The organism is Streptomyces sp. NBC_01508 (genome assembly GCF_045040315.1).
Taxonomy (GTDB): Bacteria; Actinomycetota; Actinomycetes; order Streptomycetales; family Streptomycetaceae; genus Streptomyces.
This window is the reverse complement of the sequence record NZ_CP109419.1, coordinates 2355021-2470363: the sequence shown is the minus strand read 5'-3', so window position 1 is coordinate 2470363 and position 115343 is coordinate 2355021. Positions and strand designations below refer to the sequence as shown.

Below are 115343 nucleotides of genomic sequence, written 5' to 3'. Positions count from 1 at the left end.
CGCGGCGGACACCGCAGCAGACGCCTCGGACGTCGCGGAAGAAGCGAAGGCCGCCACCGAGCCGGTCACGGAGGCCGTCACCGAGCCGGCCAGTGACCCGGCCACCGACGACCCTCTCTCCGAGCCCGTCTCCGACCCCGTCAGCGAGGCCGTCACCGACAAGGGACTGCCCAAGCGCACCCCGAAAGCCGTCAAGCCTGCCTCCACGACGGCCGATCGGACCGGTAGCGTCGACGCCGACGCGCTGCGCCGCAGGCTCGGTGGCTTTCACCGAGGAGCCAGGGACGGCAAGCGCGCCGCCGACGCCGAGCTCTTGGAGCAGACCGAAGTGCAGAAGCAGAACAGTGCGGTACCGCGCCAGATGGAAGCCGCGGAGGGGACCGGCGCACGTACGGACGAGACGGGGGAAACTGTAGAGGAGGCACGCAGTTGACGGCGACCGGCACATTCGGACTGAGTAGCGAAGCCCGCAATCTCCACTGGCTGTTGACGAATCTGGTGGAGGAGGTGCGAGGAGCACACTCCGTCGCGGTCGTGTCGTCCGACGGGCTCCTGCTGCTCTCCTCGGACCCGGCGCGGCACGACGCGGCGGCCACCGCGGGCGGGAGCGAGAGCCCGCGCGGCTCCAGCGCGGATCTCGCCACCATCATCTCCGGCATCGGCAGTCTCACCCTCGGCGCGGCCGAGTTGATGGACGGCGGCGGCGTCAAGCACACCATGGTCGCCATGGCGGAGGGCAGCGTCTTCGTCATGTCGATCAGCGACGGTTCGCTGCTCGGCCTGCACGCCGGCGCCGACTGCGACATGCACGTCGTCGCTTACCACATGGCGATGTTCGTCGGGCGCGCCGGACACGTACTCACCCCCGAACTCCGCAGCGAGCTGCGCAAGTCGATGGAGAGCGCCCGATGACGTCGGCGGTCCACGGGCTTCCCACGCGCGGTACGGACCACCGGGCCGCTCGGGTGCGTCCGTACTCCCTGACGGGCGGCAGGACGCGCTTCGGCCATGTGCTGTTGGTCGAGACGTTCGTCGCCGCGCTGGAAGCTCCGCGGGAGCGCAAGGAGTTGCCGGCCGGCGGCGCCGCGTCGCGCGTCATGCCGGAGATGCGCGCCATCGTCGAACTGTGCAGACGGATGCGGACCGTCGCCGAGATCTCGGCGCTGCTCAGGATGCCGCTGGGAGTCGTCCGGGTGCTGCTCAGCGATCTGGCCGACCAGGGAAAGATCCGGGTGTACGGGACGGGTCACGGCAGCGGCCATCCGGACCGGGCGTTGCTGGAAAGGGTGTTGGGTGGACTCCGACGTCTCTGACACACCGAGCACATTCGACAGGCGAGACACGCGTGACACACCCGACGTGTCTCATGTCTCCGATATCTCCGATGCCTCCGAAGAAGTACCGCGCGACTGGCAGTTGGACCGCACCAGAGCGCCCATCGCGACCAAGATCGTGGTCGCCGGCGGCTTCGGCGTCGGCAAGACGACCTTCGTCGGTTCGGTCTCCGAGGTCAGGCCGCTGCGCACCGAGGCGGTGATGACGCGGGCCAGTGAGGGCACCGACGATCTCGCGGCCACCCCCGAGAAGAACACCACGACCGTCGCGATGGACTTCGGCCGCCTCACGCTGGACGACGATCTCGTGCTGTACGTCTTCGGCACCCCCGGCCAGCAGCGTTTCTGGTTCATGTGGGACGACCTGGTGCGCGGTGCGATCGGCGCCGTCGTCCTGGCCGACACCCGCCGGCTCGCCGACTGCTTCCCGGCGCTGGACTACTTCGAGAGCCGCGGGCTGCCGTACGTCGTCGCCGTCAACCACTTCGAGGGCACGGAGCCGTTCGAGGCGCGGGACGTACGGGAGGCGCTGACGGTGCCGGCCCACGTACCCGTGATGATCATGGACGCGCGGAAGCGGATCACCGTCGTCGAATCGCTGCTGGCCCTGGTGGGCCACGCACTCGAAGCGGTGGACGAATAGCTCGACCGGCAGCCAAGCAGGCAGCAACAAACGGAGAACCCGCCATGCGGAAGATACTCGTCGTCGGGGCCGGCCAGTCCGGCCTCCAGCTCGCCCTCGGACTCCAGTCGCACGGGTACGAGATCACCCTGATGTCCAACCGCACGGCGGACGAGATCCGGTCCGGCCGAGTCATGTCCACCCAGTGCATGTTCCACACGGCCCTCCAGCACGAGCGCGATCTCCAGCTCGGCTTCTGGGAGTCGCAGGCCCCGCGTGTCGAGGGCCTCGGCATCTCGGTCGCCGCGCCCGACTCCTCCCGCGCGATCGACTGGGTGGGCAGGCTGGACGGGATCGCCCAGTCCGTCGACCAACGGGTCAAGATGGCCGGCTGGATGGAGACGTTCGCCCAGCGCGGCGGCCAACTCGTCATCCACGGTGCGGCGGTGTCCGACCTCGACTACTTCTCGCGCGCCTACGACCTCGTCCTCGTCTCGGCCGGCAAGGGTGAACTCGTCGAGATGTTCGGCAGGGACGCCGCCCGCTCCCCGTACGACGCGCCGCAGCGGGCGCTCTCCGTCGCGTATGTCCACGGCATGGGCCCGCGCCCCGAACACCCGGAGTTCGACGCCGTACGCTGCAACCTCGTGCCCGGCGTCGGCGAACTCTTCGTGATGCCGACGCTGACCGGCACCGGCCGCGCGGACATACTGTTCTGGGAAGGCATACCGGGCGGCCCGCTCGACGTCTTCCAGGGCATCAGGGACCCGGCGGACCGTCTCTCGCTGACGCTGGAGCTGATGGAGCGCTACACGCCCTGGGAGTACGCCCGCGCCACCAAGGTCGAACTGACCGACGCGAACGCCACGTTGGTCGGCCGATACGCGCCCACCGTGCGGCATCCGGTCGGACGGCTGCCGGGCGGCGGGCTCGTCCTCGGTGTCGCCGACGTCGTCGTCGCGAACGACCCCGTCACCGGCCAGGGCTCCAACTCGGCCGCCAAGTGCGCCGCTTCGTACCTGGACTCGATCGTGTCGCACGGCGAGAGGGAGTTCGACGGGGCATGGATGCGGGCGACGTTCGACCGTCACTGGGAGAGCGCGCGGCACACCACCAAGTGGACGAACACGATGCTCGGCCCGCAGCCGGAGCACGTCATGGAGTTGTTCGGGGCGGCGGCCCAACTCCAGCCGGTCGCCGACCGGTTCGCGAACGGCTTCAACGACCCCGCGGACTTCGAGAACTTCTTCTACGACCCCGAGAAGACGAGCGCGTATCTGGCGGAGGTCGGCGGGGCCGCGACCCCCTGACGCCGCGGCGGTCTCTCCGACCCGGGAATTCGTAGCGCGCCTCCCGCACCTCCCGCGCCCCCGCCCCTACGGCGCGGTCTGCGAGCTGTTGCCGGTGTCGTCACCCTCCGTGGCGCCGGGCGGCAGCACCGGCGGCACGTACGACTCGGCGTCGAGCGGCCCGGCGTCCGGATCCGGCCGTACGGCGCCAAGCAGCGGATTCGACGCGATGGGGGACACCTTCACATAAGCCCCGGGGCGCGGCGCGTGCACCACCTTCCCGTCGCCGATGTACATCGCCACATGGGTGGCCTTCGGGAAGTACACCACCAGATCGCCGGGGCGCAGCTCGCTCAGCTCCACCCTCGGCAGCTCGGCCCACTGCTCCTGGCTCGTACGGGGCACGCTCACCCCGGCGCGCGCCCAGGCCCGCGAGGTCAGCCCCGAGCAGTCGTACGAATCCGGTCCCTCCGCGCCCCACAGGTACGGCTTGCCGATCTGCTCGACGGCGTACGCCAGCGCCTCGCCGCCCTCGGCGGACGGCGCCCGGACGCTCCCGCCGAGGCCCGCCGTCCCGTCGGCGGCCCGGCCGAGCGCGCCGGAAGTGATCAGCTTGTCCTGCGCCTTGTCCGTATCGGCGTCCTCGCGCTCCGCGACAGCGGCGATCTGCTCGGTGCTGAGCGAGGCGAGCATCTTCTCCACGTCCGTCAGCTTCGTCCGGACCGTGTCGCGCTGCTTCCGCTGCTTCGCGGCGAGCGCCTTCTGCTCGGCGAGTGCCTTGCGGGACTGCGCGGCGAGGGCGTCGGCGCGCCTCTCGCTGTTCGTCAGCCGCGCGACGGTCGACAGCCGGTCACTCTGCGCACGATCCATCAGATGCTTCTGGTCGAGCGCGTGTTGAGGATCGTCGGACAGCAACAACTGTACGTAGGAGGAGAGTTCCGAGGTGCCCTGGTACTGCTGACGGGCCAGGCGCCCCGCCTCGGCGCGGCTGCGGACCAGCGCCTCGCGGGCGCCGGTGAGACCCGCGCCGACCTTCTTCGCCGCGGCCTGCTGGGCGGTGAGCTTCACCTCGGTGGCGTTGTAGGCCTCGGTGGCCTCCTCGGCCTGCTGGTACAGCTTCCGCAGGTCGGTGAGCAGTTCGGCGACGCCGCGTGGCGCGCCGTCGCCGCCGGGAGCGGGTTCCGCGCCGGCCGGCGCGGCGCACGGGACCGCCGCGAGGACGGCGAGCGCCGCCGTACAGACGGACCGCAGGACTCTGCCTGGCACACCATCACCTCCGTTTGCGGGACGGCCTGTCCGACCCCAAGGCGATGATGCGGCGTCAATTGCCCGGCTCTCGTGTGCTTACCGCACAATTGGGCGATACGGCGGCACGCCGTCACCCCCGGCGGGCCGATGCGCCGGCCCCCGGCGTGGCGGCTTGCGCCGCGTGGGTGGGTGGGAGGTCAGTCGACCGGCAGCGAGTAGAAGGTGCCTCCGCGCCGGATCACCGCGGTCTTCCCGGCGATCAGCGGCTGGTACGCGGGCGTCGCCACGGCCGCGCCGTCGGCGGCGGGGGAGGGGGCGGGGCCGGCGTTCTGGAACTTCCAGAGCCGCTTGCCGTCCTTCGCCCCGAACGCCGTCACCTGGAGCCCGTCGGCCGACAGCACCGTCCGGCCGCTCTCGCTGAGCGTGATCCGGGGGACGCCGCTCCAGGCCGGGCCCTCGGTCGTGCCCTTCCAGCGCTCCGCGCCGGATTCGGGGTCGACCGCGTACACCTCCTGGTAGCGGTTGGCGATGTAGAGCGTTGAGCCCAGGAGCGTTCCGGTGCCGAAGGCGAAGGAGTTCTCTCCCGGCACCCTGGGCGCGCCCGGCCTGCTCCACAACTGCTTGGCGTCGGCGGTGTCGTACGCGTACAACTGGTCGGCCGCCGCCGTGAACAGCCGGCCCTTCGCGTCGCCGACCGAACCGCCCGTGGGCGGCACCGCGCCGAACGACTTCGACCAGGTCAGCTTGCCGTCGGCGCGGCCGAAGCAGTGGTAGACCGCCTTGCCCTTGCCCGCCTTGACCTGGGCGGGCAGCAGCGACTTGGCGTCCTGGCGCACCACAATGTCCGTCTCCCGTACGGCGATCAGCTGGTACACGGGGGTCAACGGGGCGCGGCCGTTGGAGATCGCGGAGCGCCACAACTCCTTACGGGTCGTCAGATCGAAGGCGAAGAGGAAGGTGCGGACCGTGGCCTTCTTCCCCGTACCGACCTGGTGCGATCCGGTGAACCAGACCTGGCCGTCACTGGTCCCGGTGACGCCGGCGACCGTCAGACCGGGCACGTCCTCGACGCCGTCCGCGTAGTCGACACGGTGCTTGACCGCGCCGGTGGCGGCCGAGATCCAGAGCAGGCCGGTCACTGCGGCGACGAAGCAGAGTCCGCCCGGGACGGGCAGTGCCTGGTGGAGGGCGGCCGCCTCGGCGTTGCGCCAGAGCCGCTTGCCGGTGCGCGTATCCACCCCGGTGGCGCCCGACTTCGTCGTCACGACGAGGGTCCGGCCGCCGATGACGGCGGCGTTCAGGACGTCGTCGGCGGCCACCTTGTGCTCGTACGCCCACAGGGCTTCGGGCGGCAGCCCGGTCAGACCCTTGCCGGTGTCGTTGCCGGGCTTTCCGTCGGTGTCGTCGGACGGCTCGTCGTCGGCCAGCGCGAGCACGCCACCGCCACCGATCAGCAGCCCGGCTGCGCCGGCCACGATGCCGGTGATGAGCGCGCGCCGACCGAGGGGCTGCCCGAGCGGCCCCCGCCGCAGTGCGGCCAGCCGACCCGAGCCGGAGGCGGAGCCGGTGGGGGCGGTCAGGGCGGCGGAGGGCGCCGGGGCCTGGGCCGGTGCCACCGCCGGTGCCACCGCCGGTGGCAGCGCGGGCGGTCCCGGTGGGAGCGGCTGGGACTGCTGCGGCACCGGGGCGGCGGCCGGGGGCAGCGGGAGGGCGGTCGGCTCGGGCCGGGCGCGGGGCAGCGAGAACGCGGCGGTCGGCCGGTCGACGACCCCGCCCGTACTGCCGGACGCGGTCCGGGGCCGGCCGATACGGGTGGTGCGGGCGTCGGTGTCGGGCATCGCGTCGGCCGGGGCACCCGGCACGGCGTCCTGCGGTCCTTCGACCGGTCCTTCGACCGGTCCTTCGACCGGTCCCTCATCCGGCCCGTCAACAGGTGCGTCCATAGGAGCGTGCAGAGCATCAACTCGGGCGGCCTGTTCGGCGATTGAGGCCGACAGGGCGTTGGGCAGCCAGCCGCCGGGCACGGCGCCCGCCGCCGCTGCCGCACCCTCCAGCGCCAGCTCCGCCGCGACAGCCCCGGCCGTCGGCCGCTCGCCCGGCTCCTTCGCCAGACAGCGCGCGACGATCGGCCGCAACTCCTCCGGCACGCCGTCGAGTTCGGCCGCCCCGTGCGCGATACGCTCGGCCGCCGCGTCGGGCGGCCCGTCCGCGAGGGGCGTCGTACCGGTCGCCGCGTACGCCAGCAGCAGCCCCAGCACGAAGATGTCGGACGGCGGCCCCGGCACCTCGCCGTCCAACTGCTCCGGCGTGAGATACCCGAGCCGTACGGACAGCCGCCCGCCCTCCGCCGCCTCGGCCGACGCCGCCGCGCCCAGCGCCCCGAAGGCGGTGAGGCGCGGCCCGTCGACGGCGAGGGTCACGGTGTCGGGAGCGAGCCCGTGCAGCACGGCTCCGGTCGCGTGGACCCGCGACAGCGTCTCGGCGAGCGCGGCACCCAGTATCCGTACGGCCCGCTCGGGCAGCGGACCGGCGACGGCGATGGCCTCGCCGAGAGTGAGCGCGGGGACGTAGTCGCTCGCCGTCCAGAGCGTGTCCGTCTCCGCCGCGTCCGTACGGAAGTCGAGCAGCGGCTGCACCCAGCCACCGGCCAGCCGTTCGGCGGTCCGCGCCTCGGCCTGGAAGCGCCGCTGGAAGGCGGGCAGCGCGGCGAGAGCCGGCCGGGCGACGGCGACGACGGCGGTGGCGCCGTTCGCCCCGTACGCCAGATACTGCACGGCACTCGCCGACTCCCGGTACCGCGCCAGCACGGTGTAAGGCCCGACGAGACGTGGGTCGTCCGGCTGTAGCGGTTCCATCACGCGAATGCCCCCTGGTGGCTCTGCCGGGAAGTCGTCTCCGGCCTGGTCGATCCTAGACGGTGCCCGACAAATCGAGCCTGCCGCACCATATGTGACCGTGTCCGGTCGGCGAGTCCGCGACCCGGCCCACGAATTCCGACGCGTCAGCCGCGATCGGGCTTGGACCAGGGCCACTTGAGCACGCGCCGCTCGCGCCCCTCGGGGACGTACTCGTACTTCCAGCCGCGTTGCAGCCCGAGCCGCTTGGTGTACCCGGCGGGCACACGCCGGTACGCGAACACGGTGGGCGCCCCGCCGCCGGCATCCGGCACGGGCACCTCGTACCACTTCGGCGGCTGCCCGGTCGGCCCGGTCAGCACGGGCAGTACGCGACCGTCGAGCGGCCCACCGACAAAGACGGTCTCTTCGCTTCTCACCTCGCCAGTGTCGCGCAGCGCCCGGCCGGGCCGGACGGCCGGTCACTCCCGCGGCGTACGCCCCCACCCCCGCCGCCCGCTCCCCGGCCCACCGCCGCGACCAGGGGCTCGGCGGTCCGCGCTGGGCCGTTCGACGGAACGTGGGGCCTCGCGTCGGCGTGCCGCTTGACGGCGTGTCTGCCTTTCATGAAGGCCACGGCCCGGTTCCCCGAGCGGGTGACACACACCCGCACCGCGCCAAGGAAGCGGAGACCTCCACCATGCGCGTTGCTCGCATCCTCGCCACCGTCGCCCTGTCCTCGCTGGCCCTGGGCGCGGGTGCGACGACGGCCCACGCGGACGCCCAGCCGACCCTCACGGTCAGCCCGAGCCCGGCGACCCCCGGCTCCTCGGTCGCGATCTCCCTCAACGGCGGCTGCGAAGCCCGCACGGTGACGGCCTCGTCCGCGGCCTTCGCGGGCTCGGTCACGCTGTCCTCGGGCTCGACGGAGGGCGCCTACCGAGGCACGGCCACCGTCCGCCGCGAAGCCCGCGCGGGCACCCACACGATCACCATCACCTGCCCGGACGGCGGCCCCTCCACGTTCACCTTCACGGTCGGCACGACGACGACCCCGACCCCGACGCCGAACCCGACCCGGGGTGCCCGCGTCGGCCTGGGCGGCAGCATCTCGGAACTGGACACCCCGAAGATCGCGACGGGCGCGGCGCTGGTGACCCTGGCGGCGGCGGGAACGACGCTGGTGGTGCGCCGCCGGGCGAAGGACTGAGGGAGAAAGAAGCCCCCGCTCACCCGAAAATCACTTCCCACCTGCGGTTTCCCAAGCGCTCCACAGCCCTTGGGACGCCCGACAGTTCCGTACACAGCGCGGCTTGTCAGACCCCTCTGCTCCAATGTGATGGTCACGGCCAACACGTCACGGAGAGGGACAAATGATCGACTGTCGCTTATGGGGAAAATCCCAGGGCCTCACCGATGCCTACCCCCTGATCGGGCATCTCCTCGACACCGGCGTCGTCGCCGGCGCCCTCTGGGACGGCTTCCTCGCGGCCTCGCAGCAGCGAGCCGTCATTGACGCCCTCCAGGTCTCCGCGGACGACGCGCGGTCGTTGGTCGTGTTCTGGGCCGCCCTCCACGACGTCGGCAAGATCCACCCCCGTTTCCAGGCGCACGCCTCCGACCGGCCTTTGTGCGCGGCGCTGCTCGCCGAGGACCGATACGCGCACCGACGGCACCGGGACAGCAGGGCCAAGCCGGTCGGGCACCAGGTGGTGACAGCCCGTGTCCTGCCCGAGTTGCTCGTGGAATCGGGGTACGGCGGTGATGATGGGCGACGGCCGGCCGAACTCGTCGTGGCGCAGGTGGCGCAGCTGCTCGGCGGGCATCACGGGCGCTATCCCGAGCATCCGAGCGGCGACCCCTTCCGGCCGGTCCGCGACCTTCCGGAGATCGGTGTCGGCGGCTGGCACGACCAACGACGCGCGCACGTGAGCGCGTTGCGCGAGGTGCTGGGACATCCGGCTGCGGCGCCCTGCGGCGACCGGCTCCCCACCGAGGTCGCGGTGGTTGTCAGCGGGCTCGTCGTGGTGGCCGACTGGCTCGCCAGCCAGGACGACTTCGTCGGTCGGCAGCAGCGCCACGATGCCGACGCGGGCGGCCTCGGGACCGTCGACTCGCTGCGGTCGCACGCCGCACGGTCGGCCGCCGAGGCGCCGGGCCTCTTGAGCGGTGCCGGCCTTGGCCGTGCCCAGTTCGCCGCACGAGACTTCCGCGGATACTTCCCGACGATCACCACCCCGCACCCCCTCCAGACCAGTGTCGACAGCGAACTCGCCGCTTCCGGCACCTTCGACGGTGGACCCGGCATTCTCCTGGTCACCGCCCCGCCAGGCGAAGGGAAGACGGAAGTCGCGCTCAGTGCCGCCGCCGCGATGGGGCGTGCCTCCGGGTGTCCGGGCGTCGCCTTCCTCCTGCCGACACGCGCGACGGCCGATCAGCTCTACGGCCGGGTCGTCGCGTTCGGCCGCGAAAACCTGTTGGGCGAAGCCCAGTTGACGCTTCTGCACGGGGCCGCAGACCTCAACGAGCAGTACGTCCCCGAGCCGCGCACGTTGATCACCGACCCCGCCCCGGCCCGGTGCGGGGCTTCCGTCTCGGCGGGCCGGTGGCTGCGTACGCGCGGGCGTGGCCTGCTCGCCCCGCTCTCCGTCGGCACCATCGACCAAGCCCTCATGGCGGTCCTCCCGCTCCGGCACAACGCGCTGCGCCAACTGGGCCTGTCAGGCAAGACGGTGATCATCGACGAGGCCCACGCGTACGACGCGTTCACCCACGCGCTGCTGCTGCGACTGCTCGTCTGGCTGGGCGCGCTGCGCACCCCGGTCATCCTGCTGTCCGCGACGCTGACCGGCCGCACGGCCACCGGAATGGTGGAGGCGTATCTGACCGGGACGGGTCGCCGGCCCGGTTCGTACGAGCTGCCCTCGCCCTCGTACCCCGGCTGGCTGTACGCGGATGCCGCCACCGGCGCGGTGACGGTGCCGCGCGAGCCGATCGATACCAACCGGCCGACCACCCTGGACATCGACCTGCGGCCGGTGACCCACACCTACGACCCGGCGGCCGAGGACGGTCGACTGGCCACCCTGATAGCCGAGTTGGCGCCTGTCGCGGCGTCCGGCGGCTGCGCCGCGGTGATCTGCACGACCGTCGGGGAGGCCCAGCAGACGTACGCCGCACTGCGTGAGCACTTCCGGGAGCCGCACGGCCCGGCCGCCGGCCCCCGCCTGCGCCTCCTGCACGCCCGCTTCCCCGGATGGCGGCGCGGCGCCATCACGGCCGAGGCGGAGTCATGGTTCGGGCGCGTCGGCAAGGAGGGTGTGCGGCGCCCGACGCCGCCACAAGGCACGATCCTGGTGTCCACCCAGGTGATCGAACAGTCGCTGGACATGGACTTCGATCTGATGGTCACCGACCTGGCTCCGATGGCCCTGCTGTTGCAGCGGGCCGGCCGGGTGTGGCGGCACGCGGCGACCGCGCCGTACCGCCCGCAGTGGTGCCACGGCCCCCGGCTGGTCGTACTGGCGCCGGTCGTGGACAACGAGTTCCGGACGCCGCGAACGTGGGGCGACGTGTACGCGCCCTCGCTGCTGCGCCGCACCCAGGAGCTTCTGGAGCGCCGGAGGGGACAGCCGGTGCGGGTGCCCGGCGACGTACAGGAACTCGTGGACGGCGTGTACGACGAGGAGTTCGCCTCCAAGGACCCGGACAAGCTGCTGGCCGAGGACATCGACAGGCTGTCCGACGAGATGGCGCACCGGGCGCTGGCAGGGCTGGTGATGGTGCCGAAGCCCGCAGACGTCGACTCGCTGTCTGTGCTGACCAGCAGCGATGCCGACGAAGACATCATCGCCACCCGGCTGGGCGCGGACACTGTCCTTACCCTGCCGGTGTTCGACGACGCCGAGGGTGGGCGCTGGCTGGACGAGGAGTGCGCTGTTCCGTTCCCGATGAAAGGTGATCGCTTCGGCCGGGACGGCAGGCGGGCCTTTTCCCGGGCTCTGGTGCGCGAACTCCTCGGCTACGTCGTCCCGTTGGCGTACGGCCCCTGGCGTAAGGCGTGTACGTCGGCGAACGAGCCGCCGACCGGCTGGCAGCACGAACCCAAACTCGCCGGGATCATCCTTCTTCCCCATGTGAGCGGCCCCGAGGGGTCTGTGGGTCCGGTGCTGGGGGACCGGCGGCTGACCTTGGACCACGAACTGGGGCTGGTTGCTGAGCGGTTGATGTAGAAGCTCCGCTTACAAGGTTCTTATGGAATCTCCGCAGTCACCGGACGAGGCGCTTGTTGCGCGACTACGGTGAGCATCACTCCGATCACCCGGGGGCGGAGGCGAGGCCGCGGCATCCAGTCGCGGTCGCGTGCGCAGAAGCCCCCGCCTGCGCGGGAATCGCGGGTCGTGCCCAGAAGCGCGCCACCGCTTACCAGTGTCGGACCACCTCCGCATCGCGGAGAAGTCCCCACCCTACGTGGCACGTACATGATCCGTACCGCCACGTCCCTCGATCCGCCTCCAACACAGAGGTGTCGCTGCCCCATGCCCGACAAACCCACCACACCTGGTTCAGAACACTTTGATCTCCGCACCGAAGAATGGGTGCCGGTGTCCGGCGAGGGCTCGCGCACCGTCGGTCTCCGTGAACTCTTCCTCGACGCCCACCACATCGGCGGCCTCGCCATCGCCCTGCCGCCCGCCGCCTCCGGCCTGCTGCGGGTGCTCTACGCCATCACCGCGCGGATCACCGGACTGTGGGAGGTCGAGGGGCGCGAGTGGTACAACCGGCGTTACGGCCTGCTGGCCCGGAGCGGCGACGGATTCGAACCGGCTGCGGTCGAGGCGTACTTCACCCGGTACGCCACCCGCTTCCGGCTCCACGACCCGGACCGGCCATGGCTCCAGGACCCACGGCTGCGGGCCGAGTGCCCCGGCGGATCGGGCGTCAACAAGCTGGTCATGGCCCGGCCTGCGGGCAACAACCAGGTCTGGTTCGGGCACTTCACCGACGACGAGCAGATCCCGCTCGCTTCCGGCGACGCGGCCCTTCATCTCCTCGCGCAGCTCTACTACGGACCCTCCGGCCAGTGCACACCGCGCACGGTCGCGGGGCAGCGATTCGGCAACGCGTACGCGGGGCCGCTGCGGAAGGTGCTGTCGTACCACCCGGTGGGACGCTCCCTCTACGAAACGCTCCTGCTCGGTCTGCCGGGACCGGGCACGTTCGAGGACGGGCGTGCGGAACGGGGCCGAGCGGCGGACCAATGCCCCTGGGAGCGCGACGAGTTGCCCAACCCCTTGGCGCCGCCGCCCGCTCCGGCGGGGCCGCTGTCGGCGCTCACCGAGCAGTACCGGCACGCGGTGCTGCTCACCCCGGGCGCCGACGGCCGGACCGTCGTGGACGCGACGATCACCTGGGCCATTCGCGCCAACCGGCCGCCGTACGAGGATCCGTACGTCCTCTGGGACGAGGGCAAGGACGGCACCAGACGCCCGCGCGAAGCCGACGCGAACCGCGCACTGTGGCGGGACCTGGACGCGCTCGTCAACGAGAACCGGGGCGGTGAGGGCGGCCACCGGCCACGGATTCTGACGGATCTCAACAGCCAGTTGCCCCGGCCGGTCGCCGATTCCCTACGGGTGCACGCGCTCGGCTTCGATCAGGACGGCCAGACCCGCGACAGGACGTACTTCACCGCGGCCACGCCCCCGTTGTTCAACCTGCTCAACCCCGCCTACGCCGCGGACAACGACATCAGGCTCGACATCCGGGAGGGCCGGGAGTCGGCGGAAAAGGCCGCGTACCGACTGGAGTCCGCGCTCCAGAACGCGTGGCGCGCCTACACCACACCCTTCGAGGGCGAGAAACCCGGCGGGACGGCCAAGGACCGGCGGAAGCGTGGCGGCCCCTGGCCGGCGCTCGCGCTCGGTGGGTACTGGCCGAAGGCGGAGCAGTTGTTCTGGTCGGCCCTGGAGGCGCGGGACTTCACCGACAGCCTTCGCTCGTTCGGCCGCCTCGCACTCGTCGAGTACGACGCGGTGACCGCACAGGTCGCCGCCACCCCCCGTGGGGCCAAGGCGTGCGAAGGCGCGCGTGGCCTCGTACGAAGCCTTCTCCGTACGGATCGTGCGGCGACACCCGGACTGAAGAGCGAGGTAGGACGATGAACGTCCCCGCGACGACTTCTGGCTCAACTCCTTCCAGGTACCGGCGGATTGCCACGTATGACGCGTACGTGGCCTGGGTCGTCAAGCTGTGCGGGAAGTCGCCGGGCGACCAGGCCGCGCTGCGGAGCGGATTGGGAAAGCCGGTCGAGGAAGTCCCCGCCCGTATGCACGCGACGCTGCTGCGGCGGGCATTCGTGCCGGAGGCGGACGGGACGCCGAGCAGGCAGCACGAGATCAGGGCGTACTACGCGGTGGCCGCGCTCGTCGCGGCCCGTCCGAGGGCACTGCGAGATGAGCCCGAGGCGGATCCGCAGGACGTGACGGAAGCCGAGGCCGGCGCACCCGTCGCCGGGACGGCCAAGCCCGCCGTCTCCGGCTTCCACGCCTCCGGCACCAGCCTGGGCGAGAGCCTCGCGCTCACCGTCGACCGCCGCAAGGCGGGAGACACCCGGGTGTCGACCGCGGAGGCGCGGCTGCATCTGGTGGTCCGTCAGGACCTCGACGGGGTGCACCGGATGCTGCCCGGACTCTGCCGTCAACTGGGTTCGGCCGGAGTCGCGCCGGACTACGCCTGCCTGCTCGGGGACCTGATCGGCTGGCACCACCGGCAGAGCGAGGTCACGACCCGGTGGCTCCAGGCCTTCTACCGGACCCAGCGTCGACGGGAGGCCGACGCGTAGTCCGGGCCAGAGTCGGAGCCGGAGTCCGAATCCGCTGCTGCCTCCGACGAATAGCCGCCCCGGATCCAGTACGCCCACAGATCGACCGACAGCCGAATACGCACGCACACCCCGCTCGCAAAGGATCTTCGCCATGCCTGCCGCCGTACCCCGATTCCTGGACGTCCACGTCCTTCAGACACTGCCCTACAGCAACGTCAACCGCGATGATCTGGGCTCGCCCAAGACCCTCACCTTCGGTGGCACCACCCGTACCCGCGTCTCCAGCCAGGCGTGGAAGCGTCCCGTCCGCCTCGCCGTGGAAGAGTCGATCGGCGAGAAGGCGTTGCGTACCCGACGCCTCCCCGAGCAGGTCGTCCGCGAACTCCTGCGCCGCGAATGGCCGGAGGAGCTGGCAGCACTCGCCGGCGCGCAGGTCATCCGGTCCACGGAGACCAAACTCGCCCTGGAGAAGGGCGACCGCAGCACGGCATCGCTGCTCTTCCTGCCGGAGAGCGCCGCGTCCACGCTCGCCGACATCGCCGAGACCCACCGGGAAGAGCTGACCGCGGCGCTCGGCAAGGCCGTCGCGAAGAAGGCGCTCCTGCCGAAGGAGAAGATCCACGAGGTTCTCCGCTCGCGCAATGGATCCATCGCCCTCTTCGGCCGCATGCTGGCGGAGATCCCGGGCGCGGGCGTCGACGGCGCGGTGCAGGTGGCCCATGCCTTCACCACTCACGCGACGTCCGTCCAGGCCGACTTCTTCACGGCCGTCGACGACGTGAACCAGTGGGCCGAGGACGCGGGCAGCGCGCATATGAACACGGGTGAGTTCAGCAGTGGTGTGTTCTACCGCTATGCCACGCTCGATCTGCGCGATCTCGCTCGGAACGTGGCATCCCTGACCGACCCTGCCGATGCCACCGATGCCACCGATGTCGCCGACGCCACCGACGTCGATACGATGCGCGACCTCGCTACGGCCTTCGTCGGCGCGTTCCTCGACACCGTGCCGTCCGCGAAGAAGACCTCCACGGCGCCGCACAGCCGCCCCGACCTGGTCCACATCTCGGTCCGTGGCGACCGACCACTCTCCCTCGCGGCAGCCTTCGAGCAGCCGGTACGGGCCGACGGCAACGGCTGGTCCATGGGGTCCAGGGAGGCGCTCAGCTCGTACGCCTCCCGTATCAACAGGCTGCTCGGGGGTGACAAGCCTCCGTACGCGGCCCATGCCGGCCTGGACGAGAAGCCGTTGGCCGGGCTGGGCGCACAGGCCGATTCGTACCCGCAACTCGTCGCCGAGGCCGTACAGATCGCCTTCCCGCTCAGCGGGCTCGGGCACGGGCACGCAGAGTCGAAGGTGGACGCGTCGTGAGCGGCTGCGGCTTCGTCCTGCACCTCGCCGCTCCCCTGCAGGCGTGGGGCGAGCACAGCGCGTTCACCCTGCGCGACACCGCCGCGCAACCCACCCGCTCCGGACTGATCGGGCTGCTCGCCTCGGCCCTGGGCATTCCACGCGCCCAGGCCGTTACGGATGGTTCGGATGGTTCGGACAAGGAGGCACTGTTCCGCCGTCTCACCGCGATCCGCTTCACCGTACGGGTCGACCGGCCCGGCACGGTCATGAGCGACTTCCACACCGTCGGCGGCGGATATCCACAGCACCGCACCGTCCCGACGGCCAAGGGAGGCCGCCGCAGTCAGGAGACGGCGACGATCGTCTCGTACCGGCACTACCTCTCCGACGCCGCCTTCACCGTCGCCGCCGAAGTGCCGGACGACGACGACCTCGCGCGGCGCTGCGCCACCGCCCTCGCCGCGCCGCACTGGCCGCCGCACCTCGGCCGCCGCTCCTGCCCGCCGGGGGCGTTGCTGCTGCTGGGTACGGGACTCGCCGACCCGGTCGCCGCGCTTACGGGCCTTCCGCTGGCCCGCCCCCGGCCGGACGGCGAAACCGTGCCGGTGCGCTTCGTCGGCGAGCGCCCTTTCCCGGACGGCACCGACAAAGTGCCGTCGGCCTCGGGCGCGGTCACGGTGATGAACGACGAACCCGTCCGTCTCACCCCCCGCGACCGCGTCTACCGCGCACGGCCCGTCTTCAGCACCACACGGAATCTCCCGGCGTCCTTGTGTGCCGGTTACGGCCTGCGGTATCTCGAAGCCATCGAGCCCCACCTAGGAGTCTCCCGGTGATCCCAACGCGCACCCCTTCGAAGTCGGTTACGGGGGAGAGCGGTTGGCTGACCCAACTCCTGCTGAACCCGCGCGACCGCACGGTCCAGCGCGACCTGCGCAGCCTCTCCGACCTGCATCGCACCGTCATGAGGCTCGTCCCCGACGGACTCGGCGACAGCCCACGATCACGTGCCGGGGTCCTCTTCCGCCTGGAGGCCGACGGTACGGGTTCGCCGGTCGTCCTCGTCCAGACCGCCCTGCGCCCCGCGACCGACCGGCTGCCGGACAACTACGCCCGCGCCCAAGTGCGCTCCATGGAAGCGCTGTTGGCGGCGCTCCGCGCCGGCCTGCCCGTCCGCTACCGGCTCGCCGGCAACGCCGTACGACGCTGCGGACCCAACAGCAAGGCCGGCCGTTGGAAGCAGGCCCTGCCGCTCCACGGCCCCGAGGCCGACCAGTGGTGGCAAGACCGCGCGCAGGCCGCGGGCCTCGACCTCCGCACGTTGACCTCACGCTCCGCCGACGCCGCCACCACCTGGCACGAACCACCCACGAACACCGCCGCGACGCGGCTCCGCGTGGACCGGGCCGTCACCCTCTTCGAGGGCACCGCGACGGTGAACGACCCGGTGGCGCTCCGCTCGGCCCTGCTCAACGGCATTGGACGCAGCAAGTCCTACGGCTGCGGCCTGCTCAGCATCGCCCCCGCCGGACGAGGAGACTGACACCGACGATGCCCACGCCCCCTCGTACGACCGACGCACGGCGGCGTATCGCCAAGCCGACGCTCGCCATGCTGCCCCGTATCGGTGACTCGTTGTCCTTCCTCTACGTCGATGTCGTACGCGTGGTCCAGGACGACACCGGCGTCTGCGCCGAGACCACGAGCGCGGAAGGTGACATCACGCGCGTCTATCTGCCGACATCCTCGCTGAGTTGCGTACTCCTCGGCCCCGGAACGTCCATCACACAGCCCGCGTTGGCGACATTCGCCCGGCATGGCACAACGGTGATCTGTACCGGCTCGGGAGGCGTGCGGTGCTACTCGGGCACGGTGCCGCAGTCGCTCACCACGCGCTGGCTGGAACACCAGGTCCGCCAGTGGAGCGATCCGGAGCGCCGGCTCTCCGTCGCGCGGCGGATGTACACGTCCCGGTTCGAGGTCACCGTCCCGGCGAGAACCACCCTTGAGCAGCTACGCGGCCTCGAAGGCCAGCGTATGAAGGCGCTGTACAAACTCCTCGCCCAGCAACACCGGATCGGTCGCTTCCGCCGCGCGTACGACCCCGACTCCTGGGACACCCAGGACCCCGTCAACCTCGCCCTGTCCTCAGCCAACACCTGCCTGTACGGAATCGTCCACTCGGCCTTGGTGGCCCTCGGCTGCTCGCCCGCGCTCGGCTTCGTACACCAAGGCACGCAGCACGCGTTCGTGTACGACATCGCCGATCTCTACAAGGCCGAGATCACGGTGCCGCTGGCGTTCTCACTGAACGACTCCCCACGGCCCGAGGCCGACGCGCGCCGCCGATTCCGCGAACGGCTACGGCTGTTCAAACTCCTCCCGAGGATCGTCGCCGACGTCCAGTCCCTCCTCGCCCCGGAGGAGGCCGAGCCCCTGCCGGAGGGCCACAGCGTGGAGATCGTCAACCTCTGGGATCCCGTGGCCGGTTCGGTCCCCGCAGGTGTCAACTACGCCCAGGAGGCGCCTGGTGACGACTGACACGCGGAACACCCCTGACGTACCGGAGACCCCATGCCCTCGATGACGGTCCTCACCACAACGGCCCTACCGGCCCACGTCCGCGGAGCCCTCACCCGCTGGATGATCGAACCGACACCGGGCGTGTACGTGGGTACGTTGTCGGCACGGGTCCGCGAAGAACTCTGGTCGGTGGTCGCGGCATCCATCGGCCCGGGAGCGGCGGTCCTGATCCACCCGTCCCCCACCGAACAGGGCTTCACCCTCCAAACAGCGGGCGCCCGCCGCCGCACCCCTGTGGACTTCGACGGCCTGACACTGATGGCTTTCCGCCCCCAGGCGGAACTGGCGGGCGCTGACGGGACGGGAGACGGGGTGGTGGGGGAGGCTGGCTGAGGGGGCTGCGGACGACCCCGCCTGCGCGGGGAAAGCCGCTTCTTCCTGCCGTGGAAGGACGATCCGGACGGAACACCCCCGCCTGCGCGGGGAAAACGCGCCCCCTGCCCGAAGGCCAGACAGGGGCGCCTTCGTCATGCCCGATTGCTACGCTCGGGTTTGAGAAGCCTCAACATTACGGCGAATACGGGGGAATCTTCGTAGGGTTTGGACTCGTCAACTTTCTCGTATCCCCATGATTCATAGAGTGCCACCACTTTGGGATGCGAAAGGTCGACAAACAACGTCACCGCCTCTTCGGTCCTGCTTGCCAACAGGGCCTCGTGGAGCCTCAAAGAGGCGCCCGTCTTTCGCCACCGAGGTAGCACCATCAGTTCAGACAGTGCGAAGGCTCGATCCTCTGCGCCCAGAAACTCAGGTCGGTCCGAGCCCCTCCACCAGCCACCGGGGCTGAAAGGGGCTCCGTATAGGTAGCCCACTGGTTCACCCTTGTCAAAGCCGATGAGGCAGACCCAGCCGTCCCGGCTGCTCCAGCCATCCACGAATTCAGCGAAACGCTCTCTGGAATCAAAGGAACCTGTCGACCCCTCGTAGGCCGCATCGTGGATGTCCAGAAGCATCGTCCGGATACCCTTTGCATCCTGCTGTCCGTAGAATTTCACTTCCATTGCCGCGACCTTTCGAGCCATGAAGTAACTTCAGGCGCCCTGGACCCCGCCGAGGCAACCACAGTCCACACCCTGCCGAGGGTGTCGATGGTGCGCTTCGAGCCCGACCCGGCAAGTAGGCCGAGCGCGTCCTGGCTTGTGGCACACGCCAACTCCAGCTCCCCCTGACGTGCTTGGGCCAGCGCGAGGTGTGCCGTGTACAGGGACACGTTGCGAACGAGTTCGGGACGAATCCCTGAGAGCGTTCGATGAAAGAAGTACTCGGCCTTCCCGAAATCACCCACACAGAACCAGATGCTGGCCGAGAGTCCGTCCAGCTCGCTGTGATCGTAGAAATCGATCCAGGCCGACCGCTTTTCATCGCCAGCTCTGCAAAAGGATCTCTCGGCCGCGGCGAGGGCTCGGAGGGCTTCACTACGCCGAAAACTCCGGGCCAACTCCTTTGCAATGCGCATATGGGCAAGAGAAGCGTACAAAGGATCACGACGGGCGACCCAAAGCCCTTTCATGGTCTCGGCAGCAGCCACACCTTCAACATGGTCTTCTCGTTGTCCGGCCGCCATCGCCAAGTGGTTCCAGACGTGGTATTGCGTCTCGGAGTCTCCGGACAAACCCGCCAATGTGATCGCTCTGTCCAGGTGTCTCCGGGCACGGGTGCGAACCTTGGCGTCAATAGCGGCGAAAGCAGCAGCGCTGATTACGTCGGAAGCAAGGGAGTACAGCGCCTGTCGCACTCGGGTCGAGGCCGTTCCCGAGGAAAGGGTGGACTGGATGCGCATGGAAAGCTCGACAGCATCGTTCTCCACCTGCCTCGCGCCCCCGACTTTCCAGTCATCCTGGAGGATCCGCACATACTCATGGTGGAAACGGTATACGTCACTCATACCGAGTCGAGTGAGTGGCGGAGCGCTGGCTGGTGAAGGACCGCTGGCGGCAGTGTTGGACCGGGGGCGCGCTTGACCGGTCTCGCCCCGGCTGAATCCCAACTCGGTGGCCGATCGCCCAAGTACTTTCTCAAGGCAGAGACGTTGCCTCGCATGAGGCCACTGGGTGCCGCCGTCGAGGTACCGCCGCACATCCCGGTCCGTCAGGCGCCCTTCGCGCCCTGTCAGCGCTTCGTTCTCGGCATTGAGTCTGCGGGCTAACTCCGTTTGAGAGAGTGCCAGATCAGCCATGGCTGCGGCCAGTGCTTCGTTCTTCGCCACATCCGCAAGGTACCCCCGGCGCCTCAACTACGGCAGTCCGAAGGTAAAAATCACCGGGGTCACGTTCTCTCTAGCAGGGCATCTTCGCCTGGTCTACAGGCTGGTTCAGGGATGGACTTCCTCCTGAGCCCCCACCGTATGGGTGGAATGCCCGCTCGGGCTTGGCCGGGCTCACACCCCGCAGACCCCTGGAGAAGCCCGTGAGTGACCGCAGTCAGGGCCAGGTGCAACCCCGGTGACCGGCACCCTTCACGACATCACGGGCGAGGCCGTCGCACTGCACGCGCTCCCCCCGCTGGACACCCTGACCGACGACCAGGCGCGCGGTGCCGTGTGCGTCTGGGACGCCGCCGAACCCCCGCTCACCGCTGAGACCGCGGTCGACCTGGGAGAGCGGCCGAGCGCCGAGGGCGGCCACTGGTTCCCTCACGGCTGCCGACCCCACGCCGCACAGCACACGCACGCGGGCGATCCGCTGGACATCGCCACGATGCGCGAGGCCGTGCAGCGGCTCCTCGGCCCGGCGGCCGACCCGCCCGGCGCGGAACTCGATCTGCTCATCCTCCAGTTGCGCGGTCATCTGAACCTGCTGATCTCCGAGCTGGACGGGTGCGACGACCCCCGCGCCGAGGCAGGTCTCGGCGAGGCCCGGCGCAGGCTGTCGGCCGGCCCCGGCTCGCTCGGCCCTCTGCGGCATGCCACGCTCCTTGCCCGCTCCGTCGTGGCGCTGTGCACCCACGCGGAGCGCCTGGCGGTGACCGGATGAAGACCGTGACTCCCTGGACACCGCCCACCACGACGATCGAACTCGTGGCGGCCGGGAACGTCTGGGACGCCGTACGCGTCCCGGCCCGATACGGGCCAGGCGTGATCAGCCGCCTCGGTACTACGACCGGCGCCGTCATCGAGGACACTCACGCCGCCACGCTGTACTGGCTCGTACACCCCGGCACGGCGGACACGTGGGACCTCTCGCCGCAGCACGTGAGCGTCCTCGGCGCAGCGTCGTACGTCGCCGTCCCGCCACCGGGAGAAGGCAAACCCGCCTACCGCCTGCGGTGGGCCGTGCCGCTCACACCGACGTGCTACCTGACCAACGCCCAGGCGCTCCTCACCGCACTCACCGCCGAAATCGAGACAGTGAGCGGAAGCTGGGGCGGCGACATGGCGTATTGCGCGCTTCTCGATCACACGGCCGCCTGTGCCGCGTGCAACGCGCATGAGCGGTGCGGGAGGGGCGACGAGCTGCGCGCGGCGGAGCGGGCCGCACGTACTCAGCGCCGCGTGGTCCCGCTGTTCCGGGGCGACCCGATCACTCCCGAAGACCTCGGTGGCGAGGAACCGATCCGCTGGCAATTCCGTCAGGACACCTGCACCTGGTGCCAATCCGGCGCCGAGGAGCTGGTCGCGGTCGGGCTGTTCCACTCGGCCTCCGGACCGGGCTGGATCATCTACGCGTGCCCGCCCTGTCTCCGGCGCCAGAACCTGCTGCCCTTGGACCAGCACCCCGCGGGCGCCTGGGGCGGACTGCTCCACAGCGACGGATCCCCGGCGGGGCCACCGCCGCCCGTCTCATGAACTCCCGTGCGCTCGGCGGCCCGACGCGGTGACCGACCCAGCAGTCGTGTACGAGCTGGGCGATTGCTTCCGCTGCGACCGCGCAGGACTCCAGGTCACCCGTATCGGAGAGATCACCGGACCGGAGGGCGAGACGCCACTCGATGCCTGCCGGTCGTGTATCGAGCGCCTGCTCGCGATGCACCTCGGCGCCCACGAGTATCGAGCGCCTGCTCGCGATGCACCTCGGCGCCCACGAGAACCCCGTACGCCAGTACGTACGGCAGTGACACCCTCGCCCGTGGCGCGGCGGCGCGCACGGGCGAGGGCCATACGCCCCAACCGGCAGGTGCTCCGGCGCTGCTGGCCGGGGCCTTCAGCCATATGCGTGATACACGCATAGAACGCGGAACACCCACGCCTGCGCGGGGAAGGCTGCCCCATGGCCACACCCATGTCTGCGGCTCGCGGAACACCCCCGCTTGCGCGGGAACAACTCCACCCAGCCGAGCATCGCCCGGCCCAGGTGCGGAACACCCCCGCTTGCGCGGGAACAACGTGCGCGCTGCTGTGCTGATCGCCCCCGGGGCCGGAACACCCCCGCTTGCGCGGGAACAACGAAGAGGTGCATGCGCTCTTCGTAGCGGGCCACGGAACACCCCCGCCTGCGCAGGGAAGACGACGCGCCGGGCACGCGCCGGATCGCGTTGACCGGAACACCTCCGCCTGCGCGGGGAAGACGTGTTCGCACGTTCGCTGTTGTGCCACATGCGAGGAACACCTCCGCCTGCGCGGGGAAGACTGCCGGGCGGGGTTCTGGCTCATGGGGTGATCCGGAACACCCCCGCCTGCGCGGGGAAGACACAGAGTGCACCTGGAAGTCCGGCACGACTACCGGAACACCCCCGCCTGCGCGGGGAAGACACCGGACAGCACACACGCGGTCGAGCCGCAGGCGGAACACCCCCGCCTGCGCGGGGAAGACCACGCCCCACTCAGCCATCAGTTGGACCACGCCGGAACACCCCCGCCTGCGCGGGGAAGACGCGGCGTACGGCGCGAGCGTCGACCACCGCAACGGAACACCCCCGCCTGCGCGGGGAAGACCTGCCGCTCCTCCACCCAGAAGATCCCGGCCGCGGAACACCCCCGCCTGCGCGGGGAAGACCCCCCGTCGCACGCCGCCGCACTGATCGACGCCGGAACACCCCCGCCTGCGCGGGGAAGACACTCGGTCTCAAAGAGAGGACGGACCATGGCACGGAACACCCCCGCCTGCGCGGGGAAGACACCGAGTACCTGGCCCTGGAGCCTGCCGAGCTCGGAACACCCCCGCCTGCGCGGGGAAGACAGACTCGCATACGCAGCAGCGCTGACAGCCGCGGGAACACCCCCGCCTGCGCGGGGAAGACGCTCAGCATGCTCTTGTCGACCTCGCCAATGCCGGAACACCCCCGCCTGCGCGGGGAAGACTCCTTCATGCCGCTGGGGGCCTTGCGCCACAGCGGAACACCCCCGCCTGCGCGGGGAAGACTCGGCGGACTCATCCTCGTACGGGTCCGGCTGCGGAACACCCCCGCCTGCGCGGGGAAGACCATACGAGTTGAGATGTCCAAGACCCCGAGCCCGGAACACCCCCGCCTGCGCGGGGAAGACACCGGAGCGACGACATCGGTGCACTTGACGACCGGAACACCCCCGCCTGCGCGGGGAAGACGGCGTGCCAGCACTGTGCCGAGCTGTTCGACCTGGAACACCCCCGCCTGCGCGGGGAAGACTCGGCGGACGGGTGGCCGGGCCACGGTGTCGACGGAACACCCCCGCCTGCGCGGGGAAGACATGCGGTCGCGCATGCCGCCGTCGCACCGGAACGGAACACCCCCGCCTGCGCGGGGAAGACTCGACCCACTGCTGCGTGCGGTCGTCCAACGGCGGAACACCCCCGCCTGCGCGGGGAAGACATTCAGGTCTGGAGTCCAATTCCATCTACACGCGGAACACCCCCGCCTGCGCGGGGAAGACCCACACGGTTACCAACCTTGAGAATGCTCACGCGGAACACCCCCGCCTGCGCGGGGAAGACTCACATGAGACTCGGTCTGCCTGGCCATGTCACGGAACACCCCCGCCTGCGCGGGGAAGACGGTTCCTGGGGCTACACCAATCCGCCGGCTGTCGGAACACCCCCGCCTGCGCGGGGAAGACGCCCGCGCCACCGTTCTCCGTGAGCGGGCGGACGGAACACCCCCGCCTGCGCGGGGAAGACAGGCTGGCCGTATGCCAGTCGCCCCGGAGTACCGGAACACCCCCGCCTGCGCGGGGAAGACGTCGCGCAGATCGTCCGCGCCGACGACCCCGGCGGAACACCCCCGCCTGCGCGGGGAAGACGACGGCACGGACGACCCGAACGAGTTCTGGATCGGAACACCCCCGCCTGCGCGGGGAAGACGACCAAACGAAACCCCTCCACTGGGTGGACCACGGAACACCCCCGCCTGCGCGGGGAAGACACGGCTTGACTGGTCAATGCGTTGACCGGTAGCGGAACACCCCCGCCTGCGCGGGGAAGACAGCAGCAGGTCGCCGAACAGGAGCTTTGCCAGCGGAACACCCCCGCCTGCGCGGGGAAGACCGGACACCGCCGATGCCGTGCGCCTCCGCGACCGGAACACCCCCGCCTGCGCGGGGAAGACGCAGTCGCGTTTACCGGGCTGTATGACCGTTATGGAACACCCCCGCCTGCGCGGGGAAGACGAGAGGTCCACGGTCCTGGAGAGCTTCCCTGTCGGAACACCCCCGCCTGCGCGGGGAAGACCCCCCGTCGCACGCCGCCGCACTGATCGACGCCGGAACACCCCCGCCTGCGCGGGGAAGACGCTGCTGCCCCCTCAGCCTGACCGTGGCCGGCCGGAACACCCCCGCCTGCGCGGGGAAGACTTCGGTCTGAGCGGCGTGAAGATGTACGCCAGCGGAACACCCCCGCCTGCGCGGGGAAGACGACATGGATGGACGTTGCAGTGCTCACGTGGCCGGAACACCCCCGCCTGCGCGGGGAAGACCAGCAGCAGCAGACCCAGTACCACTGCTGTCTCGGAACACCCCCGCCTGCGCGGGGAAGACCGGGTACTGGGAGGCACGGACTGGAATCCGGCCGGAACACCCCCGCCTGCGCGGGGAAGACGCGCTGTTGTGCTCCCGCTGAGCGGCCATCAGCGGAACACCCCCGCCTGCGCGGGGAAGACGCGCTGTTGTGCTCCCGCTGAGCGGCCATCAGCGGAACACCCCCGCCTGCGCGGGGAAGACACCGCCCGCCGACGCAGCGTCGCCGGGTACGACGGAACACCCCCGCCTGCGCGGGGAAGACAGCGACCCCCGATTGCGCAGGCAGAATGGTCCCGGAACACCCCCGCCTGCGCGGGGAAGACAGGTGCAGGCCATCCGGGACACGGGGATACCGCGGAACACCCCCGCCTGCGCGGGGAAGACCGGGGAGCCACCGAGTCCGTGGGCTCCGGCCACGGAACACCCCCGCCTGCGCGGGGAAGACTACGCGGCGGACAGCTCCAGTTCGGTCTGGCCCGGAACACCCCCGCCTGCGCGGGGAAGACGACTCCGCTACGGAGCGAATGAGAGTAGATGGCGGAACACCCCCGCCTGCGCGGGGAAGACGCAGGAGAACCGAGGCTGGAACTGGCAGGGGGCGGAACACCCCCGCCTGCGCGGGGAAGACTCTTCGCGACCTGCGGTTTTCGGAGGGCTTTGCCGTCTCTTTAGGAGAGCGACTGCCCGACACAGCATCAGTCTGGCAGGTCCCAGGCCAGTTCAGGGCACCGTCGCGTCATTGCCTGGTCAGCGACCCCGTGCACCACCATGCGCCGCCGCCAATTGCGCTGTGCGTGCTGGGTGTTCGGCCTCGGGGTTCAACCGCCAACGAGAGGTCGCCCCCGAACCCGGCACCCGCGTGGCGGCTCCTCGCCTGAAGGCGGCGGGCAGTGTGGCAGTCTCCGCACAACCACCCCACCCCTCACGCCAACAGCCCGGACGCCTTCCACAGCCGTCGCCCCGTCCCCCGCAGCACCCCGATGTCGTCCAGGAAGTCCGTCAGGCGCTTCGCGCCCGACTGCATCACCTCTCGGCGATGGGGGCTCGTGCGGACCTGGGTGAGGGCTTCGTGGCGGTTGAGGCCGACGTTGTCGTAGACCTGGGGGTTGACGAAGCAGACCGAGAAGACGCGTGCCGCCTGGCCGGCGGTGAGGCGGGTCAGTTCCTGTTCCCAGCGGGGGGACGTGACCATCTGGCGGCGCAACTCCTCGCGGGCGTAACGGACATGGCGGGCCTCCTCCACCACGTGGATGCGGGTCACGCCGCGTACCAGCGTCTGGACGCGCTCGTCCGGGAACGTCAGGCGCTGCATCCAGTCCAGGATCTCCTCGCCCAGGAGCGTCGCGGCGAAGGAGCCCGGGGTCGTGGAGACCGTCTTCAGCAGGCGCGCGACGTTGTGGTGGACGCGGGGGACGGGGTACGCCGGGGCGCCGCCCTTCTGGATCATCTTCGCGAACATCATCGAGTGGCGGCACTCGTCCGCGATCTCGGTGAGCGCGTAGCGGACGTGATCGCTGGTCACCGACTTGTCGTAGATGTGCCTGACCAGCAGTTGCATCAGGATGATCTCGAACCAGATGCCGAGCGAGGCGAGCGAAGCGGCCTCGTGGCGTGCCAGGTCCATCCGCTGTTCCTCGGACATCTTCCGCCACAGCGGGGTGTCGTAGAGGGAGACGAGCTCCGGCGGCCAGTACCACTTGCCGTCCTCCGCCGGGGCGTCCCAGTCGAGGTCCTTGTCCGGGTCGAAGGAGTGCTTCGCCGAGGCTTCGAGGAGGCGTCGCGCGACCTGTTCGCGGTCGCGGAGCGGGCCCAGCGCGTCGCGGAGGAGCTGGATCTCGCGCTCTTCGTCGTCCTCACGCGTGCGCGTGGCTGTCACTTCGCGTTCGTGCGCTGCTGTCATGGCTGAGAGCACCTCGTGGCTGGGGTTACCGGGGGTACGGTTCTCGATTCCCTTATAAGACTTCCTGTCAGCAGGTCTCGTCAATCCCCCGGCGCCACTTGTTGGCTCGATGTCCAGCGGCGTGTGGCAGCCGGGGTCGCCGACGGAGACCCCGGCCCCCGGCCCCGGCGCTACGGCGTCCCCGCGCCCCTCCGCGTGAACTCCAGTACGCGCTCCGCCACCGCCTCCGGCTCCTCCAGCAGCATCGCGTGCGTCGCGTCCAGGTCCGCCGTCGCTGCCGTCGGGCGTTCCTTCACCAGCGACGCCAACTCCCGGTCCATCCGCCCCGTATGAGTCTCGATCAGCTTCTCGAACCACTCCATCCCCGGCATCGGCGGCTGCTCCCGGCGCGCCCTGACCACGAGCAGCGGGCAGGCCAGCCGGCGCATCGCCGGAAGCAGCTCCAGCGCGTCCAGCGCGTCGAGCAGCTCCAGCCACCGCCCGCGTTCCGGGAGCGTCTGCCAGCTGCCGTCCGCCAGTTGGCGTGCCGCGCCCCGTGCCGCCGCCTCCGCCCGTGCGGGCGGGATGCCGAACTGGCCCGCGTACGCGACCTGTTGTTCGATGTACTCGGGCGGCGCCACCTGGCCGGCCGTCGCCCGCATCGTCTCGCCCAGGCGCAGCCGGCTCTCGCGGTCCTCGCCCGCGTAGTCGTCCGGCGCGCCCCACCACAGGCCGTCGAGGTTCACCACGCCCGGCGTCACACCGGGGTGCTCGTCGGCGTACCGCACGGCGACCATCCCGCCCAGTGAGTGGCCGACCAGGATCGCGTGCGGGGCGTCGTGGGCGCGCAGCGCGTTCTCGATCGCGGTGACCGTCGATTCGAACGACCAGGGGGCTTCGGCATCGGAGCGGCCGTGCGCCGGGAGATCGGCCGCGAGTACCCGGTGGTGCGGAGTGAGGAGCGGTGCGGCGGCGTCCCAGTCGGCGAGCGAGCGCCCCGCGCCGTGCAGCAGGAGCAGTGGCGGACCTTCGCCGCCGTGGTCATGAATGTGAAGAGGCATGGCTCAACCGTAGGGGCGGCGCGGAGCCTCAAGATCATCCACCAGGAGGAAGGAATCCCGCCCCCTGGTGGTCCATAATGGATGAGGGGCAAGGGAAACAGCCGACGCGCCGTTTGCATCTCACTCACGCACTCACGCACTCGGCGCGAAGCTCTGTCGCAGCGTGAACGCGTGTGCCGTCGGGCCGTGTTGGCGCAGATACAGCAGCCGCGACTCCGCGTCCCGCGTCGTCGGCCGGACACCCGCCTCCACCCACCACAGCGCGGTCATCGCCTCTTATACGCGCTCGAACCACTCGAAGCGCCGGGCGAGCAGTTTGCGATGCCGGCCCTGGTACATGAAGGCCGTCAGCGCGTCCGTGTTCCGCCACACCGACAGGTTCACGATCAGCCACGCGTCGCCGAAGACCGGTACGCCGGTCGCGTTGCCCGTGTCGCTCTGGAGTCTCCAGACGAAACCGTCGGACCCTTCTGCGACCGCGTTCACCGGGTCGAGCGCGTTCACGAAGTCCTTCAACTCGGCTGAGTCCAAAGGGTGCTTGAGGCGGGCGATGTTCACCTGGGCGAGTTCGTACGCGGGGCGCCCGGCAGCGGCGGGAGAGGGAGTCGTCATGGGCGCACGACAGGCAGAGCCCGCTCGGCGGCACGGGCGATTTCGAGGAGCCAGACGTCCTTCCCGCGCGCCGCCACCAGTTGGAGTCCCACCGGGCAGCCGTCCGGCGTGAAACCGGCGGGCAGGCTCGCCGCCGGATGGCCGCTCAGGTTGAACGCCCAGGTCAGCTCCGTCGAGTAGACGTCGACGCCCGGTCCCTCGTGGCCGTGCGGGCGGTTCGGCGTCACCGGGGTGAGCAGCAGCGGCGTACGCGCGAAGTACGCGTCGAGCCGCCGGTCGTTCTCCTCCCGCGTCTCCCGCGTCTCCCGCGTCTCCCGCGTCTCCCGCGTCTCCCGGGCGTTCCGGGCGCCCCGAGCGTCAAAGCCCGCGCCCGCGCCCGCGCCGCCGCGTACGGCCAGCCACGCCTCGCGCGGGTCGAGCAGTTCGACACGTGCCGCGGTGGCTTGGTCGAGCCTTACGACCCCGCCGGCCACCAGCCGGCCCACCGCCGCCCGTACCACCGCCTCCACCCCCGGATCCGTCCGCGCGAAACCGAGATCCGGCGAGTACGTGGCGGGCACCGGCACCCCGGCGCCGCCCACCTCCTCGTACTCGTCCAGCACGCACCGCAGGTACCCCCGCGCGTCCGCCGCCCGCCGCGTCAGCACCCCCGCCGTCGCCAGCCCCGTCCGGTCCGGCGACGGCAGCAGCCCCCTCGTCGTCTTCAGGCCGAACACCCCGCACCACGCCGCCGGGATCCGCACCGACCCCGCCCCGTCGCTGCCCGTCGCCAGCGGCACCAGACCGGCGGCGACCGCCACCGCCGAGCCCGCCGACGAACCACCGGGCGTGCGGTCGGCGCGGTAGGGGTTGACCGTACGGCCGTGGGCGCCCCGGCCCCAGGTCTGCCAGTACGTCCCCGGCCCCGGCACCGCCGTCGAGCCGACCGGCACCGCCCCGGCCGCGATCAGCCGCCGCGCCGCGTACGAGCGGATGCCCGTCGGACCCTTCACCGCGAACGGCAGCCCTGCCAAAGGCAGTTGGCCCTCCACCGTGCGAACCCGCGCCGGCGCCCGCGCGTGCCACACCTCGATGAACGCGCACAGCCGCGGGTCGAGGCGGTCGATCCGGTCCAGGGCCTCGGCCACCGTCCACCTGGGAGTCACTCCGACGCCTTTCCCCGGTTGCGGGCTCGCCGAACCGCGCCCACGCTTGACTGGCGGCACGGATGTGCCGGCGCGCCGGCCCATGGGAGTCGGCCCATGAGAGGCGGGACAGCCATGAGGGTGCTGCTGACGGTCCGGATGGACACCGAGAAGGCGAACAAGGCGATCGCGGATCGCACGCTGCCCAACACCCTGAAGTCGGTGTTCGACCGGATCAAGCCGGAGGCCGCGTACTTCGGGAGCCAGGACGGTATGCGCACCGCTTACGTCGTCTTCGACCTCAAGGACGCCTCCGACATTCCGAGCGTCGCCGAGCCGTTCTTCCAGGATCTCGGCGCCGAAGTGGCCTTCCAGCCGGTGATGGACCTCGACGACATCCAGACCGGCCTGGGCAAGCTCTGACCCAGCCTGACCCAGCCTGATCCGAACGACATGCCTAGGCCCTGTCCGGCAGCGCCGCCTCCATCACCGCCCGGGCGATCGGCGCCGCGTCGCCGCCCCCGCTGATCTCGCCGCGCACCGCCTCCGCGTCCTCCACCACCACGGCCACCGCCACCGACGGGCGGCCCGCACCCTCCGCCTGTGCCCAGGAGATGAACCAGGCATACGGCGTACCGGAGTTGCCCACCCCGTGCTGCGCCGTCCCCGTCTTGCCGCCGACCGTCGCGCCGTCGATCCCGGCGCTCTTCCCCGTACCGGTGTCCACGACCTCCACCATCAACTGCCGCAGCCGGTAGGCCGTCGACGGGCTCATCGCCTGCCGGTACGAGTGCTCGCCCGTACGGGAGACGACGTCGCCGTCCGCCGCGAGCGTCCGGTCCACCAGATACGGGTACTTGAGGTCCCCGCCGTTCGCGACGGCCGCCGCCACCATCGCCATCTGGAGCGGTGTCGCCGTCGTGTCGAACTGGCCGATGGAGGAGAGCGCGAGCTGGTCGTCGCTCATCTCCCGGTCGAAGTTGGACACGGCGACCCCCGACGGAATCCTCAACCGCTCCTCGTTGAAACCGAATTTGCCGGCCGCCTCCACCATCGATTCGAGCCCGACCTCCACCCCCAGCCCGGCCATCACCGAATTGCAGGACCACTTGATGGCGTACGCCAGGGACTCCTTGTCGCAGCCCCGCGCGTCGTTCGGGAGCGTGGTGCGCGTGCCCGGCAGGACGTACGGCTCCGGGACGCCCGTCGGCGCGTCCACGTCGCCGACCACTCCGGTGTCCAGCGCGGCGGCGGCCGTCACGATCTTGAAGGCCGAACCGGGCGGATACGTCTGCCGGATGGCCCGGTTGAGCATCGGCTGGGTGCTCGCGCCGTTGAACCGCCGCCACGCGTCGGCCACGCCGCCGCCCGTGCCCGACAGCTTTCCCGGGTCGTACGACGGGCTGCTGACCAGCGCGAGGATCTTGCCGGACGTCGGCTCGATCGCGGCGACCGCGCCGCGCCGGCCGGCGAGTCCGGCGTAAGCGGCCCGCTGCAAGGCCGACTTGACGGTCGTGACGACCTTCCCGCCGGGCTGCTGGGCGAGGGTGATGTCGTTCCAGAACGGCAGCGGGGCGAGCGTCGGGTCGGTGCCGGACAGGATGCCGTCCTGGGCGTTCTCCAGGAGGGTGTTGCCGTACGTCTGGGAGGCGTAGCCGGTCACCGGCGCGTACAACGGCCCCTGGATGTAGGTGCGTTCGTAGCGCAGTTGCTGACCCGTGTCCTTGGACCCGGTGACGGGCCGGCCGTCGACGAGGATCTGACCGCGCGGCTGCTCGTAACGGTCCATGGTCTTACGGCGGTTGGCGGGGTTGTTGTCGAGGGAGTCGGCCTGGATCACCTGGATCCGGGCCGCGTTGACGAGCAGGGCGACGAGGAGCAGCAGACAGAACCCGGCGGCGAGGCGGATATGGCTGATCATCGCTCGCCTCCCCCCGCCGCCGGACCGGCCGGCCCCACCGATCCCGGCGGCCCGGCTGGTCCCGGCGAACGAACCGTGACCACCGCCGGCGCGATCACGCCCGTCTCCACCGTCTCCGGATGCGGCCTGCGCGCCGAGTCGCTGAGCCGGATGAGCAGCGCCACGATGACCCAGTTCGTGACGACCGACGAACCTCCCTGCGCCAGGAACGGCATCGCCATGCCGGTCAGCGGGATCAGCCCCGTCACCCCGCCCGCGATCACGAACACCTGGAGCGCCACGATCGACGCCAGACCGACCGCGAGCAGCCGCCCGAACGGATCACGCAGAGCGAGCCCGGTGCGGTAGCCGCGGGCGACGAGCAGCGCGTACAGCAGGATGATCGCGGTCAGCCCGATCAGTCCCAGTTCCTCGCCCGCCGTGGCGAGGATGAAGTCGGACTTGGCGGCGAAGCCGATGAGGACGGATCGGCCGAGCCCCAGCCCCGTACCGAACATCCCGCCCGCCGCGAACGCGAAGAGGGACTGGGCCAGTTGGTCCGGCCCGTGGCCGGCGTCGATGGAGGCGAACGGGTGGAGCCAGTCCCGCACCCGGCTGTGGACGTGCGGTTCGAGCCAGCCGACGGCGAACGCGCCGACCCCGGCCAGCAGCAGCCCGACGGCGATCCAGCCGGTGCGGCCCGTCGCCACGTACAGCAGGATCACGAAGAGCCCGAAGAAGAGCAGCGAGGTGCCGAGGTCGCGTTCCAGGACCAGGACGAGCACGCTGAGCAGCCAGATCGCGACGATGGGGCCCAGCACCCGGCCGGTGGGCAGTTGGAGCCTCCAGATCCTGCGGCCGGTGTACGCGAGGGCGCCGTGGTTGGCCGCGAGATAGGCGGCGAAGAAGACGGCGAGCAGGATCTTCGCGAACTCGCCCGGCTGGAAGGAGAGTTCGCCGAGCCGGATCCAGATCCTGGCGCCGTTCACGGCGGGGAAGAAGATCGGCACGGTCATCAGCAGCAGCGCGGCGACCACCGACAGATACGCGTACCGCTGGAGCACCCGGTGGTCGCGCAGGAGCACGACGACGGCGATGAACAGCGCGACACCGAGGGTGGACCAGATCAGCTGCGCGGGCGCGTCCCGCTCGCCGGGCGTCGCCAGGTCCAGCCGGTGGAGGAGCACCAGCCCGACACCGTTGAGCAGGACCGCGATCGGGAGCAGGAGCGGGTCCGCGTACGGGGCGCGGAACCGGACCGCGAGATGGGCGACGAGCGCGAGCAGGCCCAGCCCCGCGCTGTGCGCGAGGGCGTCGGGCGGGGCGGCGTCGTCGCGGGCGAGGCCGACGGCGACGTAACCGAAGACGGAGATCAGGACGGCGCACACGAGGAGCGAGAGCTCGACCCCGCGCCGCTTGCGGAGGCGTAGTTCGGGCGGTTCGGGCGGGGGAGAGTCCGCCGTCGTTGCGGTCATGGAGCGCAACGTAGCAACCCGACATGCCTTATGTCCGCTTATGTAAAGACATGAGGCATGTCGGGTCAGGTCAGGCTTCGCGCGGCGTCAGCACCGGCGCGGCGTCAGCACCAGCAGGGCGTCAGCACCAGCGGGGCGCCTGGCCGATGTTGTCGATGTACGCGGCCGAGCCCCACGCCCAGGTGCCGTCCGTGAGGAGGTACCAGCGGTCGTTGCCGTTCACGTTGTCGCCCCGCGTCTTGCAGAAGATGTGCACGATCGAGCCGTACGCGGCGGTGCCGATGACCTTGCTGCCGCGGGTGGGCTTGTCGCGCAGCAGCAGCCCGGTCTTGGCGGTGACCCGGCCCTTGTACTCGCGCGGCGCCGTCGCGGCCTGGGCCTCGGCCTCGACCGCCTCGGGGTCGATGTCGGCGGGGCGGCCGGCGTTGGCGTTGGCGTTGGTGCCCGTGCCCGTGCCCGTGCTCGTGCCCGTGTCCGCGCCCGCGTCCGCGTGGCCGTTGGAGCTGACGGGCGGCGGGGCGGGTACCGCCGCCATCGCGGGTGTCGCGGTCAGGGCCGCGACGGCGACGGCGAGGGCCGCGGCGTACGGGCCGAAGGAACCCCGGAGACGCGGGGCAGAGGAACGCAGGGAACGCAGGGAACGCTGGGACATGCGTGACTCCTGATGTTCGGGAAGGGGCGGGAGGACGACGGGGAACTGCTCGACCCTCGCCCGATTTACCCTAGTTTCGTCACATTCTGTCCGCAACCGTAACGCTGCGTACCCCGCGCACCCGGCTCAGCCCCGCGTGACCCGCCTCGCGATCCCGCGCCCCTGGGACCCCGCGGCCCCGCAGTCCCGCCGTCGTCAGCGCTGGTACGGGTTGCCGCCCTGGCCCGGCTGCTGCCCCTGGCCACCCTGTCCGCCCTGGCTGAACGGGTTCCCGCCGCCCGGCTGCCCACCCTGCGCGCCCTGGCCGCCCTGCGCGAACGGGTTGGCGCCGTGCTGCTGGCCCACGCCCTGCTGGGCCTGCGACGCGCTCTGCGCGAGCAGCTGCTCCGCCTGCTCGTTCGGCACCTGGTGCTCCACGCCGCAGAATGTGCACTGCGTGTAGTGCTTCGTCGAGTACGGGAACAGCGGCACGAAGAACAGCGTGAACTTGGATACCCGCTTGCGCAGCGTGTGCGCCGACGGATTGCCGCAGCTGCCGCACACGAGCGTCAGTATCGCCAGTTGGTAGATGTAACCCTTGGTCCCAAAGATGATCATGCGTGGTTCCTTCTCTGCTCATGACGCTTCATGACGCTCATGACTGGCGTACCCCTATGGTGCACGCCCACCACGGCAACGGTCACGGCAGGCGACCCGCCCGATTGAGATTGATCAGCGGGCCGAGGAGGTCCCCGTACCGCTCCAGCCGCCCCGCGATGTCACCGACGCGGAAGACCAGCTCCTGCGGCGCCGCGCAGTTTCCGACCTCCTCCCAGGACACCGGGGTGGAGACGGTCGGTTCCGTCCTGGCGCGCAGCGTGTACGGCGCCGCCGTCGTCTTCGCCGCCGAATTCTGGCTGTGGTCGACGAAGACCTTGCCGGGGCGCAGCGCGCGGGCCATCCGGTGGACCACCAGATGCGGCAGCTCGGCCTCGGCCTCGACGGCGAGCGACTTGGCGTACGCGGAGACCTCGGGCGACGGTGTCGGCTCCAGCGGTACGAGCAGATGCAGGCCCTTCGAGCCGGACGTCTTGGCGTACGCGCGCAGACCGTCCGCCGCGAGCCGTTCGCGCAGCCAGAGCGCCGCCGCGCAGCACTCCACCACGGTGGCGGGCTCGCCGGGGTCCAGATCGAAGACGATGCGGTCGGCGCGGGCCGGGCTGTCGACCTGCCACTGCGGGGTGTGGAACTCCACCACCAGGTTCGCGGCCCACATCAGCGTCGCCAGATCCTCCACCAGCACCTGCTTGGCGAGCTGGCCCGCCGAACGCGGCACCGCCGCCGTACGCACCCAGGACGGTGTGCCCGGCGGCGGATTCTTGGTGAAGAAGCGCTGGCCGGCGGGGCCGTCCGGGTAGCGGAGGAAGGAGACGGGGCGGTTGGCCAGATGGGCGAGCAGGGCACCGGCCGAGGTCGCGCAGTAGTGCAGGATCTCGCCCTTGGTGGTGCCGGTGGCCGGGTAGAGGACCTTCTCCAGATTGCTGAGGGCGATCCGCCGCCCCTCCACCTCGGCGATAGGCGTCATACGATGAGAATCCCACGAATTCGGATGTAAGGGATTAATCGTGCGATCCATATGGAACGGCGCAATCTCCTTCGGTCTGGTCAGCATCCCGATCAAGCTGGTGAACGCCACCGAGAGCCACTCGATCTCCTTCCGGCAGATCCATTTGGCGGACGGCGGCCGGATTCGTTACCGCAAGGTCTGCGAGCTGGACGAGGAAGAGGTCACGTCGGCCGAGATCGGCAAGGCGTACGAGGACGCGGACGGGTCCATGATCCCGATCTCGGACGACGACCTCGCCCAGCTCCCGCTGCCGACGGCGAAGACGATCGAGATCGTGGGGTTCGTGCCCGAGTCGTCCATCGATCCGCTCCAGCTGGGCTCCGCGTACTACATCTCGGCGAACGGCGCGCCCGCCGCCAAGCCGTACACGCTGCTGCGTGAGGCCCTGAAACGGAGCGAGAAGGTCGCGGTCGCGAAATTCGCGCTGCGCGGGCGCGAGCGGCTGGGCATGGTGCGGGTCCTCGGCGACGTCATCGCCCTGCACGGGCTGCTCTGGCCGGACGAGATCCGGCAGCCGGAGGGGGTGGCGCCGGAGACGGAGGTCAGCATCCGCGACGCCGAACTCGACCTGGCCGATGCCCTGATGGACACGCTGGGCGAGGTCGAGCTGGCATCGCTGCACGACGACTACCGGGAGGCGGTCGAGGAACTGATCGCCTCCAAGGCGGCGGGCGGCGGTGAGTTGCGGGCTCCGGAGGGGGCGGGAGAGCGGCGCGGGGGCAAGGTGCTGGACCTGATGGCGGCGCTGGAGAGCAGTGTGCGGGCGGCGAAGGAGTCGCGGGGGGAGGGGAGCGGTACGAATGCGGGTGCGGGTGCGGGTGCGGGGGACGGGGACGGGGATCACGCGGAGGTGACGCATCTGCCGGCCCGGAAGAAGTCGGCCGGTGCGCGGAAGACCGCTTCGAAGGCGGCTTCGAAGACGGCTTCGAAGAAGGCGCCGGCCAAGAAGGCGTCGGCAGCGGCGAAGAAGACGGCGACGGGCAGGACCGCCGCGAAGAAGACGGCGTCGGCGACGGCCAAGAAGACCACGGCGAAGAAGGCCCCGGCGCGGAAGCGTTCCGCCTGAGGGCCGTTCGGCCGGGCCGGTTCGCCCTCAATCGCCGGACGGGCTTGAGGTGCCCGGAGGGCGGAGCCGACGGCGTCGGGTGCGTGCGATCGCAAGGCGGAGGATCGGCGTTGTGGATGGCCCGCCGTACTTGGGCGCCTTCGAGAACGCTGTCAACGCGGCGAGGTGCCGTGCCAGGCGTCCCGGACCCCCGAAGATCCGCCGGACAGGACCTAGGGCGTGTTTCGAAAGTCCCGCCTGGCCGACGACGCCTGGCACGCGCACTCGCCGCGTTGTCGGAATCATCCAAGTACGTCCAGTACGAGAACGATCCTCCGCCTTGCGATCGCACGCACCAGACGCCGTCGGCCCCGCCCTTCGGGCGGACGGCGCTACTTTCGCAACACGCCCTAGCGGTGGCGGGTGTCGCGCAAGGTGAAGTCGTCGGGTGGTGGAGGCGTCAGCGCGTTGAGCGCGGTGGCGATCTTCTTCTCCTCGTACGTGAAGTGCGACTCCACCAGTGCGACGAGGCCGTCAAGTTCACCCCGCACCCGGCGCGCCTCGGCGGCGTCCGGCGTGGGGCTGATGCCGTCGAGCAGACCCTGGAGCCAGGCCGAGGATCGCCGTCATCACTGGATCCGCCCCGGCGCGGTCACCTGGTCCTGGCTCGCCGGATTCGGCGCGGCCCAGCGCAGTTTGGCGACCAAGCAGCGGTTCGTGGACTACGCGGCGGCGCACGGCTGGGAGTACTCCCTGGTGGACGACGGCTGGAACACCACCGACTGGATGCCGAAGTTGATGGAGGACGCCGAACGGCGGTGCGTGGGCGTCCTGTTGTGGATGCACTGGAACGACCTCGACACGCCCGCCGAGCGCACACGGCGGCTCGACAAGGTCAAGGAGTGGGGCGCCGCCGGGCTGAAGATCGACTTCATGGACTCCGACTCGCGCGAACGCATGGGGTGGTACGACGACATCCTCCGGGAGACCGCCGATCGCGAGCTGATGGTCAACTTCCACGGCTCGACGCTCCCGCACGGCGTCCAGCGCACCTGGCCGCACGTCATGTCGATGGAAGGCGTGCACGGCGACGAGCAGGGCAACGTCCAGGCCGACGACATGGCCACGCTGCCCTACACCCGTAACGTGGTCGGCTCCATGGACTTCGCACCCATGGGCTTCCAGTTCGGGCAGCGCCACAACACCGAGGCCACGGTTCGACGTCGACGTCAGCGGGGTGCGGCAGTTGACGCTGCGCGTCACGGATGGCGGCGACGGGATCGACTCGGACCACGGGGACTGGGCGGACGCGCGGCTGCGGGAGAAGGGGGTGTAGGGCGGCGACCGGAGCCGTCCGGCGGTTGGGGGTGCCCTACGTGCTGTGCCCTACGTGCTGTGCGCTACGTGCTGTGCGCCCTGCGTACTGTGCCCTCAACCGCCGGACGGGCTCGACCGGTCCGGCCACGCGTCGGGCGCGGCATAGTGGTTCTTGTGCCCGGCTTCCAGGACGGCGCCCAGCTCCGCGAGACTCTCGGTGCCGGGCGGCAGGTCCAGCCGTCGCAGCAGTACGAGCGCGGCCCCGGGATCCAGCTCGCCGTACACGGCGTGGTAGCCGCCGAGCAGGGCGCGGAACAGCGCGCCGTGCAGCGCGGGGACGGCAGCCGCGGCCTCGTACACGCGGTGCTTCACCGGCCACGGCACCGGCCCCGACGCGCGCAGCACCCACTCGGCCCGCAGCAGCAGGGGCCGCTCGGCACGGGGCAGCGCGTCCACGTCGTCGCCCAGCACCCGGGCGAAGGCCGTTTCCGCCGTCGCCCGGTCCTCGAACCAGTCGACCCAGAGGGCGTACGTGAGCGCCTTCGGCTCCTCGGCGGACTCCAGCCGTCGGCGGCAGCCCGTCCAGAACGCGTCGGCGGGCAGCGGATCGTCCTCGTCTGCGAGGGCGAAGCCGATCTCCGCCAGCACCCAGTACTCGTCAAGGAGATCCAGCAACCCGAAGCCGAGCCGCAGTCGTCCGGCCGCGTCGAGGCAGTGATCCCTGAGCGCCGCGCGGGTCCAGGCGTGCGCGACGTCGTTCGCGGTCAGTGCTGCGCCGGGCGCCCGGTCGTCCGTCCCCGCCTCGATCCAGCCGCCGCCGTCCGCCTCCGTCAGGCCCTTCTCGGCCAGCCAGCGCCGGGCACGGGTGCTGTCGTTCACATACTCCCAAGGACTCACCGCCCAATCGTATGGCTATGCCACTCGAATAGGATTCGACCGCAACGTCACCACCGGCAACACCAATACCAACACCAATACCAATACCAACAACACCGACTGAGTGGAGAGCCAGGTATGCGTGGAGGCAGCGTCGCCGTCGTCGGCGGCAGCATTGCGGGGTGCGCCACCGCTCTGGCCGTGTCCCGCGGCGGAGCCGGGAAGGTCACCGTCTTCGAACGGGCCGACGCCCAACTCCGGGACAGGGGAGTCGGGATAGCCCTCCACAACGACCGCTACAACGAACTCCAGAGCGCCGGATACGTCGCCGCCGAGATGCCGTGGGCGCCGCTCACCCGGCGCGTGTGGAGCGTGCGGGACGGCGAGGCGGAGCACGGACGGGCCGTCGGCGAGCAGCCGTTCCCGTTCCGCGCCTACAACTGGGGTTCCCTCTGGAGCGAGTTGCGGCGCCGGGTGCCCGAAGAGGTCGACTACCGGTCCGGCGCGCTCGTCGACGCGGTGGAGCCCGACTCCGACGGCGTGACCCTCCAACTCGCCGACGGACGGCGGGAACGCTTCGACGCCGTGATCGGGGCCGACGGGTACCGCTCCGTCGTCCGCGAGGCCATGTTCCCCGGGCTCAGCGCGACATACGCCGGCTACATCGGCTGGCGCGGTACGTCGGCCGACGTCGCCGACCTCCCGTCCGACGGCAACGACGCGCACAACGTCGTCTTCCCCGGCGGCCACTGCATGATCTACCGCATCCCGGACGGCGTCGGCGGACACCGGCTCAACTGGGTGCTCTACACCGCCCCGCCCGAGTCCGAGGACCTCCACCCGGACCTGAAGACGCCGACCTCCCTGCCGCCCGGCCGGCTCAACTCGGCGCTCACCGCGCACCTGAGGGCCCTCGTGGCGGACAACTTCCCGCCCGACTGGGCCGCCCGGGTGCTGCGTACGCCCGCCGAGACCACCTTCATCCAGCCCATCTACGACCTGGAGGTGCCGCACTACACCTCCGGTCGGATGCTGCTCGTCGGCGACGCCGCCAGCGTCGCCCGGCCGCACATCGGCGGCGGCAGCGTGAAGGCGCTCCAGGACGCCACGGCGCTGGAGGCCGCCGCGGTGGCCGGGGGGAGCTGGAAGGAGATCGCGGAGACGTACGACACGACGCGGGGCCCTGTTGGCGCCTCGCTGGTCGCGCTGGCCCGCAGGATGGGCAGTGCGCAGGTCGAGAACACGCCGGACTGGAGCGCGATGGGGCAGCCGGAGTTCGAGGCGTGGTGGCAGGCGCAGAACAGTGGGTCCGACCGGAACAGCGGGTTCGGCGGGCACCGCCTGAAGTGACCCGGACGGTCCACCGGGTCCGCCCGGTGGGCCGGTTCGTCCTCAATCGCCGGACAGGCTGGGGTGGTTGCCGCCGGTGGGTGGTGTCCTCAATCGCCGGACGGGCTTGAAACGCCCGCCGGACGGGCTTGAAGTGCCCGGCCGGCGGGTGAGGGCGTTGTGGTTCAACGTGTCGCGGACCGTACCGGGGTCAGTTCCAGGGCCTCGTGCAGTGGTGTCGGGTCCGTGCGGGCGTCCGCGCCGTCCATGCGGAGCGTCACCCGGCCCGACGTGAGGACCGTGAGCGTGCGGGCGCACTCGGCCGCCTGCGCGGGGCTCGGGGAGACCAGCAGCACGGCGATCCCCTCCTGCGCCAGCGTGCCGACCAGTTCGTAGACCTGCTTGACCAGGCCGGGCGCCAGCCCTTCCGTGGGCTCGTCCATCAGCAGCACGCTCGGCGAGCCCAGCAGCGCGCGGGCCAGCGCGAGCATCTGCTGTTCGCCGCCGGACAGGTCCGTGCCCCGGTTGCCCCGGCGCTCGCCCAGCCGGGGCAGCAGCTCCAGGACCCGCGCCGGGGTCCACTCGCTGGGCCGGGTCGCGTCGCCGCGGCGCGGTGGGCGGTAGGAGAGCCGCAGGTGTTCGGCGACGGTGAGTCCGGCGAAGACCCGGCGGCCCTGCGGTACGAGGCCGATCCCGGCGCGCGCCACGCGGTGCGCGGGCTGCCCGGTCATTTCCTGGCCGTTCAGCCGTACCGAGCCCGCGGACGGGCGGATGAACCCCGCCACGGTGTGGACGAGGGTGGTCTTGCCCGCCCCGTTGTGGCCCACGATCGCGTGGACGGAGCCGGCGGGGACGGTCAGATCGAGGTCGTGCAGGACGGTGCCGCCGTGGTAGCCCGCCGTCAGGCCGGTGAGTTCCAGCATCGGTGGTCGGTCACCCTCTCGCTTCTGCTGTGTCGCGGGCGGCCGTCGCGTGGTACGCGTCGCGCACCTCCGGATGGGCGAGCGCTTCCGCCGTCGGACCGGTGATCAGGACTCGCCCCGCCGCCAACACGGTCACCGTGTCGGCGAGTTCGGCGACGACCTCGACATGGTGCTCCACCAGGATGATGGCGACGTCGGCCGGCAGGCCGCCCAGGATCGTGAGCAGCCGGCCGATGTCGCCGTCGGTCAGCCCGGCCGCGGGCTCGTCCAGCAGCAGCAGGCGCGGATCGCCCGCCAGGGCCGCCGCGAGGTCGAGCATCCGGCGCTGGCCGTGCGACAGGTCGGCGGCCGGCCGGTGGGCGGAGTCGGCGAGGCCGACCGCCTCCAGGTGGCGCGCCGCGGACTCGGCGTGCTGTCGGTAGCGGGACGGCCGCCGCCACGCGCCCCGGCGCAGCGGGTGGTGCCGCCAGCCGGCCAGCACGATATTGTCCAGCACCGTCAACTCGCCTATGACGGACGGCTGTTGGAAGCTGCGCGCGATACCGAGGCGGCTGCGTTTGGCGGTGGCCGTACGGGTGATGTCGGCGCCGCTGAGGGCGATGCCGCCGTGGTCGGGGCGGTCGGTGCCGGCGATGAGGTTGAGCAGGGTGGTCTTGCCCGCGCCGTTGGGGCCGATGACGGCGTGCCGTGCCCCGGTGGGGAGTTGGAGGCTGACGTCGTCGACGGCGGTGAGACTCCCGTACCGCCGGGTGAGGTTCTTGAGATCCAGTACAGCTGTCATGGGGCGACCTTCCCGGCCGGAACACTGTCGTCGTCGTGGTCGGGCGGGAGTCGGTCGGCCTTGGCCGGTACCGGTCCCTGCCCCCCGGCGCCGGGCCTGGCGCGCAGCCCGGCCAGACCGCGCGGCAGCAGATAGACGGCGCCGACGAACAGCGCGCCGAGCAGCAGGTGTCCGTGGCCGGGCCATGAACTGGCCACCCAGTCACGGGTGATGACGATGAGTCCGGCGCCGATCAGGGCGCCGATCACGGACGTGCCGCCGCCGATGACGGCCGCCAGCAGTGCGAACGCGGCGATCTCGAAACCGACGTCGGCGGGGGAGAGGTACTGCTGCACGGTGACCATGACCGAGCCGCCGACCCCGGCCAGCGCGCCGGCGCCGATGTGTGCCATCAGCAGATAGCGCCCCACCGGGTGGCCGGACGCGAGCATCCGCGCCTCGGCGTTACGGGTGCCGGTCAGCAGCTTTCCGGCCGGGGAGCGCAGCACGAGCAGGGTGATGACGACCGCGACGACGGCGACGGCGAGCGCGTAGTTGTAGACCTCGCTCTCGTCGACCATCCCCTCCCCGCCCCACAGCGCCTGCGTGGGCGGGAAGCCGACGAGGCCGTCGGCGCCGCCGGTGACGGACTTGAGCTGGTTGATGGCCGCGCTGGCCAGCTCGCCGATGGCGAGCGTGATCATCAGGACCGTGGTCCCCCGGGCCCGGATCACCGCGGGCCCCGTCACCAGGGAGAACAGCGCGGCGGCGAGCGCCGCGACGACGATCTGGACCGGGCCCACCGTCCAGCCGGCGTCGGCGAGATTCGCGGTGGCGTACGCGCCGACGGCGAACGGCGCCGTCTGGCCCAGGGTCGGCAGCCCGGCGTAGCCGGTCAGGATGGTGACGCTGACCGCGAGCAGCCCGAGGGCGAGCGCGGAGCCGGCCAGCGAGATGGTGTACGCGTCGAGCAGCGTCGGCAGGGCGATGAGCACGACGAGCAGGACGAGGAGCGGCGCCGCCCGGCGTACCCGCGCGGGGAGGTCGTCATCGACGGGGCCGCCCCGCAGCAGCCGCGCCAACGGCCCGCCACTGCCGGACCGGGCCGGTGCCGCCTTGCTCAAGTCGGCTGATCCGGCGGCCGAGTTGGCGGCCGAGCCGGCCTCGCCCGCACCCCGCCCCTTGAACGAGGCGCAGAGCCGTTGCCGCAGCCACTCCACCGGATCCGCTCCGCCGCCCCCGCCGTGCGCCCCCGACGTCGCCGGCTCGGTGAACCGGGACCGCAGGATCAGTACGGCGGCCATGGCCGCGAACAGCAGGTACGGCGCCAACTCCGGCGCCACCGAGACACCCAGCGTCTGCACCTCGCCGACGGCGATCGCCGCGAACAGCGTCGTCCACAGCGACCGCAGCCCACCGAGCACGACCACCACGAGGGACAGCATCAGCACGGTGTCGGCCGTGCCGGCTCCCGGCCCGATGATCGGCGCGCCGAGCACACCGGCGGCCCCCGCCAGCGTCCCGGCGGCGGCCAGCACCCCGGTGTGCACCGCACGGGGACTGTGCCCGGTGGTGGCCAGCATCTGCGGATCGTCGGCGGAGGCGCGGACCGCCGCGCCCACACGGGTGCGGGTGAGCACCCACGTACCGACCGCCGCGAGCAGCACGGCCATGAGGATGAAGCAGAGCCGGTACGCGGGGTACCGGTGGCCCAGCAGCGTCACCGAGGAGTCGAGCGCCTCGGGGACGCGTACCGGTAGCTCGTCGGCCCCGAAGAACTCGATGAGCAGATTGCCGCCGATCAGGGCCAGCCCGAACGTCAGCAGTGCTTGCGCGAGATGCCCACGACGGGCCAGGGGGATCGTCGCGGCGGACAGACCGGCCCCGGCGGCTGCCGCCGCCGCGGTTCCGGCCGCCAGACCGACGGCGAGTCCGCCCCAGGTCCCGTCGCTCAACTCGGCACCGGTATAGGCGCCGATCGCGTACAGCGTGCCGTGTGACAGGTTCAGCACGCCCGCGGTGCCGAAGGCGAGACTCAGGCCGGCGGCGACCACGAACAGCAGCAGCCCGTAGGCCACGCCGTCCACCGCCGGCACGAAGTGGGCATCAAGGAGATTCATCTCAGTCAGCTGCCGAGGGTCGCCAGGTCCTGGACCATGACGTTGGACAACTGGTCCCCGTCCTTGCGCACCTGACGCAGGTACCAGCCCTGCACCGGCGAGTGCGCCTTGTCGCCGAACTCCCAGTTCCCGCGCGGGCTGTCGATCTGGCCGAGACCGCCGATGGCCTTGTTGATGGTCTCCCGCGTGACGTCGCCCTTCTTGGCGGCGTCGCCGATCGCCTGGTCCAGCACGGCGGCGGCGTCGTACGAGGCCATCGCGTAGGTCGTCGGCTGGGTGTCGTGCTTGGCCGTCCAGTCGGCGGCGAACTTACGGTTGGCCTCGTTGTCGAGGTCGGCCGCGTAGTTCAGGACCGAGTAGACGTCCTTCGCCGCGTCGCCCTGCGCCTGGAGCACACTGCCCTCGGTGACGAAGGCCGTGTACAGCGGCAGGTCGGCGACGTCCGACTGCGCGTACTGCTTGGCGAAGTCGATGGCGGCCTTGCCGGCGTAGAAGCAGTACACCGCCTTCGCGTCCGTCTTGGCGATGTCGGCGAAGTACGGCATGAAGTTCGTGGTCTTCGGGAACGGAGTCCATGTCGTCTTGCCGTCGGGGTTGGCGAGCTTGCCCCCGACCTTCTTGAACTCGTCGGTGAAACCGCGCAGTTCGTCGTGGCCACCCTGGTAGTCGGGGCCGATCGCGTAGACCGGGCCGTCCACCTTCTCCTTGACGTACGGGGCGATGGCCGCACCCGGCTCGTCCGAGAGGAAGCTCGTCGTCCAGAGGTACTTCATGTCCTTGACGGGCGGCCGGCCGTTGGACCCGAGCAGCGGGATCTTGGCCTGGTTGACCAGCGGCATCACCGCGTTGACCGAACCACCGCTGACGAGGCCGGTCAGCGCGTCGACCTTGTCCTTCTTGACCAGCTTGGTGGCGGCGGGAACCGCGGTCGGCGGACCGTCGCCCTCGTCCGCCACGATCAGCTCGACCTCACGGCCGCCCAGCTTGTTGTCGTGGGTGGCGAGGTACAGCTCGAAGCCCTTCCGCAGCTCCGTGCCGACCGGCTCGTACGTACCTGACAGCGAGGCCACCAGGCCGACCTTCACGGTGTCGTCGCCGGCGCCGCTGTCACCGCTGCACCCGGTGACGGCTGCCAGACCGAGGGCGAGGGCGGCTGCGCCGACCGGCCGGACTCTGCGGCGGCCACGCGGTATGGATATGTCGAAGAACATGAGGGCTCTCATCGGGAGGAAGTGAAGAAACGGACGGAACGGGTGGAACGAACACAACAAGCGAAACTGCGCGAACGGCGAACGTGCCGAACGGTGGGGGCGTGGAACGACCCGAACGTCAGCGGGAGGGCTGCGCGTTCGCGTCGCGGACCTGGGGACTCAGGGAGTCGCCGACCTGGTTGATCAGCTCGGACATCATGTAGCTGACCTCGCCGATGTCCGCGTCCCTGGTGGTCGTCACCAGCAGGGACGCGCCGCTGGAGACGGCCATCGAGAACATGTAACCGCCCTCCATGGCGGTCAGGCTGTGCTCGACGGGGTCGGTGTTCGTCAACTGGGCGGCGGCGGAGAGCAGGTTGACGACACCCGAGGCGATGGCGGCCAGGCGGTCGGCGTCGTCACGCTCCACCCCGGTGTAGGCGAGGGCGAGTCCGTCCACGGACACGGCTATGGCCTGGGTGACCTCCGGGATACGCCCGGCGAAACCGCTGAGGATCCAGCTGAGGTCGGTGGGTGAGGTCGTCATTTCTTGCTCCGTTGGGTGTCGTCGTCGGTGGCGGAGCGCCCGCGGTGGCTCGTGCTCCTGTTGATCCCCTGGGCGTAGGCCGCCAGGACGTCAGAGACTTGCCGGGAGTCCCGGCGGCGGGGCGACGGCTTGGGCGCGGCGCCGGATCGCTGATCGGCGCCGTCGCGTTTGCCCAAGGTGGGCCACTGCTTGGGCGTGTTGCGCTGTCGCAGTGGCAGTCCGGAAGAGCTGACTCCGGCGATACGGGAGACCGGATCGGCGTGCGCGGGGTGCTGGGAAGGCGCGTTGGCGCGTTCGCGGTCGTCGGCGGGGGAGCCCTTCGAACCGTTGCTGCCGTTGCTGCCGTTGCTGCCGCTGGATCCGTCGGCCCCGTTCGTACCCTTGGCGCCGTCGCCGGAGCCGCCGGCCCCTCCCGGGTGGTAGTCGCCCGCGTTCCCGCCGACGCCGTTCCCGCCGACGCCGTTCCGGCCGGCCGGGGCGCCCGCCCCGGCGGTCTGCCGGCGGCCGAGCGGTCCGGGCGCGGTGATCGGGCGCGGCGACTCGTACCGCCCGCCGGGCCGGTCCCCGAGCGAGCCCCGCGGACGCGGTGTGGCCTCCTGCGGGGCCGCCGCCAGCACGGTCGCCGGCAGGGTGACCTCGGCGATGGTGCCTGGTCCCGAGGAGTCGCGCAGCTCGACAACGATGCCGTGCCGGGCGGCGAGCCGCGCCACCACGTGCAGACCCATGGACCGCACGTCGCCGATGCCGGACTTCGGCTCCAGCAGACCCTTGTTGAGGGTGGCGCGCCGTTCGGCGGTGATGCCCACGCCCTCGTCGACGATCTGGACGACCGCCCGGTCCCACAGCCGCCAGACCGCGACCCCGACCTGCTTGTCCGGGGGCGAGAAGCGCGTCGCGTTGTCCAGGAGTTCGGCCAGGATGTGCGCCACGTCGTGGACCACACGGGCGGCGATGCCGATGCCCGACTCGATGACACCGAGGGAGACCCGGTCGAAGCGCTCGATCTGCTGCGCGGCGGCCACGATCACCGTCGAGCAGGAGATGTCGGCGGACCGTACCCGGCCGTGCCCGTAACCACCCAGCACCAGAAGGTTGTTGGTGTTGCGCTCCATGCGGATGGCGAGGTGGTCGAGCGCGAACAGGGTCTTCATGCGCTCGGGGTCGGCCTCGTCGCGCTGCACGGTGTCCAGCTCGGACACCATGACGGTGGTCAACTGCGCGCCCCTGCGGGCGACACCGACCAGCGTCTCGGCGAACTGTTCGTGAATGTGGGCCTGTTGCGCGGCCAGCCGGACGGCCTCGTGGTGGACGGCGTTGAACGCCTCACCGACCTCGCCGATCTCGTCCAGGCCCGTGGTCTTCACCGGGTTGCCCGAACGCTCGGCGACCTGCTCGGGTGTGGCACCACTGAGCGCACCGGGCTGGGACAGCTCCGTCATCACCCGCGGCAGACCCGTGTGCGCCACCTCGTGGGCGGCGTTGCGCAGATCCCGCAGCCGGCGGATCATCACGCGGCCGAGCCTGATGGCGACGACGACCGCGCCGATGAGCGTGAGCAGCACCAGCGCCACCTCGGCGCCGGCGACCCAGACGAGTGAGCTGCGCGTGTCGGTGACGGTCTTGAGTACGGAGTCGTCGATACGGCTCTCGACCGAGCGCAGCATCTCCTGCCGGTCGGCCGTCGCCTCGTGCCACTTCTTCGGAGTGACGGTCAGCTTCTGGTCCGGCGCGGTGCGGCTGACCTGGTCCTCCAGCCGGCGTGCCTCAAGGGCCTTGGTGCCGGAGAGCGTGCGCTCCAGCCAGGTCCGCCACTGCTGCGGCCCCAGGTCGAAGAGGGCACCGGTCGCTTCGGTGTAGCCGATCCTGGTGGCTTCGAAGGTCCGCTTGGACGCCTCGGTGAAACCACCCGTGGCCTGCGCCTTCATCACCGCGACCTGCTGCTGGCCCATGTGCTCGGAGGCCCGCGACAGTGCGGCGGCGGCGCGGATCCGGTCGGCGACGTCGGCGTCGACACCGTCGGCCTGGGCGATGCCGTCGCGGTAGTCGATCAGGTCGGCGATCACGATCCGGTACCCGAACGTCAGCGCCGTGACGGTGCTCCCTCCGGAGCGCACCTGGGCGCGCAGGGAGGGCATTTCGTCGATGAAGCGGTCGATACGGTCCAGAGCGGCCTGCGCGGTGCCCGGCACGGACGACAACTGACCCAGCTGTGAACGGAATCGCGCGACACTCTTGTCCGTCGCGTTGGAACTTTCGCGGAACGCGTCCGTATCTCCCTGGTTGGAGACCAGTGCGGTGGCTGCCGCCCGCTCATGCTGCAAGTGATGGGTCAACTCGCTGACGGACGAGGCGACATCGACCATGGCCGTGAGGCGGTTGGCCTGAAGGGCCTGGTTGGTCGCGGGAGCGAGGGCCAGCACCGCGAAGGTGACGGCCACTACGAGCGGCACGGTGACCAGCAGGACGAGGCGACGATTGATTTTCACTGCGCGGCTCCATCGCCGGAACCGGTGCTGAGTATCGGTGACACGCAGATACCTATTAACGGGTTGGGGGGTGTCGGTGGGGATCGCGAGTAGATCGTGCAACGTTACGGAAGGGACGTGCGAGACCCTCGTGGCGGCTTGATCCTATGCGGTAGCACCTCGCTACGGATGCGTGCATCCTCGAAAAATGCAGGTGCCTAACAGGCCACGAACGATCCAACTCGGCCAAAATCGGTGCCAGTAGCTCTGCTCCGCAGCGTAAGCGGAATCACCGAATCGTTTCAACTCCCACCCACTTGACCAGCGCACACGCACTTCGCCCACCCCTCGCACCGCCAACCACCGGAATGTCCCGCGACCGCTTCGGCGTGGCGACTTGACGGGAGGCGCGACTTTCGGAATGTCGTTGTCGAAGGGTTAGCTCACGGAGGCTCAAAAGGGCTGCCCGGAACGGCATTTCGGTCACAAACGCACACAACACCGGTGTCCGCGTGGTGGGACGGGGTTGCGCGTACGCGGTGGCGGTGTCAGCGCATCCGCGACGGCCCTGACGCCGCGTCGGGACGGCGGCGGGGATTCCTGATGGTGCGTCCACGGGCAGACACCGCCAGGCATCGGCAGACACCGGCACGAGTCGGCCGACACCGGCCGGCCTGTGGCCGACATGGAAATAGGCCCCCCGACCAGACGCGTCGTCTGATCGGAAGACCTATTCGGCACCTCAACCACGGTGCCCCCGGCAGGATTCGAACCTGCGCACCCGGCTCCGGAGGCCGATGCTCTATCCCCTGAGCTACGGGGGCGTATCGCCGTGAAGCTTGGCGACGGGTGAAACCTTACCAGCCCTCGCGGGGTCGTCGTGAACAGGTATTTGGCGTGTGCCGTGGTGCCCGCCGTGCCGGTCGTACCCGGCTGTGAGGAGGCCGGCTTCCCTCGCGTGGGGGAGAAGTGGGGAAAACGCGGACGCGGCCCCGGAGGCCCCCCTACTCTCAAGTTGTGTCAGGCGCGTCAGGCCGTGTGCTCGTTGTCGACGACAACAGGGTCATCCGGCAGTTGATCAGGGTCAACCTTGAGCTGGAGGGCTTCGAGGTCGTGACCGCGGCCGATGGTGTCGAGTGTCTGGACGTCGTGCACCAGGTCAGGCCCGATGTGATCACCCTGGACGTCGTCATGCCGCGCCTCGACGGGATTCGCACCGCCGCCCGGCTGCGGGCCGATCCGCGGACCTCGCACCTGCCCGTCGCGATCATCAGCGCCTGCACGCGGTACGAGGTGGAGACCGGCATCGTCGCCGGGGTGGACGCCTTTCTCGCCAAGCCCTTCGAGCCGTCCGAGCTGATCAGGGTCGTACGACAGCTGATATGCCGGGAGGGCCCGCCGTCCCTGGACGGCAGGCATGGGGCGGGGCGTGCGGGCAGCACGCCCGGAAGCGCACGCGGCTGACGGTCGGCCCACACCCCGGTGGCACCCCTGGAGCCGCCCACATCGCGAAACCGGTTCGCGAAGACGCCCCCCTCCTCCCATACGCTGGTCCCGTGAACCCCGCCGACCTCTCCCGAACCGTGCTGCGTGCCGTACGCCGCGCGGTCGACGAGGGTGTGCTGGCCGGTCCCGTACCGGACAGCGTCCAGGTGGGACGCCCCGGACCGGGCGGCAGCGGCGACTACGCGACCTCCGTGGCGCTGCGGCTCGCGGGCCGCCCCACCCGCCGCAGCCCCCGCGACATCGCGGAGATCCTCCGCGCCGAGATCCTGCGTTCCACCCCGGACCTCTCCCGCGTCGACGTCACCGGACCCGGCTTCCTGAACTTCACGCTCGCCCCCGGCAGCCGCGCCGCACTCGTCCGCACGGTCCTCGACGCCGGGATCCGTTACGGGCACGGGGACGCCCTCGCCGGCACCACCGTGATCCTCGCCCCGGAAGGCGAGCTGCGCGCCGCCGTGCGGACCGAGACCGTCCTGCGGCTGCTGCGCGCGCAGGGCGCCGACGCCCGCACCGGCGCCGACGCCACGGAGCGGCTGACGGTACTGCCGGTGTCCGCCGCCCTCGCCGGGGATCTGTTCGCCCGCCTCGGGTCCGACGCCGCCCGCTGGGGCCTGCTGCGGCCCGCCGCCCACGACCGGCCCACGACCGGCGACGAACTTCTCGTACAGCACGAGAGCAACCCCCTGTTCACGGTGCGCTACGCCCACGCCCGTACCCGCGCCCTCCTGCGTAACGCCGCCGATCTCTCCATCCCGACCAGCAGGGGTCACACCGACGAACCCGAGGGCCGCGCGCTTCTCGACACCATCGGCGACCACCCCGGCGTACTCGCCGCCGCCGCCCGCCACCGCGCCCCCGACCGGGTCGCCCGCCATCTCGAACGCACCGCGGAGGCGTTCCTGCACTTCCAGGAGAGCTGCCGCCCGCTGCCCGTCGGCGACGAGAAACCCTCGGCCGCCCACCGGTCCCGGCTCGCACTCGCCGAAGCCGCCGGGACGGTGCTGGCCGGTGGCCTCGCACTCCTCGGCATCGACGCGCCCGCACACCTCTGAGAGAGCAACCAGACGATGAGCCGTTCCGCCCACCCCGCCGGGCCCCGCTACGCCGACGTGCACACCGAGGGCCACTACTCCGCGCCGCCCGCCGACCTCAACACGCTGGACGACAAGATCTGGTCGCGCACGGTCAGCCGCGACGAGGACGGTGTCGCCACCGTCGCCGGACTGCCGGTGACCCGGCTCGCCGAGGAGTTCGGCACCCCCGCGTACTTCCTCGACGAGGCCGACTTCCGGGCCCGCTGCCGCGCCTGGACCGACGCCTTCGGCAAGGACGCCGACGTCTTCTACGCGGGCAAGGCGTTCCTGTCCCGCGCCGTCGTCCACTGGCTCAAGGAGGAGGGGCTCAACCTCGACGTCTGCTCCGGCGGCGAACTGGCCACCGCCCTGGACGCCGGGATGCCCCCCGAGCGCATCGCGCTGCACGGCAACAACAAGTCGGTACACGAGATCGAGCGCGCCGTCGTCGCCGGCGTCGGGCGCATCGTCCTCGACTCGTTCCAGGAGATGGTGCGCGTCGCGCACATCGCGCAGCGCCTCGGCCGGGTCCAGCCCGTGCAGATCCGGGTGACCGTCGGCGTCGAGGCGCACACCCACGAGTTCATCGCCACCGCGCACGAGGACCAGAAGTTCGGCATCGCGCTCGCCGACGGACAGGCCGCGGAGGCCGTCCGCCGGGCGCTGAGGCTCGACGGCATCGAACTCATCGGCATCCACTCGCACATCGGCTCGCAGATCTTCGACATGGCGGGCTTCGAGGTCTCGGCGCGCCGCGTCGTGGAGCTGCTGGCCGCGGTCCGCGACGAGCACGGCGTCGAGCTGCCCGAGATCGACCTCGGCGGCGGCCTCGGCATCGCGTACACGCCTGAGGACGATCCGAGCGAGCCGCACGAGATCGCCAAGTCCCTGACCGCGATCGTGACCCGCGAGTGCGAGTCCGCGGGCCTGCGCACCCCCCGGATCTCCGTCGAGCCCGGCCGCGCGATCGTCGGCCCGACCGCCTTCACGCTCTACGAAGTCGGCACCATCAAGCCCCTGGAGGGGCTGCGGACGTACGTGAGCGTGGACGGCGGCATGTCGGACAACATCCGTACCGCGTTGTACGACGCCGAGTACAGCGTCGCGCTCGTCTCCCGCCGCTCCGACGCCGAGCCGATGCTGTCGCGCGTCGTCGGCAAGCACTGCGAGAGCGGTGACATCGTCGTACGCGACGCCTTCCTGCCCGCCGACCTGGCGCCGGGAGACCTGATCGCGGTCCCCGCCACCGGCGCGTACTGCCGCTCCATGGCGAGCAACTACAACCACGTGCCGCGCCCGCCCGTCGTCGCCGTCAAGGACGGCGGGGCGCGGGTGATCGTCCGGCGTGAGACGGAGGAAGATCTCCTGCGTCTGGACGTCGGGTAGCTGAGATAGACGTCTCGTATGACGGACGGAGGGGAGAAACTTCCGTCCGGTGCGTGAGACTGGTCCACATTGCTGAGAGAGGGAATCGAGGTCGCATGATGCGTACGCGTCCGCTGAAGGTGGCGCTGCTGGGCTGTGGAGTCGTCGGCTCAGAGGTGGCGCGCATCATGACGACGCACGCCGACGATCTGGCCGCGCGGATCGGCGCCCCCCTGGAACTCGCCGGGGTCGCCGTCCGCCGTCCCGCCAAGGTGCGCGAGGGCATCGACCCCGCCCTGATCACCACGGACGCGACGGCGCTGGTCAAACGGGGCGACATCGACGTCGTCGTCGAGGTCATCGGCGGCATCGAGCCCGCCCGCACGCTGATCACCACCGCCTTCGAGCACGGCGCGTCCGTCGTCTCGGCCAACAAGGCGCTGCTCGCCGAGGACGGCGCGACACTCTTCGCGGCGGCCGAGAAGCACGGCAAGGACCTCTACTACGAGGCCGCCGTCGCCGGCGCCATCCCGCTGCTGCGCCCGCTGCGGGAATCCCTCGCGGGCGACAAGGTCAACCGGGTGCTCGGCATCGTCAACGGCACCACGAACTTCATCCTCGACCGGATGGATTCCTCCGGCGCCGGCTACTCGGAGGCGCTGGACGAGGCGACGGCGCTCGGCTACGCGGAGGCCGACCCGACCGCCGACGTCGAGGGTTTCGACGCCGCCGCCAAGGCCGCGATCCTCGCCGGGATCGCCTTCCACACCCGCGTACGCCTCGACGACGTGCACCGCGAGGGGCTGACCGAGGTCACCGCCGCCGACATCGCCTCCGCACGGCGCATGGGCTGCACCGTCAAGCTCCTCGCCATCTGCGAGCGGGCCGCCGACGGGAAGTCGGTCACCGCCCGCGTCCACCCGGCGATGATCCCGCTCAGCCACCCGCTCGCCTCCGTGCGCGAGGCGTACAACGCGGTCTTCGTGGAGGCCGAGGCGGCCGGACAGTTGATGTTCTACGGCCCCGGGGCCGGGGGCGCGCCCACCGCGTCCGCCGTACTCGGCGACCTCGTCGCGGTGTGCCGCAACCGGCTCGGCGAGGCCACGGGGCCCGGCGAGTCCGCGTACACGCGCCTCCCGGTCAGCTCCATGGCCGAGGTCGTGACGCGGTACCACATCAGCCTCGACGTGGCCGACAAACCGGGCGTACTGGCCCAGGTCGCGACGGTCTTCGCCGAGCACGACGTGTCGATCGACACCGTGCGCCAGCAGGGCCGGCTCGACAGTGAAGGACTGGGCGGCGAGGCATCCCTCGTCGTCGTCACCCACCGCGCGCCCGACGCCGCCCTCTCGGGGACCGTCGAAGCGCTGCGCAAGCTCGACACCGTGCGCGGTGTCGCCAGCATCATGCGTGTTGAAGGGGAGTAAGGGACCCATGACGAGCATCGGCACCCACCAGTGGCGCGGCATCATCGAGGAGTACCGGGACCGCCTCCCGGTCGCGGACACGACGGCGGTGGTCACGCTCCGTGAGGGCGGTACGCCGCTCGTCCCCGCCCGGGTCCTCTCCGAGGTCACGGGCTGCGAGGTGCACCTCAAGGTCGAGGGCGCCAACCCGACCGGGTCCTTCAAGGACCGCGGCATGACGCTGGCCATCACGCACGCCAAGGAGGCGGGCGCGCGGGCCGTCATCTGCGCCTCCACCGGCAACACGTCGGCGTCGGCCGCCGCGTACGCGGTACGGGCCGGCATGGTCTGCGCCGTCCTCGTACCCCAGGGCAAGATCGCGCTGGGCAAGATGGGCCAGGCGCTGGTGCACGGCGCGAAGATCCTCCAGGTCGAGGGAAACTTCGACGACTGTCTGACGCTGGCGCGCGGACTGTCCGACAACTACCCGGTGGCGCTGGTCAATTCGGTGAACCCGTCCCGTATCGAGGGCCAGAAGACCGCGGCCTTCGAGATCGTGGACGCGCTCGGCGACGCCCCCGACATCCATGTGCTGCCCGTCGGCAACGCCGGCAACATCACGGCGTACTGGAAGGGCTACACCGAGTACGCGGCGGACGGCCCCGCGACCCGTACGCCGCGCATGTGGGGCTTCCAGGCGTCCGGTTCGGCGCCGATCGTGCGCGGCGAGGTCGTCAAGGACCCGCACACGGTGGCCACCGCGATCCGCATCGGCAACCCGGCGTCCTGGCAGCAGGCGCTGGCCGCCAGGGACGAGTCCGGCGGCTTCATCGACGAGGTGACGGACCGCCAGATCCTGCGAGCCTACCGGCTGTTGGCCGCGCAGGAGGGTGTTTTCGTGGAGCCGGCCTCGGCCGCGTCGGTCGCCGGTCTGCTCAAGGCGGTCGAGGAGGGCAAGGTCGATCCCGGCCAGCGCATCGTCTGCACCGTCACCGGGAACGGACTCAAGGACCCGGACTGGGCGGTCGCGGGCGCGCCCCAGCCGGTCACCGTGCCGGTCGACGCGGTGACCGCCGCGGAGCGTCTGGGACTCGCGTAATCAACCGCCCGGCCCGGGGAAAGTGTCCGCCTCCCCGGGCGGGCACTCGCACAAAGCACACCAAGACGCTTCATAGGCGCACAGGAAGGCACGCGACACGCATCGTGCGCCTCCTGTGCGCCCTATGTCGCGACAGAACCTTCCTTCGATAAGCTGTGCCTGACCCGCCCCGCCGCATATGCCGCGGTGTTGTTGCCCTCGTGGCCGTCGGGTGTTCGACGTACCTCACCGAAATCCCGCAGTCACGCAGCCTCGTCTCCGTTCAGCCTTCCTCGCAGTCACACAAGGAGAGTCGTCTAAGCGATGGCCGGTCCCGCTTTCCGCGCCGCCGCCGTACGGGTGCGCGTCCCCGCCACCAGCGCCAACCTCGGGCCGGGATTCGACGCCCTCGGCCTGTCGCTCGGGCTCTACGACGACGTGGTGGTGCGCGTCGCCGATTCCGGCCTGCACGTCGACATCGCCGGTGAGGGCGCCCGGACGCTGCCCCGCGACGAGAACCACCTCCTCGTACGGTCCCTGCGCACCGCGTTCGACCTGCTCGGGGGCCAGCCGCGCGGCCTTGAGGTCGTCTGCGCCAACCGCATTCCGCACGGCCGCGGCCTCGGCTCGTCGTCCGCCGCCATCTGCGCCGGGATCGTCGCGGCTCGCGCCGTGACGACAGGCGGCGACGCCCGGCTCGACGACACGGCGCTGCTGGAGCTGGCCACCGAGATCGAGGGCCACCCGGACAACGTGGCGGCCTGCCTGCTCGGCGGATTTACCCTCGCCTGGACCGACGGGGGAGCGGCGCGGGCCGTCCGCATGGAGGTCGCCGATTCCGTGGTCCCCGTGGTGTTCGTGCCCGACCGGCCCGTCCTCACCGAGACCGCACGAGGGCTGCTGCCGCGCTCCGTCCCCCATGTGGACGCGAGCTTCAACGCGGGCCGGGCGGCCCTGCTCGTAGAGGCTCTGACCAGGCGGCCCGAGCTGCTGCACGCGGCCACCGAGGACCGCCTCCACCAGGAGTACCGCTCCCCGGCGATGCCGCAGAGCGTGGAACTGGTCAACCGACTGCGGGCCGACGGCGTCCCTGCGGTCATCTCCGGCGCGGGCCCCACGGTCCTGGCGCTGACCGAGGACAGTGCGGCCGACAAGGTCGCACGGCTGGCCGGCGAGGGCTGGGCGGCGAACAGGCTCGGCCTCGACGGCACGGGCGCGAGCGTTCTGCCGCTGGGTTCTCAGTGACGGTGGATTGCCGGTGAGTGAGAGGGGGAATGTTTGTTGGAGCCGGTAGTGTTAACCTCAAGTCTGCACCCGACGTCTTTGTGGCTCGGTGCTGAGCGTCCCCATTCGGGACCACCATTCTTCCGGGAGCCTCCCCAACTGCCTGAGCAGCCTGCCTGAGCAGTTTTGAGCACGCCCCGGAACCGGCACGACACCCCTCGCTATGTTCAGGAGTGGGCCGAGCAGGGGGACCTCGGGCCGGACCCATTGCACGTACGCAAGTCTTCCGTCGTACCCGGCGGGACCATCGCCCCGACTTCGGCCCATGATCGACACGATCACCACCCGCAGTCGGACAGCACAACCGGTCGCCGAGCCAGAAGGCCGACGTCCGCTCCAGGGAAGGACCCTTCGTGAGCGACACCACCGATCTGATGGGCGTGAGCGCCGACAACAGCGTCGACACCACCGCGCCCGCCGAAGGTGCTGCCACTGGCACCACCGCACGGCGCCGCCGCTCCGGCACCGGCCTCGACGGCATGGTCCTGGCCGAGCTGCAGCAGGTCGCGTCCGGCCTCGGCATCAGGGGCACCGCGCGGATGCGCAAGAGCCAGCTGATCGAGGTCATCAAGGAGGCGCAGGGCGGCGGTTCGTCCGCGCCGAAGAGCGCCGACGCCTCCGGCGGCGACGTCGAGGCGAAGCCCAAGCGGCGCGCCACCTCCAAGGCCCGTACGGGCGACACCGCCCCGGCCGCGGACGCCCCCGCCGCCGACAAGGCCGCGGACACGTCCGCCGACCAGGCGCCCGCCAAGGCGGCGAAGGCCGACAAGGCCGACGCCCCGATCGACATCCCGGGCCAGCCGGCCAGTGACGACCAGCCCACGGGCGAGCGTCGTCGGCGCAGGGCCACCGCACAGGCGGGCAGCCCGGACAGCAAGACCGACAGCCGCGGCGAGTCGGGCACGGACACCGCGGTGGACGACCGGCCCGACACCAAGGCCGAGGCCGCCGTCTCCGCGTCCGCCCAGGGCGACACGGACGGACGCCGCGACCGCCAGGAGCGTGGCCAGCGGGGCGAGCGCGGAGACCGCTCGGACCGCGGCGACCGGCAGAGCCGCCAGCGTGACCGCCGCGGCAAGGGCGACGACCAGCAGGGCGGTGGCGGCCAGCAGACCGGCGGCCAGCGCCAGCGCCAGGGCCAGGGCGGCGGTCAGAACCAGGGCAGCCAGGGCAACCAGGGCAACGGGCCGCAGGACGACTTCGACGACGAGGCGGGCGGCCGGCGCGGCCGTCGCGGCCGGTACCGCGACCGTCGTGGCCGTCGTGGCCGCGAGGAGTTCGGTGGCGGCGGCGAGCCGCAGGTCGCCGACGACGACGTGCTGATCCCCGTCGCGGGCATCCTCGACATCCTCGACAACTACGCGTTCATCCGGACCTCCGGCTACCTGCCGGGCCCGAACGACGTGTACGTGTCGCTCGCCCAGGTCCGCAAGAACGGCCTGCGCAAGGGTGACCACGTCACCGGCGCGGTGCGCCAGCCCAAGGACGGCGAGCGCCGCGAGAAGTTCAACGCGCTCGTGCGCCTGGACTCGGCGAACGGCATGGCGGCCGAATCGGGCCGCGGGCGGCCGGAGTTCCAGAAGCTGACCCCGCTCTACCCGCAGGACCGGCTCCGTCTGGAGACCGACCCGGGTGTGCTGACGACGCGGATCATCGACCTCGTCGCACCGATCGGCAAGGGCCAGCGCGGTCTGATCGTGGCCCCGCCGAAGACCGGCAAGACCATGATCCTCCAGGCGATCGCCAACGCGATCACGGTCAACAGCCCCGAGTGCCACCTGATGGTCGTCCTCGTGGACGAGCGTCCGGAAGAGGTCACCGACATGCAGCGGTCGGTGAAGGGCGAGGTCATCTCCTCGACCTTCGACCGCCCCGCCGAGGACCACACCACCGTCGCCGAGCTGGCCATCGAGCGCGCCAAGCGCCTCGTGGAGCTGGGTCACGACGTGGTCGTCCTGCTGGACTCCATCACCCGTCTCGGCCGCGCGTACAACCTCGCGGCTCCGGCCTCCGGACGCATCCTGTCCGGTGGTGTCGACTCGACCGCGCTCTACCCGCCGAAGCGCTTCTTCGGCGCGGCGCGCAACATCGAGGACGGTGGCTCGCTGACCATCCTGGCCACCGCGCTCGTCGAGACCGGCTCGCGCATGGACGAGGTGATCTTCGAGGAGTTCAAGGGCACCGGCAACATGGAGCTCAAGCTCGACCGCAAGCTCTCGGACAAGCGCATCTTCCCGGCGGTGGACGTGGACGCGTCCTCCACCCGTAAGGAAGAGATCCTGCTCGGCAGCGACGAGCTGGCCGTCGTCTGGAAGCTGCGCCGGGTGCTGCACGCGCTCGACCAGCAGCAGGCGATCGAGCTGCTGCTGGACAAAATGAAGAAGACGAAGTCGAACGCGGAGTTCCTGCTCCAGATTCAGAAGACGACTCCGTCGCCCGGCAACGGCAACGACTGAGGACTGACGCGTCGTCCGGCGCGCCGTTCGGGGAATCCCGCCCCGATTGCTCAACTTGCCTATGAATCCGCCCCGTTACTCCGGTGACGGGGCGGATTTCTGCATGTGATGTTCGTTCAGCCGTTCCATCCCCCCACACGGCGCCAAACCATCTCCCTTGATTAGTGGGAGATTTGCGTGTGTGTGTCGCGTCATGGCCGACCTGTCTCGAAAATGCGAAGACTGATAGCCGTCGGTACGGCGGCACTTGCCGTCCTGGCCGGCGCACTGGTGGCCACCGCCCAGGCCGACGACGGCGGCGGTGAGCAGTTCCTGCCGCCCAAGGACACGAAGGTCGTCAGTTCCAAGGAAATCTCGCCACGAATCATCGGCGGAACGAACACGTCCATCAGCAGCGCCCCATGGATGGTGCAGCTGCTTTTCGAGTTCGACAACGACGGATACTTCTACTTCACCTGCGGCGGAACGCTCGTCGCGCCCAACAAGGTTCTTACGGCGGCGCACTGCGTCACCGACAAGAACGGCTCGGACCCGGACTTCGACACGCTGTCCGACACCCTCCAGCAGGTCACACAGCCGCTGCGCTCGGACGCCGAGTGCTCGCAGAACCTCGACACCTCGCTCGGCCAGCCGGGCGCGTACAAACCCGGCCACATGATCTGCGCGGGCAACGGCGGCACGGGGAACGACTCCACGGGCAAGGCGACCTGCCCCGGTGACTCCGGCAGCCCGATGATGGTGAGTGGCCGGATCATCGGCGTCACCTCCTGCGGTGTCGCCACCCAGTCCGAGCTGTGCAACTTCGGTGACACGTACGACGTGTACACCAAGGTCTCGACCTACACACCGGCCATCCAGCCGCGTATCGACGGCACCAGCTTCAGCCGCGATCACCGGGCGGACCCTTTCGCTCGCACCACGGGCAGCACCGGCCGCACCTTCACGTCAAGCGGTGAGAAGCTCACTCGCAAGGCGTTCACCGGGTCGTACAGCGGCTACAACTACATCGTGCGGACCGACCTCAACAGGGACGGCTACGAGGACCTCGTCGCCCGCCAGGCGAGCACGGGCGACGTCTACTGGCTGCACCGCTCCGTGAGCAGTGCGACGTACGTGAAGACCAAGATCTTCTCCAACTGGAAGACGGTCCGCGCGATCGTCGCCCCCGGCGACGTGAACGGTGACGGCAAGTCCGACGTCCTGGTTCGTACGACGGGTGGCACCCTGTCCCTCCTCAAGGGCACCGGCAAGGCCACGTCCGAGATCTTCGCCACACCGGTAGGTCTTGGCAGCGGCTGGCAGAGCTACTACACCATCGCCTGAATCCGCAGGTGAGGACCGGCCGACCGGTCACTCGCCAACACATTCCTGTGGCCCCCGCTCCGGCGGGGGCCACAGCTTGTTGTGCAACCCTGCCAGCTTGCCGACGAGAGCTGAGGAGCACATGACCGATCAGAGCAGGGGCGGCCGAATACGCGCGACCGGCACGCGCCGCAAGAAGCCCGGCACGCGCCGTCGCGCCACCACCGCGGCCGCGTGGTCGGCCGCGGCCCTGGTCCTCGTCGGCGGGTCCGGTCTCGGATACGCGTACATCAAGCTCAACGGCAACATCCAGGGCGTGGACATCAACGCCAGGCTCGGCACCGACCGCCCCGTCGACGTCGACAACGGTTCGATGGACATCCTCGTCCTCGGCTCCGACTCGCGCTCCGGCGACAACGCCGAATACGGCACCGACCAGGGCGGAGCCCGTTCGGACACCGCGATGATCATGCATGTCAACGAGGGTCACCGGACGGCCAGTGTCGTCTCCGTACCGCGTGACACGATCGTCGAGCGCCCCGACTGCCAGGACGACAAGGGCGCCACCGCGGCCGGCGAGCAGCGGGCCATGTTCAACACCGCGTACGAGGTCGGCGGCCCGGCCTGCGCGGTGAAGACCGTCGAGACGATGTCCGGCATCCGCATGGACCACTACATCGAGGTCGACTTCACCGGGTTCAAGCAGCTCATCGACGATCTCGGCGGCGTGAAGATCACCACCAACGAGGCCATCGACGACTCCAAGAGCCAGTTGAAACTCGCACCCGGCACGCACACCCTGGACGGTGAGCAGGCGCTCGCCCTCGTCAGGACCCGCACGAGCGTCGGCGACGGCAGCGACCTCGGCCGGATCCAGCTCCAGCAGGCGTTCATCAAGGCGCTGATCACCCAGGTCAAGGACATCGGTCTGCTCAGCAGCCCCAAGAAGCTGTACGACGTCGCCGACAGCGCGACGCGGGCGATCACCCCCGATTCCGAGCTGGACTCGGTCAGGGAACTCGTCGGCTTCGCCGGCGGTCTGAAGAGCCTCGGGGCCAAGGACGTCAACATGATCACGCTGCCCGTCGAGTACGACCCGGCGGACCCGAACCGTGTCGTACCGCTGGAGAAGGAGTCCGAGCAGGTGTGGACCGCGCTCCGGGCGGACAAGCCGGTCCCGGCGTCGGCGACGGAGGAGTCCGCGGGCGACAAGGGCGACGCGTCCGGCGTGGTCGCGGGCGGCTGACGGCCGACGGCTGACGGCTGACGACCGACGGCGCGAGCGCACGGCGTGGCGGCGGAATAGATCCGGGGCCACCCCGGTTTTGGAGATACGGCCGGTCCTGGCAGACTGGTACGTCGGCCCCGGTTCACGTACGAGCATCCGCGCGTGCGACCCGGCGCCTTCCTCGCCCGGCGAGGATGTTCCCGAGGAGACACCGTGAAGCGCGACATCCACCCCACGTACGTCGAGACCCAGGTCAGCTGTACCTGCGGTGCGTCGTTCACCACTCGCAGCACGATCGAATCGGGCTCCGTCCGTGCCGAGATCTGCTCCGAGTGCCACCCGTTCTACACGGGCAAGCAGAAGATCCTCGACACCGGTGGCCGCGTGGCCCGCTTCGAGGCCCGCTTCGGCAAGGCTGCCGCCGGCTCCGCCAACAAGTAGCGAGCCAACTGCGCCGGTTCTCGGCGCCCCTGCCCTGGGGCGTCGGGACCGGCGCTTTGCCGTCCCGCAGCGCATTGCGCGGCACGGATTCCGCAGCACCTTCGCGCAGCACCTACGTACGCAACCCAGGAGCCCCCGAATGTTCGAGGCGGTCGAGGAACTGGTCGGCGAGCACGCCGACCTGGAGAAGAAGCTCGCCGACCCGTCGGTCCACGCGGACCAGGCGCACGCCCGCAAGCTCAACAAGCGGTACGCCGAACTGACCCCGATCATCGGGACATACCGCTCCTGGAAGCAGACCGGGGACGACATCGAGACGGCCCGCGAGTTCGCGGCGGACCCCACCGACCCTTCGGCGGGCGACTTCGCCGCCGAGGCCAAGGTGCTGGAGAAGCAGCGCGACGAACTCACCGAGAAGCTGCGCCTGCTGCTCGTCCCGCGCGACCCCAGCGACGACAAGGACGTCATCCTGGAGATCAAGGCGGGCGCGGGCGGCGACGAGTCGGCGCTGTTCGCCGGTGACCTCCTGCGGATGTATCTGCGGTACGCCGAGCGCGTGGGCTGGAAGACCGAGATCATCGACGCCACCGAGTCCGAGCTGGGCGGCTACAAGGACGTCCAGGTCGCCGTGAAGACCAAGGGCGGCAACGGGGCCACCGAGCCCGGCCAGGGCGTCTGGGCGCGGCTCAAGTACGAGGGCGGGGTGCACCGCGTGCAGCGGGTGCCGTCCACCGAGTCGCAGGGCCGGATCCACACCTCGGCGGCCGGTGTCCTCGTGACGCCGGAGGCGGAGGAGGTCGACGTGGAGATCCTCGCCAACGACCTGCGGATCGACGTCTACCGCTCCTCGGGCCCCGGCGGCCAGTCCGTCAACACGACCGACTCCGCCGTCCGGATCACGCATCTGCCCACCGGAGTCGTCGCTTCCTGCCAGAACGAGAAGAGCCAGCTCCAGAACAAGGAGCAGGCCATGCGTATCCTGCGCTCGCGGCTGCTTGCCGCGGCACAGGAGGAGGCGGAGAAGAACGCGGCGGACGTCCGGCGCAGCCAGGTGCGTACCGTCGACCGGTCCGAGAAGATCCGTACGTACAACTTTCCGGAAAACCGGATCTCGGACCACCGTGTCGGCTTCAAGGCGTACAACTTGGACCAGGTGCTCGACGGCGAGCTGGCGGCAGTGATCCAGGCCTGCGTCGACGCCGACTCGGCGGCGAAGCTCGCGGCCGCCTGAGCGCACTTCCGCCACTTCCCGTACCGATCACGTCCCCTCCCCTTCTACGTCTCAGGAGGAACCAGCGTGCAGCCACCTTCTGGGGGGCCCAGCGACCCTCAGCGGCTCCGCCGCGGGCCCGCCCCCCGCAGTCTGCTGCTTGCCGAGGTGGCCCAGGCCACCCAGCGGCTGGCCGACGCGGGCGTGCCGTCGCCGCGGTTCGACGCGGAGGAGCTGGCCGCCTTCGTGCACGGCGTCAAGCGCGGAGAGCTGCACAGCGTCGTGGACGAGGAGTTCGACGCCCGCTACTGGGAGACCGTCGCGCGCCGCGAGGCCCGCGAACCGCTCCAGCACATCACCGGGCGGGTGTTCTTCCGGTATCTGGAACTCCAGGTCGGGCCAGGGGTGTTCGTGCCCCGGCCGGAGACCGAGTCCGTCGTCGGCTGGGCCATAGACGCGGTCCGCGCGATGGACGTCGTCGAGCCGCTGATCGTCGATCTCTGCTCCGGATCCGGCGCGATCGCGCTCGCCATGGCACAGGAGGTGCCGCGCTCGCGCGTGCACGCCGTGGAGCTGTCCGAGGACGCCCTCACCTGGACGCGGCGGAACGCCGAGGGGTCCAGGGTCACCGTGCACCGCGGAGACGCCCTGACGGCCCTCCCGGACTTCGACGGCCAGGTCGACCTGGTCATCTCCAACCCGCCGTACATCCCGCTCACCGAGTGGGAGTACGTGGCGCCCGAGGCCCGCGACCACGACCCGCAGATGGCGCTCTTCTCCGGCGAGGACGGCCTCGACACGATCCGGGGCATCGAACGCACCGCGCACCGGCTGCTGCGCCCCGGCGGCCTCGTCGTCGTGGAGCACGCGGACACGCAGGGCGGGCAGGTCCCGTGGATCTTCAGCGAGGAGGCCGGCTGGGCGGACGCGGCCGACCACCCGGACCTGAACAAGCGCCCGCGTTTCGCGACGGCGCGCAAGGCCATGCCGTGATGACCGCCGGACCAGGTGCGACGACGGGGACCACTGAGGCTGTGAGCTTCACCCCGACGACCCCGACGACCCCGATGCCTCCGACGACCTCGGCGCGTGAGCCGAAGGGGCGCGCCGCTGTCGAAAGGGAGAGCGCGCGGAGGTCCGTGAGGAACGAGCGGACCGAGCACGGTCGACTGTCGACAGGGGCACAGAGCGCCCCGGAGGCGAACCGAGCCTCAGAAACCAAGAAGAGAGAGGGCCGTTGATATGGCACGGCGATACGACTGCAACGACGCGACCGACCGCACGACCGGTCTGCGTGAAGCCGCGTCCGCCGTCCGCCGCGGCGAGTTGGTCGTCCTGCCCACCGACACCGTCTACGGTCTCGGCGCCGACGCCTTCAGTTCGGAAGCCGTCGCCGACCTCCTCGACGCCAAGGGCCGGGGCCGTAACATGCCCACGCCCGTCCTCATCGGCTCCCCGAACACCCTGCACGGCCTGGTCACGGACTTCTCGGAGCAGGCCTGGGAACTCGTCGACGCCTTCTGGCCGGGCGCGCTCACGCTGGTCGCCAAGCACCAGCCCTCGCTCCAGTGGGACCTCGGCGACACCCGTGGCACCGTCGCGATCCGGATGCCGCTGCACCCCGTCGCGATCGAGCTGCTGACCGAGGTCGGCCCGATGGCCGTCTCCAGCGCCAACCTGACCGGACACCCCGCGCCGGAGGACTGTGACTCGGCGCAGGAGATGCTGGCGGACGCGGTGTCGGTGTATCTCGACGGCGGGCGGACGCCGGGCATCGTGCCGTCGTCGATCGTGGACGTGACCGGCAAGGTCCCGCTGCTGCTGCGCGCGGGCGCCGTCGACGCCGACGAGCTCCGCAAGGTCGTACCCGACCTTGAGGTGGCCAATTGACCGCCCCTGAGGGGCGTGGCATAGCGGGACTTCCCGACACCTTCCGCATCCTCCACGTCAGTACCGGCAACGTGTGCCGCTCGCCCATCACCGAGCGGCTGAACCGGCATGCCCTGAGCGACCGCCTCGGCGAGCGCCTGACGGGCGGGCTCATCGTGGAGAGCGCGGGCACCTGGGGACACGAGGGGGCCTCGATGGAGGCCAACGCGGAGGCCGTCCTGGCGGATTTCGGCGCGGACCCGTCCGGCTTCGTCGGGCGGGAGCTGCTGGACGAGCATGTGATCCGCGCCGATCTGGTCCTGACCGCGACGCGTGACCACCGGGCGCAGGTCATCTCGATGGGTCACTCGGCGGGGCTGCGGACCTTCACGCTGAAGGAGTTCACGCGTCTCGTACGGGCCATAGACCCGGCGACGCTGCCCGACCCCCTCGACGAGGGTGTGGTCGAGCGGGCCCGTGCGCTGGTGCGTGCCGCCGCCGCGCTGCGCGGCTGGCTGCTGGCCCCCAACGCGGAGGCGGACGAGGTCTACGACCCGTACGGCGCGCCCATCACGTTCTTCCGTTCCATCGGCGACGAGATCCACCAGGCGCTGGATCCGGTGGTGACGGCGCTCACGGGCGTACCGACCCCGCACTGATCCCGGGATCCCGCGCCCGCGCCTCGTCGCACCCGGTCGCACCCCGTCCCACGCCGTCGCACACCGTTCAGCACCGGCGACGTACGGTGAGTGCGGCGTCGGGGCGTACGGTGGGACGAATTTGTGCAACCGCCGCGGCGCCGTGTATGTCCTTGACCATGTGGCTACGCGCATTCCAACAGTCGTCCTGTCGCGAGCTAGTGTGTGTGGCTCGGATGGTCGGCGATTCCTGTGGGGCAGCCTGTGCGTGATTACCTGCTGACGCTCTGCGTGACGGCCGCGGTGACATATCTGCTGACCGGTCCGGTGCGGAAGTTCGCCATCGCGATCGGCGCGATGCCCGCGATCCGCGCCCGCGACGTCCACCGCGAACCGACACCGCGTCTCGGCGGTATCGCCATGTTCTTCGGCCTGTGCGCCGGACTGCTCGTGGCCAGCAACCTGCAGAATCTCGGCGGGGTCTTCGAGCGGTCGAACGAGCCGCGCGCCCTGCTGTCCGGGGCCGCGCTGATCTGGCTGATCGGTGTCCTGGACGACAAGTTCGAGATCGACGCCCTGATCAAGCTCGGCGGCCAGATGATCGCCGCCGGTGTGATGGTGATGCAGGGTCTGACGATCCTGTGGATCCCGGTGCCCGGTGTCGGCACCGTCGCGCTGACCTCCTGGCAGGGCACGCTCCTCACGGTCGCCCTCGTCGTCATCACCATCAACGCGGTCAACTTCGTCGACGGGCTCGACGGTCTGGCCTCCGGCATGGTGTGCATCGCGGCGGCGGCGTTCTTCCTGTACGCGTACCGGATCTGGTACGGGTACGGCATCGAGGCCGCCGCCCCCGCCACGCTCTTCGCCGCGATCCTGATGGGTATGTGCATCGGCTTCCTGCCGCACAACATGCATCCGGCCCGGATCTTCATGGGCGACTCGGGATCGATGCTGATCGGTCTGGTGCTCGCGACGGGCGCCATCTCCATCACGGGCCAGGTGGATCCGGACGCCCTGAAGATCTACGCGGACGGTTCGACCCGGGAGGCGACCCACGCCGCGCTGCCGGTCTTCATCCCGCTGTTGCTGCCGCTGACGATCATCGCGATCCCGGTCGCCGACCTCGTCCTGGCGATCGTGCGGCGCACCTGGAACGGGCAGTCGCCGTTCGCCGCCGACCGCGGCCATCTCCACCACCGGCTGCTGGAGATCGGTCACTCGCACAGCAGGTCCGTACTGATCATGTACTTCTGGTCGGCGCTGATCGCCTTCGGCGTGGTGCTGTACTCGGTCCACTCCTCGTCCACCATGTCCACGATGTGGATCGTGCTCGCCGTCGTCGCGCTGAGTGCCCTGGGGCTGCTGCTCCTGCTGCTGCCCCGCTTCACGCCGCGCGCTCCGAGCTGGGCCGAGGCCGTCGTGCCGCCCCGCTACCGGCGCGGACGGCGGGGCGCCCAGGGGGAGTTGGCGCAGGCCGGCCACGAGTCGCGGGAGCCGGGGGAGAGCCGGCCGGACGCCGGCTCACCGGAACCCCACGAGCCCCTCGCGAGCGACGGCGTACCGGCCGGTGAGCGGACGCCGGTGCCGGCGGGCGTCAACGGGGCGACCGCGATCGGACCGCGATCTCGCTTCCCCGATCGACGCAAGGCGGATTCGTCGTTCTGAGAATTGTCTCAACTGCCCCCATTACCAGACAAGACGGCTCTGTGTCCGGCTTACGCGTACCAATTGGTCCTCATGTGTGACGGTAAGCACACCTTCATGGTAAAGACCTCATCAAATAGTTTGTGATACCGTTCACGAGACCCGGCGCCAGAGCCGAAGGACCGTAGTGCGACGGTCCGTTGGCCCGAGAATCCAACTCTCGGACCGGGCCTACGCTCGTCCATGACGACACCATCTGCCCCACCCAGCAAGCGGAGCTGCCGCCATGCCGACCAACGACGTCCGGATCCTCCTCAACACCGCCGTACCCACCGTGATCGCCGGTGTCATCGCCGTTGCCATCAGCGGTGCGGTCAGCGGTGGCAAGGGTGCTCTGGGAGCCGCTGTCGGTGTCCTGGTGGTCGTCCTCTTCATGGGTGTCGGTCTCACGGTTCTCCAGCGCACCGCGAAGTCGCTGCCGCACCTCTTCCAGGCGATGGGGCTGATGCTCTACACCGCCCAGTTGCTGCTGCTGCTCGTCTTCCTGGCCGTCTTCAAGGACACCACGCTGTTCAACCCGAAGGCCTTCGGGTTCACGCTCCTCGCGGCGACCCTCGTCTGGATCGCCGCGCAGGCCCGCGCGTACATGAAGGCCAAGATCCTCTATGTCGAACCCGAGTCGTCGACGGCCGGAAAGTCGGAGAAGACGGGGTCCTCGGCGTGAAGGGTAGGGCCGGGATAAGTGCCCGTTCGGGCTCCTGCTATCGTCCGGTTCCAACTGCGGCATTGCGGGCGCGGGCATCCGAGCTGACGCCTGTTCCATCGCGAGGCTCCATGCCTGAGAGCCGCCCCCACATCTGTCACACCAGTCCAGTGCCGAACCGCGGCTTCGTCCCGCGCCGACACAACGAGGTTGCCGTACCTATGCGCCACGCTGAAGGAGCCCGCGGTGAGTGCTGATACCCAGACCCTCGCCTTCGATGCGAGCTGCCATATCTTTTCCGGCTGCGGGTTCCCGGCTCCGGGCCTCCATACGTTCATGTACAAGCCCATGTTCGAGGTGGCCGGCTTCGAATTCAACAAGCCGATGCTGCTTGCCCTGTTGAGCACGATCGTGGTTGTCGGATTCTTCTGGGCGGCGTTCAACAAGCCGAAGCTGGTGCCGGGCAAGGTCCAGATGATCGGCGAGGCCGGTTACGACTTCGTCCGCCGCGGCATCGTCTACGAGATCATTGGCAAGAAGGACGGTGAGAAGTACGTCCCCTTGATGGTGTCGCTCTTCTTCTTCGTCTGGCTGATGAACCTCTGGTCGATCATCCCGATCGCACAGTTCCCGGTCACCTCGCTGATCGCGTACCCCGCGGCCCTGGCGATCATCGTCTACATCCTGTGGGTCGGCCTGACCTTCAAGACGCACGGATGGGGCGGTGGCTGGAAGAACATCACCGGCTACGACAAGTCGCTCGGCTGGGTCCTGCCGCTCGTCGTGGTGATCGAGTTCTTCTCGAACCTGCTGATCCGGCCCTTCACCCACGCGGTCCGACTGTTCGCCAACATGTTCGCGGGTCACCTGCTCATCGTGATGTTCACGCTGGCCACGTACTACCTGCTGAACGGACTGGGCTTCGTCTACGCCGGTGCCTCGTTCGCGATGGTGCTCATCATGACCGTCTTCGAACTCTTCATCCAGGCCGTCCAGGCGTACGTCTTCGTGCTCCTGGCCTGTAGCTACATCCAGGGCGCGCTCGCCAAGAGCCACTGAGCCCGGCCCGTAATCCAGAGCCAACACAAGAACCAACAGACGTCCGGTGGCCAACCCCCACCCGGTCCGTGAAAGAGAAGGAAGTAACGGCATGTCCGCTGCTCTCGAATTGGTCAACCTCGCCTCCGCCAAGACCACCGTCGTCGGCAACGTGGCCTCGATCGGCTACGGCCTCGCCGCGATCGGCCCCGGCGTCGGCGTCGGCATCATCTTCGGTAACGGCACCCAGGCGCTCGCCCGTCAGCCTGAGGCGGCCGGCCTGATCCGCACCAACCAGATCATGGGTTTCGCCTTCTGTGAGGCGCTCGCCCTCATCGGCATCGTCATGGGCTTCGTCTACCAGTAAGCCGGACCGACAGGTAGCCCGACCCCTTTCACGGAAGGCATTGATGTGAACGCTCTCTACGTTGCGGCAGCGGCGGAGGCTCAGAATCCGCTCGTCCCGCATCTTGACGAGCTCATCATCGGCCTGATCGCCTTCGCCATCGTCTTCGGCTTCCTCGCCAAGAAGCTCCTCCCGAACATCAACAAGGTTCTGGACGAGCGCCGTGAGGCCATCGAAGGTGGCATCGAGAAGGCGGAAGAGGCCAAGACCGAGGCGCAGAGCGTCCTGGAGCAGTACAAGGCCCAGCTCGACGAGGCGCGTCACGAGGCCGCCCGTCTCCGCCAGGAGGCGACCGAACAGGGCGCCACCATCATCCAGGAGATGAAGGCGGAGGGGCAGCGGCAGCGCGAGGAGATCGTCGCCGCCGGCCACGCCCAGATCGAGGCGGACCGCAAGGCCGCGGCCTCGGAGCTCCGTCAGGACGTGGGCAAGCTCGCCACCGACCTCGCCGGCAAGCTCGTCGGGGAGTCCCTTGAGGACAGCGCCCGGCAGAGCCGCACCATCGACCGCTTCCTCGACGGACTTGAGGACGGCGCGTCGAAGGCTGAGGCAACTCGATGACTGCGACAGCGCACGGAGCGAGCCGCGCGGCGCTGGCCGCCGCACGTGAGCGTCTCGACGCGCTGACCGACAACACGTCGGTCGACGCGGCGAAGCTCGCCGACGAGCTGACCGCCGTCACCGCGCTGCTCCACCGCGAGGTGTCGCTGCGCCGGGTCCTGACCGACCCGGCGCGGTCCGGCGAGTCCAGGGCCGAACTGGCCGGCGGACTGCTGGCCGGGCAGGTGGGCGGCGAGGCCGTCGACCTGATCAGCGGCATGGTCCGGTCCCGCTGGTCGCAGCCGCGTGACCTGGTCGACGCGGTGGAGGAGCTGGCGGCACTCGCCGAGCTCACCGCCGCGCAGCGGGCGGGTGTCCTCGACGACGTGGAGGACGAGCTGTTCCGGTTCGGCCGGATCGTCGAGTCCAGCACCGAGCTGCGGGCGGCGCTCACCGACCGGGCGGCGACGGCTTCGGCCAAGACCGCCCTGCTGAACAGCCTGCTGGGCGGCCGGGCCACCCCGAGCACCGAGCGACTGGTCGTGCGGCTGGTGTCCCAGCCCCGGGGACGTAGCCTGGAAGCGGGTCTTCAGACTCTCTCCCGGCTCGCCGCGGCCCGCCGGGACCGGATGGTGGCGGTCGTCACCACGGCGGTACCGCTCACCGAAGGCCAGAAGCAGCGCCTCGGCGCCGCCCTGGCCAGGCTGTACGGCCACCCGATGCATCTGAACCTCGACGTGGACCCCGAGGTCCTCGGCGGGGTCACGGTCCGCGTCGGCGACGAGGTCGTCAACGGCACGATCGCGGAACGTCTCGACGAGGCGGCCCGGCGGCTGGCCGGCTGACGGCCGACAGCTCGCACGTGATACCCGGATTACAGACACACATACCGAGATCAAGAACAGCGGCCCGGTTGGGCCGTGCAGAAATTGCAGAAGATTCCTGGGGGTCGCCCCCAGACCCCCAAAGAACTTCGGGCCCAACAAGGAGAGCAGGGAATCCAGATGGCGGAGCTCACGATCCGGCCGGAGGAGATCCGGGATGCGCTGGAGAACTTTGTCCAGTCGTACAAGCCGGACGCGGCCTCGCGCGAGGAGGTCGGTACGGTCAGCGTTGCCGGTGACGGCATCGCGAAGGTCGAGGGTCTGCCCTCGGCCATGGCGAACGAACTGCTGAAGTTCGAGGACGGGACCCTGGGTCTCGCCCTGAACCTGGAGGAGCGCGAGATCGGCGCTGTCGTCCTCGGTGAGTTCAGCGGTATCGAGGAGGGTCAGTCGGTCACCCGTACCGGCGAAGTGCTCTCCGTCGGCGTCGGCGAGGGTTACCTCGGCCGCGTCGTCGACCCGCTCGGCGCCCCGATCGACGGCCTCGGCGAGATCGCGACCGACAGCCGCCGCGCCCTGGAGCTGCAGGCTCCGGGCGTCATGGTCCGTAAGTCGGTGCACGAGCCGATGCAGACCGGTTACAAGGCCGTCGACTCGATGGTGCCGATCGGCCGTGGCCAGCGTCAGCTGATCATCGGCGACCGCCAGACCGGCAAGACCGCCCTGGCCGTCGACACCATCATCAACCAGCGCGACAACTGGCGCTCGGGCGACGTGAACAAGCAGGTGCGCTGCATCTACGTCGCCATCGGCCAGAAGGGCTCCACCATCGCGTCCGTACGCGGTGCGCTGGAAGAGGCCGGCGCTCTTGAGTACACGACGATCGTCGCCGCCCCGGCGTCCGACCCGGCGGGCTTCAAGTACCTGGCCCCGTACACCGGTTCGGCCATCGGCCAGCACTGGATGTACCAGGGCAAGCACGTCCTGATCATCTTCGACGACCTGTCGAAGCAGGCCGACGCCTACCGCGCCGTCTCGCTGCTGCTGCGCCGTCCGCCGGGCCGCGAGGCCTACCCGGGCGACGTCTTCTACCTGCACTCGCGTCTGCTGGAGCGCTGCGCCAAGCTCTCCGACGAGATGGGCGCCGGTTCGATGACGGGCCTGCCCATCGTCGAGACCAAGGCGAACGACGTCTCGGCGTTCATTCCGACCAACGTCATCTCCATCACCGACGGTCAGTGCTTCCTGGAGTCCGACCTGTTCAACGCCGGCCAGCGGCCCGCGCTGAACGTCGGTATCTCGGTCTCCCGAGTCGGCGGTTCCGCCCAGCACAAGGCCATGCGCCAGGTGTCGGGACGTCTGCGCGTGGACCTCGCCCAGTACCGCGAGCTGGAGGCGTTCGCCGCCTTCGGTTCCGACCTGGACGCCGCGTCGAAGGCGTCGCTCCAGCGTGGTCAGCGCCTGGTCGAGCTGCTGAAGCAGCCGCAGTACGCGCCGTACCCGATCGAGGAGCAGGTCGTCTCCATCTTCGCCGGCACCACCGGAAGGATGGACGACGTCCCGGTCGAGGACATCAGCCGGTTCGAGAGCAAGCTGCTGGAGCACCTGCGCCGCGAGCGCAAGGAGCTGCTGACGTCCATCGTCGAGGGCGGCAAGATGTCGGACGACACGGTCGAGTCCATCAGTGACGCCATCGCCGCCTTCAAGAAGCAGTTCGAGACCTCGGACGGCAAGCTTCTGGGCGACGACGCCCCGGCCGTCAACGTCTCCAAGTGACGACGGAAGGGACCTGACTCATGGGAGCCCAGCTCCGGGTCTACAAGCGTCGCATCAAATCCGTCACCGCGACCAAGAAGATCACCAAGGCGATGGAGATGATCGCCGCCTCGCGCATCGTCAAGGCGCAGCGCCAGGTGACGGCCTCCACGCCGTACGCGACCGAGCTGACCCGCGCGGTCACGGCGGTGGCGACCGGATCCAACACCAAGCACGCCCTGACCACGGAGGTCGAGGCGCCGGTCCGGGCCGCGGTCCTGCTCATCACGAGCGACCGCGGACTGGCGGGCGGCTACTCCTCCAACGCCATCAAGGCGGCGGAGCGGCTCACCGAGCGGCTCAAGGGTGAGGGCAAGGAGGTCGACTCGTACATCGTCGGCCGCAAGGGTGTCGCCTACTACGGCTTCCGTGAGCGCAAGGTCACGGAGTCGTGGACCGGCTTCACCGACAGTCCGACCTACGCGGACGCCAAGCAGGTCGCCGGACCGCTGATCGAAGCGGTCCAGCGGGACACGGCGGACGGCGGCGTGGACGAACTCCACATCGTCTTCACCGAGTTCGTCTCGATGCTGACGCAGACGCCGGTACAGAACCGGCTGCTGCCTCTCTCCCTCGCCGACACGTCGAAGGACGGGGACGACGAGGGCGACGCGGCGAAGAAGCACGAGATCCTTCCGCTGTTCGACTTCGAGCCGTCGGCGGAGGACGTCCTCGACGCCCTGCTGCCGCGCTACGTCGAGAGCCGTATCTACAACGCGCTGCTCCAGGCCGCCGCTTCCAAGCACGCGGCCACCCGACGCGCGATGAAGTCGGCGACCGACAACGCCGGGGATCTCATCAAGAGCCTCTCCCGGCTTGCCAACGCGGCCCGCCAGGCCGAAATCACCCAGGAAATCAGCGAGATCGTCGGTGGCGCCAGCGCCCTGGCCGACGCGACCGCGGGGAGTGAAAAGTAATGACGACCACAGTTGAGGCCGCCACCCCGGGAAGCACGGCCACGGGCCGCGTGTCCCGGGTCATCGGCCCGGTCGTCGACGTGGAGTTCCCCGTCGACGCGATGCCGGAGATCTACAACGCGCTGCACGTCGAGGTGGCCGACCCGGCCGAGGACGGCAAGAAGAAGACGCTGACGCTCGAAGTCGCCCAGCACCTGGGTGACGGAGTCGTACGCGCCGTCTCGATGCAGCCGACCGACGGTCTGGTCCGCCAGGCCGTGGTGACGGACACCGGCGCGGGCATCTCGGTGCCCGTGGGTGACGTGACCAAGGGCAAGGTGTTCAACACCCTCGGCGAGATCCTGAACGACCCCGAAGGCAAGGCGCAGATCACCGAGCGCTGGCCGATCCACCGCAAGGCCCCGGCCTTCGACCAGCTTGAGTCGAAGACCGAGATGTTCGAGACCGGCCTGAAGGTCGTCGACCTGCTGACCCCGTACGTCAAGGGCGGCAAGATCGGTCTCTTCGGTGGAGCGGGCGTCGGCAAGACGGTCCTCATCCAGGAAATGATCATGCGTGTGGCGAAGCTGCACGACGGTGTTTCCGTGTTCGCCGGTGTCGGTGAGCGCACCCGTGAGGGCAACGACCTCATCGACGAGATGACCGAGTCGGGCGTCCTGGACAAGACCGCGCTGGTCTTCGGCCAGATGGACGAGCCGCCGGGCACCCGTCTGCGGGTCGCCCTGTCCGCCCTGACCATGGCGGAGTACTTCCGCGATGTGCAGAAGCAGGACGTGCTGCTCTTCATCGACAACATCTTCCGCTTCACCCAGGCCGGTTCCGAGGTCTCCACGCTGCTCGGCCGTATGCCGTCCGCGGTGGGTTACCAGCCGACCCTGGCGGACGAGATGGGTGTGCTCCAGGAGCGCATCACCTCGACCCGCGGTCACTCGATCACCTCGATGCAGGCGATCTACGTGCCGGCGGACGACCTGACCGACCCGGCCCCGGCCACGACCTTCGCGCACCTCGACGCGACGACCGTGCTGTCGCGTCCGATCTCGGAGAAGGGCATCTACCCGGCGGTCGACCCGCTGGACTCGACGTCCCGCATCCTGGACCCGCGCTACATCTCGCAGGCGCACTACGACGCGGCCAGCCGCGTCAAGGGAATCCTGCAGAAGTACAAGGACCTCCAGGACATCATCGCGATCCTCGGTATCGACGAACTGGGCGAGGAGGACAAGCTCGTTGTCCACCGGGCCCGCCGCGTCGAGCGCTTCCTGTCGCAGAACACCCACGCCGCCAAGCAGTTCACCGGCCTGGACGGCTCCGACGTGCCGCTCGACGAGTCGATCGCCGCGTTCAACGCGATCTGTGACGGGGAGTACGACCACTTCCCCGAGCAGGCGTTCTTCATGTGCGGTGGTATCGAGGACCTGAAGGCGAACGCCAAGGAGCTCGGCATCTCCTGAGTCCTCGACTCAACGGCGGGGGGGCGGTCTCGTGCCGCCCCCCGCCGAACCGCCGATCGTGACCCCATAGAATCTAGACCGACACCCGGCGACACAGCCGGGTGGTGACCCGAGGAGCACCCTTGGCTGCTGAGCTGCACGTCGAGCTGGTCGCCGCGGACCGCAGTGTCTGGTCCGGCGAGGCCACCCTGGTCGTCGCGCGCACCACCTCCGGCGACATCGGCGTCATGCCCGGTCACCAGCCGCTGCTCGGTGTGCTGGAGTCGGGCCCCGTGACCATCCGTACGACCGACGGCGGCACGGTTGTCGCCGCCGTGCACGGCGGTTTCCTCTCGTTCGCCGACAACAAGCTGTCGCTGCTCGCGGAGATCGCCGAGCTCGCGGACGAGATCGACGCCCAGCGTGCCGAGCGCGCGCTGGAGCGTGCCAAGTCGGGTGAGGACGACGCAGCCGAGCGTCGCGCCGATGTCCGACTGCGCGCTGTGGCGGTGCGTTGACGCACCGCTCCTGGAATTACCCTCAGCCGCGGCCCGTTCTGGAGTCATCCAGACCGTGTCGCGGCTGAGGCGATGCGGCAGCTGTTTCTGTTCGTTCACGCGGGTTACTCGATGAGGCGAGGAGGTCGGTACCGATGGTCCTCGCACTGCTTGTCTGCGGACTGGTCGTCGTGCTGGTTGCGGTGGGGCTCTTCGTCTTCGGGCTGCGCCGACGGCTGATCCAGCGGTCCGGAGGGACCTTCGACTGTTCGCTGCGCTGGAACGTGGCGGAGGAGCCCGACACGTCCGGCAAGGGCTGGGTGTACGGCGTGGCCCGCTACAGCGGCGACCGGATCAACTGGTTCCGGGTCTTCTCGTACGCCCCCAGGCCCCGCCGCAGCCTCGAACGCTCGGCCATCGAGGTGCTCGCCCGCCGCGCCCCCGAGGGCGAGGAGGAACTGGCGCTGCTCTCCGACTCCGTCGTGCTCGGCTGTGTCCACCAGGGCACGCGCCTGGAGCTGGCGATGAGCGAGGACGCGCTGACCGGCTTTCTCGCCTGGCTGGAGGCGGCGCCGCCCGGCCAGCGGGTGAACGTCGCCTGAGTCCGCGCGGCGACGACGAACGACGAGGGGGACGGTGCCGGTGGGCACCGTCCCCCTCGCTCCGTGCGTGGTGTGTTACTTCAGACCGTTGTTGATCGCGGTCACGAGTTCGCCGTTCGCGGTGTCACCGGTGAAGTCCCAGAAGAACGCTCCGCCGAGACCCTGGCTCTTCGCCCAGGTCATCTTCGTGCCGATCGTCGCCGGGGTGTCGTAACTCCACCAGTTGCTGCCGCACTTGGCGTACGCGGTGCCGCCGACGGTGCCGGTGGCGGGGCAGGTGTTCTTCAGGACCTTGTAGTCCTCGTTGCCCGCCTCGTACGTGCCGGGAGCCGGGCCGGTCGCCGTACCTCCTGGTCCGGCCTGGGTGACTCCGGTCCAGCCGCGTCCGTAGAAGCCGATGCCGAGCAGCAGTTTCTTGGCCGGGACGCCCTTCGCCTTGTACTTGGCTATCGCGTCGGCCGAGTTGAAGCCGGCCGTCGGGATGCCCGGGTAGGAGGTGAGCGGGGAGTGCGGGGCCGTGGGACCCTGCGCGGCCCAGGCGCCGAAGAAGTCGTACGTCATCACGTTGTACCAGTCGATGTACTGCGAGGCGCCGCCGTAGTCGGCCGCGTCGATCTTGCCGCCGCTGGCCGCGTCGGCGGTGACGGCCGCGGTGACCAGGTAGTTCTGGCCGAACTTGGCGCGCATGGCCTGCATCATGTTCTTCATCGACGCGGGACCGCTGGTGTCACAGGTCAGACCACAGGCGTTCGGGTACTCCCAGTCCAGGTCGATGCCGTCGAAGACATCGGCCCAGCGCGGGTCCTCGACCAGGTCGTAGCAGGACTGCGCGAACGCGGCCGGGTTCTGCACCGCTTGGCCGAAGCCGCCGGACCAGGTCCAGCCGCCGAACGACCAGAGGACCTTGATGTTGGGATTGGCGGCCTTGAGCTTGCGCAGCTGGTTGAAGTTGCCGCGCAGCGGCTGGTCCCAGGTGTCGGCCACGCCGTCGACCGACTGGTCGGCGGTGTACGCCTTGTCGTACGCGGCGAAGCTGTCACCGATGGTGCACTTGCCGCCCTGTACGTTGCCGAACGCGTAGTTGATGTGCGTGATCTTGGACGCGCTGCCCGACGTCACCAGGTTCTTGACGTGGTAGTTGCGGCCGTAGATGCCCCACTCGGTGAAGTAGCCCATCTTGATCTGGTCACCGGGCGGGGTGCCCGGGTCCGTGCCGCCGCCGGTGGTCTTGACGGCGACCGCCGCGCTGGCCGGGCCCGTCTGGTCGGCGGTGTCACGGGCCTGGACGCTGTACGAGTAGCTGGTGCCCGCGGTCAGCCCGGTGTTCGTGTACGTCGTGCCGGTGACCGTGGCGATCTTCGCGCCGTCCCGCAGGACGTCGTAGTTCTTGATGCCCTTGTCGTCGGTGGCGGCGCTCCAGCTGAGCTTCGCCGACGTGTTGGTGATCTCGCTCGCGGTGGGGGTGCCGGGGGCGGTGGGAGGCGTGTCACCGGGGACACCCCCGCCGTCGCAGGACGCGCCGTTGAGCTTGCAGCCGGACGGGGCGCCGGAGCCCGCGCCGGTGCCGTTGAAGCCGAAGGTGACGGAGGCGCCCGGGGTGAGGGTGCCGTTCCAGCCGAGGTTCTTGGCGGTCCAGTGGTTGGTGCCGCTCTTGGTGACCGTGGCGTCCCAGGCGGAGCCGACGCCGGTGCCGGCGGGGAAGTCCCACTCGACGGTCCAGGAGCTGAGGGTCGTGGTGCCGGTGTTCTTCACCGTCCACGAGCCTTCGAAGCCGGAGCCCCAGTCGGATTTCTTGGTGTACGTGGCGGTGGCCGACGCGGCTGCCTCGGCGGGGGAGGCCAGGCCGACCATGGCGGCGAGGGGGAGGAGCAGTGCGGTCAGCGCCGCGACGGTTCTGGATCGGAATCTGGGTCTGCGGACGGACGTCTTCGTGCTCAAGGGGTACTCCTCGAGTGAGTCAAGACAGTTCGGGGATGGTCCGTGGATGGTCCGTGACACCCGACTCTTGCGACAGCTCGCGCACTAGTCAGTGGGCGTGAGAGTAAGGAGGTCTGGACCAATCGTCAATAGGTCCAGACCAAAGGTGTGGCCAGTCGTCCGCCGGTCGTCCGTCGCCCGTCCCTCGGTCGGTCGTCCGTCGTCCGTCCGTGGTCCGTCCGGCGGTCGTCCTCCGCCGTTCGCCCGTCGGTCAGATTCCCAACTCCTGTGCCAGCACGGCCGCTTGCACCCGGCTGCGCAGTGCGAGCTTCCCCAGCAGCCTGCTCACATGCGTCTTGACGGTCGCCTCGGCCATGTCGAGCCGCACCGCGATCTCGGCGTTCGACAGCCCGTCACCCAGGCTGGCCAGCACCTCCCGCTCACGCCGGGTCAGCGGGTCGAGCACCGTGAGGTCCGGCGCGTCCGGCGACCGTACGGCCTTCGGTGCGGCGAACTCCGCGATCAGCCGGCGTGTCACGGCGGGCGCGATCAGGCCCTCGCCGCGCGCCACCGTCCGTACCGCCTCGACGAGATCGCGCGCCTCGGTGTTCTTCAGCAGAAACCCGGACGCCCCGGCGCGCAGCGCGCCGAAGACGTACTCGTCCAGGTCGAACGTCGTCAGTACGAGCACGTCGGCCAGCTTCTCGGCGACCACCTGCCGGGTCGCCGACACCCCGTCGAGCCGGGGCATCTGAACATCCATCAGCACCAGATCCGGGCGCAGTTCACGGGCCAGGCGCACCGCCTCCTCGCCGTCCCGCGCCTCGCCGACGACCTCGATCCCGGGTGAACTGCGCAGGATCAGCACCAGCCCCGCGCGTACCGCAGACTGGTCCTCGGCCACCAGAACCCTGATCGTCATGCCGCGCCGTCCTCCTCGTCCACGGGCAGCTCCGCCCGTACCCGCCAGATCTTGGTGCCGGCCGTGCCAGCCGCGTCGTCCGCCGCGACCGGTCCCGCCTCGAACTCGCCGTCCAGCAGGGCGACTCGCTCCCGCATCCCGACCAGCCCGGCACCCGAGCCCGGCGCACGCGGCCCCGGCCGGTCACCGTACGGGCTGACGACCTCGACGCGCAGAGCACGTCGCGAACGGTCCAGGGACACCGTCACGGGGCCGCGCGGCGCGTGCTTGAGCGCGTTGGTCAGCGACTCCTGGACGATGCGGTACGCCGCCATCTCGACCGGGGCGGGCAGCGCCGGCCCCTCGCCCCGGCGGTCCGCCAGCGTGAACGTGAGCCCGCTGGACGCGCCGTTGGTACGCGCCTGCTCCACGAGCGAGTCGAGCGCCCGCAGGGTCGGCGCCGGGGCCGGCCGCCGGTCGTCGGTGTCGTCGGATTCCCGCAGCAGCCCGATCAGCCGTCGCATCTCGGCCAGCCCCGCGACGCTGTTCTCGCGGATCACCGTCAGCGCGTCCTTCGTGGTCCGCGCGTCGTCCAGGGAGAGCGCGGCGGTGGAGTGGATCGCGATGGCCGACAGATGGTTGGCGACCATGTCGTGCAGTTCGCGGGCCATCCGGGCGCGCTCGGCCGTGACGGCCTGCGTCCGGTCCATCTCGGCGAGCAGCGCGGTCTGTTCGGCCCGCAGCCGGGCGGCCTCGGCGGCGTCGCGGTGATTGCGCACCAGCACACCGGTGGTGGCCGGGGCGACGCTGATCGCGCCGGCGACGACGCCGAGGAACAGCCCCTCCGGCGACCGGAGCCAGCTCAGGGCCGCGACGGTGACGACGACCGTGGCCAGCGCCGTGCCCCAGGGGATACGGCGGGCGGCGGACGGACTCCCGTACAGCACCGCCGCGTACACGATGTCCGTGAACATGGCGATCGTCGCCACGCTGCCCACGGTGAACTGGTCGGCGAGGAGCGCGAGGGTGGCGACGAACAGTGCCGTACGGGGCGCGCTCCTGCGCAGCAGCTCCATCAGGGACATGGCGACCAGCGGCAGCAGCACCCAGAGGCCGGTCAGTCCCCGGCTGCCCTGGGTGTGCAGCCCGAGCGCCCAGAGCAGCACGCCGCCGAGCAGGCCGGCCGCGGCGATCAGGACGTCCTCTCGGTGCGGGCGGTGCAGGCGCGGCGGGCGCGGGAAGGCGGTCACCCCACCATCAAACACGGCGCCGCGGGCGGGCACCTCCACGTACCGGCCGAGGCGGCGGTACATCAAAGGATGCAGTCACGGTTCGTCACTGGTGACGACGATCGGGGCCGGGTCCGGCGGGAAGCTGGGAGTGAGTCGGAGGGAGACTGCCGTGATCGTCGTTCTGATCATCATCTGCGAGGTCGGATTCTGGGTGCTGCTGGGCATCGGACTGGCCCTGCGCTACCTCGCCAGGATGCCGCGCGCCTCGGTCGCGGTGCTGCTGTGCGAGCCGCTGCTGGAGGTCCTGCTGCTGGTCGTGACGGCGATCGACCTCAAGAACGGGGCCGAACCGGACTGGAAGCACGGCCTCGCGGCGGTGTACATCGGCTTCTCGGTGGCCCTGGGGCCGCAGCTGGTCAAGTGGGCCGACGCGCGCTTCGCCCACCGCTTCGCGGACGGCCCGCCGCCGGTGAGGCCGCCGAAGTACGGCAAGGCCCGCGTGATCCACGAGTGGCGGACCGCGGCGCGCTGGATCGTGGCCGCGTCCATCGCCCTCGGTCTGCTCCAGGCCGCGATCTGGTACGTCGGCGCCGACGGGGACACCGGGTCGCTCCGGAAGTGGCAGGAGACGATGACCTTCGTCATCGGCATCAACGTGCTGATCGCGCTCGGTTACACGATCTTCCCGAAGAAGGGGCCGGGCGACAGCGCCCCGGCGGAGCGGACCACGTCCTACAGCGACTACTGAGGGGCCTGGTTCAGCGCTCGCCGCCCGGCACCCACAGCACGTCTCCGACCTCCTTGTTGGCCACCCTGGCCAGGATGAACAGGAGGTCGGAGAGCCGGTTGAGATACGTCGCCGTCAGCGGGTTCATGACCTCCCCGTGCACCTCGAACGCCGCCCACGTCGAGCGCTCCGCGCGCCGTACGACGGTGCACGCCTGGTGCAGCAGCGCCGCCCCCGCCGTACCGCCCGGCAGGATGAAGCTGCGCAGCTTGTCGACCTCCGCCAGGAACAGGTCGCAGTCCGACTCCAGCTTGTCGATGTACGACTGCTCGACCCGCAGCGGCGGATACTCGGGCGCCTCGACCACCGGTGTGGAGAGGTCGGCGCCGACGTCGAAGAGGTCGTTCTGGACCCGGACGAGCACCTTCACGATGTCGTCCCTGAGCTGCCCCAGCGCGATCGCCGTACCGATGGCGGCGTTCGCCTCGTTGGCGTCGGCGTAGGCGGCGATCCGCAGGTCGGTCTTGGCGGTACGGCTCATGTCGCCGAGCGCCGTGGTGCCCTTGTCGCCGGTACGGGTGTAGATACGCGTCAGATTGACCATGGGTCCAGCGTAGGTCCTGACGCGTGCGCGCTCAGGCGTCTGCCCCGCGGAAGACCCGGGTGCCGATCGTGACCGACACCCCCACCAGGGCCAGGGCCACCAGCGCGCCGTACAGCACCGTGGCGCTCGCGTAGTCGACCACGTACCCCGCCCGTACCGCGTCCACCAGGTGGCGCAGCGGTCGAGAAACCCGCGAACGAGGCCCCGAGCAGGGCGAGTTGGAGGAGGAGTCCGGGCACCAGGATCTGCCAGGAGTCGGCCTTCGCACCGAGCGGCAGATCGGTCGGCAGCGGCCCGAAGAAGAGCAGGAACAGCAGCGGCATCAGGACGCCGAAGAGGATCTGGTACTTGGAGCTCAGGGTCTGCCGGGCGTACCGCTCGAAGATCAGCACGGTGTCCGAGACCCCGGGTGCGAGGGCAGTGGGGACATGGCGGGAGCCGTCCTAGACGGCTACGGGAAGGCGTCGGCCGGACCCCGGAGAGCACTTCGCGCGAAGCTCTCACGCTGCTGGACGACATCGAGGAAGTGCTGGGCGAAAAGGTGCTCAAGTACGCTGTACGGCAAGGCTGATGGGCCGCCCGGGCGCGCGTACGGATGTGATGTCCGTCATGTGAGACGTGACGCGCATCTCTTCACCACCACAGGGCAGCTCACGACCGATAACCTCCGGCAGAGAACAAATGTAAAGCGCGTGTTAAGGCGCGTGCCGGGTCCGGAGCGGAAATCAAGGGGTACGTCGTGGCCAGGAAGCTCGCCGTCATCGGTGCCGGACTCATGGGGTCCGGAATCGCGCAGGTCTCGGCCCGGGCGGGCTGGGACGTGACTCTGCGAGATGTGACCGACGAGGCCCTGGCCCGCGGCAAGGACGCGATCCGCGCCTCGTACGCCAAATTCGTCACCAAGGGCAAGCTCGAAGAGGCGGACGCGGACGCGGCGCTCGCCCGTATCACCACGACCACCGATCTGGACGCGGTGGCCGACGCCGACATCGTCGTCGAGGCCGTCTTCGAGAAGCTCGACATCAAGCACGAGATCTTCCGGACGCTCGACAAGCTCGTACGCGACGACACCGTCCTCGCCTCCAACACCTCGGCCATCCCGATCACCAAGATCGCCGCCGTGACGGAGCGTCCCGAACGGGTCGTGGGCGCGCACTTCTTCTCGCCCGTACCGATGATGAACCTCTGCGAGCTGGTACGCGGCTACAAGACCAGCGACGAAACCCTCGCCACCACACGGGAGTTCGCCGAATCGGTCGGCAAGACCTGCATCGTCGTCAACCGCGACGTCGCCGGCTTCGTCACCACCCGGCTCATCACCGCCCTGGTGGTCGAGGCGGCCAAGCTCCAGGAGTCGGGCGTCGCCACCGCCGAGGACATCGACATCGCGTGCAAGCTCGGCTTCGGCCACGCCATGGGGCCGCTCGCCACCGCGGACCTCACGGGCGTCGACATCCTGCTGCACGCCGCCGACAACATCTACACCGAGTCCCAGGACGAGAAGTTCGCGGCGCCCGAGTTGATGCGCCGGATGGTGGACGCGGGTGACATCGGGCGCAAGAGCGGGCAGGGCTTCTACAAGCACTGACTGACGACCGGCCCTCGCTCGGCGGGCGCTGGGCCACATCGACGGTTCCGTCCTCACCCCACCGGGTGAATTCGGTATCAGTTCGCTTACGGACGGCAACTTCCTCGGCCGCACGGCTGTCAGGTATTGCACAACGACTTACGCAACGACCTTGCACAACGACCGACCTCGCACGACGACCTCGCACGACGACCTCGTACAACGACAGAGAACACAGACGCGGAGCACAAAAGCATTCGGGGAGCGCATATGTACATCAGGGGCGACCACGCCGAGCTGGTCGTCGAGGGCCGCCTCGACGTCCGCAGCGCGGCGGACGCCCGTACGGTCCTGCACTCGGCCGTCGACGACGGAACCGGCGACCTGGTGCTCGATCTGACCGGACTGGATTCCTGGGACGCCACGGGCCTCGGCGTCATCATGGGCGCGCACCGCAGGGCCGGACGGTGCGGACGCAGACTCGTCCTGCGCGGTGTGCCGGCCCAGATGCAGCGCCTGCTGGTGGCCACCCGGCTGCACCGCATCCTCGCCATCGAGGGCGGCATCGCAGCAGAATCGCTTCCGCGCGTCTGAACGTGCCAACGACCGGCCACGGCCGGGCGCGGCCCTGCCCCGCCCGGCCGGCGCCGCGCGGGCCACGCACAATCCTCACGAGACCGTGACGTCTCGGACGGGGTGGCACCCCGGCTGTTCCTGGATACTGTGCGGAGGTTTAGGGTTTCGGCCGTCGGCCGACCAACAACCCATGCGGCGGGCACCGGACCAGAAGTGACAGCGGGGCGTGTGAGGCCGGGAGGGCAGCCGCACGCCACGATCTGGGGGGCTTTGACGATGAACCCGACCGACCCGACCCACCCGACGGACCCTGGTTCCGCGGGTGGCGGGGCACGTCCCACGGGTGCCGGGCGCGCCGACGAGAGACCCGCGGAGGCCGCCGACCGGCCGAACCCGTGGCAGTCCCACCCGGCGCCCGCGCGCACCGTCGAGCTGATCTCCGGCGACTTCCTGATCACCGTCAACCCCGTCGACGGCAGCGAGATCGAGCCCTGCCCGCCGGGATCCCAACCGCCCGCCCCCGTCAGGCTCGACGCCGACGAGCGCGCCGAGCAGCGCCGGGCCGGCCGGCCGCCCATACCGCCGGGCCCCGGCGCACCCCCGTTCCCGCTGCTGGAGCGTCAGGACGAGCGCGAACGGCTCGTCGGGCTGCTGGGACGCGGACACTCCGTACGGCTCACCGGCTCGGCCGGTTCCGGCCGCACCGCGCTCCTCGAAGCCGTCGCCGCCGACTGCGAAGACCTCGCGCCGGACGGCGTCGTACGCCTCTCCGGTTACCACCGCACCGTCACCGAGCTGCTGTACGAGCTGTACGCGGCCGTCCACCGGTCCGTACTGCACCGCCCCGACCGCGCCGGACTGCTGGAACTGGTCCACGGCATCGGCGCCGTCGTCGTCCTGGACGACCTCGAATTCGGCGGCGGGCCGCTGGACGAACTCCTCGAAGCCGCGCCCGAATGCGCCTTCCTGCTCGCGGTCACCCCCGAAGTGGACGCCCCCATCGCCCGCTCGCGACTCGAAGAGGTGCTGCTCGGCGGTCTCGGCCGCGGCGCCTCGCTCGACCTGCTGGAGCGCGCCACGGGCCGCCCGCTCACCGACGAGGAGGCGAACTGGGCCGGCGACCTCTGGTTCGAGTCCGAGGGGCTGCCGCAGCGCTTCGTCCAGGCCGGTGCGCTGCTGCGCGGGCGCGACGGCCCGCACGCCGGCTCCGGTCCGTACGAGGCCGACGGGGTCTTCGTCCACGAGCTGGACGACGCGTCGTACGGCCAGGGTCCCGGCCGCGTTTCGCGCGAGGACGCCGGGCCGTCCGCCGACGGGTACGACGTACCGCTGCCGACCCTCGGCGAGGGCGCCGCGCCCGCCGCGCTGCTCGCCTCCCGGCTCGGCGAGGCCGCGCGGGAGACATTGCGGTTCGCCGTCGCGCTCGGCGGCGAGGTGCCGCACCAGGCCCATCTGCCGGCCCTGGTGGGCGACACCCACGCCGACGCCGCCGTCGGCGAACTGATGAGCGCCGGCCTCCTGTCACCGGTCGGCCCGCGCTACCGGCTCGCCGCCGGAGCCCTCGCCCAGCTTCAGGCGCGGGGTTACGGCGAGGGGGCCACGGTCCGCGCGCTCACCGCCGTCCAGCACTTCACCTGGTGGGCCGGCCATCCGTCGGTCACCCCCCGGCGGGCCGCCTCCGAGGCGGACGCGCTGCTCGCCGCGATGACGCCGCTGGTGTCCAGCGGCGAGGCGGGGCACGCGAGCGCCGCCGTACTGCTGGCCAGGGGCGCGGCGCCCGCCTTCATGGCGGGGCTGCACTGGGGCGCCTGGGAGCGCGCGCTGCGGACCGGCCAGGAGGCGGCCAGGATCGCCGGCGAGGTCGCCGAAGAAGCCTATTTCCACCATGAGTTGGGGATTCTCGCGCTCTGCGTCGGGCGGCTGGACCGGGCCCGCGCCGAACTGGAGACCTCGATCGGCATGCGCGGGGCGGTGGCGGACAAGCGGGGCACGGTCTCCGGACGCAGGGCGCTGGCCCTGGTCGCCGACCGCGAGAACGGGCACACACCGGTCGCGTTCCGCGCGGCCGACGACGAACGGCCCCTGTCGCCGCCGCGCGGCGTGTCGATGGTCGTCCCCGTCCTGAAGCCGCCGTCGTCGGACGACCGGATGACACTGGTCACCCGGCGCGACGACACCCCGGCGGCGGGAAGCGCCGGCGGGGGCTCCGCCGCGAACCGGCGCCGTCCGGTGCTGGGCGGGGCGCGCCGTAACCTGGTCGCCGCCGGCGCGGGCGCGGTGCTCGCCGCCGTACTGGGCACGGTCGTGACACTCGGGGCGACGGGCAACGACAGCCCGCCGACGGACCGGGTCCAGACCGACAGCTCGGCGGACGACGACGGCGGCGGATTCGACACCGAGACGCCGGCGGACGCGGGCACGAAGAAGCCGGCCGATCCGGGCGGCGGCCCCGTCACCGCCAACTCGGGCGCGCCGACGCCCAGTACGAGCGGTGGCTCCGAGTCCGCGGACCCGGGCGACAGCCCGTCCGACGATCCGTCGGAAACGGACGACGACGACCCGGACTCCCCGGACCCGGACCCGACGGACTCCGACCCGGACCCCGAGCCGACGAGGACCACCCCCTCCCCGTCGGCCCCCACGTCGCCTCCGCCGTCGACCCCCACGTCCCCTCCGCCGTCGTCCACGACCCCGGCACCGCCGGAGTCGGCGACGGTGAGCGTTCCGGTCGAATCGGCGTCGGCGTCCCCCTCGGACTCCCCGACGACGGACGCCACGGGTACCACGGAGACGACGGACGCCACGGGTACCACGGAGACGACGGACACCACGGACGCCCCGGACACCACGTCCCCGGTCGTCTGACCGGTCGGCCGGGCAACAGGAACGCGGCCCCGGACGGCAACTGCCGTCCGGGGCCGCGCTCATGTTCGCGCCGGCGCGGATGACGCGGCGACGGCGCGGGAGTACCAGGCGGCGAAGGCCGCCGCCACGGTGGCCAACTGGTCCCGCCTGTTCGCGCCGTACGCCCGGGGGCCTTCTGACCACCTCGACCCGAAACCGCGTCAGAACAGCCGCAGCTTGTCGTCCTCGATGCCCCGCAGCGCGTTGTAGTCCAGCACCACGCAGCCGATGCCCCGGTCCGTCGCGAGGACGCGGGCCTGGGGTTTGATCTCCTGGGCCGCGAACAGGCCCCGGACCGGGGAGAGATGGGGGTCGCGGTTCAACAGGTCGAGGTAGCGGGTCAGTTGTTCCACGCCGTCGATGTCGCCGCGGCGTTTGATCTCGATGGCGACCGTCGCGCCGTCCGCGTCGCGGCACAGGATGTCCACCGGGCCGATCGCGGTGGGGTACTCGCGCCGGATCAGGCTGTAACCGGCGCCCAGTGTCTCGATGCGGTCGGCCAGGAGCTCCTGGAGGTGTGCTTCCACGCCATCCTTGATCAGGCCTGGATCGACTCCGAGCTCGTGCGACGAGTCGTGGAGGACTTCCTCCATCGTGATGATCAGTTTCTCGCCCGCTTTGTTCACGACCGTCCATACCCCGACATCGTCACCGGTGCCCTCTTTGAGCTTGCAGGGCGGGGACATCCAGTTCAGGGGTTTGTACGCCCGGTCGTCCGCGTGGATCGACACGCTCCCGTCAGCTTTGACCAGGATCAGACGGGGGGCGGTGGGCAGGTGGGCGGTGAGCCGGCCCGCGTAGTCGACGGAGCAGCGGGCGATGACGAGGCGCATGGTCCGCAACGCTACTCGACTGTCGACGGTCGCCGTGATTCGCCCCTCAAGCCCCTTTCGTTTGTGGCCGGTTGTGTTCCCATTCGCCTGGTGCGGTCCGGACAGCCCGCATAACGTGGATGCAGGAGGTCGCCGGTCGTGCACGCTGCGTCGTCGTCTCCCCCTTCCCTGCCCGTAAGGCCCCAATTTCGTGGGGTCGCGAGAGGAGAACCCATGTCGCTCGACGTCTCACCGGCACTGTTGGAGCAGGCCGAGCGAGGCGAGGTCGACGAAGCGGAATTCGTCGACTGCGTCCGGACCTCCCTGCCCTTCGCGTGGGAGATGATCAGCTCCCTGGTGGCTCAGCTGAGGGTGGACGGCGGAGAGTTCGCCGACAACCAGACGCCGCCGCCGGACGAGCAGGCACGCGGTCAACTGCTGCGTGCCCTCGCGAGTGACGCGATCCGCGGTGCGCTTCAGCGCCACTTCGGGGTGCGTCTGGCATTCCAGAACTGTCACCGGGTCGCGGTGTTCCCGGTGGACCCCTCGGTCGACGAGAGGCTCGCCCGCTTCACGTCCATCAGGGGACAGTTGCTCAACCAGTCGCCGGAGTTCCGGGACTGCTGACGGCGTCGGGCTGTTGGCGGATTCCTGGGCCGACACAGGGATCCGCCCGATCCGCCCGAACCGCCCGACGGCCGTGGTACGGCCGAGACCGGGACCGCCCCCGGTCCTGACCCCGACCTCGGCCTTGTCCTTGTCCCCGACCTCGACCTCGCCCTCGGCCTTGTCGGACGCGCCGCCTCAGCACAGTTGCGGCAGCACCTCGGCCCCCATCCTCCGGACGTTCTCCTCCGTGGCCGCCAGGTCCCCGGAGCCCTCGACGAGCAGCGCGAAGCGTGTGATGCCGGTCCGTTCCGCCGTGGCGGCGAGGCGGTCGGCGGCGAGCCGGGGCGACCCCACCGGATGCAGCCCGCAGAGCAGCTCCGTGTACGCGACGGGATCGCGCATGGACCTGGGCCTGCCGTCGACCGTCACATGCGCGTCGAGCCCCTGCCTGAGCCAGCCGGGCATGGCCTTCACCAGCGTCTCGGTCGCCTCCGCGGGGCCGTCGGCGATCTGCGCCACTCCCGCGGAGACGTGCGCGGCGCCGTCGGCCTCCTCGGGGGTGCGGCCGGCGGCGATGGCGTGGGTACGCCACAGGGCCACCATCTCGGCCTTCTCCTCGTCCCCGCAGTGCATGCCCAGCAGCATCGGCAGGCCCCGCTCGGCCGCGAGCCGTACGCTCTTCGCGGACGTGCACGCCACGATTACCTCGGGGCCTCCCGCACCCCCGATCAGTTCGTCCGGCCTTGGTACGACCGGGACTTCACGGAAGCGGTGGCGCTCGCCGTCCGCCGATACCCGCGACTCGCGCAGCCAGCGCAGCAGCAGATCGAGCGACTCGGGGAAGTCCCGTTCGTACGCCCTGAGGCCCGATCCGAAGACCTCCAGGTCGACCCACGGCCCGCCCCGGCCCACGCCGAGCGAGAACCGCCCGCCGGAGAGCAGGTGCAGCAGCGCCGCCTGCTCGCCGAGCGCCACCGGATGTACGTTCGGCAACACGCTGACCGCCGTACCCACCCGTATGCGCTGCGTGCGCCCCAGCAGCAGGCCGGCCAGTGTCACCGCCGACGGGCAGGTGCCGTACGGCACGAAGTGGTGCTCGGCCAGCCAGACCGAGTCCAGTCCGGACTCCTCGGCGACCTCCGCCGTACGCACCGCTCTGTGCAGTGCTTCCCCCTGGCCCTGGCCCGGGAACTGGGCCGCCAGTACAAATGCTCCAACTCGCATCGCCTTCTGCCTCCTTGCGGCTGACGCGGCTCCCCCTGTAGGCATTAACGTCTGACACGTGCCATGGGCACGGGCGCCACGGAAGTTGTTGCGATTGTCCGCTAACTGCACCGTCCGGGTGCCCACCGTCTCACGCAGTGCGGGCATGGCACCGGGAGAGCGGCCCGTACGCTGGAGGGGAACCGTGCTGTCTGCCCCGTGAGGTGTCATGTGTCCCCGCGCCGCAACCGCCCCCGAGGCGGCGAGACCCCGACCGACCACGCCGGTGAGGCGACGGACCGGTACGGCGGGTTCCAGCGGACCGAGTCCTGGCAGGGTGAGCAGTGGTCGGTGCGTCAGGTCGCCGGCGCGAGCGCGGCGGGCAAGCGGTACCGCTGCCCCGGTTGCGACCAGGAGATCCCCTCGGGCGTGCCGCACGTGGTGGCGTGGCCGGAGTACGGCGGCGTGGACGACCGGCGGCACTGGCACAAGGCGTGCTGGAGCGCGAAGGACCGCCGCACCTCGCGGGTGCGGCGGTCCCGTAACGCGCCGAAGTTCTGAGCTGCGGGGTCCAGGGCCTGTCCGGCCCCGGCCCCGGTCCGCCCCTACACGTCGCGTCCGTCGAGTGCGAAGAAGGCGAGGGTCATCACCACGGTCGTGACCCCCGCCACGATGAACAGCGGCTCCCAGCCGCTCGGTCCCGACCCGGTCATCGAGGTGTCGTAGAGCACCGCCATCTGGCTCGGGATCGAGTACTCGAAGAGGGCCTGCTGCACCTTGGCCAGCGACGACGAGAACATGAACATCGCCAGCACCAGCGGCAGCAGCACCACCCCGATCATGATCGTGATCGCGCCCGCCGAGTGCCGGATGAGCGCGCCGACGGCCAGCGACAGCAGGCCCAGCAGGGCCAGGAAGAGACCGACACCGATCGTCGCCCGCAGCCACTCCCCACCGCCGGGCGCGCGGCCGCCCACCACCGCGATCTGGATGCCGCCCACCAGGGCCGCCGTCGCGGTCGTGATCGTGAGGACGAGCAGGAAGAAGACGAGCGACTTCGCCGCCAGCACCCGGCCCCGGCTGGGGCAGGCGGTCAGGGTGGTGCGGATCATGCCCGTGCCGTACTCGGACGCGATCGTCAGCACGCCGAGGGTTATCACACAGATCGAGCCGAGCAGCACGCCGAAGAAGCCCAGCGGCAGCGCCGACTCGCCGCCGAGAGGGGCATCCGCGAGGCTCACGGCCCAGGCCGCGAGTGTCCCGATGCCCACCATCAGGACGATCATGACGCCGAGTGTCCACATGGTCGAGCGGACGGAACGGATCTTGGTCCACTCCGACGCCACCGCGTCACCGAGGGTGGCCCGGCGGACCGGGATCGGCGAGGTGTACGTCCCGAGGGGCTGCCCGTCCTGCCAGATCGGGGCCTGCTGCTGTGACGGGGCTGTCATCGGTCGTCCTCGGTCGTGTCGGTCTCGGTCCTGGTCCCGGCCTTGATCTCTGTCCCGGCCGGCTTCGCGTCGCTCCCGCTCCCGCTCTCGCGCTTGACGAGATCGGGGGCGGCTGCGGCAGGCGCAGGCGCCGTCGGAGCCACCGGCGCGGGTGCGGGGGCCTGTGCGGATTCCGGGGCATCGGCCGGGCCGCCCTGCGCCGCGTGCGAGTTCTGGCCGGGCGGCGGCGGCGCGTACCAGCCCTGCGCCGGCACCTCCGGCACCTCCGGCACCTCCGGCGGCTGGTACAACTGACCGCCGTAGCCCGGCGGTTGCGGCGGCGCGAAGCCCGCGAGCTGATCGGTCGTCGACCGGTAGTCCACGGCGCTCTGCGTCAGCCGCATGTATGCCTCCTCCAGCGACGCCTGGTGCGGGGACAGCTCCCAGAGCCGTACGTCCGACTCGTGCGCCAGATCGCTGATGCGGGGCAACGGCAGCCCGGTGACCCGCAGCGCCCCGTCCGGCTCGGACAGCACCTGGCCGCCCGCCTCGCCGAGCGCGGCGGCCAGCTTCTCGCGGGCCTCGGGTTGGCTTTCCGCGGGGCGGACCCGTGCGAAGTCCGCCGAGTTGTGCGAGATGAAGTCCTTCACGCTCATGTCGGAGAGCAGTTGCCCGCGCCCGATCACGATCAGATGTTCGGCGGTGACGGCCATCTCGCTCATCAGGTGCGAGGAGACGAAGACCGTACGGCCCTCGGACGCCAGCTGCTTCATCAGATTGCGGACCCACAGGATGCCCTCGGGGTCGAGGCCGTTCACCGGCTCGTCGAAGAGCAGCACCTGCGGGTCGCCGAGCAGCGCGGCGGCGATGCCGAGCCGCTGGCCCATACCGAGGGAGTAGCCGTTGGAACGGCGGCGTGCCACGTCCTGGAGGCCGACGACGCCCAGCACCTCGTCGACCCGGGCCGCCGGGATGCCGGACAGCTGCGCGAGCGAGAGCAGGTGGTTGCGCGCGCTGCGCCCGCCGTGCACCGCCTTGGCGTCCAGGAGCGCGCCGACCTGGCGGGGTGCGTTGGGAAGCTGCCGGAAGGGGTGCCCTCCGACGGTGACATGGCCTGCGGTCGGCTGGTCGAGGCCGAGGATCATCCGCATCGTCGTTGATTTACCGGAACCATTGGGGCCCAGAAACCCGGTGACGGTACCGGGCTTTACCTGGAAGGAAAGGTTGTACACGGCCGTCTTGGCGCCGTAGCGCTTCGTCAGGCCGACTGCCTCGATCATTCTCCAGCCCCATCGACAGTTCAGTCAGGTGGTCGGGGCGGTGGCCGCGTTCGGGCCGAAAGCCCCCGTAGGAGTTAGGAGGATATCCGGGCCTTGACGGTTCCGGCCAAGTCGTCGCGGCGGAGCGGCGGCGGGGAGCCGCTACGCGTCGCGCTTCTTGAGTACGAGGTAGCCGCCGATGAGCGCCGCGACGACCCACAGCACCATGATCCCCAAGCCCTCCCACGGGGTGTACGGGCTCTTCGCCGAGTTCAGCGCGCCGGGGACCACCTGCATGATCTTGGAGCCCGCCTGGTCGGGGAAGTACCGGGCGACCTCTTTCGCCTTCGGTACGGAGGCGAGGATCTGCGAGACCAGGAAGAAGAACGGCATCAGGATGCCGAGCGACAGCATCGAACTGCGCAGCATCGTCGCCACACCCATCGAGAACAGCGCGATCAGCCCCATGTAGAGACCGCTGCCGATGACCGCGCGCAGCACGTTCGGCTCGCCGAGCGTGGTCCCGTGGTCGCCGAGCGCCGCCTGGCCGAGGAAGAACGTGACGAAGCCGGTGAGGAGCCCGACCCCCAGGGCCAGCCCCCCGGCGACCAGGAGCTTGCTGAACAGGAACGTGCCCCGCTGCGGTACGGCGGCGAGCGAGGTGCGGATCATGCCCGAGCTGTACTCCGAGCCGACGACCAGCACACCGAAGACCACCATCGCCAGCTGACCGAGAATCATCCCCGAGAAGCTGATGAAGGTCGGGTCGAAGGTGGCGCGATCGGCCGCCGACAGATCGCCGAACGTGGAGTTGAACAGCGCGGACAGGCCGACACCCATGGCCACGGTGACGAGGAACGCGACGGCGAGGGTCCAGATCGTGGAGGAGACCGTACGGATCTTGGTCCACTCGGACTGGAGGACCGCTGGTACCGATGCCATGGATCAGGCTCCCTTGCCCTGGTTGTCGTGCTGTCCCCACTGGGGACCCGGCGCCGCGGGGGCCACCGGGGCCGCGCCGCCGCTGCCGCCGGAATGGGCGTGGTACTCGACCGACTCGGCCGTCATCTGCATGAACGCCTCTTCCAGCGAGGCGCGTTGGGAGCTCAGCTCGTGCAGTACGAGACCGTGCCGGGCGGCCAGCTCACCGATCTCCTCGGAGGTGGCGCCGTCGATCTCCAGCGCCCCGTCGCCCGCCTGGGCGACGGTGTGGCCGCCCTCGTGGAGGGCGTCGCGGATCTGCTCCTGCTGCGGGGAGCGGAGCCGTACGAAACTGCGCGAGTTCTCATGGATGAAATCGGCCATTGAGGTGTCCGCCAGGAGCTTGCCCTGGCCGATCACGATCAAGTGGTCGGCGGTCAGGGCCATTTCACTCATCAGATGGCTGGAGACGAAGATCGTCCGGCCCTGGTTCGCGAGGGCTTTCATCAGGTTGCGAATCCAGTGGATGCCCTCGGGGTCCAGACCGTTCACCGGCTCGTCGAACATCAGGATCTCGGGATCGCCGAGCAGCGCCGCCGCGATTCCCAGCCGCTGCCCCATACCGAGCGAGAAGCCTTTCGACTTCTGCTTGGCCACGGCCGTCAGACCGACGGTGTCGAGCACCTCGGTCACCCGGCTCACCGGGATGCGGTTGCTCTGCGCCAGACACAGCAGGTTGTTGTACGCGCTGCGCCCGCCGTGCATGGCCTTCGCGTCGAGCAGGGCGCCGATGTACTTCACCGGCTCTTCCAGCTCACGGTAGTGCTTGCCGTCGATCCGGACCGATCCGCCGGTCGGGATGTCCAGGTCGAGCATCATCCGCATCGTGGTCGACTTACCGGCTCCGTTGGGCCCCAGAAAACCCGTCACCACCCCTGGCCGGACCTGGAAGGAGAGATGGTCGACCGCGATTTTCTTCCCGAAACGTTTGGTGAGCCCTTCGACCTCGATCATGCGGACAACCTAAGGGCGCGCAAAGCCCCCCGCCACTTGGGTGGCGGGGGGCTTTGCGCGATCGTTACTCGCGGAACGGAGCCCTCTGAGCGGTGCCGGTCGAACGGCACCCTTCACATGGTGCCTTTCGAACCGTTCCCCTCGAACCGTTCCCTTCGACGGACTAGCGCGACTGCTGCGCCGGCACCCCGCGGGAGATCGGCTCGTCCTCGGCCGGCGTACCCGCCGCGGCGACGGCCGCACCGGTCAGCGTGGCCAGCATCTCGCGGACGTTGGTCAGCTGCGCGTTGATCGAGTCGCGGCGGTTGGTGAGCGCCGCCAGCTCGCGCTCCGATTCGCTGCGGATCCGGTCGGCCTTGGCGTTCGCGTCGGCCACGATGTCCTCGGCCTGGCGCTGCGCGGTCTCCACCGTCTGACGGGCGCGGCGCTCCGCGTCCGTACGAAGCTTCTCCGCCTCCAGGCGCAGCTGCTCGGCGCGGTGCTCGATCTCCGCCAGGCGCTTCTCCGCCTTGGCCTGACGCGACGCCAGGTCACGCTCGGACTGCTCACGCCGCTTGGCGAGGTTCGTCTCGAAGTCCGCGGCGGCCTGGGCGGCCTTGGCGCGGGTCTCCTCGAAGAGAGCGTCCGCCTCCTCGCGCTTCTGCTGCGCGTCCTTCTGCGCCTCGGAGCGCAGGGTCGAGGCCTCACCCTTCGCCTTCTCGACGATGCGGACGCCGTCGTCCTCGGCCTTCGCCTTGCGCTCGGCGGAGAACGCCTCGGCGTCGTTACGCACCTGCTGGGCCGCCGACTCGGCCAGCTCACGGTGCTGTTCGGCCGCGCGACGGGCCTCTTCGCGCAGGTCCTTCGCCTCCTCCTCGGCGAGGCGGAGGATCTTCTCAACGCGCGCTCCCAGACCGGCGTACGACGGCTCGGCGTCGCTGACCTGGGCCTGGGCGTTCTGCGTTTCGAGGTGGAGCTCCTCGATGCGCTTCTCCAGTGCGGTGATCCGTGCGAGAGCGCTGTCACGGTCGGCGACGAGTTTGGTAATGCGGTCATCCACCTGACCGCGGTCGTAACCACGCCGCACGAGCTCGAAGCCGAATGGGGAGGAAGTGTCGCTCATGGGGTTCCTGTCGAATGAGACCGGTGAGGTGATAGGGGGAATCCTAGGGGCCGAAGCGGCGTGTCATCGAGCGGATGCCGGTTTGATCTGGAGAATGTCCAGCCTTTTGAGTGGCTAACTGTCGGACGGCTTGCCACCCGAACGGGTAACACCTGCTGCCGCGCCCGCCTTGACGCTACCCCCGCCGGAGCCGCCAGTTGAACCCGTCTTGCCACTCGCGGCCGGAGTCTCAAAGGATTCCAACGCTTCCAACACGTCCTGGACACGGGAGATCTCGGCCTGGATGTCCTCGCGCCTGCGTACCAGGACGTCGAGTTCACGCCGGCCATCCTCGACGGTCCGGGTCGCCTCGGCCTCGGCGTCGGCGCGCAACCTCTCGCCCTCGCGCGTCAGTTCGGCCTTCTTCTGCTCCGCTTCCTTCAGCAGCGCCTCGGCCTTGCGTACCGCCGCGATCCGGACCTTGCTCGCTTCCGAACTGGCCTCCGACACCAGGGACTTGGCCTTCTCCGCGGCCTCCGCCTGCTGTTCGGTGGCCGCCTTGACCAGTCTGTCGACGCGTTCGCCCGCGTTCTTCATCTGCTCGGCCGTCTCGCGGCGGGCCCGGTCGTGCAGTTGCTCGATCTCGCCCTCGACCCGCGCCCGCAGCTCCTCGGTGCGCTCGCGGATGGCCGTCGAGTCGTTGCGCGCCCCGACCAGCAGCTCGTCCGCGTCCGTACGGGCCTTCTCCACCAGGGAGTTGCCCTCGACCGTCGCGTCCGCGTTGATCCGCGCCGCCTCGGAGCGCGCGGCACCCACCATCGCGTCGGCCTGGGCCTCGGCCTCGGTGGCGGCGCGCAACGCCTCCTCCTGGGCCTTGTTGATGAGCTGGTCGGCCTGCTCGGCCGCGTCGCCGCGGCGCTTGGACGCGTTCGCCCGCGCGTCGTCCAGCAGCCGATCCGACTCCGTGATGGCCTCGCTGACGGTCTGTTCGGCCGAGGACTCGGCGTCCGACCTGATCCGCGCGGCCTCCGCGCGCAGCCGTTCGGCCGCCCGCTGGGCCGAGTTGACGGTCTCGGTGGCCTCGGCACGCATGTGCTCCGACTCGCTCGTCGCCTCGCCGATGAGCCGGTCCGCCTGCTCCGCGGCGTCGCCCCGGATGCGGTTGGCGTCGTCGCGCGCCTCCTGGCGGGCGCGGGCCGCGTCCTGCTCGGCGGCGGCCAGCGAGTCCGCCGCCTCGGTCCGTACCCGCTGCGCGTACTCGGAACTCTCCGCGCGCAGCCGCTCCGCCTCGCCCACCGCCTCGCCGACGGTGCGCTCCGCGAGCCGCTGGGCGGCGTCCGTCTCCTCCTGCGCGCGGGCCCGCAGCCGTGCCACGTCCTCCGCCGCGCGCTCGCGCTCCGCGTACGCGTCGGAGCGGACCCGGTCCGCCTCCTCCTGCGCCTCGGACCGCGTCCGCTCGGCGGCGTGCTCGGCGGCTGAGCGCAGCCCGGCGATCTCCTGCTCGGCCTGGTCGTGCAGCCCGGCGACCGCGTCCCGGACCTGCTGCGCCGTCTGCTCGGCGGCCGACACCATCTCCGTGGCGCGGAAATCGGCCTCCTCGACCAGCCGCGCCGCCTCGGCCTGCGCCTCGTCGACCCTTTTACGGGCCGACGCCAGCAGTTCCTCGCTCTGTTCGCGGGCCCGCTCGCGCTCCTGGTCCGCCTCCGTACGGGCGGCCGTCAGCAGCTCCTCGGCCTCGCGGCGGCGGCGGGTCGCCTCCTCCCGCGCGGCGTCCAGCTCCCCGGCCGCCTCGGTGCCCACCCGCTCGGCCGCGGCGGCGGCCTCGGCGCGCAGCCGGTCGGCGCTCTCCTGGGCCTCGGACTTGATCCGCTCGGCCTCCTGGGCGGCCTCGTCCCGCAGCCGTACGGCCGCCGACTCGCCCTCCGTACGGGACTGGACGGCGTCCGCGGACGCCTCGGCGCGCAGCCGCTCGGCCTCCTGCTCGGCCTGGGCCTGGAGCGTACGCAGCCGCTCGGCGGCCTCCGCGCGCAGCCGATCCGTCTCCTCGGTGGCCTCGCGGCGGATCCGCTCGCTGTCGGCGCGCGCCTCGGTCAGCGCCGACTCGGCGCCGGTCAGGCGCTGTTCGGCCTCGGCGTGCAGCCGGGTCAGCTCGTCGGAGGCCTCGTCCTTACGGGCCTCGACACCACGCTCGGTCTCCTCGCGCAGCTCGACCGCCGCCTGCTCGGCGGCGGCCTTCACCGCCTCGGCCTGCTCCTCGCCCTCGGCGCGCAGCCGGTCCGCCTCGGCGCGGGTGCGCTCCAGGGTCTCCTCGGCCTGCTTGCGCAGTGTCGTGGCGCGCTCGATGGCCTCCGTACGGACGCGCTCGCTGTCCGCGGACGCGGTGGCGCGCAGCTCGTCGGCGTCGGCGCGGGCCTTGGTCAGCAGCTCCTCGGCGGTGCTGGCCGCCTCCTCGATCTGCTGGACGGCCTCCCGGCGGGCCTCGCCGCGGATGCGCTCGCCCTCGGCGACGGCCTCGGACCGCAGCGTCTCGGCCTCGCCGCGCAGCCGGCGCGCCTCCTCCTGGAGCTCGACCGTCTTGGCGCGGTACTCCTTGGTGTCGTCCTTGGCCGCGCCCTTCAGCTGGTCGGCCTGCTCGGCCGCCTCGCCGCGCAGCCGGTCCGCCTCGGCGTCGGCCTCGCGCCGGATGCGCTCGGCCTCCTCGCTCGCGGCGCGGGTGGTGGCCCTGGCGTCGTCGGACGCCTTCGTGAGGACTTCCTCGGCGGTACGGGCGGCCTTGGCGAGCTGGGCGGCGGAATCCTCGGAGGCGGCCGTACGGGCCTTCTCGGCCGCCTCGGTGACCATCTTCTCGGACTCGGCGCGGGCGTCGGCGAGCGCCTGCTCGGCCTCCGCCTTCAGCGCCTCCGACTCCTTCGTGGCCTCGCCGACGAGCCGGGCGATCTCGGACTTGGCGGTACGGGTGCGCTGCTCGTACTGGGTCTCGGCGCCGGCCAGCCGCTTGACCGCGGACTCCTTGGCCTCGGCGAGCAGCTTCTCGGACTCGGCGCGGGCCTCACGCAGCCGCTCGTCCGCCTCTTGTATGCGCGCTTCGGCCGACCGGGTCAGCTCACCCGCCTGCTGGCGCGCCTGGTCGGACTCGGCCGTCGTCGTCGTACGCAGCTGCTCGGCGTGGCTGGTGGCCTCCCGCGCCTGCGTGGACGCGGCGTTGAGCAGCCGCTCGGCGTCCTTGCGGGCGCGCTGGAGAATCGCCTCGGCCTCGGCGCGGGCGGTCTCCGACTCGGTGCCGAGCCGCCGGCGGGCCTCCTCGGCGACGCGGGTGGCCTCGGCGCGGGCGGCGGCCAGGGACTTCTCGGCCTCGGCACGTGACTCGTCCAGCAGCCGGCGGGCCTGCGTCTCCGTACGGCCGCGCAACTGCTCGGCCCAGGCGACGTTCTCGTTGACGTGCGACTCGACGGTCTGCCGGCGCTCGGCCAGCTCCTGGTCCAGGCGCTGGCGGCGCTGTACGGCCTCGGCGTGCAGCTCGGCCTGGAGTCTGGCCTGGTGCTCGGCGTGCTCCTGGAGGATGCGCTGCGTCTGGGCGCGGGCGTCGCGCAGCTCGCGCTCGGCGTCGGTGCGCAGCTGGTCGGCCTGGATCTGCGCGTTGCGGAGCATCTGCTCGGCCTGGTAGCCGAGGTCGGCGTTGTCGTAGGAGGGCCGGGACGCGAGGTTGCGGCGCGCCTCGTGCAGTTTCGCGCGCAGTACTTCGACCTGGTAACCGAGGTCTTCGGCGTGCTGGACGGCCTTCTCCCGCGCGGTCTTCAGCCGATCCATCTCGGCTTCGAACCGCGAAAGGTGGTCGTCGTCAGCTCGGTGGCTCTCCTGGCGTTCGTAGCCCCGCACTGCGCGGTCCCATCCGTCCCCTGGTCGCAACTCTGGCAACTCCGCATTCGACACCGCCCGACGGGCGAACGGCCCCCGGGAAATGGTGACAGATCATCGGCCGAGGCGCCGCCCCGACCCGGCTCCGGCCCGGAGCGGCCCACTCTACCGGGCCGGGAATCGTTCGGGTCAGTGCTCTTGGGGCTTCGCGGCCGAGGTGACCAGTTCCGTCAGGACACCGTGACAGTCCTTGGGATGGAGAAACGTGATGCGCGAACCCATCGAGCCGGAGCGCGGCTCGTCGTACAGCACCCGCACCCCCTTCTCGCGGATCGCCGCCGCGTCGGCGTCGACGTCGGCGGTGCCGAAGGCGATGTGGTGGACACCCTCGCCGTTCTTGGCCAGCCACTTGCCCACGGCCGAGTCCTCGCGGACCGGTTCGAGCAGTTGGAGGTACGAGGCCCCGCCGTCCGACGTCTCGTTGATCTTGAGCATGGCCTCCCGTACCCCCTGCTCCTCGTTGACCTCGGTGTGGAACACCTCGAAGCCGTAGGTGGCCCGGTAGAACTCGACGGTGGCGTCGAGGTCGTGGCAGGCGATTCCGATGTGGTCGATTCGCGTCAGCATGGGCACAGTGCAGCGCCAACCGCCCGGTTACGCAACGTGCGCGCTGTCACACTCACCGGCGGGTGACCCGGGGCCTGTGCGCTCAGTACATTTGGTGAACCCTCGTTAACCCTCAATCGCCAGGCAAAGGGGTCGCATCTCATGCCGGATTCGAACACCACCACCTCCGTCATCGTCGCCGGTGCCCGTACGCCCATGGGCAGGCTGCTCGGATCGCTGAAGTCCCTCTCCGGCGCCGACCTCGGCGGCTTCGCCATCAAGGCCGCGCTGGAGCGGGCCGGCGTGACCGGCGAGCAGGTGCAGTACGTGATCATGGGGCAGGTGCTCCAGGCCGGCGCGGGCCAGATCCCGGCGCGCCAGGCCGCGGTCAAGGCCGGTATCCCGATGAACGTCCCCGCGCTCACGGTCAACAAGGTCTGTCTCTCCGGCCTCGACGCGATCGCACTGGCCGACCAGCTGATCCGCGCGGGCGAGTTCGACATCGTGGTCGCCGGCGGCCAGGAGTCCATGACCAACGCGCCGCATCTGCTGCCCAAGTCCCGCGAGGGCTACAAGTACGGCGCGATCGAGATGCTGGACGCCATGGCGCACGACGGTCTGACCGACCCGTTCGAGTCCATCGCCATGGGCGCCTCCACGGAGAAGCACAACACCCGCCTCGCCATCGCCAGGCCCGAGCAGGACGAGGTCGCGGCGCTCTCCCACCAGCGGGCCGCCGCCGCGCGGAAGAACGGCGTCTTCGCGGCCGAGATCACCCCCGTCGAGATCCCGCAGCGCAAGGGCGACCCGGTGATCGTCGACCAGGACGAGGGCATCCGCGCGGACACCACGGTCGAGTCACTGGCCCGGCTGCGGCCCGCCTTCGCCAAGGACGGCACGATCACGGCGGGCTCCTCGTCGCAGATCTCCGACGGCGCCGCGGCCGTCGTGGTCATGAGCAAGGCCAAGGCGCGGGAGCTGGGCCTGGAGTGGATCGCGGAGATCGGCGCGCACGGCAATGTGGCCGGGCCGGACAACTCGCTCCAGTCGCAGCCCGCGAACGCGATCAGGCACGCGCTGAAGAAGGAGGGCATCGCCGTCGAGGATCTGGACCTGATCGAGATGAACGAGGCGTTCGCCGCGGTCGCCGTCCAGTCGACGAAGGAGCTGGGCGTGTCCCCTGAAAGGGTGAACGTGAACGGCGGCGCGATCGCGCTCGGCCACCCCATCGGTATGTCGGGCGCCCGGCTGGTGCTGCACCTGGCGCTCGAACTGAAGCGGCGCGGCGGCGGCGTGGGCGCGGCGGCGCTGTGCGGCGGCGGCGGGCAGGGCGACGCGCTGATCGTGCGGGTCCCGAAGGCGTAGAACCGGTCTGCACCCTCAAGGAACCAGGAACGGAGCGCGGTACGGATGACGGTGGACGTCCCCCAGTTGGTGGCCCAGGCGCGGGAGGGCCGGCCCAGGGCGGTGGCCCGGCTGATCTCCCTGGTCGAAGGGGCGTCGCCGCAGTTGCGCGAGGTGATGGCGGCGCTGGCACCGCTGGCGGGCGGCGCGTACGTCATCGGGCTCACCGGGTCACCCGGTGTCGGCAAGTCGACATCGACGTCCGCGCTGGTGTCCGCGTACCGCAAGGCGGGCAGGCGCGTCGGCGTCCTGGCCGTCGACCCGTCGTCCCCGTTCTCCGGCGGAGCGCTGCTGGGGGACCGGGTGCGGATGTCCGACCACGCGTCGGACCCCGGCGTCTACATCCGCTCCATGGCGACCCGCGGCCATCTCGGCGGGCTCGCCTGGTCGGCGCCGCAGGCGATCCGGGTACTGGACGCGGCCGGCTGCGACGTGATCCTGGTGGAGACCGTCGGCGTCGGGCAGTCGGAGGTGGAGATCGCCTCGCAGGCCGACACCTCGGTGGTGCTGCTCGCGCCCGGCATGGGGGACGGCATCCAGGCGGCCAAGGCCGGGATCCTGGAGATCGGTGACATCTACGTCGTCAACAAGGCGGACCGGGACGGCGCCGACGCGACCGCCCGCGAGCTGAACAACATGCTCGGCCTCGGCGAGGCCCGCGGCCCCGGCGACTGGCGCCCGACCGTCGTCAAGACCGTGGCGGCGCGCGGCGAGGGTATCGACGAGCTGATCGAGGCGCTGGACAAGCACCGCGCGTGGCTGGAGAAGCACGGTGTCCTCACCGAGCGGCGGGCCCGGCGCGCGGCCCGCGAGGTGGAGACCATCGCCGTCACCGCGCTCCGCGAACGCATCGCCGACCTGCGCGGCGACCGGCGCCTGGGGGCGCTGGCGCGGCGGATCGTGGCGGGCGAGCTGGACCCGTACGCGGCGGCGGACGAACTGGTGGCGGGGCTGACGGGCGGCTGACGCGAAATGCCGGTGGCAGAGGAGGGGGATGTCCTCTGCCACCGGCTGTTTCGGGGCGGCCGCCGGTCCGTGGGCGGCCCAGCCGTCAACTGCCGTACGCGAGACGTCAGTTGTCGTCGCCGTCGTCGTCACCGCGGTCGTCGTGACCGTCGTCGTCCCGGCCGTCGTCGCCGTGGTCGTCCCGGTCGTCACGGTCCGCGGCCACCTTGCCGGAGGACATGTCGACCGTCACCTCGTGCGCCCGGCCGTCGTCGCCCCGCACGGTCACCTCCCAGTGGTCGGCCTTGCCGTCGGTGTCCGCGTCGACCGAGGTCACGGCGCCGGAGTGCTTCTTCAGCGCGGCGGCGGCCGCCTCCCGGGCGTCCACCGCGGCGCCGCGCACCGCCGTGCGCTCGTCGCGGTCGTCCCGGTCGTCGTCACCGTCGTCGTCGCTGTCGTTGTCCGCGCGGACCGAGCCGGTCGAGGAGTCGACCCGCAGGTCGTACCACTTGCCGTCCTGGCCGATGATGTCGACCTCCCAGTGCCGCGCGGCGGACGAGCCGCCGTCGTCGTCACCGTCGTCGTCCAGCTCGACGGACTCCACCGTGCCCGGGTGCTGCTTCAGCGCCGCCGCGGCGACCTGGTCCGCGGTGAGCTTCGAGCCGGCCGCCGAGCCCGCCCCCGAGGTGTCGTCCTTGCCGTTGTCGTCCTTGTCGTCGTCCCGGTCGTCCCGGTCGTCCCGGTCGTCCCGGTCGTCCCGGTCGTCGTTCGAGGCGTTCACCAGCGACGCCGAGGAGACCGTCTTCGGCGCGGTGTCCGAGCCGCTGTCCGTGGCGCCCATGGCGACCGCGGTGTACGTACCGCCGCCGATCAGAGCCGCGGCGGTGATACTGGCGATGACAAGATTGCGCTTCATGAGGGTTCCTCCCCGTCGGGCCGTTTCGCTGACTGACCTCAATGTGGCTGACGGAAGCTGAAGGCAGCCTGAAGCCACCTGAAGCTTTCTTCAGGTTCGTTTTGGGAGGCTGTACGCATGCGCCTGTTGATTGTTGAGGACGAGAAGCGGCTCGCGGTGTCGCTCGCCAAGGGCCTGCGGGCCGAGGGCTTCGCCGTGGACGTCGTGCACGACGGCCTCGAAGGGCTGCATCTGGCCGGGGAGGGCGCGTACGACCTGGTCGTGCTCGACATCATGCTGCCCGGCATGAACGGCTACCGCGTCTGCGCCACCCTGCGCGCCGCCGGCAACGACGTACCGATCCTGATGCTGACCGCCAAGGACGGCGAGTACGACGAGGCCGAGGGGCTGGACACCGGCGCCGACGACTATCTGACCAAGCCGTTCTCGTATGTCGTGCTCGTCGCCCGGGTCAAGGCGCTGCTGCGCCGCCGGGGCTCCGCCGGCGCCTCGCCCGTCCTGCGCGTCGGCACCCTCACCGTGGACACCGCGACCCGCCGCGTGCACCGGGGGGACACCGAAGTCACCCTCACCGCAAAGGAGTTCGCGGTCCTCGAACAGCTCGCGGTCCGGGCCGGGCAGGTCGTCGGCAAGCCCGAGATCCTGGAGCACGTCTGGGACTTCGCGTACGACGGCGACCCCAACATCATCGAGGTCTACATCAGCGCGCTGCGCCGCAAGCTCGGTGCCACGACGATCCAGACGGTGCGCGGCGCCGGGTACCGGCTGGTGGCCGTATGAGACGCCCCTTCTCCTCCGTACGGTCCCGGGCCGCGCTCGCCGCGACCGCCGTCGTGGCCGTGGCGCTGGTGGCCGCCGGGTTCGCCCTGCTGTTCGCGCTGCGCGCCAACCTCACCCACCAGGCCGAGGGAAAGGCCGACCAGTGGTCGAACGAGGTCGCCCAGCGGATCGCGAACAAGGTGCCGCTCGGCGACCTGGATCTGCCGGACGGCGAGGACCGCCCGGTCCAGGTGACCGACGCGAAGGGGAAGCTGCTCACCGCGAGCGAGGACATGCAGCGGATCACCGGCACCGGGGTGTCCGCCGTACGGCCCGCGTCACCCCCGCCCACGACGGCGCCGACCCCCACCCCCACCCCGTCGCCCGCGCCGACCGGCGACGACGATGACGACAGCGGCGGGGACGACGACGGCGGCGACGACCAGGACGACGACAGTCCGGCCCCCGGTGCCCCGGCGGACGGCGTGGTCTCCTCGCCCCAGGGGCACACCGAGGGAAGCGTGACCGTCGACGGCAGGACCGTGGACCACGTCTTCTCCGAGCGCCGGGTCACCGGCCTCAGCGGCGGCCCCTACGTGGTCCACGCGGGTGCCTCGCTCGGCCCGCAGCAGAGCGCCGTCCGCGCGACGAAGATCGCGCTGCTCATCGGCCTGCCCGCCCTGCTGGTCGTCGTCGGCGGGGTGACCTGGCTGGTGACGCGGCGCGCGCTGCGGCCCGTGGAGGGCATCCGGCGCGAGATGGCCGCGATCACCGCCTCCGAGGATCTGACCAGGCGGGTGCCCGAGCCGGGCACCCATGACGAGGTCGCCAAGCTGGCCCGTACGACCAACGAGACGCTCACCGCGCTGGAAGCCTCCGTCGAGCGCCAGCGGCGGTTCGTCGCCGACGCCTCGCACGAGCTGCGCAGTCCGATCGCCTCGCTCCGTACCCAGCTCGAAGTGGGCGCGGCGCACCCGGAGTTGCTGGACGTGCCGGGCGCGGTGGCCGACACCGTACGGCTCCAGCAGCTGGCCGCCGACCTGCTGCTGCTGGCCCGTCTCGACGCGGGGGAGCAGGCCGGGCGTACCCGGCTGGATCTGGCCGCGCTGGTGCGTGAGGAGGTCTCGCAGCGGTCCGCCGACCGGATCCCGGTGACCCCGGACGTCCGGGGCAGCGTCGAAGTGTCGGGCTCACGCGGCCAGTTGGCGCGGGTGCTGGGCAATCTGCTGGACAACGCGCAGCGGCACGCGGCGGGAGAGGTCCGGGCGGCGGTGCGCCGGGAGGGCTCCCTGGTGGTGCTCGCGGTGTCCGACGACGGGGCGGGGGTGCCGGAGGCGGAGCGGGAGCGGATCTTCGAGCGGTTCGTACGGCTCGACGACGCCCGCAGCAGGGACGACGGCGGCGCCGGGCTGGGCCTCGCGATCGCCCGCGACGTGGCACACCGGCACGGCGGCACGCTGGACGTGGGCCGCGCCGAGGCGGGCGGCGCCCTGTTCGAGCTGCGCCTGCCCGCCGCCGGCCGGGACCCGCACCGGCCGGTCCCGACGGGTGCGTCAGCCCTTGGCGCGGCGTCCGCGCAGGTGCTCGGCGACCGGCGTGAGTGACTGGCTCAGCGCGGCGAGCGCCTCGGGCGGCAGGAGGTCGAAGAAGTGCTTCCGTACGGAGGCGACGTGGTGCGGGGCGACCTTCTGCATCGTCTCCATGCCCTCGTCGGTGAGGACGGCGAACAGGCCCCGGCGGTCCGACTCGCAGTTCTCGCGGCGGACCATCCCCGAGGTCTCCAGCCGGGTGATCTGGTGCGAGAGACGGCTCTTGGACTGGAGGGTGGCGGCGGCGAGATCACTCATCCGCAGGCGCCGCTCCTCGGCCTCGGAGAGGTTGACCAGGATCTCGTAGTCGTTGTTCGTCAGCCCGAACGGCTGGAGGTCCTTCTCCAACTGGTGCATCAGCAGTCTGCTGACATCCAGATGGGTGCGCCAGGTGCACTGCTCCGCGTCACTGAGCCACCGGGTGGCCGTCTCGGTCTCCATGTATGAATTCTACCTAAGATGTTGAAAATTGGACGAAGTCGGCGAGTGTGACGCACGGCACAGAAAAGGCGCACATGTTCGAGGTCACACTCCGCAGACTACCGCTCACAGGCCGAAGCGTCGTTGGAGGTCTCCCAGCTGCCCCGGCATGCGGGGCGTGCCGCCCGGCCGGCCCCCCGTCTGGCCGCCGCCCGGGACGCCCGGTTCGCCCGGTACCGCGCCACGTGCCGTCTCGGCCAGCAGTGCCTCGCTCGACTGGAGAAGCACCGTCCCCGCCCCGACGAACTCGAATTGATGCTCCTCGCCCGACGACCCGCCGAGCCCGCTCATCGCCCGCAGCCCGCCCATGATCCCCGTCATATACGCGTGGTCGTAGTGGTGGCACGGCGACGGGCAGTCGGCCCAGCCCACCAACGCCTGCGGGTCCACCCGGATCGGCGGTTCCACGAAGACCACCGGACCGTTCGACGCGGCCACGAACTTCCCCGTACCGATCAGCGTCAGGAAGCCCGGCGCGATCGACTGCTTGAGCGCCAGCGACGGCTCGTACGCCAGCAGATTCCCGGAGCGGACGGTCAGATTGCCGTTCTCCAGGTCGAAGGAGTTGACATCGAACGCGCGGTCGGCGAGCAGCATCTTGCCGCTGCCCTCCGCCACCACCCAGTCGCTCGCGTGCAGCGGCGAGTGGAAGCTGCTCCGCACCAGCCGGTCGAGCCGCCCGTGACCGATCCCGTTGAAGTCGATGCGCCCGTAGTAGGCGATCATCTTGCCCTTCTGGAGGAACCACTGGCTCCCCTTCAACTCCACACAGAAGGTGTACGCGTTGACGTTGTCGTCGCTCGGCAGAGTCGTCGGGTCGTGGATCCCCCCGGGCACGGGGGCCCTGGGGATACCCCACTCGGGCGCGCTCACAGCTTGTCCTCCGATGCCTGGACGTACACCGCACCGTTGCCGCTCAGCTCCAGCTGGAACGCCTCGCCCGAGCCCCGGCCCACCATGTCGCGCCAGCCGACGGCGGTGGAGAGTCTGTTGCGGACGTCGCCGTGGTGGGCGACGTACGCCTGCGGGTCGACATGGACCGTACGGCCCTGGCCGATCGGCAGCTCGATGATCCCGCCGTGCGCCATCACGGCGACCGCGCCGTGGCCCTTGAGCGTCGTGGTGAACAGCCCCTGCCCCGTCACCTGACCGCGCACCATCCCCATCACACCGCCCTGCGCGCCCATGAACATCGTGCCCTGCTCCAGCGTCCCGTCGAAGGCGAGCAGCCGGTCCGCCTCCACGTACAGGGTGTCGCCGGACAGTCCGATCACCTGGATGTGGTGACCGCCGTGACCGAACATCACCGTGCCACTGCCCTCGACCGTCATCAGCGGGGTCGCCTCGCCCGCCACGCGCCGGCCGATCATCGACGTCAGACCGCCCTGGCCGCCCGCCCTGTTCGGGGTGAACGTGACATCGCCCCGGTACGCGAGCATCGCGCCGCGCTGGCTGAACATCTTCTGGCCGGGCGCCACCGTGGCCTCGACCACTTTCGAGTTGATCTCCCGGAACGGCATCAGACATCGCCCCCGACGGTGTTGCGCTCGCTCGGCTGTACGTACACGAGCCCGTCGCCCTCGAAGCGCATCTGGAAGGCCTCGCCGCCGCCCTCGCCCATGATCGTCCGGAAGTTCACGCCGGACTGGAGGTGCTGCTGGAGGTTGCCCTGGTGCGCGACGTACGCGCCGGGGTCGACGGAGAGCGGGTACTGGGATGTCACCCGCAGCACCACGGCCGCGCCGTCCGACATGATCGCCGCCATGCCCGTGCCCTCGACGGTCGTGGTGAACAGGCCGTTGCCGCTCGCGCCGCCGCGCAGACCGGTGAAGCTGGTGCCGGTGCGCAGGGCGCCGTCCGTACAGAGCAGGTTGCTCGACTCGACGTACAGCTTCTCGCCGTGCAGCGACACGAGAGAGATCTCGCTCGCGCGGTCCGCGAAGAAGCAGGTGCCCTCGCCCTTCACCTCCATCATGACCATCTGTTCGCCGGTCAGGCGCCGGGTCACCATCCCCCGCACGCCCTCACCGCCGCCGGACAACTTCTTGAACGCCATCCGGCCGTCGTAGGCGACCATCGCGCCGTTCTTCGCCCGGACGGAGTCGCCCGCCATGTCGACGGCGAGCACCTTGCTGCCTTGGAGTCGGAACTGAGCCACACGTCGAAGGTAGCCGGACCCGGATAAAAAGCGGGCAAAGGCTGGTGCCACAATGAGACGTCGCTTGTGCACGCGTTCACAAGATGATCAAGCGGGCGCACGGCCACGCACATGACGATCACGACGCCCCCGACGACGAAGGTGCCTGCCTCGTGGACATCAAGACCGCCTCATCCCTCCACCGTCTCCGCCTGGTATCGGCGCCGGAGGCCGTGTCCTTCCTGCTGCTGCTCGTCTGCTCCGTGCTCAAGCGCACGACGGACTTCAACGCCGTCCCGGTGATGGGTGCGATCCACGGGCTGCTCTTCGTCGTGTATGTGCTCTTCTGGCTGGACGCCTGGAAGCGCACCAAGTGGTCGCTGGGCACCGCCGCCCTCTACTTCGTGCTGTCGGTCCTGCCGGCCGGCGGCTTCTTCGCCGAGCGCAAGCTCAAGCGCGAGGCCGAGGACGAGGTCATCGCCTCGCGCGCCCGCCGCGAGGGCACGGTCAGCGCGTGATCGTCGCCTTCTCCATCACGCCGCTCGGCGTGGGCGAGGACGTGGGGGAGTACGTCGCCGACGCCGTCCGGGTGGTACGCGAGTCCGGGTTGCCGAACCACACCGACGCCATGTTCACCTCCGTGGAAGGCGAGTGGGACGAGGTGATGGACGTGGTCAAGCGGGCGGTCGCCGCCGTCGAGGCGCGCGCCCCGCGCGTCTCGCTCGTGCTGAAGGCCGACGTACGGCCCGGCGTCACCGACGGCCTCCACACGAAGGTCGAGACGCTGGAACGGCACCTCGCCGGCTGACCGCGGTGTGACGTGTCCTCAGATCGCCGGGCGGGCCGCCTGAGTGCCCCGCCCGGCGATCGAGCGCCGACCGGCCGAAATGCGCCGCCCCTTACCGCCACTCGCACGGACGACTCCAGTCGACACGCCGAGGTATATCCCCTTTTCTGAGGATATCGACCTTGGTCAATTGCTGGAGGCACCGTGCGGCCGGAGGGCTACGACTACGACACCCACAGCTGTCTCGCCGGCCCGCTCACCGAGCCGGACCGGACCACCGCCTACCGGGTGCGGTACCGGAGTCTCCTCGCGCGGGAGCCCCACCGGGTCAGAGCCGTCGCGCTGATGGTCATGGCCCCGCTCCTGTCCGGAGTGCTGCTGGTCTATCTGATCTGGCCGACCCACTGGACCGAACGCGAGGGCGGCGCCCGCTGGCTCGTCGCCTTCGACACCGTGATGCTCGTGTCGATCGGGCTCATCGCCTTCTTCATGCTGGTCAACGTCGCCTCCATCGCGCACGCGACGCTCGTCGCCACGGACCCCGTCCCGGTGGTCGCCGAACTCGGCACCCGGGTCGCCTTCCTCACCACGTACGTCCCCGGCAAGGAACCGCTGACCATGCTGCGGGGCACCCTCGAAGGAGCGTCAAGGCTGCGCCACCGCGGCCCCCTCGACATCTGGCTCCTCGACGAGGGTGACGACCCGGCCGCCCGGCTGCTCTGCCGGGAGCTGGGGGTGCGTCACTTCAGCCGCCTCGGGGTACCGGAGTGGAACCGTGAGAAGGGCGTCCACAAGGCGCGGACCAAACACGGCAACTACAACGCCTGGCTCGCGATGTACGGCGACGACTACGACTTCTTCGCCTCCGTCGACACCGACCACGTGCCGCTGCCCAACTTCCTGGAGAGGATGCTGGGCTTCTTCCGCGACCCCGACGTCGCCTTCGTCGTCGGACCGCAGGTGTACGGCAACTACGACTCGGCGGTCACCAAGGCGGCCGAGTCCCAGCAGTTCCTCTTCCACGCGCTGATCCAGCGGGCCGGCAACCGCTACCACGCGCCCATGTTCGTCGGGACCAACAACGTCGTACGCATCAGCGCCCTCAAGCAGGTCGGCGGCCTCTACGACTCCATCACCGAGGACATGGCCACCGGCTTCGAGCTGCACCGCAGGAAGAACCCGCTGACCGGCCGGTTCTGGCGGTCCGTCTACACACCCGACGTCCTCGCCGTCGGTGAGGGACCCGCCTCCTGGACCGACTTCTTCACCCAGCAGCTGCGCTGGTCGCGGGGCACCTACGAGACGATCCTGCGGCAGTACGGCAAGGCGCTGTTCCGGGTGCCGCCCGGCCGGCTCCTCAGCTACACGTTGATGCTCGTCTACTACCCGATGACCGCGATCAACTGGCTCCTGGGCATCCTCAGCTGCGTCCTGTTCCTGTGGCTCGGCGCCTCCGGCACCCAGGTGTCGTCCTCGCTCTGGCTGATGCTCTACAGCGATGCCGCCGCCTGCCAGATCGGCCTCTACCTCTGGAACCGGCGCCACAACGTCTCGCCGCACGAGCCCCGCGGCTCCGGCGGACTCGCCGGCATGGCCATGTCGGCGCTCTGCGCGCCGATCTACCTCAAATCGCTGGGCTCGGCGGTGCTGCGCACCAGAGGCCGGTTCGTGGTCACCCCCAAGGGGGGTGAGACCAGCGCCGACCGCCTCATGACCTTCCGGCTGCATCTGTTCTGGGCCGCCGTGCTGGCGACGTCACTCGCGGCGTCCGTGTACTTCGGCCATACGCACGCCGCGATGCGCACCTGGGCCGCACTGGCCCTGGTCATCTCGCTGGCCCCGGTCGCCGTCTGGGGCTGGACCACGCTGCGCGGACGCCGCGCGGGGGCGCGGATCCCGGTCCAGGCCGTCGAGGAGGGACCGGAGCAGACCGAGCCGGCATTCGCCACGACGACGACAGGAGGGAACTGAGTCATGGCCTACCGGCCCTCGCACAAGTTCAAGAAGACGCTGTTCGGCGGTGGAGCCGTACTGGTGCTGATGTCGCTCAACGCGCCGGCCGCCATCTCCTTCGCGCAGGACAAGTACCACGCGTACAAGATCGCGCAGCCCGGCTACAAGGCGGAGTACGGCTCCTGGGAAGTGCTCGACGTCCCCAAGGAGTACCGCACGAACGCGATCCACGCCGCGCTGCTGCACACCGGCAAGGTGCTGCTCATCGCCGGATCCGGCAACAGCCAGAAGAAGTTCGACGCGGGCACCTTCGACACCGTCCTGTGGGACCCGGCGGACAACTCGTACCGCAAGATCCCCACCCCCGAGGACTTCTTCTGCTCGGGCCACTCCCAGCTGCCCGACGGGCGGCTGCTGGTGGCCGGCGGCACCGCCCGCTACGAAGTGCTCGACGGGGAGGTCAACCGCGCGGGCGGCGGCATGCGGGTCAAGAACGAGAACCCGGACCAGCCGCGCACCTTCAAGAAGGGCACCCGTTTCCGGTCGCCGTCGGGTGTCGAGTACGTGACCAAGTTCGACGTCACCGTGCCCAAGGCGAAGCGGGACTTCAAGATCTCGTACGCCGACAGCGGCCGGATGATGCCCTGGAAGACCAAGGTCACGGCGGGCGAGGCACGGGTCTTCGTGGAGGCCGCCAAGAAGGGGCCGCAGGGGCTGACGACCGAGGCCGCGCAGTACGAGATCGTCGGCCTCAAGGGCAAGGACGCGGACAACTACTACGGCCTGGCGCAGAAGTTGACCACCGAGAAGCAGGACTTCCAGGGGATCAAGGCGGCGTACGAGTTCGATCCGGTGGCGGAGAAGTACATCCGGGTCGACCCCATGAAGGAGGCCCGCTGGTACCCGACGCTGGTCACCCTCCAGGACGGCCGGGTGCTCGCCGTCTCGGGCCTGGACGACGTCGGCGCCGTACTGACCGGGGACAACGAGATCTACGACCCCAAGACCAAGAAGTGGTCCAAGGGTCCGACGCGCTACTTCCCGACGTACCCCGCGCTCTTCCTCACCAAGGGTGGCAAGGTCTTCTACTCCGGCTCCAACGCGGGGTACGGGCCCGCCACGGCCGGCCGCCAGCCGGGCCTGTGGGACCTGAAGAAGAACATCTTCACGAAGGTCGGCGGGCTGACCCAGCTCGACGAGACGGAGACCTCGGCCTCGCTGGTGCTGCCTCCCGCGCAGGACCAGAAGGTGATGGTCATGGGCGGCGGCGGGGTCGGCGAATCGTCGAAGTCCACGTCCCGGACGGCGATCGTGGACCTGAAGGAGGACAGCCCGGCGTTCCGGGCCGGGCCGAGTCTGCCGCAGGGGACGCGCTATCTGAGCAGCGTGATCATGCCGGACGACACGGTCTTCACGAGCGGCGGCTCCTCCGACTACCGGGGGCGCGGCGCCAGCGACATCCTCAAGGCGCAGTTCTACGACCCCAGGACGAACACCTTCACCAAGGCGGCCGACCCGACCGTGGGCCGCAACTACCACTCCGAGGCGCTGCTGCTGCCCGACGGGCGGGTGGCGACGTTCGGCTCCGACCCGCTGTTCGACGACGCCGACAACACGAAACTCGGCACGTTCGAGCAGCGCGTGGAGATCTTCACGCCGCCCTCCTTGGAAGGCGACCGCGCGAAGGGGCGGCCGGTGCTGGGGGAGGGACCGGCGGAACTCGACCAGAACGGGCGCGCCACCTTCCGTACGGACGCGTCCCAGCGGATCAAGACGGCGCGGCTGATGCGGCCGAGCGCGGTCACGCACAGCACGGACGTGGAGCAGCGCTCGATCGACCTCGGTCTGACGAAGCGGGGCGGCTCGGTGACGGTGGACGTCCCGTCGGACCCGACGCTGGTGCCGCCGGGCTGGTACATGCTGTTCGTGACGGACGCGGCGGGGGTGTCGTCGGAGGCGAAGTGGATCCAGGTGAAGGGTGAGTAGCCGCCGGGCCGCGTTCAGCCCGCGCGGCGGGCGAGCCCCAGCGCGTAGTCCGGCCACCAGGTACCGGCGGCCGGGCCGCCCCGGCAGGGGCCGTCCGAGTCGCCGGGGCGCTTGACCCACAGATACGCGTCGACCAGCGCGTCACCGGTCTCAGTGGTCGGCGGCGTACCGAGCGATCTGCCCGGCGGGTTGCACCAGGCCTCCTCCTGCTCGTCCGGGAGGGGGCCCTCGCCGTTGCGGCTGGTGTCGACGGTGAAGTGGGCGCCGTCGAGGAGCCCGGAGAGCCGCGTGCCGAAGGCTTTGACGGCTTCGTCCGTCTGGAAGTTGGAGACGTTGAGCGAGAAGCCGTCCGCCTTGGTGACACCGGCCGTCCGCAGCGGCTCGGCGATCTTCGACGGCTCCTTGATCCAGGCCGGGTTGCCCGCGTCCAGATAGACCTTGGTGTTCGGCTGCTGCTTCAGCCGGCCGATCGCGTCCGAGAGCAGCCGGCTGCGCTCCGCGTGGTGCTCGGCGGGGGTGCAGCCGTCCACCAGGTGGGAGACGGCGTCCGGCTCCAGGATCACCAGGGCACGCGCGTCGCCGATCGCGTCGGCGAAGGTGTTGATCCAGTCGAGGTAGGCGCGGCCGTCGCGGGCGCCGCCGGCCGAGTAGAGGCCGCAGTCGCGGTGCGGGATGTTGTACGCGACGAGCACCACCGTGCGCTGCCCGGCGGCGCCCTTGACGGCCCCGCGGATCCCTGGGGCGGGGTTGTCGCCGGCGGGCCAGTCGGCCACGGGGCGCTCGGAGATCCGCTTGAGGACCTTGGCGTCGTCGGTACGGCCCTGGGCCTGCCACTGCTCGACCTGGCGCGCCGCGTCGCTCCGGGGGTCCACCCAGAACGGCGAACCGGCGGTGGGGGCGGCCTCGCCCTGTACGGCCGGGGTGGCCCCGGTCCCGTCCCGCGCGGGGGCGCCGGAGCCGGACGAGCAGCCGGCGAGGGCGAATACGGCGGCGGCGACGGAGACGAGGCGCGTGGTGCGGCTGGACATCCAGCCCCCTTGGGCGGCTGACGACTGGAGAAGCACAGGACCGGGCAATCGTTACATAACGGTCACGATGTGTGGCGTTACGACACCGCCAGCGCGATCCCGAGCGGTGTCCGTTCGTACAGCACCTGGTGCGCGTGGCGCCGCGACGTCAGCAGTCCCGCGTCGCGCAGCACCGACAGATGCGCGGACACGGAGGACGGTGCGAGGCCCAGCCGGTGCGCGAGCGCGGTGGTCCCGGCGGGTTCGTCGAGCGCGCACAGGACGTCGGCACGGGCCCGGCCGAGCAGCCGGGCGAGCGCGTCCGGCGTCCGGTCGGCGGCAGGGGTCCACAGCCCGCCGATGCCGCGCGCCGGATAGATCACGGAGGGCTGCCACGGCGGCTCGTGCCCGCCGAGGATCTCGGGCCAGACGAAGACGCTCGGTACGAGGACGAGGCCGCGCCCGCCGAGCACCCGGTCGTGGTCGCCGCGCGTGCCCACGACGGTGAGGGTGGAGTCCGCCCAGACGAGCCGGGGGCTCAACTCGCCCAGCAGTTGCCCGAATCCGACCTCGGCGAGGCGCCGCGAGTGATAGGCGATGTCCGCTTCGAGCAGCGCGCGCAGCCGGGGCCAGTCGGGCTCGATCAACCGATGCCAGACCAGCTCCAGCAGATCGGCGATCTCCCGCACCGCCCGCGCCGGATCGGCCAGCAACTCGCGCCCGGCCTCGCTCTCGGCCGCGCCGGGTGTCTCGGCGAGCGCGAGGGCCAGATCCCGGTGGGCGGCATCGAGGGGCGTGGAGCGCACCAGCGCGATCTCCTCGGCGAAGGTGACGACGGGGCTCTCGGGCGGTGGGCAGAAGAAGTCGGGGCTGTACCCGGCCTGCGGCATCAACAGCCGCAACCCCCGTAGATCGAGCCCTGCGGCGGCGTCCTTGACCCGCCGCAGCCAGGGCAGGTGATAGCCGTGCCGCTCAGGCCGCGCGAGGGTGCGTACGGCCTCCCGCGTCTCCCAGAGCGGCGACAGCGCGAACCGGACGCGCAGCAGATCGCGCTCCCCGAAGTGCAACTGGAACGCCACGGGGGTCCCTCGCTCCGGTACGGAAGATTCGGCTGGACCCGAAAGTCTAGGCCCCGGGCTCCTCCCGGACGAGGCTGCGTCCCATGCCAACGCCGAACCCCACCGCCCCCGACGGCCCTCGTTCGCCGGACGGTCCGGGCGCCGCGCCCTCGACCGCCGGGCGGGCCGAACCGGCCCACCCGACACAGACCCACCCGACACCGGCCCCGGAGACCCGGCCGCCCGAGCCCCCCGACGGTGCCTGGTGCCCGCCGTTACTTCCCGGTGCCGACGGGCCGGCCGGGCCGTCACGCCCCGGCGCGGCGGCCCGATCGGCGGTGCCCGCCGTGTCGGCCGAGGCCGCCGAAGGACGCACGGGCGGGCACGGCGGGGGCGGGGCGGCGTCGGTGCCCCCGGCGCGCGGCTACTCCGCCGTCTTCGCCGTACGCGAGTTCCGTGCCGTCTTCGCCGCGCACCTGTTGTCCCTCCTCGGTGTCGTCGTCACCGAGATCTCCCTCACCGTCCTCGTCTACGACCTCACCGGGTCGCCCTTCCTCAGCGCCCTCACCTTCGCGCTCGGCTTCCTGCCCTACCTCTTCGGCGGGACGCTCCTCGCCGGGGTCGCCGACCGGTTTCCGGCCCGGCGGGTGCTCGTCGTGTGTGATCTCGTCTGCGCGGGGTGCGTCGCCGTGATGGTGGCGCCCGGAACGCCCGTCGCGGGGCTGCTCGCGCTGCGGTGCGCCGTCGCCGCCATCGCCCCCGTGTTCACCGGGACCCGGATGGCGGCGCTCACCGACATCCTCGGGGACGGCGACCTCTACGTCCTCGGCCGCTCCCTCCTGCGGATCGTGTCGCAGAGCGCGGTCCTCGCCGGGTTCGCCGTGGGCGGCGTCCTGCTCACCGTCGTCACCCCGCGCGGTGCGATCTCCCTCACCGTCCTCACCTTCCTCTGCTCGGCCGCGCTCCTGCGCTTCGGTACGAAGGACAGGCCGGCCCGCCATCTCAAGAAGGAGGGCGCCGCGAATCTGCTGAGGCAGTCGCTCGACGGTGCCCGGCTGGTCTTCACCGACCGGCGGATCCGCGCGCTGACGCTGCTGTTCTGGGTGCCCGCGATGTTCGTCGTCGCGCCGGAGGCGCTGATGGCGCCGTACGCCGACCAGATCGGCGTCGGCCCCGCCACACTCGGCCTGATGATGACCGCGATGCCCGTCGGGCACATCGCGGCCGAACTCTTCGCGGGCTCCGCGCTCAGCCCCCGTACCCGCTCGCGGATCGTGCTCCCGTCGGCCGCCGTGGGGCTGCTGCCCCTCCTCGTCTACGCCGTCACGCCCGGCGTGGCCCTGGCCCTGGTCGTCCTCACGCTGGCGGGGGCCGGCGCCGTGTACATCATCGGTCTCGACCAGTGGTTCGTTGACGCGGTCCCGGAAGAACTGCGGGGCCGGGCCATGACCCTGATGACCGCGGGGCTGATGACGGTGCAGGGCGTCGGTATGGCGCTGGCCGGTCTCGCCGCCGAGTTCCTGCCCGTGCACCAGGTCGTCGCCTGGGCCGGTGTGATCGGAACCGTGTGTTCCGTCCTTCTCGTGTACGAGATCCGCCGGATCGGCCCCGGCAATCCGGGAGTAGGGGCAGACCGGCATATGACCAGTCGGTAAGGTCGCTGACGTGTCCAAGCCGCTCAGCCTTGCCTTCGATCCCATCGCCCGAGCCGACGAGCTCTGGCAGCAGCGCTGGGGCCCCGTGCCGTCGATGGGCGCCATCACCTCGATCATGCGGGCCCACCAGATCCTGCTCGCCGAGGTCGACGCGGTGGTCAAGCCGTACGGACTGACCTTCGCGCGGTACGAGGCGCTGGTGCTGCTCACCTTCTCCAAGGCCGGTGAGCTGACCATGTCCAAGATCGGCGAGCGGCTGATGGTCCATCCGACGTCCGTCACGAACACGGTGGACCGGCTGGTCAGGTCCGGTCTGGTCGACAAGCGCCCCAACC

General features: G+C 70.5%; 104 protein-coding genes, 1 tRNA gene, 3 pseudogenes and 1 CRISPR repeat array (2 of these 109 cut by a window edge). Of the genes and pseudogenes, 63 read left to right on the top strand and 45 right to left on the bottom strand.

Annotation, left to right across the window (positions count from 1 at the left end; all coding sequences use genetic code 11):
- The 5 genes in view from OG700_RS11075 to OG700_RS11055 are tightly spaced (at most 46 nt apart) and all read left to right on the top strand, a layout consistent with a single transcriptional unit that may run on beyond the window.
- A protein-coding gene (locus OG700_RS11075) for a nitrate- and nitrite sensing domain-containing protein (RefSeq protein ID WP_405621590.1) crosses the window boundary here: on the top strand, window positions 1–433 show its end. It extends 2501 nt beyond the left edge of the window; 433 of the gene's 2934 nt are visible here — the last part of the coding sequence; its start codon lies off the left edge, out of view; it ends in the stop codon at window positions 431–433.
- Entirely contained in the window at window positions 430–912 is a 483-nt protein-coding gene (locus tag OG700_RS11070; RefSeq protein WP_405612320.1) for a roadblock/LC7 domain-containing protein, read from the top strand. Before OG700_RS11075 ends, OG700_RS11070 begins: the two co-directional genes overlap by 4 nt.
- Window positions 909–1313, top strand: coding sequence for a DUF742 domain-containing protein (locus OG700_RS11065; RefSeq protein WP_405612318.1), 405 nt, complete (start codon window positions 909–911; stop codon window positions 1311–1313). Before OG700_RS11070 ends, OG700_RS11065 begins: the two co-directional genes overlap by 4 nt.
- A 46-nt stretch (window positions 1314–1359) precedes the next feature.
- Complete coding sequence (locus OG700_RS11060) at window positions 1360–1977, top strand: GTP-binding protein (RefSeq protein WP_405612316.1); 618 nt, start codon at window positions 1360–1362, stop codon at window positions 1975–1977.
- A gap of 44 nt (window positions 1978–2021) precedes the next feature.
- Window positions 2022–3266 (top strand): styrene monooxygenase/indole monooxygenase family protein, encoded by a 1245-nt coding sequence (locus OG700_RS11055; RefSeq protein ID WP_405612314.1) that lies wholly within the window; start codon window positions 2022–2024, stop codon window positions 3264–3266.
- 66 nt (window positions 3267–3332) lie between these two features.
- Here the strand turns inward: OG700_RS11055 and OG700_RS11050 are convergent, their stop codons facing one another.
- From OG700_RS11050 to OG700_RS11040, 3 genes are all read right to left on the bottom strand, one after another.
- A complete protein-coding gene (locus OG700_RS11050; protein WP_405612312.1) occupies window positions 3333–4511 on the bottom strand; it encodes an NlpC/P60 family protein in 1179 nt (392 codons plus the stop codon).
- 179 nt (window positions 4512–4690) lie between these two features.
- Window positions 4691–7348, bottom strand: coding sequence for a PQQ-binding-like beta-propeller repeat protein (locus tag OG700_RS11045; protein WP_405612310.1), 2658 nt, complete (start codon window positions 7346–7348; stop codon window positions 4691–4693).
- Window positions 7349–7494: 146 nt separating this feature from the next.
- Complete coding sequence (locus tag OG700_RS11040; protein ID WP_405612308.1) at window positions 7495–7767, bottom strand: hypothetical protein; 273 nt, start codon at window positions 7765–7767, stop codon at window positions 7495–7497.
- A gap of 260 nt (window positions 7768–8027) precedes the next feature.
- Here OG700_RS11040 and OG700_RS11035 point away from each other — a divergent pair, with 260 nt between their 5' ends.
- The 9 genes from OG700_RS11035 to cas2e all read left to right on the top strand — a co-directional run bounded on the left by OG700_RS11035 (window position 8028) and on the right by cas2e (window position 18423).
- Window positions 8028–8537, top strand: a complete 510-nt coding sequence (locus tag OG700_RS11035; RefSeq protein WP_405612306.1) for a hypothetical protein — start codon at window positions 8028–8030, stop codon at window positions 8535–8537.
- A gap of 163 nt (window positions 8538–8700) precedes the next feature.
- Window positions 8701–11559 (top strand): CRISPR-associated helicase Cas3', encoded by a 2859-nt coding sequence (gene cas3, locus OG700_RS11030; RefSeq protein WP_405612304.1) that lies wholly within the window; start codon window positions 8701–8703, stop codon window positions 11557–11559.
- Window positions 11560–11865: 306 nt separating this feature from the next.
- Window positions 11866–13491 carry a type I-E CRISPR-associated protein Cse1/CasA gene (casA, locus tag OG700_RS11025; protein ID WP_405612302.1) on the top strand — a complete coding sequence of 542 codons (1626 nt, stop codon included), beginning with the start codon at window positions 11866–11868 and terminating at the stop codon, window positions 13489–13491.
- Between the two features lie 68 nt (window positions 13492–13559).
- A complete protein-coding gene (casB, locus tag OG700_RS11020) occupies window positions 13560–14171 on the top strand; it encodes a type I-E CRISPR-associated protein Cse2/CasB (RefSeq protein WP_405612300.1) in 612 nt (203 codons plus the stop codon).
- 133 nt (window positions 14172–14304) lie between these two features.
- The gene (gene cas7e / locus OG700_RS11015; protein WP_405612298.1) at window positions 14305–15525 is read left to right on the top strand and encodes a type I-E CRISPR-associated protein Cas7/Cse4/CasC; all 1221 of its coding nucleotides are present in this window, start codon (window positions 14305–14307) and stop codon (window positions 15523–15525) included.
- Window positions 15522–16343 (top strand): type I-E CRISPR-associated protein Cas5/CasD, encoded by an 822-nt coding sequence (gene cas5e, locus OG700_RS11010; RefSeq protein ID WP_405612296.1) that lies wholly within the window; start codon window positions 15522–15524, stop codon window positions 16341–16343. Before cas7e ends, cas5e begins: the two co-directional genes overlap by 4 nt.
- Window positions 16340–17050 (top strand): type I-E CRISPR-associated protein Cas6/Cse3/CasE, encoded by a 711-nt coding sequence (locus tag OG700_RS11005; protein WP_405612294.1) that lies wholly within the window; start codon window positions 16340–16342, stop codon window positions 17048–17050. Before cas5e ends, OG700_RS11005 begins: the two co-directional genes overlap by 4 nt.
- An 8-nt stretch (window positions 17051–17058) precedes the next feature.
- Complete coding sequence (gene cas1e / locus OG700_RS11000) at window positions 17059–18048, top strand: type I-E CRISPR-associated endonuclease Cas1e (RefSeq protein WP_405612292.1); 990 nt, start codon at window positions 17059–17061, stop codon at window positions 18046–18048.
- A 33-nt stretch (window positions 18049–18081) separates the two neighbouring features.
- Window positions 18082–18423 carry a type I-E CRISPR-associated endoribonuclease Cas2e gene (gene cas2e, locus OG700_RS10995; RefSeq protein WP_405612290.1) on the top strand — a complete coding sequence of 114 codons (342 nt, stop codon included), beginning with the start codon at window positions 18082–18084 and terminating at the stop codon, window positions 18421–18423.
- A 134-nt stretch (window positions 18424–18557) separates the two neighbouring features.
- Here the strand turns inward: cas2e and OG700_RS10990 are convergent, their stop codons facing one another.
- Together OG700_RS10990 and OG700_RS10985 are read right to left on the bottom strand one after the other, a co-directional pair.
- The gene (locus OG700_RS10990; protein WP_405612288.1) at window positions 18558–19091 is read right to left on the bottom strand and encodes a GNAT family N-acetyltransferase; all 534 of its coding nucleotides are present in this window, start codon (window positions 19089–19091) and stop codon (window positions 18558–18560) included.
- Window positions 19082–20296 carry an XRE family transcriptional regulator gene (locus OG700_RS10985; RefSeq protein WP_405612286.1) on the bottom strand — a complete coding sequence of 405 codons (1215 nt, stop codon included), beginning with the start codon at window positions 20294–20296 and terminating at the stop codon, window positions 19082–19084. Before OG700_RS10985 ends, OG700_RS10990 begins: the two co-directional genes overlap by 10 nt.
- 235 nt (window positions 20297–20531) lie before the next feature.
- On the opposite strand from OG700_RS10985, the gene OG700_RS10980 reads away from it, so the two are divergent.
- The 3 genes from OG700_RS10980 (at window position 20532) to OG700_RS10970 (ending at window position 22143) form a co-directional block, all read left to right on the top strand.
- The gene (locus OG700_RS10980) at window positions 20532–21062 is read left to right on the top strand and encodes a DUF6415 family natural product biosynthesis protein (RefSeq protein ID WP_405612284.1); all 531 of its coding nucleotides are present in this window, start codon (window positions 20532–20534) and stop codon (window positions 21060–21062) included.
- On the top strand, window positions 21059–21874 hold the full coding sequence (locus tag OG700_RS10975; protein WP_405612282.1) for a hypothetical protein: 816 nt from the start codon (window positions 21059–21061) through the stop codon (window positions 21872–21874). Before OG700_RS10980 ends, OG700_RS10975 begins: the two co-directional genes overlap by 4 nt.
- A gap of 143 nt (window positions 21875–22017) precedes the next feature.
- The gene (locus tag OG700_RS10970) at window positions 22018–22143 is read left to right on the top strand and encodes a hypothetical protein (RefSeq protein WP_405612280.1); all 126 of its coding nucleotides are present in this window, start codon (window positions 22018–22020) and stop codon (window positions 22141–22143) included.
- 117 nt (window positions 22144–22260) lie between these two features.
- A CRISPR array of direct repeats spans window positions 22261–25583; the repeat unit is 29 nt; unit sequence CGGAACACCCCCGCCTGCGCGGGGAAGAC.
- Window positions 25584–25877: 294 nt separating this feature from the next.
- Here OG700_RS10970 and OG700_RS10965 read toward each other — a convergent pair.
- From OG700_RS10965 to OG700_RS10950, 4 genes and pseudogenes are all read right to left on the bottom strand, one after another.
- Window positions 25878–26855: a diiron oxygenase gene (locus OG700_RS10965; protein ID WP_405612278.1), complete on the bottom strand. Its 978-nt coding sequence runs from the start codon at window positions 26853–26855 to the stop codon at window positions 25878–25880.
- 170 nt (window positions 26856–27025) lie between these two features.
- Complete coding sequence (locus OG700_RS10960) at window positions 27026–27895, bottom strand: alpha/beta fold hydrolase (protein ID WP_405612276.1); 870 nt, start codon at window positions 27893–27895, stop codon at window positions 27026–27028.
- Window positions 27896–28027: 132 nt separating this feature from the next.
- Window positions 28028–28507 (bottom strand): annotated as a pseudogene (locus OG700_RS10955) (DUF3291 domain-containing protein).
- Complete coding sequence (locus OG700_RS10950; protein ID WP_405612274.1) at window positions 28504–29652, bottom strand: amidase family protein; 1149 nt, start codon at window positions 29650–29652, stop codon at window positions 28504–28506. Before OG700_RS10950 ends, OG700_RS10955 begins: the two are co-directional and overlap by 4 nt.
- A 96-nt stretch (window positions 29653–29748) precedes the next feature.
- Between OG700_RS10950 and OG700_RS10945 the strand changes: the two genes are divergently transcribed.
- The gene (locus OG700_RS10945; protein WP_405612272.1) at window positions 29749–30054 is read left to right on the top strand and encodes a hypothetical protein; all 306 of its coding nucleotides are present in this window, start codon (window positions 29749–29751) and stop codon (window positions 30052–30054) included.
- A 34-nt stretch (window positions 30055–30088) separates the two neighbouring features.
- On the opposite strand, the gene OG700_RS10940 is transcribed toward OG700_RS10945, so the two are convergent.
- The 5 genes from OG700_RS10940 to ligD form a co-directional block, all read right to left on the bottom strand.
- Window positions 30089–31552 carry a penicillin-binding transpeptidase domain-containing protein gene (locus tag OG700_RS10940; RefSeq protein WP_405612270.1) on the bottom strand — a complete coding sequence of 488 codons (1464 nt, stop codon included), beginning with the start codon at window positions 31550–31552 and terminating at the stop codon, window positions 30089–30091.
- Complete coding sequence (locus OG700_RS10935; protein WP_405612268.1) at window positions 31549–33006, bottom strand: FtsW/RodA/SpoVE family cell cycle protein; 1458 nt, start codon at window positions 33004–33006, stop codon at window positions 31549–31551. Before OG700_RS10935 ends, OG700_RS10940 begins: the two co-directional genes overlap by 4 nt.
- Window positions 33007–33127: 121 nt before the next feature.
- Complete coding sequence (locus tag OG700_RS10930; RefSeq protein WP_405612266.1) at window positions 33128–33658, bottom strand: SH3 domain-containing protein; 531 nt, start codon at window positions 33656–33658, stop codon at window positions 33128–33130.
- 195 nt (window positions 33659–33853) lie between these two features.
- The gene (locus tag OG700_RS10925; protein ID WP_405612264.1) at window positions 33854–34255 is read right to left on the bottom strand and encodes a zinc-ribbon domain-containing protein; all 402 of its coding nucleotides are present in this window, start codon (window positions 34253–34255) and stop codon (window positions 33854–33856) included.
- An 82-nt stretch (window positions 34256–34337) separates the two neighbouring features.
- Window positions 34338–35222, bottom strand: a complete 885-nt coding sequence (gene ligD, locus OG700_RS10920; protein WP_405612262.1) for a non-homologous end-joining DNA ligase — start codon at window positions 35220–35222, stop codon at window positions 34338–34340.
- A gap of 40 nt (window positions 35223–35262) precedes the next feature.
- Between ligD and OG700_RS10915 the strand changes: the two genes are divergently transcribed.
- Entirely contained in the window at window positions 35263–36330 is a 1068-nt protein-coding gene (locus tag OG700_RS10915) for a Ku protein (protein WP_405612260.1), read from the top strand.
- 389 nt (window positions 36331–36719) lie between these two features.
- Here OG700_RS10915 and OG700_RS10910 read toward each other — a convergent pair whose 3' ends face one another.
- Window positions 36720–36860: a hypothetical protein gene (locus OG700_RS10910; protein ID WP_405612258.1), complete on the bottom strand. Its 141-nt coding sequence runs from the start codon at window positions 36858–36860 to the stop codon at window positions 36720–36722.
- Between the two features lie 34 nt (window positions 36861–36894).
- On the opposite strand from OG700_RS10910, the pseudogene OG700_RS10905 reads away from it, so the two are divergent.
- A pseudogene (locus OG700_RS10905) lies at window positions 36895–37458 on the top strand (glycoside hydrolase family 97 catalytic domain-containing protein); the annotation flags it as partial.
- A gap of 88 nt (window positions 37459–37546) precedes the next feature.
- A complete protein-coding gene (locus OG700_RS10900; protein ID WP_405612256.1) occupies window positions 37547–37645 on the top strand; it encodes an NPCBM/NEW2 domain-containing protein in 99 nt (32 codons plus the stop codon).
- A gap of 95 nt (window positions 37646–37740) precedes the next feature.
- Here OG700_RS10900 and OG700_RS10895 read toward each other — a convergent pair whose 3' ends face one another.
- Window positions 37741–38523 carry a hypothetical protein gene (locus OG700_RS10895; protein WP_405612254.1) on the bottom strand — a complete coding sequence of 261 codons (783 nt, stop codon included), beginning with the start codon at window positions 38521–38523 and terminating at the stop codon, window positions 37741–37743.
- A gap of 117 nt (window positions 38524–38640) precedes the next feature.
- On the opposite strand from OG700_RS10895, the gene OG700_RS10890 reads away from it, so the two are divergent.
- Window positions 38641–39852, top strand: coding sequence for an FAD-dependent monooxygenase (locus OG700_RS10890; RefSeq protein WP_405621587.1), 1212 nt, complete (start codon window positions 38641–38643; stop codon window positions 39850–39852).
- A gap of 164 nt (window positions 39853–40016) precedes the next feature.
- Here OG700_RS10890 and OG700_RS10885 read toward each other — a convergent pair whose 3' ends face one another.
- The 7 genes from OG700_RS10885 to OG700_RS10855 form a co-directional block, all read right to left on the bottom strand.
- Window positions 40017–40754: an ABC transporter ATP-binding protein gene (locus OG700_RS10885; protein ID WP_405612252.1), complete on the bottom strand. Its 738-nt coding sequence runs from the start codon at window positions 40752–40754 to the stop codon at window positions 40017–40019.
- 10 nt (window positions 40755–40764) lie between these two features.
- Complete coding sequence (locus OG700_RS10880; RefSeq protein ID WP_405612250.1) at window positions 40765–41535, bottom strand: ABC transporter ATP-binding protein; 771 nt, start codon at window positions 41533–41535, stop codon at window positions 40765–40767.
- Window positions 41532–43634 carry an ABC transporter permease subunit gene (locus OG700_RS10875; RefSeq protein WP_405612248.1) on the bottom strand — a complete coding sequence of 701 codons (2103 nt, stop codon included), beginning with the start codon at window positions 43632–43634 and terminating at the stop codon, window positions 41532–41534. The genes OG700_RS10880 and OG700_RS10875 overlap by 4 nt, the downstream gene beginning before the upstream one ends.
- A 5-nt stretch (window positions 43635–43639) precedes the next feature.
- A complete protein-coding gene (locus tag OG700_RS10870) occupies window positions 43640–44845 on the bottom strand; it encodes an ABC transporter substrate-binding protein (protein WP_405612246.1) in 1206 nt (401 codons plus the stop codon).
- Between the two features lie 118 nt (window positions 44846–44963).
- Entirely contained in the window at window positions 44964–45371 is a 408-nt protein-coding gene (locus OG700_RS10865; RefSeq protein WP_405612244.1) for a roadblock/LC7 domain-containing protein, read from the bottom strand.
- Window positions 45368–47857 carry a nitrate- and nitrite sensing domain-containing protein gene (locus OG700_RS10860; RefSeq protein WP_405612242.1) on the bottom strand — a complete coding sequence of 830 codons (2490 nt, stop codon included), beginning with the start codon at window positions 47855–47857 and terminating at the stop codon, window positions 45368–45370. The genes OG700_RS10865 and OG700_RS10860 overlap by 4 nt, the downstream gene beginning before the upstream one ends.
- A gap of 731 nt (window positions 47858–48588) precedes the next feature.
- A tRNA-Arg gene (locus OG700_RS10855) sits at window positions 48589–48660 on the bottom strand.
- Between the two features lie 145 nt (window positions 48661–48805).
- Between OG700_RS10855 and OG700_RS10850 the strand changes: the two genes are divergently transcribed.
- The 25 genes from OG700_RS10850 to OG700_RS10730 all read left to right on the top strand — a co-directional run bounded on the left by OG700_RS10850 (window position 48806) and on the right by OG700_RS10730 (window position 75114).
- Window positions 48806–49300, top strand: coding sequence for a response regulator (locus OG700_RS10850; RefSeq protein ID WP_405612241.1), 495 nt, complete (start codon window positions 48806–48808; stop codon window positions 49298–49300).
- A 92-nt stretch (window positions 49301–49392) separates the two neighbouring features.
- The gene (nrtL, locus tag OG700_RS10845) at window positions 49393–50394 is read left to right on the top strand and encodes an ArgS-related anticodon-binding protein NrtL (RefSeq protein ID WP_405612239.1); all 1002 of its coding nucleotides are present in this window, start codon (window positions 49393–49395) and stop codon (window positions 50392–50394) included.
- 15 nt (window positions 50395–50409) lie between these two features.
- Window positions 50410–51801, top strand: a complete 1392-nt coding sequence (gene lysA / locus OG700_RS10840; RefSeq protein ID WP_405612237.1) for a diaminopimelate decarboxylase — start codon at window positions 50410–50412, stop codon at window positions 51799–51801.
- Window positions 51802–51896: 95 nt separating this feature from the next.
- A complete protein-coding gene (locus OG700_RS10835; RefSeq protein WP_405612235.1) occupies window positions 51897–53207 on the top strand; it encodes a homoserine dehydrogenase in 1311 nt (436 codons plus the stop codon).
- A gap of 7 nt (window positions 53208–53214) precedes the next feature.
- Window positions 53215–54285 carry a threonine synthase gene (gene thrC / locus OG700_RS10830; protein WP_405612233.1) on the top strand — a complete coding sequence of 357 codons (1071 nt, stop codon included), beginning with the start codon at window positions 53215–53217 and terminating at the stop codon, window positions 54283–54285.
- Between the two features lie 303 nt (window positions 54286–54588).
- Window positions 54589–55509 (top strand): homoserine kinase, encoded by a 921-nt coding sequence (gene thrB, locus OG700_RS10825; protein ID WP_405612231.1) that lies wholly within the window; start codon window positions 54589–54591, stop codon window positions 55507–55509.
- Window positions 55510–55901: 392 nt separating this feature from the next.
- Window positions 55902–58004: a transcription termination factor Rho gene (gene rho, locus OG700_RS10820; RefSeq protein WP_405612229.1), complete on the top strand. Its 2103-nt coding sequence runs from the start codon at window positions 55902–55904 to the stop codon at window positions 58002–58004.
- 213 nt (window positions 58005–58217) lie between these two features.
- Window positions 58218–59327 carry a trypsin-like serine protease gene (locus OG700_RS10815; protein ID WP_405612227.1) on the top strand — a complete coding sequence of 370 codons (1110 nt, stop codon included), beginning with the start codon at window positions 58218–58220 and terminating at the stop codon, window positions 59325–59327.
- Between the two features lie 121 nt (window positions 59328–59448).
- A complete protein-coding gene (locus OG700_RS10810; RefSeq protein WP_405612225.1) occupies window positions 59449–60552 on the top strand; it encodes an LCP family protein in 1104 nt (367 codons plus the stop codon).
- A 195-nt stretch (window positions 60553–60747) separates the two neighbouring features.
- Complete coding sequence (rpmE, locus tag OG700_RS10805) at window positions 60748–60975, top strand: 50S ribosomal protein L31 (RefSeq protein WP_023538649.1); 228 nt, start codon at window positions 60748–60750, stop codon at window positions 60973–60975.
- Between the two features lie 139 nt (window positions 60976–61114).
- A complete protein-coding gene (gene prfA / locus OG700_RS10800) occupies window positions 61115–62206 on the top strand; it encodes a peptide chain release factor 1 (protein WP_405612223.1) in 1092 nt (363 codons plus the stop codon).
- A gap of 132 nt (window positions 62207–62338) precedes the next feature.
- A complete protein-coding gene (prmC, locus tag OG700_RS10795; RefSeq protein WP_356586597.1) occupies window positions 62339–63178 on the top strand; it encodes a peptide chain release factor N(5)-glutamine methyltransferase in 840 nt (279 codons plus the stop codon).
- 249 nt (window positions 63179–63427) lie between these two features.
- A complete protein-coding gene (locus OG700_RS10790; RefSeq protein WP_405612221.1) occupies window positions 63428–64075 on the top strand; it encodes an L-threonylcarbamoyladenylate synthase in 648 nt (215 codons plus the stop codon).
- Window positions 64072–64713, top strand: a complete 642-nt coding sequence (locus tag OG700_RS10785) for a protein-tyrosine-phosphatase (RefSeq protein ID WP_329381540.1) — start codon at window positions 64072–64074, stop codon at window positions 64711–64713. Before OG700_RS10790 ends, OG700_RS10785 begins: the two co-directional genes overlap by 4 nt.
- Window positions 64714–64956: 243 nt before the next feature.
- A complete protein-coding gene (locus tag OG700_RS10780) occupies window positions 64957–66360 on the top strand; it encodes an MraY family glycosyltransferase (protein ID WP_405612218.1) in 1404 nt (467 codons plus the stop codon).
- A gap of 265 nt (window positions 66361–66625) precedes the next feature.
- On the top strand, window positions 66626–67063 hold the full coding sequence (locus tag OG700_RS10775; protein WP_405612216.1) for a hypothetical protein: 438 nt from the start codon (window positions 66626–66628) through the stop codon (window positions 67061–67063).
- Window positions 67064–67288: 225 nt separating this feature from the next.
- Window positions 67289–68101 (top strand): F0F1 ATP synthase subunit A, encoded by an 813-nt coding sequence (gene atpB / locus OG700_RS10770; RefSeq protein WP_405612214.1) that lies wholly within the window; start codon window positions 67289–67291, stop codon window positions 68099–68101.
- A 91-nt stretch (window positions 68102–68192) separates the two neighbouring features.
- Entirely contained in the window at window positions 68193–68447 is a 255-nt protein-coding gene (gene atpE, locus OG700_RS10765) for an ATP synthase F0 subunit C (protein WP_078075070.1), read from the top strand.
- 45 nt (window positions 68448–68492) lie between these two features.
- On the top strand, window positions 68493–69047 hold the full coding sequence (locus OG700_RS10760; protein ID WP_405612212.1) for a F0F1 ATP synthase subunit B: 555 nt from the start codon (window positions 68493–68495) through the stop codon (window positions 69045–69047).
- Window positions 69044–69871 (top strand): F0F1 ATP synthase subunit delta, encoded by an 828-nt coding sequence (locus OG700_RS10755; RefSeq protein WP_405612210.1) that lies wholly within the window; start codon window positions 69044–69046, stop codon window positions 69869–69871. The genes OG700_RS10760 and OG700_RS10755 overlap by 4 nt, the downstream gene beginning before the upstream one ends.
- 159 nt (window positions 69872–70030) lie before the next feature.
- Window positions 70031–71626: a F0F1 ATP synthase subunit alpha gene (gene atpA / locus OG700_RS10750; RefSeq protein WP_405612208.1), complete on the top strand. Its 1596-nt coding sequence runs from the start codon at window positions 70031–70033 to the stop codon at window positions 71624–71626.
- A 20-nt stretch (window positions 71627–71646) separates the two neighbouring features.
- Complete coding sequence (locus tag OG700_RS10745; protein WP_405612206.1) at window positions 71647–72582, top strand: F0F1 ATP synthase subunit gamma; 936 nt, start codon at window positions 71647–71649, stop codon at window positions 72580–72582.
- Window positions 72582–74036, top strand: a complete 1455-nt coding sequence (atpD, locus tag OG700_RS10740) for a F0F1 ATP synthase subunit beta (RefSeq protein WP_405612204.1) — start codon at window positions 72582–72584, stop codon at window positions 74034–74036. The genes OG700_RS10745 and atpD overlap by 1 nt, the downstream gene beginning before the upstream one ends.
- 122 nt (window positions 74037–74158) lie before the next feature.
- On the top strand, window positions 74159–74533 hold the full coding sequence (locus OG700_RS10735) for a F0F1 ATP synthase subunit epsilon (protein WP_147873836.1): 375 nt from the start codon (window positions 74159–74161) through the stop codon (window positions 74531–74533).
- Between the two features lie 134 nt (window positions 74534–74667).
- On the top strand, window positions 74668–75114 hold the full coding sequence (locus OG700_RS10730; RefSeq protein WP_147873835.1) for a DUF2550 domain-containing protein: 447 nt from the start codon (window positions 74668–74670) through the stop codon (window positions 75112–75114).
- Window positions 75115–75189: 75 nt separating this feature from the next.
- Here the strand turns inward: OG700_RS10730 and OG700_RS10725 are convergent, their stop codons facing one another.
- The 3 genes from OG700_RS10725 to OG700_RS10715 form a co-directional block, all read right to left on the bottom strand.
- Window positions 75190–77052 carry a glycosyl hydrolase family 18 protein gene (locus OG700_RS10725; RefSeq protein WP_405612202.1) on the bottom strand — a complete coding sequence of 621 codons (1863 nt, stop codon included), beginning with the start codon at window positions 77050–77052 and terminating at the stop codon, window positions 75190–75192.
- A 250-nt stretch (window positions 77053–77302) separates the two neighbouring features.
- Window positions 77303–77953 carry a response regulator gene (locus tag OG700_RS10720; protein ID WP_405612200.1) on the bottom strand — a complete coding sequence of 217 codons (651 nt, stop codon included), beginning with the start codon at window positions 77951–77953 and terminating at the stop codon, window positions 77303–77305.
- Window positions 77950–79245 carry a sensor histidine kinase gene (locus tag OG700_RS10715; protein WP_405612198.1) on the bottom strand — a complete coding sequence of 432 codons (1296 nt, stop codon included), beginning with the start codon at window positions 79243–79245 and terminating at the stop codon, window positions 77950–77952. The genes OG700_RS10720 and OG700_RS10715 overlap by 4 nt, the downstream gene beginning before the upstream one ends.
- A gap of 88 nt (window positions 79246–79333) precedes the next feature.
- Here OG700_RS10715 and OG700_RS10710 point away from each other — a divergent pair, with 88 nt between their 5' ends.
- A complete protein-coding gene (locus OG700_RS10710; RefSeq protein WP_405612196.1) occupies window positions 79334–79912 on the top strand; it encodes a hypothetical protein in 579 nt (192 codons plus the stop codon).
- 10 nt (window positions 79913–79922) lie between these two features.
- Here the strand turns inward: OG700_RS10710 and OG700_RS10705 are convergent, their stop codons facing one another.
- The 3 genes and pseudogenes from OG700_RS10705 to OG700_RS10695 form a co-directional block, all read right to left on the bottom strand.
- On the bottom strand, window positions 79923–80495 hold the full coding sequence (locus OG700_RS10705) for a cob(I)yrinic acid a,c-diamide adenosyltransferase (RefSeq protein ID WP_405612194.1): 573 nt from the start codon (window positions 80493–80495) through the stop codon (window positions 79923–79925).
- Between the two features lie 31 nt (window positions 80496–80526).
- The gene (locus OG700_RS10700) at window positions 80527–80661 is read right to left on the bottom strand and encodes a hypothetical protein (RefSeq protein WP_405622264.1); all 135 of its coding nucleotides are present in this window, start codon (window positions 80659–80661) and stop codon (window positions 80527–80529) included.
- 16 nt (window positions 80662–80677) lie between these two features.
- Window positions 80678–80887: pseudogene (locus OG700_RS10695) on the bottom strand (ABC transporter permease); the annotation flags it as partial.
- A 347-nt stretch (window positions 80888–81234) separates the two neighbouring features.
- Between OG700_RS10695 and OG700_RS10690 the strand changes: the two are divergent.
- The 3 genes from OG700_RS10690 to OG700_RS10680 all read left to right on the top strand — a co-directional run bounded on the left by OG700_RS10690 (window position 81235) and on the right by OG700_RS10680 (window position 85503).
- Window positions 81235–82083, top strand: a complete 849-nt coding sequence (locus tag OG700_RS10690) for a 3-hydroxyacyl-CoA dehydrogenase family protein (protein ID WP_405612192.1) — start codon at window positions 81235–81237, stop codon at window positions 82081–82083.
- Between the two features lie 249 nt (window positions 82084–82332).
- Complete coding sequence (locus OG700_RS10685; protein ID WP_405612190.1) at window positions 82333–82656, top strand: STAS domain-containing protein; 324 nt, start codon at window positions 82333–82335, stop codon at window positions 82654–82656.
- Window positions 82657–82914: 258 nt separating this feature from the next.
- Window positions 82915–85503: an ATP-binding protein gene (locus OG700_RS10680; RefSeq protein WP_405612189.1), complete on the top strand. Its 2589-nt coding sequence runs from the start codon at window positions 82915–82917 to the stop codon at window positions 85501–85503.
- 200 nt (window positions 85504–85703) lie between these two features.
- Here OG700_RS10680 and nucS read toward each other — a convergent pair whose 3' ends face one another.
- Window positions 85704–86375: an endonuclease NucS gene (gene nucS, locus OG700_RS10675; RefSeq protein WP_405612187.1), complete on the bottom strand. Its 672-nt coding sequence runs from the start codon at window positions 86373–86375 to the stop codon at window positions 85704–85706.
- A gap of 213 nt (window positions 86376–86588) precedes the next feature.
- On the opposite strand from nucS, the gene OG700_RS10670 reads away from it, so the two are divergent.
- On the top strand, window positions 86589–86981 hold the full coding sequence (locus OG700_RS10670; RefSeq protein ID WP_405612185.1) for an SCO5389 family protein: 393 nt from the start codon (window positions 86589–86591) through the stop codon (window positions 86979–86981).
- Between the two features lie 177 nt (window positions 86982–87158).
- Here OG700_RS10670 and OG700_RS10665 read toward each other — a convergent pair whose 3' ends face one another.
- A complete protein-coding gene (locus OG700_RS10665) occupies window positions 87159–88187 on the bottom strand; it encodes an LLM class flavin-dependent oxidoreductase (protein WP_405612183.1) in 1029 nt (342 codons plus the stop codon).
- 210 nt (window positions 88188–88397) lie between these two features.
- Between OG700_RS10665 and OG700_RS10660 the strand changes: the two genes are divergently transcribed.
- Entirely contained in the window at window positions 88398–88727 is a 330-nt protein-coding gene (locus OG700_RS10660; RefSeq protein WP_405612181.1) for an ATP/GTP-binding protein, read from the top strand.
- Window positions 88728–88771: 44 nt separating this feature from the next.
- On the opposite strand, the gene OG700_RS10655 is transcribed toward OG700_RS10660, so the two are convergent.
- From OG700_RS10655 to mce, 7 genes are all read right to left on the bottom strand, one after another.
- Entirely contained in the window at window positions 88772–89617 is an 846-nt protein-coding gene (locus OG700_RS10655) for an ABC transporter permease subunit (protein WP_405612179.1), read from the bottom strand.
- Window positions 89614–90876 (bottom strand): ABC transporter ATP-binding protein, encoded by a 1263-nt coding sequence (locus OG700_RS10650; RefSeq protein ID WP_405612177.1) that lies wholly within the window; start codon window positions 90874–90876, stop codon window positions 89614–89616. Before OG700_RS10650 ends, OG700_RS10655 begins: the two co-directional genes overlap by 4 nt.
- A gap of 141 nt (window positions 90877–91017) precedes the next feature.
- Window positions 91018–91797, bottom strand: coding sequence for an ABC transporter permease subunit (locus OG700_RS10645; protein WP_405612175.1), 780 nt, complete (start codon window positions 91795–91797; stop codon window positions 91018–91020).
- 3 nt (window positions 91798–91800) lie between these two features.
- On the bottom strand, window positions 91801–92790 hold the full coding sequence (locus tag OG700_RS10640) for an ATP-binding cassette domain-containing protein (protein WP_405612173.1): 990 nt from the start codon (window positions 92788–92790) through the stop codon (window positions 91801–91803).
- A gap of 163 nt (window positions 92791–92953) precedes the next feature.
- Complete coding sequence (locus OG700_RS10635) at window positions 92954–93892, bottom strand: cellulose-binding protein (protein WP_405612171.1); 939 nt, start codon at window positions 93890–93892, stop codon at window positions 92954–92956.
- A gap of 114 nt (window positions 93893–94006) precedes the next feature.
- Entirely contained in the window at window positions 94007–97747 is a 3741-nt protein-coding gene (gene scy / locus OG700_RS10630; protein WP_405612169.1) for a polarized growth protein Scy, read from the bottom strand.
- A gap of 168 nt (window positions 97748–97915) precedes the next feature.
- Window positions 97916–98353: a methylmalonyl-CoA epimerase gene (mce, locus tag OG700_RS10625; protein WP_405612167.1), complete on the bottom strand. Its 438-nt coding sequence runs from the start codon at window positions 98351–98353 to the stop codon at window positions 97916–97918.
- Window positions 98354–98494: 141 nt separating this feature from the next.
- Between mce and OG700_RS10620 the strand changes: the two genes are divergently transcribed.
- Window positions 98495–99697 carry an acetyl-CoA C-acetyltransferase gene (locus OG700_RS10620; protein ID WP_405612165.1) on the top strand — a complete coding sequence of 401 codons (1203 nt, stop codon included), beginning with the start codon at window positions 98495–98497 and terminating at the stop codon, window positions 99695–99697.
- 45 nt (window positions 99698–99742) lie between these two features.
- On the top strand, window positions 99743–100702 hold the full coding sequence (gene meaB, locus OG700_RS10615) for a methylmalonyl Co-A mutase-associated GTPase MeaB (RefSeq protein WP_405612163.1): 960 nt from the start codon (window positions 99743–99745) through the stop codon (window positions 100700–100702).
- 106 nt (window positions 100703–100808) lie between these two features.
- On the opposite strand, the gene OG700_RS10610 is transcribed toward meaB, so the two are convergent.
- Window positions 100809–101597, bottom strand: coding sequence for a PepSY domain-containing protein (locus tag OG700_RS10610; protein ID WP_405612161.1), 789 nt, complete (start codon window positions 101595–101597; stop codon window positions 100809–100811).
- Between the two features lie 117 nt (window positions 101598–101714).
- On the opposite strand from OG700_RS10610, the gene OG700_RS10605 reads away from it, so the two are divergent.
- Together OG700_RS10605 and OG700_RS10600 are read left to right on the top strand one after the other, a co-directional pair.
- On the top strand, window positions 101715–102377 hold the full coding sequence (locus OG700_RS10605; RefSeq protein ID WP_405612159.1) for a response regulator transcription factor: 663 nt from the start codon (window positions 101715–101717) through the stop codon (window positions 102375–102377).
- Window positions 102374–103960 (top strand): sensor histidine kinase, encoded by a 1587-nt coding sequence (locus OG700_RS10600; RefSeq protein ID WP_405612157.1) that lies wholly within the window; start codon window positions 102374–102376, stop codon window positions 103958–103960. The genes OG700_RS10605 and OG700_RS10600 overlap by 4 nt, the downstream gene beginning before the upstream one ends.
- Here the strand turns inward: OG700_RS10600 and OG700_RS10595 are convergent.
- The 4 genes from OG700_RS10595 to OG700_RS10580 form a co-directional block, all read right to left on the bottom strand.
- Window positions 103910–104386 carry a MarR family winged helix-turn-helix transcriptional regulator gene (locus OG700_RS10595; RefSeq protein WP_405612155.1) on the bottom strand — a complete coding sequence of 159 codons (477 nt, stop codon included), beginning with the start codon at window positions 104384–104386 and terminating at the stop codon, window positions 103910–103912. The two genes, OG700_RS10600 and OG700_RS10595, sit on opposite strands and share 51 nt — an antisense overlap.
- Window positions 104387–104491: 105 nt before the next feature.
- Window positions 104492–105298 (bottom strand): AIM24 family protein, encoded by an 807-nt coding sequence (locus tag OG700_RS10590; protein WP_405612153.1) that lies wholly within the window; start codon window positions 105296–105298, stop codon window positions 104492–104494.
- Window positions 105295–105945, bottom strand: coding sequence for an AIM24 family protein (locus OG700_RS10585; protein ID WP_405612151.1), 651 nt, complete (start codon window positions 105943–105945; stop codon window positions 105295–105297). The genes OG700_RS10590 and OG700_RS10585 overlap by 4 nt, the downstream gene beginning before the upstream one ends.
- Entirely contained in the window at window positions 105945–106583 is a 639-nt protein-coding gene (locus OG700_RS10580; RefSeq protein ID WP_405612149.1) for an AIM24 family protein, read from the bottom strand. The genes OG700_RS10585 and OG700_RS10580 overlap by 1 nt, the downstream gene beginning before the upstream one ends.
- 152 nt (window positions 106584–106735) lie before the next feature.
- On the opposite strand from OG700_RS10580, the gene OG700_RS10575 reads away from it, so the two are divergent.
- The 4 genes from OG700_RS10575 to OG700_RS10560 all read left to right on the top strand — a co-directional run bounded on the left by OG700_RS10575 (window position 106736) and on the right by OG700_RS10560 (window position 111288).
- Window positions 106736–107080 carry a DUF3817 domain-containing protein gene (locus OG700_RS10575; protein ID WP_405612147.1) on the top strand — a complete coding sequence of 115 codons (345 nt, stop codon included), beginning with the start codon at window positions 106736–106738 and terminating at the stop codon, window positions 107078–107080.
- Window positions 107077–107370, top strand: coding sequence for an MTH1187 family thiamine-binding protein (locus OG700_RS10570; RefSeq protein ID WP_405612145.1), 294 nt, complete (start codon window positions 107077–107079; stop codon window positions 107368–107370). The genes OG700_RS10575 and OG700_RS10570 overlap by 4 nt, the downstream gene beginning before the upstream one ends.
- A gap of 183 nt (window positions 107371–107553) precedes the next feature.
- The gene (locus tag OG700_RS10565; protein ID WP_405612143.1) at window positions 107554–109320 is read left to right on the top strand and encodes a glycosyltransferase family 2 protein; all 1767 of its coding nucleotides are present in this window, start codon (window positions 107554–107556) and stop codon (window positions 109318–109320) included.
- Between the two features lie 3 nt (window positions 109321–109323).
- Window positions 109324–111288, top strand: coding sequence for a galactose oxidase-like domain-containing protein (locus OG700_RS10560; RefSeq protein WP_405612141.1), 1965 nt, complete (start codon window positions 109324–109326; stop codon window positions 111286–111288).
- A 14-nt stretch (window positions 111289–111302) separates the two neighbouring features.
- Here OG700_RS10560 and OG700_RS10555 read toward each other — a convergent pair whose 3' ends face one another.
- A complete protein-coding gene (locus OG700_RS10555; protein WP_405612139.1) occupies window positions 111303–112316 on the bottom strand; it encodes a glycoside hydrolase family 6 protein in 1014 nt (337 codons plus the stop codon).
- 77 nt (window positions 112317–112393) lie between these two features.
- Window positions 112394–113374, bottom strand: coding sequence for a DUF5937 family protein (locus OG700_RS10550; protein ID WP_405612137.1), 981 nt, complete (start codon window positions 113372–113374; stop codon window positions 112394–112396).
- 83 nt (window positions 113375–113457) lie between these two features.
- On the opposite strand from OG700_RS10550, the gene OG700_RS10545 reads away from it, so the two are divergent.
- Both OG700_RS10545 and OG700_RS10540 read left to right on the top strand, forming a co-directional pair.
- Window positions 113458–115008, top strand: a complete 1551-nt coding sequence (locus OG700_RS10545; RefSeq protein ID WP_405612135.1) for an MFS transporter — start codon at window positions 113458–113460, stop codon at window positions 115006–115008.
- A 10-nt stretch (window positions 115009–115018) separates the two neighbouring features.
- Window positions 115019–115343, top strand: partial view of a MarR family winged helix-turn-helix transcriptional regulator gene (locus OG700_RS10540; RefSeq protein ID WP_405612133.1) — the 5' portion only. The gene runs 185 nt beyond the window's last position; only the first 325 of its 510 coding nucleotides appear in the window; the start codon lies at window positions 115019–115021; its stop codon lies off the right edge, out of view.

Coding starts and splice junctions, on each gene's coding strand:
- OG700_RS11065 (WP_405612318.1), top strand. CDS start 909: ATGACGTCGGCGGTCCACGGGCTTCCCACGCGCGGTACGGACCACCGG.
- OG700_RS11055 (WP_405612314.1), top strand. CDS start 2,022: ATGCGGAAGATACTCGTCGTCGGGGCCGGCCAGTCCGGCCTCCAGCTC.
- OG700_RS11045 (WP_405612310.1), bottom strand. CDS start 7,348: ATGGAACCGCTACAGCCGGACGACCCACGTCTCGTCGGGCCTTACACC.
- OG700_RS11035 (WP_405612306.1), top strand. CDS start 8,028: ATGCGCGTTGCTCGCATCCTCGCCACCGTCGCCCTGTCCTCGCTGGCC.
- cas3 (WP_405612304.1), top strand. CDS start 8,701: ATGATCGACTGTCGCTTATGGGGAAAATCCCAGGGCCTCACCGATGCC.
- casA (WP_405612302.1), top strand. CDS start 11,866: ATGCCCGACAAACCCACCACACCTGGTTCAGAACACTTTGATCTCCGC.
- cas7e (WP_405612298.1), top strand. CDS start 14,305: ATGCCTGCCGCCGTACCCCGATTCCTGGACGTCCACGTCCTTCAGACA.
- cas1e (WP_405612292.1), top strand. CDS start 17,059: ATGCCCACGCCCCCTCGTACGACCGACGCACGGCGGCGTATCGCCAAG.
- cas2e (WP_405612290.1), top strand. CDS start 18,082: ATGCCCTCGATGACGGTCCTCACCACAACGGCCCTACCGGCCCACGTC.
- OG700_RS10990 (WP_405612288.1), bottom strand. CDS start 19,091: ATGGAAGTGAAATTCTACGGACAGCAGGATGCAAAGGGTATCCGGACG.
- OG700_RS10975 (WP_405612282.1), top strand. CDS start 21,059: ATGAAGACCGTGACTCCCTGGACACCGCCCACCACGACGATCGAACTC.
- OG700_RS10970 (WP_405612280.1), top strand. CDS start 22,018: ATGCCTGCCGGTCGTGTATCGAGCGCCTGCTCGCGATGCACCTCGGCG.
- OG700_RS10965 (WP_405612278.1), bottom strand. CDS start 26,855: ATGACAGCAGCGCACGAACGCGAAGTGACAGCCACGCGCACGCGTGAG.
- OG700_RS10960 (WP_405612276.1), bottom strand. CDS start 27,895: ATGCCTCTTCACATTCATGACCACGGCGGCGAAGGTCCGCCACTGCTC.
- OG700_RS10945 (WP_405612272.1), top strand. CDS start 29,749: ATGAGAGGCGGGACAGCCATGAGGGTGCTGCTGACGGTCCGGATGGAC.
- OG700_RS10940 (WP_405612270.1), bottom strand. CDS start 31,552: ATGATCAGCCATATCCGCCTCGCCGCCGGGTTCTGTCTGCTGCTCCTC.
- OG700_RS10935 (WP_405612268.1), bottom strand. CDS start 33,006: ATGACCGCAACGACGGCGGACTCTCCCCCGCCCGAACCGCCCGAACTA.
- OG700_RS10930 (WP_405612266.1), bottom strand. CDS start 33,658: ATGTCCCAGCGTTCCCTGCGTTCCCTGCGTTCCTCTGCCCCGCGTCTC.
- OG700_RS10925 (WP_405612264.1), bottom strand. CDS start 34,255: ATGATCATCTTTGGGACCAAGGGTTACATCTACCAACTGGCGATACTG.
- ligD (WP_405612262.1), bottom strand. CDS start 35,222: ATGACGCCTATCGCCGAGGTGGAGGGGCGGCGGATCGCCCTCAGCAAT.
- OG700_RS10890 (WP_405621587.1), top strand. CDS start 38,641: ATGCGTGGAGGCAGCGTCGCCGTCGTCGGCGGCAGCATTGCGGGGTGC.
- OG700_RS10885 (WP_405612252.1), bottom strand. CDS start 40,754: ATGCTGGAACTCACCGGCCTGACGGCGGGCTACCACGGCGGCACCGTC.
- OG700_RS10880 (WP_405612250.1), bottom strand. CDS start 41,535: ATGACAGCTGTACTGGATCTCAAGAACCTCACCCGGCGGTACGGGAGT.
- OG700_RS10875 (WP_405612248.1), bottom strand. CDS start 43,634: ATGAATCTCCTTGATGCCCACTTCGTGCCGGCGGTGGACGGCGTGGCC.
- OG700_RS10870 (WP_405612246.1), bottom strand. CDS start 44,845: ATGTTCTTCGACATATCCATACCGCGTGGCCGCCGCAGAGTCCGGCCG.
- OG700_RS10865 (WP_405612244.1), bottom strand. CDS start 45,371: ATGACGACCTCACCCACCGACCTCAGCTGGATCCTCAGCGGTTTCGCC.
- lysA (WP_405612237.1), top strand. CDS start 50,410: ATGAGCCGTTCCGCCCACCCCGCCGGGCCCCGCTACGCCGACGTGCAC.
- OG700_RS10835 (WP_405612235.1), top strand. CDS start 51,897: ATGATGCGTACGCGTCCGCTGAAGGTGGCGCTGCTGGGCTGTGGAGTC.
- thrC (WP_405612233.1), top strand. CDS start 53,215: ATGACGAGCATCGGCACCCACCAGTGGCGCGGCATCATCGAGGAGTAC.
- thrB (WP_405612231.1), top strand. CDS start 54,589: ATGGCCGGTCCCGCTTTCCGCGCCGCCGCCGTACGGGTGCGCGTCCCC.
- OG700_RS10815 (WP_405612227.1), top strand. CDS start 58,218: ATGCGAAGACTGATAGCCGTCGGTACGGCGGCACTTGCCGTCCTGGCC.
- OG700_RS10810 (WP_405612225.1), top strand. CDS start 59,449: ATGACCGATCAGAGCAGGGGCGGCCGAATACGCGCGACCGGCACGCGC.
- prfA (WP_405612223.1), top strand. CDS start 61,115: ATGTTCGAGGCGGTCGAGGAACTGGTCGGCGAGCACGCCGACCTGGAG.
- OG700_RS10790 (WP_405612221.1), top strand. CDS start 63,428: ATGGCACGGCGATACGACTGCAACGACGCGACCGACCGCACGACCGGT.
- OG700_RS10775 (WP_405612216.1), top strand. CDS start 66,626: ATGCCGACCAACGACGTCCGGATCCTCCTCAACACCGCCGTACCCACC.
- atpE (WP_078075070.1), top strand. CDS start 68,193: ATGTCCGCTGCTCTCGAATTGGTCAACCTCGCCTCCGCCAAGACCACC.
- OG700_RS10755 (WP_405612210.1), top strand. CDS start 69,044: ATGACTGCGACAGCGCACGGAGCGAGCCGCGCGGCGCTGGCCGCCGCA.
- atpA (WP_405612208.1), top strand. CDS start 70,031: ATGGCGGAGCTCACGATCCGGCCGGAGGAGATCCGGGATGCGCTGGAG.
- OG700_RS10745 (WP_405612206.1), top strand. CDS start 71,647: ATGGGAGCCCAGCTCCGGGTCTACAAGCGTCGCATCAAATCCGTCACC.
- atpD (WP_405612204.1), top strand. CDS start 72,582: ATGACGACCACAGTTGAGGCCGCCACCCCGGGAAGCACGGCCACGGGC.
- OG700_RS10730 (WP_147873835.1), top strand. CDS start 74,668: ATGGTCCTCGCACTGCTTGTCTGCGGACTGGTCGTCGTGCTGGTTGCG.
- OG700_RS10720 (WP_405612200.1), bottom strand. CDS start 77,953: ATGACGATCAGGGTTCTGGTGGCCGAGGACCAGTCTGCGGTACGCGCG.
- OG700_RS10715 (WP_405612198.1), bottom strand. CDS start 79,245: ATGTACCGCCGCCTCGGCCGGTACGTGGAGGTGCCCGCCCGCGGCGCC.
- OG700_RS10705 (WP_405612194.1), bottom strand. CDS start 80,495: ATGGTCAATCTGACGCGTATCTACACCCGTACCGGCGACAAGGGCACC.
- OG700_RS10685 (WP_405612190.1), top strand. CDS start 82,333: ATGTACATCAGGGGCGACCACGCCGAGCTGGTCGTCGAGGGCCGCCTC.
- OG700_RS10680 (WP_405612189.1), top strand. CDS start 82,915: ATGAACCCGACCGACCCGACCCACCCGACGGACCCTGGTTCCGCGGGT.
- nucS (WP_405612187.1), bottom strand. CDS start 86,375: ATGCGCCTCGTCATCGCCCGCTGCTCCGTCGACTACGCGGGCCGGCTC.
- OG700_RS10670 (WP_405612185.1), top strand. CDS start 86,589: ATGTCGCTCGACGTCTCACCGGCACTGTTGGAGCAGGCCGAGCGAGGC.
- OG700_RS10665 (WP_405612183.1), bottom strand. CDS start 88,187: ATGCGAGTTGGAGCATTTGTACTGGCGGCCCAGTTCCCGGGCCAGGGC.
- OG700_RS10655 (WP_405612179.1), bottom strand. CDS start 89,617: ATGACAGCCCCGTCACAGCAGCAGGCCCCGATCTGGCAGGACGGGCAG.
- OG700_RS10650 (WP_405612177.1), bottom strand. CDS start 90,876: ATGATCGAGGCAGTCGGCCTGACGAAGCGCTACGGCGCCAAGACGGCC.
- OG700_RS10645 (WP_405612175.1), bottom strand. CDS start 91,797: ATGGCATCGGTACCAGCGGTCCTCCAGTCCGAGTGGACCAAGATCCGT.
- OG700_RS10640 (WP_405612173.1), bottom strand. CDS start 92,790: ATGATCGAGGTCGAAGGGCTCACCAAACGTTTCGGGAAGAAAATCGCG.
- OG700_RS10635 (WP_405612171.1), bottom strand. CDS start 93,892: ATGAGCGACACTTCCTCCCCATTCGGCTTCGAGCTCGTGCGGCGTGGT.
- mce (WP_405612167.1), bottom strand. CDS start 98,353: ATGCTGACGCGAATCGACCACATCGGAATCGCCTGCCACGACCTCGAC.
- OG700_RS10620 (WP_405612165.1), top strand. CDS start 98,495: ATGCCGGATTCGAACACCACCACCTCCGTCATCGTCGCCGGTGCCCGT.
- meaB (WP_405612163.1), top strand. CDS start 99,743: ATGACGGTGGACGTCCCCCAGTTGGTGGCCCAGGCGCGGGAGGGCCGG.
- OG700_RS10610 (WP_405612161.1), bottom strand. CDS start 101,597: ATGAAGCGCAATCTTGTCATCGCCAGTATCACCGCCGCGGCTCTGATC.
- OG700_RS10605 (WP_405612159.1), top strand. CDS start 101,715: ATGCGCCTGTTGATTGTTGAGGACGAGAAGCGGCTCGCGGTGTCGCTC.
- OG700_RS10600 (WP_405612157.1), top strand. CDS start 102,374: ATGAGACGCCCCTTCTCCTCCGTACGGTCCCGGGCCGCGCTCGCCGCG.
- OG700_RS10595 (WP_405612155.1), bottom strand. CDS start 104,386: ATGGAGACCGAGACGGCCACCCGGTGGCTCAGTGACGCGGAGCAGTGC.
- OG700_RS10585 (WP_405612151.1), bottom strand. CDS start 105,945: ATGCCGTTCCGGGAGATCAACTCGAAAGTGGTCGAGGCCACGGTGGCG.
- OG700_RS10560 (WP_405612141.1), top strand. CDS start 109,324: ATGGCCTACCGGCCCTCGCACAAGTTCAAGAAGACGCTGTTCGGCGGT.
- OG700_RS10555 (WP_405612139.1), bottom strand. CDS start 112,316: ATGTCCAGCCGCACCACGCGCCTCGTCTCCGTCGCCGCCGCCGTATTC.
- OG700_RS10545 (WP_405612135.1), top strand. CDS start 113,458: ATGCCAACGCCGAACCCCACCGCCCCCGACGGCCCTCGTTCGCCGGAC.